The sequence below is a fragment of the Arthrobacter sp. P1_D4 genome (assembly GCF_056406115.1).
This window is the reverse complement of sequence record NZ_JBFUAU010000004.1, coordinates 1-114,011: the sequence shown is the minus strand read 5'-3', so window position 1 is coordinate 114,011 and position 114,011 is coordinate 1. Positions and strand designations below refer to the sequence as shown.

Sequence of the window (114,011 nt, the reverse complement as noted above, 5' to 3'; positions counted from 1 at the left end):
TGGCTGACGACACCGGCTCCGCCGTCCCCACCCCGATCGTCAGCAGGGAGGCGTCGGGCGCGCTGGTCAGGCTGAACACGCGCCGGATTCCCTTCCCGTCACCCTTGCCGGCCGACTTCCCGTCACGTTTGCCGGGGGCCTTGCCGTCACCCTTCCCATCGCCCCTGCCGTCATCCTTCCCGCCGGTCGTGTCCGGGGGCAGGTGCAGCTCCAGGGCCTGTCCGGGAGCGAAGCGCACCGGACGTTCCGGGCGGAAGCTGAATTCCGTCGTCGTCGGCGTCAGCGGACGGCTCGCGACGAACGCCAGCCGGACCCCGCCCCGCTGTCCGACGGCGAAGGCAAGCGCGTTGCCCGCGAGCAGCGCCAGCTCGGGGGAGTTGGCCACAAACCCCAGGTTGTAGGGGACGGCAAACAGGGCCCCGACGACGGCGGCCAGCGCCAGTTGCTGCCAGCGCCGCGGGGGCAGGGTGAGCGGCTCGGTGAGCATGAACCCGACGAAGAACAGCACCGGCCGCTGCGCGAGCGTCTGCCACAGGGCCTCGGGGAGATCCATCCCGGCCTGGAGCAGATCCGCGGCCACGATGGACACGGCAACCACGGTGAAGACGGCGGCCATGGCGGACTTCCGGGTCCGGTAGAGCACCAGCAGCACCCCTGGCATCACCAGCCAGAGCATGGCCGGCGTCGCGGCCCACCAGGTGGCAATGTTGAGCCCGGTCAGCCCGGCCAGGAACGCGCCGGCCGCGGCCGGATTGAAGATGTGCCGGCCGCGCCAGGCCAGCGCATACTTCGAGGCCGAGGCCAGGACGCAGGCCAGGGCGACGCCGGCGATCTCTGCCAGCTGGAGGCCCTGGGTCGGCTGGCTGGGCCAGAAAAGCTCGCTGGGCCAGAAAAGGAAGTACAGCAGCAGGCCGGTGATGAGGGAGGATTCCGTGTGCGGCCGCACACGGAACAGGGCGGCCAGCCCCTGGCTGGAGGCGTACGTCAGGCCAAGGCACAGGGCAAGGTGGGCCAGCATTTCCGGCAGCCCGAACGTCAACCAGCCCAGCACATTGAGCAGCAGGCTGTAGCCGGCCAGGACGGCCAGGACCCACAGCACCAGCCGGTACATCGTGAGCCGGCCCAAGGCGGTGTCCAGCCTCGAGCCAAGGGCGGTGGTGGTGATGGCAGTCATGAGAACAGGGCCCCTTCGAAGTCGGCTGAATATTCCGCGTGCCCGTCCGCATACACCGTGAGCCAGGCGCAATCGAACTCCTGCTCCAGCCGCGGACCGTCGACAAAGAACAACGCAGTGGCCAGCGCATCGGCCACCATCGCGGTCCCGGCCATGGCCCAGCAGGCGACAACGGTACGCACCGGAGCTCCCGTGGTGCCGTCCAGGACATGATGGAACCCGTCGCCCCAGGCGCGCCGGTTGGCGGCGGAAGCGCACAGGGCGCCGGCCCCCAGCTGGACGGTGCCGATTGCCCGGGTGGGATCGTAGGGGTGCTCGAGGGCAACCACCACCGGATCCGGCCCCGGATTCAGCAGGTCCCCGCTGGCATCGATGAAATGCCCGGCGCAGCCGCCGTCCCGGAGCCGGGCGGAGAGCAGATCCGCCAGCTGGCCCTTTCCGGCCGCGCCGACGTCGATCACCGCCGGAACCGTGGTGGTCAGCGCGGTGCCCTGCCAGTCCAGCGCATCCTCCCACCGGGGCGCGGGAAGTGGCGCGCCGCCCGGGCGCAGGGTGTAGGTGGCGTCGTAGCCCAGTCGCTCCAGGCTCCCGCCGATGAGCGGGGTCATCGCACCCTCGGTGAGCCGGTACAGGGTGCCGTACAGCGCGCCCAGGGCGGCCCCTTCGGCGGGCAGCTCAATGCGGCCAGGCGTCCGGGCTGCGTCGGCAATGAGCGAATCGGGGCGGAACCGGGACCACGCGGCGTCGTACTCCTCCACCGTGGCGAGCAGGCCACGGCGGAGCTCGCCGGAGAGCCGGGACGGGGTGGAAATCTCCCAGCGGGTCCCGATCCCGTCAAAGCTGAAGTGCGTCCAGCCCGGATGCGCCACGATTACTCTGTCCCTCGCTGCGCTATTGGGCCTGTGACTTGATCTTCGCCACGGCCTGGTTGAAGCCGCCGCTGGTCAGCGAGGATCCGGCCACTTTGGAAACCTTGATCTCGTCAAGCTTCTTGCCAACAACCTGGGACTGGATGCCGCCGGCGAACTCGCCCTGGAACTTTCGGGTGTTCGGATTCGAGGGGTGCTGCGTGATCTTCACGTCGGACACGGCACCGCCGGCCAGCGTCAGTTCCACGCCCACGGTCTCAGTGCCGTTGGGGGAGGTGTAGTTCCCGTCGGCGCTGTACGTGCCGTCCTTGTAAGAACCGGTACCTGCAGCGGACTCGGATGCCGGGGGCGCGCCCTGTGCGGCCGGGGCCTGGGCCGACGGGGCGCAGCCAGCCGCTGTTCCGGCCACGGAGAGGCCAGCAATGCCGACGAGGACGCTTTTGCGGAAGGCGGTATTCATGCGGGACTCGATTCTTTGCGGGGATCGGACAGCGAACAATGTGGAGGCATGACAGGGTTGCAGACGTTGAATTCAGGGTAACGGTTCACCCTGGGCGCGAGGCCTTGATGACCTCGGGCCTTCCCGTAACCGGCCCCGACGTCATGCCGGGACGGCAGATTCCGCCGCACTCCGGGCCCACCGGTAGGCTAGAAGTGTGACCCCAGAAGAACTCTCCCTCGCCATATCCGCCTGCCTGAAGGACGCCGTCGCCGCCGGTGACATAGCCCTCTCCGCGGCCGACATCCCGGATGAGGTGCGCGTGGAGCGCCCCAAGAACAGGGACCACGGGGACTGGGCCACCAACGTCGCCCTCCAGCTGGCCAAAACGGCGGGCACCAACCCGCGGGAGTTCGCGTCCGTCCTGAGCGCCCGGCTCAAGACGATCGACGGCGTGTCCGCGGTGGACATCGCCGGCCCCGGCTTCCTGAACATCACCGTGGACGCCGCTGCCGCCGGTGCCCTCGCCAAGGCGATCGTCGAGGCCGGTGCGGCCTACGGCACCAACACCGCGCTCGCCGGGCACACGGTCAACATGGAATTCGTCTCGGCCAACCCCACCGGCCCGCTGCACATCGGCCACACCCGCTGGGCCGCCCTCGGCGACGCGATCGCCCGCGTCCTCCGGGCCTCCGGTGCCGACGTCACTGCCGAGTACTACATCAACGACGCCGGTTCCCAGATGAACGTGTTCGCGAACTCCGTGTTCGCCAGGCTGCACGGCCGGGACGTGCCCCAGGGCGGCTACCCGGGCCAGTACATCGCGGACCTCGGCCACGAGGTGCTCACCGAACACCCGGACATCCGCGAACTCACCGAAGTGGCGGCCCTGCCGGTGATCCGGGGCGCCGCCTACAAGGCGCAGATGCATGACATCAAGCAGACGCTGGCCGAGTTTGGCGTCGACTTCGATGTCTACTTCTCCGAGCAGGAGCTCCACGACGCCGGCGCGATCGAGGACGCCGTCGCCCGCCTGCGCGAACAGGGCCACGTGTTCGACGACGGCGGCGCGGTCTGGCTGCGCACCACCGACTTCGGCGATGACAAGGACCGCGTGATGGTCCGCGCAAACGGTGAGCCCACGTACTTCGCCGCCGACGCCGCCTACTACCTGTCCAAGAAGGACCGCGGCTACACCGAGAAGATCTACCTCCTCGGCGCCGACCACCACGGCTACATCAACCGGCTCAAGGCCATCGCGGCAGCCGCCGGGGACGACCCCGAGGTCAACATCGAGGTCCTGATCGGCCAGCTGGTCTCCGTCAACGGCGCCAAACTGTCCAAGCGAGCCGGCAACATCATCGAGCTCAAGGACCTCATCTCCTGGCTCGGCAAGGATGCCGTCCGGTACTCGCTGGCCCGGTTCCCCGCCGATTCGCCGCTGACGCTGGACCCGGAGCTGCTGAAGAAACACAGCAACGAAAACCCGGTGTTCTATGTCCAGTACGCCCACGCCCGCTCCCGCGGCGCCGCCCGCAATGCCGTGGCCGCCGGCGTGGAGCGCCGTGTGGACGGCATAGACAGCTTCAACGCTGCCCTGCTGGAGCACCCCACCGAAAACGAGCTGCTCTCGCACCTGGGCAGCTATCCCTCGATCGTGGCCAAGGCCGCCGAGCTGCGCGAGCCGCACCGCGTGGCCCGCCACCTCGAAGTGATCGCCGGCGCCTACCACCGCTGGTATGACGCCTGCCGCGTGGCGCCGCAGGGCGAGGAACCCATCACCGACACCAACCGCACCAGGCTGTGGCTCAATGACGCCACCAGCCAGGTGCTGGCCAACGGACTGGAACTGCTGGGCGTCTCGGCGCCGGAACGGATGTAACCGCCATGACCGCGAATTCAGGACAGTCCCCGCTCGCCCCGGACTGGCTCGAGGTCCCCGCCGACCTCAATGCCCTCCACGAACCGCTGTGGGCGGGCGGTGTTGCGCGCAACGACGACGGCGAGCTCACCATCGAGGGGCTGACGGTCAGTGAGCTGCAGCGCCAGTACGGCACGCCGCTGTTCGTGCTGAGCGAGACAGACTTCCGGGCCCGGGCCCGGGCGTTCAGCGACGCCTTCAACGACGCCTTCGCCGATATTTGCGGGGGAGTGGACGTCTACTACGCCGGCAAGTCCTTCCTGTGCACCTCCGTGGTCCGCTGGGTCGAGGAAGAGGGGCTGCGCCTGGACACGGCGTCCGGCGGCGAACTCGCCGTGGCCTTCCGCGCCGGCATCCCCGGCGCCGACGTCGCCCTGCATGGGAACAACAAGTCCGACGGCGAAATCCACCGGGCGCTGGACATGCAGCTGGGACGGATCGTGGTGGACAGCCTCGACGAGCTCGAACGCGTCGCGGCGATCGCCGCCAACCGGGGCGACACCGCCAGGGTGATGCTGCGGCTGACCCCCGGAGTGCACGCCCACACCCACGAATTCATCGCCACGGCCCACGAGGACCAGAAATTCGGCCTGTCCATGGCCGGGGACTCCACGGATCAGGCCGGACTGTCCGCCGCAGAGGAAGCCGTGGCCGCGGCCACCGGGCACGCCAGCATCGAACTGCTGGGCCTGCACTGCCACATCGGCTCGCAGATCTTCGAACCGGACGGCTTCGCCCTCGCCGCCGAGAGGCTGCTCGACTTCCTGGCAGCGATGCAGTCGAAGTACTCCATCGTGTTGCCCGAGCTTGACCTCGGCGGCGGCTACGGCATCGCCTACACCCCCGTGGACACCCCGCGCCCGGCCGCCGAAATCGCGCAGGCGATGGCCGCCGTCGTCCGTTCCAAATGCGCTGCCCTCGGCATAACCGCCCCCCGGATTTCGATCGAACCGGGCCGCGCGATCGTCGGAAGCACCACCTTTACGCTGTATGAGGTCGGCACGCTCAAGACCGTCCGGGTGGATTCCCCGGCCTCTGCTGGTGCCGCGGCCGGCCGCGACGGAGCCGGGGACGTTACGCACCCCCGCCGCTATGTGTCGGTGGACGGCGGGATGAGCGACAACCCCCGGCCGGTGCTGTACGACGCGGATTATTCGGCGATTCTCGCCTCGCGGAGCTCCGACGCGGCGCCGCAGCTGTCCCGAGTGGTGGGCAAACATTGCGAGAGCGGCGACATAGTTGTTAGAGATGTATATCTGCCCGAGGACGTGGCAGCCGGTGATCTGCTTGCTGTACCGGGGACCGGCGCCTACTGCTGGGCCCTGTCAAGCAACTACAACTATCTGGCCCGGCCGGGCGTTATCGCTGTCAGCGACGGATCTGCCCGGCTCATTGTCCGCGGGGAAACCGAAGAAGATTTGCTCAACCGCGACATGGGAGTCTGAATGTCTGAATTGCGAACCCTGAAAGTGGCCCTGCTGGGCTGTGGCAACGTTGGGGCCCAGGTTGCGCGGATTCTCATTGACGACGCCGACGCCCTGGCCGCGCGCACCGGCGCCCGGCTGGAACTGCAGGGCATCGCGGTGCGCAACCTCGATGCCAAGCGCGACGTCGAGCTGCCGCGGGAGCTGTTCACCACTGACGCCGAAGTCCTCGTCAAGGACGCCGACGTCGTCATTGAACTCATGGGCGGCATTGAGCCGGCCCGGACCCTGATCCTTACCGCCATGCGGCACGGTGCCTGTGTTGTCAGCGGCAACAAGGCGCTCCTGGCCCAGGACGGCCCCACACTGTACGAGGAAGCGGACAAGGCCGGGGTGCAGCTGTCCTACGAGGCCGCCGTGGCCGGCGCCATCCCCATCCTGCGGCCCATCCGTGACAGCCTGTCCGGCGACCGGATCACCCGGGTGCTCGGGATTGTCAACGGCACCACCAACTTCATCCTCGACCAGATGGACTCGACCGGCGCGCAGTTCGCCGACGCGCTGGCCGAGGCCCAGCGCCTGGGCTACGCGGAAGCCGACCCCACGGCCGACATCGAAGGCTACGACGCCGCCGCCAAGGCCGCAATCCTCGCTTCGCTGTCCTTCCACACGCGGTTTGCCCTGGAAGATGTCTCCTGCGAGGGCATCACGTCGGTCACCGCGGCGGACATCGCCGCCGCCAAGGAAGCCGGCTTTGTCATCAAGCTGCTGGCCATTGCCGAGAAACTGGTTGACGAGGACGGCAAAACCGGCGTCTCGGTCCGTGTCCACCCCACGCTCCTGCCCCGCGAGCACCCCCTCGCTGCTGTCCGCGGTGCATTCAACGCCGTCTTCATCGAAGCCGAGAACGCCGGCGAGCTCATGTTCTACGGCCAGGGTGCCGGCGGCACCCCGACGGCGTCCGCCGTGCTGGGCGACCTCGTCTCCGCGGCCCGCCGCATTGTCCTGGGCGGCCCCGGCCGCACCGAAACCACCACGGGGCACGTGCCATCGCTGCCCATCGACGCGGCCGTCACCAGCTACTACATCGGACTCGACGTCGCGGACCAGCCCGGCGTCCTGGCCAGGATCGCGCAGCTCTTCGCCGAGCACGGCGTGTCCATCGAAATCATGCGGCAGACCATTCACCGCGACGCCGACTCCAACGTGGAATCGGCCGAGCTGCGGATCGTGACACACCGTGCACGCGAAGCCGCACTTGCAGCAACCGTCGAGGCCGTCAGGCGCCTGGACGTCATCAATTCCGTCACATCCGTACTCCGGGTAGAAGGAGTCTAAGTGGCTCACCAATGGCGCGGTGTCATCCGCGAATACGCCGACCGTCTTCCTGTCACGGAAGCGACCAAGGTCATCAGCCTGGGCGAGGGCGGCACCCCGCTCGTGCATGCCCGCCACCTCTCCGAGCTGACCGGCAGCACCGTCTACCTCAAGGTCGAAGGCATGAACCCGACCGGTTCTTTCAAGGACCGCGGCATGACCATGGCCATGACGGCAGCGGTGGCCGCTGGCGCCAAGGCCGTGGTCTGCGCCTCCACCGGCAACACCTCCGCCTCCGCCGCGGCCTATGCGACGGCTGCCGGGCTGCAGTGCGCGGTGCTGGTCCCGGAGGGCAAGATCTCCATGGGCAAGCTCAGCCAGGCAGTCGCGCACGGAGCCACGCTGCTGCAGGTGGACGGCAACTTCGACGACTGCCTTGACATCGCCCGCAAGCTCGGCGAGTCCTACCCGGTGTTCCTGGTCAACTCCGTCAACCCGGCCCGGATCGAAGGCCAGAAGACCGGTGCCTTCGAAGTGGTGGATTCGCTCGGCGACGCCCCCGACTTCCATGTGCTCCCGGTGGGCAACGCCGGCAACATCAGCGCGTACTGGAAGGGCTACAAGGAATACGCTGCGGCGTTTGAGTCGCCCACCGCCGGGTCGCTGCCCGCCGTGTCCACCAGGACACCCGTCATGTGGGGCTTCCAGGCCGCAGGGGCGGCACCCTTCGTGGCCGGCCACCCCATCACCGAGCCCGACACCATTGCCACCGCCATCCGGATCGGCAACCCGGCCTCCTGGGACACCGCCGTGGCGGCCCGGGATGAATCCGGCGGCGTGATCGAGGCCGTCACGGACGAGGAAATCCTGTCCGCGCACCGGTGGCTCTCCGCCCGGGAAGGCGTTTTCGTGGAGCCCGGCTCCGCTGCCGGCGTCGCCGGGCTGATCAAGAAGCACGCGGCCGGGGAAGTGCCGGCAGGCAAGACGATCGTGATCACGGTGACCGGTCACGGCCTCAAGGACCCGCAGTGGGCCCTGCGCACCGAGGACGGCAGCGACGTGCAGCCGGTCAAGGTCTCCAACGACGTCGTCACCGTCGCCGCAGCATTGGGACTGGAAGAAAAATAACGTTGGAAACAACCCTCACCGTCCCGGCCGAATCAGCTGCCGGCTCCCCGGCCGTTCCGGCGGGCCAGCTGGTCACCGTGCGTGTCCCGGCCACGAGCGCCAACCTGGGCCCCGGGTACGACAGCCTCGGCCTGGCCCTCTCGCTGCATGACACGCTGACCGTGGAAACCCTGGCCAGCGGTGAACTCGAATTCGAGCTCAGCGGCGAGGGTGCCGAGTCCCTGCCCCGCGATGCGACGCACCTCGTGGTCAAGGCCTTGACCGAGGCCCTGCACCGCCTGGGGTTCCGGCACGAAGGCCTGCGGATCACGGCGGACAACGTCAACCCGCACGGACGGGGCCTGGGCTCCTCGGCCTCGGCCGTGGTGGCGGCCGTCAGCGCCGCCAATGCCCTGGTTCCGGAGGCCTCCCGGCGTGGCAGCGACTGGATCCTGCAGCTCACCAGCGAAATGGAAGGCCACCCGGACAACGTTGCACCCGCCATTTTCGGCGGACTGGCGCTGTCATGGCAGGACAGTGACCAGTACAGCAGCACGTGCGCGTCCGTGGCCGCCTCGGTGATCCCTGTGGTCGCCGTGCCCGACTACGAGCTCTCCACTGAGGCCGCCCGGGCCCTTTTGCCCGCTTCGGTGGGCCACCATGCCGCGGCCATGAACTCCGGCCGCGCCGCCCTGCTGATCCATGCCCTGACCACGAACCCGGAATTCCTGCTGCCCGGCACCGAGGACTACCTGCACCAGAGCTACCGAGCCGAGGCCATGCGGCCCAGCGCGGAACTGATCGGCGCGCTGCGCCGGGCAGGGCACGCCGCCGTCGTATCCGGCGCCGGACCCACCGTGCTGGTCCTGGCCAACGGCGAAGCGGAAGCCCGTGAGGTTGTGGACTTCATCGGCGCCCACACCGCGGGCAACACGCCGGAAGTGGGCTGGCGCGTGATGAAGCTGGCCGTGGACGTTGAAGGTGCTAAAGTGGAAGTGCACCGGCGGTAAATACGCAGGCGGTAAATTTGTAACCGTTGTAAGACCGCGATGTTGGCCACGTAGCCTCTCTCATCTTTCACTGCGCAATATTTTCCGGTGCCACCTGCTTTCGGTCTGACGCAGGAATCAGCAGAATTGATCTGCCCCCTGAAACTCAGCCCGCCGTTCCTCATTTCTCGGATCGTGCATGGTGAAGCAATATCCGGCCCTGCTGGCCGATATCCATCCGGCAAGGCCGAAATCCCGGCTGCAGATCTGAACTGCAGCCCAGATCAAATCACCGCGTCCAGCTCTTAGCCTGGACGCCGTCGAGGGGGAAGGATCCTTCGTGACCGAAACCACTGAGCTGTCTCCGGCTGTGGATACATCTTCTGCTGCCGAATCAACGGCAGCACCCGCCAAGAGCAGCGGCCTTGCAGGCCTTAAGCTCGCCCAGCTCCAGGCCCTCGCCAGCCAGCTGGGCATTTCCGGCGGTTCCCGCATGCGCAAGGGTGATCTGGTCACGGCCATTTCCGCCCACCGCGCAGGCACTCCGGTAAGCAAGGCTCCGGCCCGCGCTGCCGAAAAGGCGAGCGACAACGGCACTGTGTCCCACGCAGCGGCCCCGGCAGCTGCGCCCGCAACGGTGCCCGCCGCCGAGGACGAGTCCCTGGCAAGGGAAAACACCGCCCAGGAAAGCCCCCGCGCCCGCCGTGGCCGCAGCCGCCGTGCAGGCAGCGACGGAGTCGTCACGGCTCCCGCCGTTGAGGCACCCGCCGCCGCCCCGGCTGAAGCCCCCGCGGGTTCCACCGAGTCCGGCGCCCGGGAATCCGCCACTGCAGAATCCGCCGCCGCCGTTTCCGGAACGGAATCCGGCGACCGCGCGAGGCAGCCGCGCACCCGCAACCGCCGCCGCGGCGAAGCCGCAGCCCAGGCCACGGATGCCGGCCAGAACGCCGTCGAGGCCCCGGCCGAGCAGCCCGTCGCTGAACAGCGCACCGAGCAGCGCGATCAGCGCACCGAACAGCGTGAACAGCGCACCGAACAGCGTGAACAGCGCACCGAACAGCGCGAGCCCGGCAGCGAAGACGGCCAGCGCCGTGACACCCGCACCCGTGGCGGCCGCGACGACTCGGCCGGCCCCCGCGAGAACACCCGCGACAGCGATGATTCTGACGGCGGAAGCCGCCGGAACCGCCGCAACCGTCGTGACCGCAACGACCGCGGTGACCGCCAGGGCCAGCAGGACAGCCGCGACAACTCCTCGCGCAACGATCGCTTCCGCGACCGCAACGACCGCCGCCGCGGACGTCAGCAGGGACCCGACGTCGACGACGTCGAGGTCACCGAGGACGATGTCCTGCTGCCGGTCGCCGGTATCCTCGACGTGCTCGAGAACTATGCGTTCATCCGCACGTCCGGTTACCTGCCGGGCCCGAACGACGTCTACGTCTCGCTCGCCCAGGTCAAGAAGTACAACCTGCGCAAGGGCGACGCCGTCGTCGGCGCCATCCGTGCACCGCGCGAAGGCGAAGCCCAGCAGGGGAGCCAGCAGCAGTCCGCCCGCCAGAAGTTCAACGCCCTGGTCCGCGTCACCTCGGTGAACGGCAAGACGCCGGAAGAGCTCAAGGACCGCGTCGAATTCGCGAAGCTCGTCCCGCTGTACCCCTCCGAGCGCCTGCGCCTCGAGACGGACCCGAAGAAGATCGGCCCGCGCGTCATCGACCTCGTGGCCCCGATCGGCAAGGGCCAGCGCGGTCTGATCGTTTCGCCGCCGAAGGCCGGCAAGACGCTCATCCTGCAGTCCATCGCCAACGCCATCACCACCAACAATCCTGAGGTCCACCTCATGATGGTGCTCGTTGACGAACGTCCCGAAGAAGTCACGGACATGCAGCGCACCGTCAAGGGTGAGGTCATTGCCTCCACCTTCGACCGTCCCGCCGACGACCACACCACCGTGGCCGAGCTTTCCATCGAGCGTGCCAAGCGCCTCGTGGAAATGGGCATGGACGTTGTGGTGCTCCTGGACTCCATGACCCGCCTGGGCCGCGCCTACAACCTGGCAGCACCGGCCTCCGGCCGCATCCTGTCCGGTGGTGTGGACTCCGCAGCGCTGTACCCGCCGAAGCGCTTCTTCGGTGCAGCCCGCAACATCGAAAACGGCGGCTCGCTGACCATCCTGGCCACCGCGCTCGTCGAGACCGGCTCCAAGATGGACGAGGTCATCTTCGAAGAGTTCAAGGGCACCGGCAACATGGAACTGCGCCTGTCCCGCCAGCTCGCGGACAAGCGCATCTTCCCGGCCGTGGACGTCAACGCGTCCGGTACCCGCCGCGAGGAAAACCTGCTTTCCCCCGAGGAAGTCAAGATCATGTGGAAGCTGCGCCGCGTCCTGTCCGGACTCGAAACGCAGCAGAGCCTTGAGCTGCTGACCAACAAGATCCGGGAGACCCAGAGCAACGTCGAGTTCCTCATGCAGGTGCAGAAGACGACGCTTGGTGCGAAGTCCGATAACGACAAATAGCTGCTCCAACCGCTAGATTCTGGCGGTCCCGCGCGCTAACGCCGCACGGATTTTCCGCCCCCGCCCCTCCGCCGGGTGGCTTACGATCTACGATCGCAAGCCACCCGGCGTCGGCAGGCCCGAAGCCACTCCCGGGGCGGAAAAATCCGTGCGGCTTCGTCGTTAAGTCGCCAGCCGCGGTCCAGTTTTTGTTGTCGTAACTAGACTTGGTTTCAAGTCGAAAGAGGTTTGAAAATGTTTGAGTCCGTACAGGGCCTGTTGGATGAGCATGACTCTATCCAGGCTCAGCTGGGGGATCCTGCTGTCTACGCTGACCAGCGCCTGGCCCGGAAGCTGGGGCGGCGTTCTGCCCAGTTGAACGGCATTGTGGAGGCCTACCACCGCTGGGAAGGCATCCGCGATGACCTGGCCGCTGCCAAGGAAATGGCGGACGAGGACCCCGAGTTTGCGGCCGAGGTGCCCGAGCTGGAGGCCGCGCTGGAGCTGGCGGCGGCCAAGCTGCGCCGGCTGCTGATCCCGCGCGACCCGGACGACTCCCGCAACGTGATCCTCGAGGTCAAGGGCGGCGAAGGCGGCGACGAGGCAGCCCTGTTCGCCGCGGACCTGCTGCGGATGTACAGCCGTTACGCGGAATCCCGCGGCTGGAAGACCGAGATCATCTCTGCCACCGAATCGGACCTCGGCGGGTACAAGGACGTCCAGATGGCCGTCAAGGGCAGCTCGAACGATCCGGCCGAAGGCGTGTACGCCCGGCTCAAGTTCGAAGGCGGCGTGCACCGGGTCCAGCGTGTCCCCGTCACCGAATCGCAGGGCCGCATCCACACCTCGGCCGCCGGCGTGCTGGTGCTGCCCGAAGTGGACGAGCCCGAGGAGCTCGAGATCAACCAGAACGATCTCAAGATCGACGTCTACCGCTCCTCCGGTCCCGGCGGGCAGTCGGTCAACACCACCGACTCCGCGGTGCGCATCACGCACCTTCCCACCGGAATCGTCGTCGCCATGCAGAACGAGAAGTCGCAGCTGCAGAACCGTGAGGCCGGCATGCGCGTGCTGCGTGCCCGCATCCTGGCGCACCAGCAGGAGCTGATCGACGCCGAAAACTCGGCGCAGCGCAAGTCGCAGATCCGCACCATGGACCGCTCCGAGCGCATCCGTACCTATAACTACCCGGAAAACCGGATTGCGGACCACCGCACCGGTTACAAGGCCTACAACCTGGACCAGGTCATGAACGGCGACCTGGAACCGGTGATCCAGTCGGCCATTGAATTGGACGAGCAGTCCCGGCTCGACGCCATCGGCGAATAGGCGCGGGTCACTGGTGATGACTGCAGGTGATGGTCCGAGCCTCGCGGAGGCCGTCAGCGAGGCGACGGCGGTCCTCGCGGAGGCCGGCGTGCCCAGCCCGCGCGTGGACGCCGAGCTCCTGGCCGAGCACCTGCTCGGCGTCGGACTGGGCCGGCTGCGCGCGCTGATGCTCGGGGACTCGCCGGCGCCGGAAGGCTACGCTGACCTCGTCGCCGAACGGGCGCAGCGGATCCCGCTGCAGCACATAACGGGCGTGGCGCACTTCCGCTACCTCGAACTCGCCGTCGGTCCCGGTGTGTTCATCCCGCGGCCGGAGACCGAATCCGTGGTGCAGCTGGTCCTGGACTGGCTTAGCGACAGGAAACGGCTGCACGGCCTGGCACACCCCAAGGTCGTGGACCTGGGCACCGGGTCCGGTGCCATTGCAGGCTCGATCGCCCATGAGGTTCCCGGCGCGGAAGTCCACGCGGTCGAGTTCAGCGAATTCGCGCACGCGTGGGCGGCGAAAAACTTGGCTCCCCTGGGCGTCCACCTCATCCGTGGCGACCTGCGCGATGCGCTGGCCGAACACAACGGCACGTTCGACGTCGTCGTCTCCAACCCGCCCTACATCCCCGCCGAAGCGATCCCGAACGAACCCGAAGTGGCGCTGCACGACCCGCCTGAGGCGCTCTACGGCGGGGGAGCGGACGGGATGGAACTTCCGACGGCGGCGGCCGCCTCGGCCGCCCGCCTGCTGGTCCCCGGCGGCTACTTCGTGATGGAGCACGCCGAGGTCCAGTCGGAATGGATCGCCGCGATGCTCAACCGCACCGGCGTGTTCGCCGAGGTGACAACGCACCGTGACCTCAACGGCAAGGACCGCGCCACCAGCGCCGTCCTGGCACCGTCAGGGCCGACGCCTGCGAATAATCGTGTGACAAGTGATGAAAGAATAGGCCAGTGACGACTAGCTACGATTGCACGGCGGCCGAGCAGCGCGCTGCTGGACTTGAGCACGCCCAGCGGGCCATCCGGGAGAACAAGTGCGTGGTCTTTCCCACGGACACGGTCTACGGGATTGCCGCCGACGCCTTTTCACCCCTTGCCGTGACCCTGCTGCTCGCCTCCAAGGGCCGGAGCCGGAAGATGCCGCCGCCCGTGCTGATCCCGAGGCTGAACGCCCTCGATGGCCTGGCCACGGACGTTCCGGCCGAGGCGCGGCGGCTGGCCGAGGCGTTCTGGCCCGGCGGCCTGACCCTGATCCTGCATGCCCAGCCGTCGTTGGACTGGGATCTCGGCGAGACCAAAGGCACGGTCGCCCTGCGGATCCCGGCCGACGAGATCGCCCAGGACCTGCTGACGCTTACCGGACCCCTCGCGGTGTCCTCCGCGAACCGCACCGGGCAGGCCGCAGCGCAGACCGCCGCGGACGCCGAAGCCCAGCTGGCGGAATCCGTGGAGGTCTACCTGGAGGGCGGACCCCGGCCCGCGGACGGCGCCGACGCCCTCGCCTCGACCATCGTCGACGCGACGGCGCTGCCCTTGCGCGTCGTCCGGCAGGGAGCCATCAGCCTCGACCGCCTGCGCGGCGTGGTGCCCGGCGTCCTGGACATCGACGGCAACGCCGCCGATGCTCCGGATGCTCCGGAGCCCGCTGCGGAGCCCGCTGCGGAGTCCGCCGCTGCGCCGGAGCCCGGTTCCGCATGACGCTGGAGCGTCAGCGCGTCCCTTTCCTCGACGTCGAAGCGACCCCCGTGACGGTGTCCGAGCTGACCGCGGTCCTCAGCACCTTCATGGCCGAGGGCGTGACCAGGATCGTGGTGGGGCACAACCTGCACAGCGTGACGCTGCTGCACTCCGATCCTGCCTTCCGTTCGTTCTACGAGCGCAGCGACGTGGTCCTGATCGACGGCGCACCGGTGCTCTGGCTCTGGGCGAAGACCGGCGAAGAAGACGACGGCAGGGAACCGGTGATGGACTACCGGCTGGGGTCGACCGACTGGATTCCCGCGCTCGGCAATGTCGCGGGACTGGAGCGCATTGCGGTCATCGGTGCAGGTGCCGTGGCCAACGCCGGCGCCGTGGCCAAGCTGCGGGAGATCGTCCCCGGGGGGCGGGTCGACGGCATGCCTGGCGAAGGCTGGAACAAGGAAGTTGAGGAAGCCGCCGTCGAATGGCTGAACCGGCTGCGCCCCCAACTTGTGCTGCTGGGCCTCGGGATGCCGCTGCAGGAGCAGGTCATGGCCCGACGGCTTGCCGCGCTTCCGCCTGCGGTCTACTGCACCGTCGGCGGCGCCATCGAACAGATTGCCGGTGTGCAGAAACTGGCGCCGCGCTGGATCGGCCGGCTCGGACTCGAATGGGCCTGGCGGCTCATGCTCCACCCGCAGCGGGTGGCCTACCGGGTGTTCGGCGAACCCTGGGTGCTGCTGGGCCTGCTGCTCCGACGGCGCCTGCGCCGGCAGCCCTAGGCTGCCGGCGGGGCTGCCAGCGGGGGAGCACGTCAGAACTTCTGGTCCTCCAGCGGGCCGAAGCCCTTGCCGCGGAGCCCGGCGGAAAAGGCGCGGAACCAGTCAGCGAGCCCGCGGAAATCGCCGCTGCGCAGGAAGTAGCCGAGGTAGCCGCCCACATCCGCGATGAAGGACTTGACCCGGAAGTGGCGGCGGATCATGTACCCGCGGTTCCGGTAGTAGAAGTAGCGCTTGAAGGCGGAATCCGGAACGATCACGTGCCACCGCGCACCGAAGACGTGCTTGGTTTCAGCGAAGGCGTGCGGGTGCGTGATGGCGGCGGTGGTCACCGTGCCGAAGCGGATCCCGGCCTTCCTGAGCCTGAGCGTGAAGTCCACCTCGTCGCCACGGATGAAAAGGCGCATGTCCGGCAGGCCGACTTTGAAGAAGACATCGGAACGGATCAGGGCGCCGTTGAAGAAGTGCCCGTCGTCGGGCAGGAATCCGACCTTTTCCACCTCCGCGCGCTCATGCGTGACCTTGCCGCCCAGCCGGAAGAAAAAGGACAGCTGGTCCGGGTGGCCGGGGGCCACCACGAGGGGCACGACGGCGTCCAGATCACGTTCCTGGGCCTCACGGAGCAACGTGGCAAGGCAGTCGGGATCTGCCGGTTCGGCGTCGTCGTCCATCATCCAGATCCAGTCAGCCCCGCTGGCCACGGCCTTGAGGATGGCCAACGAGAATCCGCCGGCGCCGCCAAGGTTTGCCTCGGACCGGACATAGTCCACGTTGGCGTGCTGGCCGGCAACGTCCGTCGACGGCACGGTGCCACTGTCGACGAGGCAAATGGACTGCACTGGAGCGGTCTGGTTGTTGATGGCGTCCATCAGGACCGCCAGCTCCCTGGGACGGTCAAACGTCACGGCAGCGACTGCAACCGAGGGGGTCATCGCGGGGTCCTTTCAGCACGACCGTCAGTGGTTTTCCCGCCGGCAGAGGGCCGTGTGACGCGAAGACAGGTGGCCGTTGGCATTAGTATCTTGACTAGAGTCCACTGTAATACAGCCCTGTCAGGCACTACGCACTGCCTGCCCTGCGCACGGCGACGGAGAAGTTTCATTTTTCGAAAGACAGTTCCACCGCAATCGAATCCACCCCATTTCCGCAGCTCACCGGCGCGTCCGGTGCTGCCGGACGTGCCGGCGTGCGGTGCCTGTGCTGACGGTACGGACGGCGTTTGGCTGGTGGTCGTCCCGTGATCATGTACCTGCTCATGATGCTGACGGCAGCGATTGTGACCTACGCGGCGACATGGGGTGCCCGGCTCGCGGGCAACAAGCTGGAGCTGTATTCCCCGATCCGCAGCCGCGACATGCATTCCACCCCGATCTCCCGGCTCGGCGGCCTCGGCATCTTCGCGGGCGTGCTGGTTGCCCTGGTCACGGCGAGCAATTCGTTTTTCGTCAAGGACATCTTCCGGAACAACACGGCGCCATGGGGAATCCTGGCCGGGGCCGCCGTGATCGTCGTTGTCGGCGTGGCGGACGACCTGCTGGATCTGCGGTGGTGGGTCAAGCTGATCGGCCAAAGCGCCGCGGCACTGGTCGTGGCCACCTGGGGGGTCCGGATGACGATCATCCCGTTCATTCCCGAGCCGATCGTGATCCAGAACGAGGCCGTGAGCATTGTGCTGACGGCCGGGCTGATCGTCACCACCATGAATGCGTTCAATTTCATCGACGGACTGGACGGGCTCGCCGCGGGCGTGGCGATCATCGGCGGGGCGGCGTTCTTCCTCACGGCCTACTGGGTCCACCGCACGGCCGTCCTGCTGGACCGTTCGGACCTCGCCACCCTGCTGACCGCCGTCGTGGTCGGCAGTTGCGTCGGCTTTCTGCCGCATAACTGGTTCCCCTCCAAAATCTTTATGGGCGATTCCGGGGCCATGCTGATTGGCCTGCTGATGGCCTCGGCCGGCGTCGTCTCGACCGGCCAGATCAGCTCGGGCCTCTACGACCGGGCCAACGGCATCCCCACGATCATCCCGATCCTGTTGCCGTTCGCGGTGCTGTTCCTGCCGCTGCTGGACCTGTGCCTGGCCGTGGTGCGGCGGACAGCGCTGGGCCGGTCGCCGTGGTCGGCGGACCGCGGACACCTGCACCACAAACTCCTGGACATCGGATACTCGCACCGCGGCGCCGTCGTGCTGATGTACTTGTGGACCTGCATCCTTGCCTTCGGCGGCCTCGCTTTCGCGATCTTCCCCTGGCACATAGTCCTCGCCATCGATCTGGCCGCCGCGGCAATCATGGCCGTGGCGACTGCCTGGCCGTACCTGCGCCAGCGCGGGCCGCGGCAGATGGCCCGCACTCCCGAATAGCCTGACCGGCATGCCCGGGAACCGGCTCCGACGCGCTTTTCCGAATAATTTCTATCTAATGTAGAATTCAGGGGCGGTACTTCGCCGCCTGCCTTGACCAGCAATACGCCAGCGACGATTGGGATCTGATGACCTCCAACGCCGAACCGGAACCCGCTTCCGGCAACGGACCCGTTGGCGTCTCCGGCCCCACAAAATCCCTGTGGCTCAGGCTGCTGGCAATCAGTTCCGCGGCCTCCGCCGCAGCACTGGTGTTGACCGGCACAGCCGCCTACATCTTTAACGGCGCCGTGGGGTTCTGGTCCGCACTGTTCGGGGGCGCGCTGGTGATGGCCTTCTTTGCCATCAGCCTCGCGGTGGGCCACTTCGTCGGCCGCAACAACCCCTCCGGAGCGATCGGAGTGTTCGTCGCGACGTACTTCGTCAAGGTTGTCGGCTTCGCCGTGGTCCTCTTCGTCATCGGCGCCCCGGCCTGGCTGCACGACCGCTGGTTCCTGATCGGCGCCGTCGTCACCGTCGTGTTGTGGCAGGCAGCCGAAATTTACGGTTTCAGCAAGGCCAGGCTTCAGATTTACAACGATCCCGAAACGCGAAAAGGCGGCACCGATGTTTAGCCGCAAATCCGGCCGCAGGCCAGTTGGCGGACCACGTACCGGACCAGAAAACCAGCCAGCCAAATCACCCAAAACTACGCCCGGTGCCCCCGGTGTATCGACCGACGGAAGCGACGGCGGATACAACGCCGGAATCGCCGTCTTCAGCTACATTGTTGGCGGAATCATCGTCTGGAGTTTGATAGGGTGGGGACTGGATAATCTGTGGGGAACCCGCTGGATTGTGCTCGCAGGCGCTCTGCTTGGAGCTGCGGGAGGGTTCTATCTTTCTCATATGCACGGCCTCACCAGTAACAGAATTTCTGCTGGTGACGGCAATGCTGCACGTGGCCCGTCCCAGGACGAGGAACAGTAATGCCAAATAATTTTACAGGGGGAGAGGCGGGCACCAATGTCGCCGGTCCCCGCCCAACGCCCAATGATGGACACTGCAGAGAGGAAACGCGTTGATCGCGCTTGCGCTCCCGGCCCAAGATTCAGGAACCTTCACGCCTCCTGGAATTGAAGAACTTCACCTGCCGGCTATCATCCCCTGGGGTGCGGCCGAAGGATTTTCCAAGCAGATGCTGCTGGTAATCCTGTCGGTTGTCATTATCGCTACATTTTTTGTGATCGCTGCGCGGAAGCAGCAGCTGGTTCCCGGCAAGCTGCAGTTCGCAGGCGAGGCTGCCTACAGCTTCGTCCGCAACGGCATCGCCAAGGACATTATCGGCGGCCGGGACTTCATGAAGTATGTCCCGCTGCTGTTCAGCCTGTTCTTCTTCATCCTCGTGAACAACATCTACGGTGCAATCCCGCTGATCCAGCTTCCGACCTTCTCCCATGTCGGCGGAGCCTACGTGATGGCGGCGATCGTGTATGTCACCTGGATCGCCATCGGCATCAAGAGGAACGGCCTGAAGTACTTCAAGCTGGCAACAGTTCCTTCCGGTGTGCCGTTCTACATTCTCCCGATCGTCGTCCCGATCGAGATCATCTCCAACTTCCTGGTCCGCCCGGTCACGCACAGCCTCCGTCTGTTCGCCACCATGCTGGCCGGCCACTTGATCGTGATGATCTCCGGTGCGGGCATCGAATTCCTCGTGATGCAGGAAAACGTCCTCCTCAAGGGCGCGTCCGTACTCGTCCTTGGCGGTGCGATCGCCATGTACATGCTCGAAGCGCTGATCATGGTGCTGCAGGCCTACGTTTTCACGCTGCTGACCGCGATCTACATCGAAGGCGCGCTCCACGCCGACAGCCACTAGGCCCAGCGCCAGACGGCAGAAGGCCAGACGGCACAACATAGTCTTCCCCTCTAGGGGATGAAGCAAACCAAACAACCTGCCACATGGGTGGCATCTTGAAAGGAACAAAAAAATGGAAGGCTCCATCAACGGCTCCCTCAACCTCGTCGGCTACGGCCTCTCCGCCATCGGCGGTGGTATCGGTGTGGGTCTCGTGTTCGCTGCCTACATCAACGGCGTGGCACGTCAGCCGGAAGCCCAGCGCGTCCTGCAGCCGATCGCATTCCTCGGCCTCGCGCTGACTGAAGCCCTCGCCATCCTCGGCCTGGTCTTCGCGTTCGTTCTCAAGTAAACAGAACAACCGAACATCCAGAACCGAGTAGATAAGGACGGGTGAAATATGAATCAAGCGATCATCTCAGCCGCCACCGAAGGCGGTACTAACCCCCTCGTTCCCAATCCTTGGGAAATGCTTGTCGTCTTCGCCGGCTTTGCGCTCCTCATGTTCATCGTGGTCAAGTACGTTGTCCCGATGTTCGAGAAGACCTTCGCAGAGCGGGCCGAAGCCATCGAGGGTGGCATCGCCAAGGCCGAAAAGGCCCAGGCCGAGGCCTCCGCAGCACTCGAAGAGTACAAGCAGCAGCTCACGGAAGCCCGCACCGAAGCCAACCGCATCCGCGAGGAAGCACGCGCCGAAGGTGCCCAGATCCTTGCAGAGCTGAAGGAGAAGGCGGCTGCCGAGTCTGCCCGCATCACCGCGCAGGCCCACACGCAGATCGAATCCGAGCGCCAGGCGGCCGTTGTGTCGCTCCGCGCGGAGGTCGGCACGCTGGCCACGACTCTGGCGAGCCGCATCGTCGGCGAGGCACTGAGCGACGATGCACGGTCGGCCCGAGTGGTGGACCGCTTCCTGGCAGATCTGGAGAACCAGAACGCGGGTGTAGCTAAGTAATGGCAGGTGTATCGAGCGAATCGCTGGCCGCTGCGCTGGCGGCACTGGAGGCCAAGCTTCCCACTGCGTCGCTGCAGTTGGCAAAGGAACTCTTCGGAATCCTGGGAACCGTGGACAGCTCAGCCGGCTTGCGCCGTGCTTTGACTGACCCGTCCCGCAGCGGTGACGAAAAGTCGGCGCTGGTCAAGCAGCTCTTCGGCGGGAAAGTATCCGCTGACGCTGTTGAAATCGCAGCCGGACTGGCCAGCTCCCGCTGGGCATCGGCACGGGATATCGGCGATGCACTCGAGACTCTTGCCGCTTCGGTGGTCATCGCTGTTGCCGAGAACAAGTCGGCCGTCTCTGCCTCCGGGCTCAGCGGACTGGAATCGCTGGAGAACGATCTGTTCTCCTTCAACCAGGCCGTCGAGTCCAGCCACGAGGTCCAGCGTGCTCTGTCCGAGCCGCAGGCCAGCCCGGCCGCCAAGGTGTCCCTCGCCGACAAGCTCGTACCCGGTGCGAGCGAGGAAGCGAAAGTCCTGATCGGGCAGGCCGTCACGGCTCCGCGCGGGCTTAAGGTCACCAGGCTGGTCCGCCGTTTCGCCGAGCTTGCCGCCAAGCGCCAGCAGCGCTGGATTGCAACGGTCGACGTCACCCGTCCGCTGACGGAAACGCAGATCAGCCGCCTGCAGGCGGGGCTGAACGCCCTTTACGGGCGCGAGCTCAAGATCAACATGAACGTTGACCCGGCACTGATCGGTGGCATCCGGATCCAGGTAGGTGACGAAGTGGTTGACGCTTCGGTCGCCGGCCGCCTGGGCCAGCTCCAGCGTCAGCTTGCCGGCTAGCCGGACAAGCACAACCTAACGACAAGAAACCCCGGTCATCGTGAGCAACGATGATCACGAAAACAGGAGAGCAGGGACTGCAGATGGCCGAATTGACCATCAACGCCGACGACGTCCGTAATGCGTTGAACGAGTTCGCGGCGTCCTACGAACCCGGAAACGCAGAGCGCGTAGAGGTCGGCCGTGTAACAACCGCAGGTGACGGCATCGCCCGTGTTGAGGGCCTTCCCTCGGTCATGGCGAACGAGCTGCTTCGCTTCGAAGACGGCACGCTGGGCCTGGCCCAGAACCTCGACGTCCGCGAGATCGGCGTCATCATCCTCGGTGACTTCACCGGAATCGAAGAAGGCCAGGAAGTCCACCGCACCGGGCAGGTTCTGTCCGTGCCGGTTGGCGACGCCTTCCTCGGCCGCGTGGTTGACCCGCTGGGCCAGCCCATCGATGACCTCGGCGAGATCAAGGCCGAGACCACCCGTGCTCTGGAACTCCAGGCACCCGGCGTGACCCAGCGTAAGTCGGTCCACGAGCCGATGCAGACCGGACTCAAGGCTATCGACGCCATGATCCCGATCGGCCGCGGCCAGCGCCAGCTGATCATCGGTGACCGCCAGACCGGCAAGTCCGCCATTGCCATCGACACGATCATCAACCAGAAGGCCAACTGGGCTTCCGGCGACGTGACGAAGCAGGTGCGCTGCATCTACGTGGCGATCGGCCAGAAGGCATCCACGATCGCAGCCGTCCGCCAGACCCTCGAGGACAACGGCGCCCTGGAATACACCACGATCGTGGCTTCCCCGGCGTCCGACCCCGCAGGCTTCAAGTACCTGGCACCGTACGCCGGCTCGGCCATCGGCCAGCACTGGATGTACGGCGGCAAGCACGTCCTCATCGTGTTCGATGACCTGTCCAAGCAGGCCGAGGCCTACCGTGCAGTGTCGCTGCTGCTCCGCCGCCCGCCGGGACGCGAAGCCTACCCGGGCGACGTCTTCTACTTGCACTCCCGTCTGCTGGAGCGTTGTGCCAAGCTCTCCGACGAGCTCGGTGCAGGCTCGATGACCGGTCTGCCGCTGATCGAGACCAAGGCGAACGACGTTTCCGCCTACATCCCGACCAACGTGATCTCCATCACCGATGGCCAGATCTTCCTGCAGTCGGACCTCTTCAACGCCAACCAGCGCCCCGCTGTCGACGTCGGTGTGTCCGTCTCCCGTGTTGGTGGCGCCGCCCAGGTCAAGTCCATGAAGAAGGTCTCCGGTACCTTGAAGCTGGAACTGGCCCAGTACCGCGACATGCAGGCCTTCGCCATGTTTGCCTCGGACCTGGACGCCGCATCGCGCCAGCAGCTGACCCGCGGTGCACGCCTGATGGAACTGCTCAAGCAGGGCCAGTACTCGCCGTTCCCGGTCGAGAACCAGGTCGTCTCCATCTGGGCCGGCACCAACGGCCACCTGGACGAGGTTCCGGTTGAAGACATCAACCGCTTCGAGACCGAGTTCCTGGAGCACCTCAAGCACAAGTCCTCCATCCTGACGACGCTGGCCCAGACCAACGTCATGGACGATGACACCGCTGAAGCACTGAAGACCGCAATCGTGGACTTCAAGAAGGGCTTCTTCGGCGAGGGAGACAACCTCCTGGTCGGTGCGGGGCACGAGGAGCACGCCCCCATCGGCGAGGATCAGGTCGACCAGGAAAAAATCGTCAAGCAGAAGCGCTAGTTTCGCTGGCAGGGACTGCCGGGACCCGCACGGGTTCCGGCAGTCCCGGCCATCGGGATCTTAGGAAAGGATAAGTATGGGAGCCCAGATCCGGGTCTACCGCCAGAAGATCAGCTCGACGACGTCGATGCGCAAGATCTTCAAGGCGATGGAACTGATCGCTACCTCGCGCATCGGCAAGGCCCGCGCACGCGTAGCAGCTTCACTGCCTTACGCGAACGCGATCACGCGTGCCGTTTCTGCTGTCGCAAGCCAGAGCGAAATCGACCACCCGCTGGTCACCGAGCCGGCGCAAATCCGCCGGGCCGCCGTCCTGGTCATCACCTCGGACCGTGGCCTCGCGGGATCTTACTCGGCGAGTGTCCTCAAGCAGGCCGAAGGCCTCAACGAGCTGCTCCACGGGGAAGGCAAGGAAGTCAAGACGTTCCTGGTCGGCCGCAAGGCGCAGGCGTACTTCGACTTCCGGAACCGTGAATACGCTCGCGTATGGACCGGCAACACGGATGCACCGGAGTTTGCGACCGCGCGCGAAGTCAGTGAAGCACTGCTGGCCGAATTCGCTAACGCCTACGAAGAGGGCGGCGTCGACGAAATCCACGTCGTCTACACCCGCTTCAAGTCGATGGTGACCCAGGAGCCGACGGTCGTCCGTCTGCTGCCGCTCGAGGTTGTCGAAGAGAAAGCCGCGTCCGAATCGGACCTGCTGCCCCTCTACGAATTCGAGCCGGAAACGGAGCAGGTTCTCGATGCCCTGCTGCCGCGCTACATCGAATCACGTATCTTCGCCGCCATGTTGCAGGCAGCAGCTTCCGAGCTCGCAGCCCGCCAGCGTGCGATGAAGTCCGCCGGCGACAACGCGACGGATCTCATCAAGAAGTACACGCGTCTGCGCAACACTGCCCGTCAGGCTGAAATTACGCAGGAGCTTTCCGAAATCGTTGCCGGTGCCGACGCGTTGTCCGCGTCCTAGCCAGTACGAGCCCGGATCCAGCTGTACCTGCACCAAAAGATAAACTTAACCCCACGCCATCTACTGAGTGAAGTGAGAGAGATGACTGCCACTGCTACCGATCACGTAGCCGCAACGTCCGGTGCTACCGGTCGTATTGCACGTGTTATTGGCCCGGTTGTCGACGTCGAATTCCCGGCTGACGCAATCCCCTCGATTTACAACGCACTCACCACCGAGATCACTCTCAACGGTGAGACCCGAACCATCACGTTCGAGGTTGCCCTGCACCTGGGTGACAACCTGATCCGTGCCATCTCCCTCCAGGCCACCGACGGACTTGTCCGCGGTACCAACGTGGTGGACACCGGTGCCCCGATCTCCGTGCCCGTGGGCGACGGCGTCAAGGGCCACATCTTCAACGTGCTGGGCCAGCCCCTCGACGTTGCCGAGTCCGAACTCCAGATCAGCGAACGCTGGCCTATCCACCGCAAGGCTCCGGCCTTCGCGACCCTGGAAGGCTCCACCGAGATGCTGGAAACCGGCATCAAGGTGATCGACCTCCTCACCCCGTACATCAAGGGTGGCAAGATCGGCCTGTTCGGTGGTGCCGGCGTCGGCAAGACCGTGCTGATCCAGGAAATGATCACCCGTGTTGCCCGCAACTTCGGCGGCACCTCGGTGTTCGCCGGTGTCGGCGAGCGTACCCGTGAAGGTAACGACCTCTGGGTCGAAATGGAAGAGGCCGGCGTCCTCAAGGACACCGCCCTTGTGTTCGGCCAGATGGACGAGCCGCCGGGAACGCGTCTGCGCGTTGCACTGTCCGCCCTGACCATGGCGGAGTACTTCCGCGATGTGCAGAACCAGGACGTGCTGCTCTTCATCGACAACATCTTCCGCTTCACCCAGGCAGGCTCCGAGGTTTCCACCCTCCTCGGCCGCATGCCGTCGGCCGTGGGCTACCAGCCCAACCTGGCTGACGAGATGGGCCTCCTCCAGGAGCGCATCACGTCCACCAAGGGCCACTCCATCACCTCGATGCAGGCCATCTACGTTCCCGCAGATGACTACACCGACCCGGCTCCGGCCACGACCTTCGCACACCTCGACGCGACCACGGAACTTTCCCGTGAAATCGCTTCCCGTGGTCTGTACCCGGCCGTTGACCCGCTGACGTCGACCTCCCGCATCCTGGATCCGCAGTACATCGGCCACGACCACTACAACACGGCCGTCCGCGTCAAGCAGATCCTGCAGAAGAACAAGGAACTTCAGGACATCATCGCCATCCTCGGCGTTGACGAACTCTCTGAAGAAGACAAGATCGTCGTGTCGCGTGCACGGCGCATCCAGCAGTTCCTCTCGCAGAACACCTACACCGCCAAGCAGTTCACCGGCGTCGAGGGCTCCACCGTGTCCATCAAGGACACTGTTGAAGGCTTCACCGCTATCTGCGACGGCGACCTTGACCACGTTGCAGAGCAGGCGTTCTTCAACGTCGGCGGCCTGGACGACGTCGAGCGCCAGTGGGCCAAGATCCAGGAACAGACCAAGTAATATGGCTGAGCTTGAGGTTGAGATTGTCGCAGCGGACCACTTTGTGTGGTCCGGAGCGGCCAAGATGGTCAAGGCCCGCACCAGCGATGGTGAAATCGGAATCCTGCCCGGCCACTCGCCCCTGCTGGCGATTCTGGCCGAAGGTGAGCTGGCAATCGAGCCGGTATCCGGTGACCGCATCGCTGTAGTCGTTGACGGGGGATTCTTCTCTGTCGACAACAACAGGGTGGTCATTGTTGCTGACAACGCCCAAATGGGCGAAGCGGCTACTGCGGGGATCCGCTAGCACGACCTTGATGAACGATATTGGTTTGCCGTTCATCGTCCTGGCAACTGCGTTTGCGTTGCTGGTATTTGCACTGTGCCTTTCGGGGGTGCGCCGCTTCAATCTGCGGCGCGCCCTGGGCACGGTGGACGCCTCCATCTGCACGGCTGGAAACAGCTGGCAGATGGGGGTTTGTCGTTATCAGGACAACGACCTCGAATGGTTCCGCCTGGTCTCACTCAGCGTCCGCCCCAAGCACACCTTCCGGCGTAGCTCACTGGAGCTGCTTGGCCGGCGGAAGCCGACCGAATCCGAGCTCCTCAAGGTCCAGCCCGACGCCGTTATCGTGGAGCTCCGCTACGAGGGCCAGCAGGTCCTGCTGGCCATGCGATTTGATGCCTACACAGGGTTGTCATCCTGGCTTGAGGCCGGACCCGTCATCGGCGTCGGCACCTGGCGCTAGCCCCGGTGGACTACCTCGATGGCCTGAGCCTGGTCGACGGGCCGGTGGCGTGGCTCGTGTGGGCCGCCGCCGCGGCGGGCCTGGCCTACCTCCTGACCCACGTTGCCCTCCGGCACACGGGTTTTGCGCGCACGGGTTTTGGGCGCACCGGCCGCCGCGAGCCCGGCGCGGCCGTGGCCGTCGCGGCTGCCATGACCCTGCTCGCCGCGGCGCTCGTCGCTGCCGTGCACTGGTTCCTGCTCTACGCCGTCAATGTCTTCCCTGCCGAACTGCCGGGGGAAACCCTCGCCTGGTCCGTTGCCGGCGTCCTCGCCCTGCTGCTGTGGTTCATGCGTCTGCTTGGGCTCTGGGGCCGCGGACGGCCCGGCACTAATCCGACCGGCTCTAATCCGAGCCGTAGCCGTCGCTGGCGTTCAAGCGCAGCAGCCACGGCGGCTTTCCTGGCCGTCGTCGCTCTGTCCGCCGTCCAGATCAACATTTACTTCGGCCTGAACCACACTGTCGGCGACCTCACCGGAGCGGCCGCAGCCCGGATCCAGCCGCTCGAGGCCGGCCTGACGCGCGCCGCCGGCGCCCCTGCCGCCACCGGGCTCGCCCACTGGCAGGCGCCCGCCCACCTTCCCGACGGCGTCATCCGCAAGGCGGTCATCCCGGGCACCGTCTCCGGCTTCCAGAGCAGGGACGCCTACGTCTATCTCCCTCCGGCCTACCTGGGTTCCCCCCGGCCCGCGCTGCCGGTGCTGGTCCTCTTTTCCGGCCAGCCGGGAGGTCCTGCCGACTGGCTGACCGGCGGCGCACTCCGGAGCCGGCTCGACCGGTTCGCCGCGGAGCACGCCGGGGTGGCGCCGGTAACGGTGGTGGTCGATCCCAACGGCTCGGCCGCGGGAAACACGCTGTGCATGGACAGCCGGATTGCCCAGGCGGACACCTTCCTGGCGCGGGACGTGCCGGACTGGATCAAGCGCACGCTCGACGTCGACCCGGATCCCCGCCAGTGGGCCGCGGGCGGCTTCTCCTTTGGCGGCACGTGCGCCATGCAGATGGTCACGAGGCATCCGGACGTCTACAGCGCCGCGCTGGCCTTCTCCAGCGAGGAGGAGCCTGCCCTCGCGAAGGTGCGGGCCGAGACCATTGAGGCCTCCTTCGGCGCCGACGCCGCGGCCTTCGACCAGCTGACCCCGCTGCGCGTCATGGCGGAACACCGCTTCGACGGCCACGGCGTGTATTTCGCCGCCGGAGACCGCGACCCGCAGTTCACCGGCCACATGGACGCGCTCTCCGAGGCGGCACGCCGGGCGGGGTTCAGCGTCGAAACACACCGGATCGCCAACGCGGGGCACTCCTGGGACGTGGCATCCGGCGGCCTTCCCGGCGGCCTGGACTTCCTGGCCCGACGCTGGGGGATCGAGCCATGAGCCAGGCCAAGACCGGCAGTAACCGGACCGCGGCGGGCCCGGGCCCGGAGATCCCGCCGCTGCAGGGTGTCTGGCGCCAGGGCCTGCGCCGGACGCTGGCGCACTTCCGTGCCGTACCCTTCACGCTGGCGGTCCTCGCGGCCTTCCTCGGTGTCGGGGCCGTCACGGGCAGCTTCCTGTCTGGCCCGCCCGGCGCCCTCTTGCCCGTAGCGTCCGTCAACGCTTCGGGGCTGAAGGCGGGGCACTGGTGGTCCTTGTTCACCTCGCTGTTCTTCGCCACCAACCTGCTGGCCTACCTGACCGCATCACTGATGATCCTCCTGCTGCTGGGACTCGCTGAACGGCATCTGGGGACCCTGCGGACGGCCGTATTCTTCTTTGTAGGCCAGTTCGCTGCGGTGACGGTGTTCCTGCTGGTCACCCAGCTGGCCCGGTACATTGGCGACGGCTGGCTGGGGCTCATGGTCAACGCCCGGCTGATCGGCCCCTACGCCGCCGTCCTGGCCGTGGCCCTGGCCGCCAGCGGCCTGCTACCCACGCTGTGGCAACGCAGGCTGCGGACCGCCGGCCTGTCCGCGTCCCTGCTGCTGGTGCTCTACGTCGGGCATCCGGAGACAGTGGTTGGGCTCGCCGGTGCCCTTGCCGGCCTAGCCGCGGGCTGGTGGATCCAGGGCGACCGGGGGACCCTGCACCGGCACCGTTCAACCGGACGCGAGACACGCAACCTGCTGGCGCTCACGGTCGCGATCTTCGCGGTGGGGCCGATCCTCACGGCCGCCGTCAGCAGCCCCACCGGGCCCCTGGCCCTGTTGCGCGACGTCGTGCTGAACCCGCTGCCCACACTGGGCCAGCTGGAGGAAAACTGCGGCGGCACGGTGGACGTCAGCTGCCTGGAGGCCGGCCGCGCCGGACTCGCCGGTCCGCTGGGCCTCGCGCTGGCGGTTGTCCCGGTGATCCTGCTGCTGATCTGTGCGGACGGCATGCGGCAGGGCCGCCGCCTGGCCCTGCGGATCGCGATCATCGTCCAGCTCGGCGTGACAGCCCTGGCCGCCGTGTACCTGGCCCTGTTCGCCCGGATTCCGCACTACGCCAGCCAGCCGCACACGGCCGTGATGGGCTCAGGCTTCGTCCGCGTCCTGCCGCTCGTCGCCGTTCCGTTGCTGCTCGTTGTGCTGCTGTGGCTTAACCGCCGGCAGTTCAGGGTGGAGACTGCTCCGCGGGCCAGGCGGACCCTGGGCATCGTGGTCGGGGGCACGTGGCTGGTGCTCGCCGGGGCGTATTCGGTGGCCTGGCTCGCCGCCGGCGGGATGGACCGCGACGGGGGAGTGCTGGGCCTCGCGGCGGAACTCGCCCGGCAGTACCTGCCGCTGCCCATTCCGGGCGCCTACAGCCGGTTGTTCCAGAACCGCAACGCCGTCGAGTCATTTCTGTTCGCCTATGCCGGCATCATCTTCTGGGGGGTGGCCCTGGCGGCGGTCTGGCTGGTGCTGCGGCGGCGGCTGCACGGTACCGGACACAGCACCGACGTCGGCTCCGGGGACCGGGACACGGCGCGTGACCTGATCCGCCAAGGCGGGGACTCACTGTCCTGGATGGCGCTCTGGGAACCGAACAAATACTGGTTTACGCCGGACCGGCGCGGCGGCGTGGCCTATCAGCAGCACGGCAACGTGGCCCTGACGCTGGCGGGCCCGTTCGGATCCGCTGCCCTCCGCGAGGAGACCGCAGCGGGTTTCATGCGCTACTGCGCCGAACACGCCCTGATCCCGTGTTTCTACTCCTGCACCGCCGAACTCTGGCCGATGCTCCGGGCCCGCGGATTCCGCCGCGTGGCCGTGGCCCAGGAAACCAGGCTCGCCGTGCGCGAACTCGAGTTCAAGGGCAAGGAATGGCAAAACGTCCGCACCGCCCTGAACCGTGCCGCGAAGACCGGTGTCCAGGCCGTATGGGGGCGCTACAGCGAATTCCCGGCCCCGCTGCGGACCCAGCTCAGCGAGGTCTCCGAAGAATGGGCGGCGCAAAAGCACGTGCCGGAGATGGGCTTCACGCTCGGCAGCATCGACGAGCTCGACGACGACGAGGTGCTGTGCTGCCTGGCGGCGGACGCCTCCGGACGCGTGCAGGGCGTTACGAGCTGGCTGCCGGTGTACGAGCACGGACAGCTCGTGAGCTGGACCCTGGACTTCATGCGCCGGCGCGGCGACGCGTTCCCTGGTGTCATGGAGTTCCTCATTGCTTCCGCCGTGCTGGAACTCAAGCGCACGGTTGAGGTGATCTCCTTGTCCGGATCGCCGCTGGCGAAGGACCGTGACGGAGACATTGCCGGCGCCAGCGACTCGGGCAGCGACTCCGGCAGCGATTCCGGCGGCAGCGACGCCGGGCCGGAGGGGCTGGCCGGGATCCTGGACGTGGTGGGCAGGGCCCTGGAACCCGTCTACGGCTTCCGCTCGCTGGCGACCTTCAAGTCGCGTTTCAAACCGGACTACCGCACGCTGTACCTCTACTACCAGGATCCGTTGCAATTGCCGGCGATGGGCCGGGCCCTGAGCCGCGCGTACCTTCCCGGGTTGTCCGTCCGGCAAAGTGCCCGGCTGCTGCGCACTTTGGTGCGTTAGGCAGGGCCCTGCGGGTTAGTGCCCGGGGTTAGTGCGGAATTCGGCCGAAGAATGCACCGGGCCAATGCGGACGACCTGAAACACCGCGCCGAAGAATGCACAAAAAAATGATCCCCGGCACTAATGCCGGGGATCATTCCTGGTGCCGGAAATGCCCTAAAGCACTTCCCGGCGGCAGACTAGACCAGCGTTACGCCGGTGGCCTGGGGGCCCTTGGCGCCCTGGCCGATCTCGAACTGAACACGCTGGTTCTCGTCGAGGGTCTTGAAGCCACCGGTCTGGATCTCGGAGTAGTGAACGAAGACATCGCCATCGGAGTCATCCGGGGTGATGAAGCCGAAGCCCTTTTCTGCGTTGAACCACTTGACGGTTCCCTGAGCCATTTGTTTCTCCTCATTGTGGATCTTGAATAAATCCGGCGCACTTCGCACCGGACTTGGTCACTCTGCGAGAAGAACCTTTGGCAACGGAACCGGATTCACGGACCGTGGCGGCAGGAGCTTCACGCTCGCAACATGTCTTGCGAGCATGAAAAACACCTACACAAAGACTCGTATAAGAATTTCATGACACTTGCGTCAGGTCAACGGGCGAACGGAAGAATTGCATAAAAATTGTGCAAAGAACGTCTTAACGCGAATCGCCGCCACGGAAAGCCTGCCGCAGGGTGCTTAAAAGAGCCGGGATTCGCTGTCGTCAACGCCGCGCATGGCGTCGTAGTCCAGGGTCACGCAGTCGATTCCGCGGTCCTTGGCGAGGACCTTGGCCTGCGGCTTGATCTGCTGGGCTGCGAAGATTCCCCGGACAGGGGCCAGCAGCGGGTCCCGGTTCAGCAGTTCCAGGTACCGGGTGAGCTGCTCGACGCCGTCGATGTCCCCCCGGCGCTTGAGCTCAATGGCCACGGTGGCGCCATCCGCGTCCCGGGCAAGGATGTCCACGGGGCCGATCGCGGTGAAGTACTCGCGGCGGATCAGCGAGAACCCGGTGCCCAGCAGTTCGATCTGGGCGGCCAGGAGCCGCTGGAGGTCCGCTTCGACGCCGTCCTTGATCAGGCCGGGGTCCTGGCCCAGTTCGTGGGAGGTATCGTGCAGCTGCTCGTGGATGTTGATGATGAGCCGGTCATCGGTCTTGGCCGACTGGACCGTCCACTGTTCGACGACGCCGACCTCGACGTCGACCTCATCGGGTGTGGAGACCCGCAGGGACGCAGGAGGGCTCATCCAGTTCAGCGGCTTGTAGGACCCGCCGTCGGAATGGACCAGGACCGAACCGTCGGCCTTGACCAGCAGCAGCCTGGTGGCCAGCGGCAGGTGGGCTTTGAGGCGGCCGACGTAATCAACGGAGCAGCGGGCTATGACTAAACGCACCCGGTCAACTCTACCGCCTGCGCGGGCGGCGGCTTGGCGGCCCGGCAACGGGCGGCAGCCGGACTGGGGCAGAATGGAGGCATGCCCCGTTCCAACCGACCCCGCCGCGCCGGTTCTGCGAAGACAGGCTCCGGCAAGGGCACAGCGCCCGGAAAGAGCAAAGCCGCCGGAGCCAAGCACGGACCGGCACCGGAACTTGACCTGGAGCGCGCCCGCTCGGGTTTCGCCCGCCGGGAGAGCGCACCGGACGGCGAATGGATGGTCCGCCCCATCACCGCGGGCCGCGCCGAGAAGACCTACATCTGCCCGGGCTGCTCCACCGCCGTGCTGCCGGGAATCGCCCACCTGGTGGTCTGGTCCGAGGACCATCTCTTTGGCGCCGCCGCGGGTCTCGCCGAGCGGCGCCACTGGCACAGCAACTGCTGGACTTCGCGGAGCTACCGGTATCGCTAAGCTGGTCAGCATGAGCTTTGATCCCGCGTCCTACGTCTTCACCCAGCCCTCTGCTCCCACTGCCATCCGCGCCTCCACGGTCCTGCCGGCCCGCCGCGAGAACGTCGAACTCCGCACGTCGGACGGGCACCGGCTGGTGGGCGAGCTCGCCGTCCCGGAAACCGGCGGAATCAAGGCAACACTCATCACGCTGCACCCGCTGCCGACGCACGGCGGCTTCATGGATTCGCACGTCTACCGCAAGGCCTCCTACCGGCTGCCAGCCCTCGCGGGAATCGCCGTCCTGCGCTTTAACACACGCGGCACCTCATCGCCGCGGGGAACCAGCGGGGGAGCCTTCGAGGAAGGCGTCGGCGAGCGTCTCGACGTCGAGGCCGCGGTGCAGTTCGCCGTGGACCGCGGCCTGCCAAACCGGTGGCTGGTCGGCTGGTCCTTCGGCACCGAGCTGGCCCTGATGTACGGCGCTACCGAGCCCGTCGCCTCGGAAATCGAGGGGGCTGTGCTGCTCTCGCCCCCGCTGCACCGGGCCACGGACGTGCACCTGAAGGAATGGGCCGAGGCCGGCAAGCCGTTGAAGGTCCTGGTCCCCGAGCACGACGACTACCTGCAGCCGGCGGCTGCGGCCGCGAGATTCGCGCTGGTGCCGCAGGCGCAGGTGCTGGGGGTCGACGGCGCCAAGCACCTGTGGGTGGGGGAGAAGTACGCCGGGCGGGTTCTCAACGAAATCGTGGAGGAGGTCATCCCCGGCAGTGCCGGATCTGGCAGCGCCGGAACTGTGCTTCCGCAGGAATGGGACGGGCCGGTCGCCACGGCACACGCCTGAGCCGCCAACGGCGCAAAGGAAAAAAACCGCACCGAAACAGGACAGCCGCACCGTGGACCACGGTGCGGCCGTCCTGTTTCAGTGCGAAAATCCGCCAGGCGGAACTGTCAGCGGCTGTCCTGGCGCGCGATGAGGATTTCTTTGACCAGCAGCATGATGGCCGCCGCGGTGGGAATGGCGATCAGGGCTCCGAGGACGCCCAGCAGGCTGCCGCCGGCGATGACCGAGATGACGGCGACGGCGCCCGGCACCGCCACGGCTTTCTGCATGATGCGCGGTGAGATGAAGTAAGCCTCGAACTGGAGGTAGGCGAAATAGCAGATGGCGAAGACGAGCGCGGTCTGCCAGCCGGCGGTCAGTGCCACGATTGTCACCAGGAACCCGGCAATCATGCCGCCCACCAGCGGGATGAACGCCAGCAGGGCCACCACGAACGCCAGCAGCGTGGCGAACGGTACGCCGATGATCGACATCACAATGAACGCGAACGTGGCGTTCAGCACTGCGACGGCGGCCTGGCCGATCACGTAGTTGCCCACCGAACCGGTGATTTCCTCGGACAGGGCTTCAACCCGGGCCCGGCGCGAGCGCGGCGCGAGCCGGTAGCCCCACTTCTTCATGGCGGGCAGGGCACCGAGGAAGTACAGGCTCAGGACCAGCACGATCAGTGCGCCGAACAGTCCGTTTGCCACGGTGGAGCCGAAGCCCACAACACCGCCGAAGATGCCGCCCATGGCGTCCGGGTTGTTCACGAACTTCTCCAGCTCCTGGCTGATCCGGTCCCGGATGCCGAACTGGCTGTCGACGCTCCGGAAGAATTCCGAGTCAATAAACTCCTGGACCCACTTGGGCGCCTGCTGCACGATTTGCGTCACCTGCTGCACGATCGTGGGGATCAGGGCGGCAAAAAATGCGGCGACTCCGAGTGCCAGGGTCGATACGGACAGGAGGATGCCGGCGGCCCGGGGGACATTCCGGCGTTCGAGCCAGCGAACCACCGGGTCCAGGCCGAGGGTGATGAAGAGCGCCGTGATGATCCACAAGAGCAGCTGCGTCGTATTTGACCCGATCCAGTAGACCAGGAGGGCGAAGCCGACGCCGACCGTGCCCATGAAGCCCATATACAGGGGGTGCTGGGCCGACATGCGCGGACCGGGACTGCCGAAGCGGGCATCGGCCGCGGACGTCTCCTCGTCCCCGGCCTCATGCTCCGGGGGCATCTCGAAGCGGATTCTCGGCTGGGCTCCGGGCAGGGGCTGGCGCAGGCGCCGGGCCGCGGACAGCAGGACATTTGCCGCGGCAATCCGGGGGCGGGAGGTTGTGGGCCGGGGACTGGAAACGGGTTGTTCGGGGCCGGGTTCCTGGCCGTCGGACTCCTGCGCTTCTTCTGGTCCGGCGGAGGACGAATCCGTATGTTCAGTCACTGCGTTAAATGCCCTTAATTCCTTGCTGCGCCACACTCGCGGCACTGGTGTGATGATCACCGCAAACACTATCAGCAGGCTTGTCACCAGAGGGGAAAAATGCCCCCGCGGCCACAGCCGCTGGGGGCCGTCCGGGTCCCCGATCTGACTCGCGGGTAACAAAATGGTTACTATTGAAGCTAACTGTCCGCTGATGATAGGTAGTATTTTGCGTTTCAAGACTGCAGTCGCCCTGGTGCTGCTTGGCCTCCTGACACTCCTGGCCGGGATTGGCCAGAAGACGTTCTGGGCTCCCCCGGAGACGATTACGGCCACCGCTCCGACCGGCACCGCCGCGCCGCTGACCGTCTTCGACGAGAAGCTGAAGACTCTGCACCCCGGGACCGTGAAGATTACGGTCAAGGGTGAAGGGGCCTTCCTGCTGGCCGCGGGCCGGCCGGACGACGTCGACGCCTGGGTGGGCAAGACGGCCCACAACACCGTCGCCGGCGTCTCCGAGGACGGCAAGGCGCTGCAGCTGACGCATACCGACGGCGAAGCTACCGCGCCGTCGCCCGCCGGATCGGATCTTTGGGTCACTACCGAGAACGCCACCGGCGAAATGGACTACTCGTGGAACGCGCCGGCCGACGGCGACTGGTCGCTGCTCCTCGCCGCGGACGGCACCAAGCCCGCCCCGGGCTCCATCACGATGACTTTCCCGAACGACACCTCCACGCCGTGGGCCATTCCGTTCATGGTGCTCGGCGGCCTGCTGATCATCGCCGGCGGGGCGCTGCTGGTCCTCAAGCCGAAGTCAGGCAACCGCGACGGCGGCGGCACCGGCGGCGGCACGTTCGCCCGCCGCGCGCAGGCCAAGGCCGCGGCACGCCGCGGGGACAACGGCTCGACGGCAAGCACCCAGGATCCTGCCGCACCCGGCACCCCCGCACCCGAGACTGCGCCGCAGCCGGCCACGCCGGAGAAAACAGGCCCGGAGAAAGCAGCGGCCGGCCAGAAGAAGGGCTCCGGCACGGTGCGCCGTTCCGGCATCGTGGTGGCGGTGCTGACCGCCGCTGCCGTCGCCGGAACGTCAGTGGCCGCCCAGGCCAGCCAGACGCCCGCGCCGTCGCCCAGTGCCCCGGCCTCCAGTGCTCCCGCCTCCGGTGCCCCGGCCTCCGACGCCGCGACCCCGGGCAGCGAGGGCCAGACCGGCGATGCGCCGGTGCTGCTGGACGCGCAGTTCCGCCGCGTCCTGGAACAGGTTGCCGGTGCCGTCGATGCAGGAGACGCTGCCAAGGACGCCGCCAAGCTGGCGCCGCGGGTGGCCAAGTCCGAACTCCAGGTGCGCACACAGAACTACAAGATCCGCTCGCAGGTCGGTTCCTACGAGGCCCGCATGCCTGTCCGCTCCACCAAGCTGCTGACCACGGTGGTCACCAACAAGCGCAGCTGGCCGCGCTCGGTCATGGCCGTGACGCAGGGTGAGGGCAACGTTGTCCCGCAGCTGCTGACCCTGACCCAGGAGTCCCCGCGGGATAACTACAAGCTGGTCAGCAGCACCCCGCTGCAGCCGGGTGCCACATTCCCGGGAATCGGCCGGGCCGGTACGGAGACGCTGGCGCCCGCGGACAAGACCGGGCTCTCGTACAGCGGCGACGAAGCCCTCGCCGGGCTCGGTGACCGCCTGACCAAGGCCGACTCCACCTTCAAGGACAAGCTCGTCGAAGGCCAGTCCTCCCCTTACATCGCGGACACCCTCGCCTACCAGGCCGACGTCGTCAAATCAGGCGTCAACGGCACCTTCGCCTTCACGCACAAGGCGGCCGCGGACAACACTGTCGTGTTCCGAACCGCTGACGGCGGGGCCTTGGTCCTGGGACGGCTGAACTTCTCGTTCGACGGCACTCCGAAGGCCGACGGGGACAAGCTCACCATCGGCGACGACGCGGCCGCCCTGGCCGGCGGCAAGGAGACCAGCACCGGCATGGTGCTGGACTTCGCAGAGTCCGTGGCTGTCTATGTTCCGCCGGCCGGTTCCAAGGATCCGATGAAGCTCGTGGCCGCCACCCGCGGCCTGGTCGGGGCGTCCTTCAAGTAGCCTTCGCCGGCGGGCATGGTGGCGCCGGGCGGGACTTCAATGGCTAGAGTGGAGCTATGACTACGCCAGCTTCCCGCCCGGTCCCGCCAGTTGCCGCCAGCCCGCTGAACCTGCGCGGCGCCGTCGATCTCTCCGCCCTAAAACAGCGGCCGGCGCCGAGTTCTCCGGAACCTGCCCGTCCCGGCGCCGCAGCCCCCGGCCCGGCGGCCTCCGCCGGTTCTGCCGGTGCCCCGGTGGCCCCGGCATCCGGCCCGGCCGACCACGCAGGCCGGCCGTTGCGCGTGGATGTGACCGAGGGCAACTTCCAGGAGCTCGTGGACCTCTCGGCCCAGGTGCCGGTGGTGATCGCGCTCTGGGCCTCGTATTCGCCAGGCTCCGGCCAGCTGGTGGACGTCCTTGAAGGCATCGTCGAGAGCTACGACGGCCGGCTGGTCCTCGGGGCCGCGGACATCGACGTGTTCCCGGAACTTGCCCAGGCGTTCCAGGTGCAGGCCGTGCCGACCGCCGTCGCGGTGGTCAAGGGCCAGCCCGTGCCGCTCTTCCAGGGCGGCGCGGACGAACAGCAGGTACGCAGCCTGTTCGATGAACTTCTCAAGGTCGCGGCCGCCAACGGCGTGACCGGGCGGATCGGCGCCGGCGGCCCGGGTGGCGCGGAACCGGAGGCGCCGCCACTGCCGCCGCTGCACCAGGCGGCGTTCGATGCGATCGAGGCCGGCGACTACGCGGCCGCGGCCGCCGCCTACCGGCAGGCCCTGAACGAGATGCCCGCCGACGCGGAGGCCAAGGCCGGCCTGGCACAGGTGGAACTGATGGATCGCCTGCAGGCCCTCTCCGGGCCCGAGGCAGATGCCCTGCGCCGGCKCGCGGCCGACGAGCCGGACAACCTCGAGGCCCAGCTCGGGGTTGCGGACCTGGATATCGCCGGCGGCCACATCGAGGACGGCCTTGGCCGGATCGTGACGTTCATTGGCCGCAACTTCGGCCCGGAACGGGAGACCGCCCGGGTGAGGCTGCTTGAACTCTTCGACGTCGTCGGCACCGGCGACGACCGCGTCGCCAAGGCCCGCCAGGGGCTGGCCCGGGTGCTGTTCTAGTGGGATCGGCACTTTTCGCGCCGCTGGATCTGAGGTCCCTGCGGCTGCAGCACCGTGGCTGGGTGTCCCCGATGTGCCAGTACAGCTGCGACCCGGAAACGGGGGAGGGCGTGCCCACAGACTGGCACCTGATGCATCTGGGCTCCTTTGCCACCGGGGGAGCGGCCCTGGTCCTCACCGAGGCCAACGCCGTGAACGCCGCGGGCAGGATCAGCCCCCGCGACGCCGGCCTCTACAACGACGACCAGGCCGCAGCCTGGGAACGCATCACCGCCTTCGTGCACCGCCACGGCACCGCGGAGACCAAGATCGGCACCCAGCTGGCGCACGCAGGCCGAAAAGCGTCCTCCTACTGGCCGTTCTCGGGCAAGTTGGGCAGCGTGCCGGCGTCCGAGGGCGGCTGGGACACCGTGGGTCCTGGCACCGGCGCATTCGACGGCTACGCGCCGCCGTCGGCCATGACGGAAGCGCAGATCGACGGCGTGATCGCCGATTTCGCCGCGTCCGCCGTGCGGGCCGTCGACGCAGGGTTCGACACGATCGAAATCCATGGCGCGCACGGCTACCTGCTGCACCAGTTCCAGAGCCCGCTGGTCAACGACCGCACGGACCGCTGGGGCGGGGACGAGGCGGGCCGGAACCGATTGACGCTTGCCGTGGTGGACGCGGTCCGCGCGGTCATCCCGGACTCCATGCCCCTGCTGCTGCGGATCTCGGCCTCGGACTGGGCGCCGGGCGGGATCGAGGCCGACGCCTCGGTCCGGATGGCCGCTGCCGCCGCCGAGCGCGGGGTGGACCTGGTGGACGTTTCCAGCGGCGGGGCCGTGGCGCACCAGCAGATTCCCGTGGGCCCCGGCTACCAGACCGGGTTCTCCGCCCGGATCCGGCGCGAAACCGGGGTCAGGACCGGCACGGTGGGACTCCTGACGTCCGCCGGGCAGGCCGAGCACGCGGTGGCCACCGGCCAGGCGGACGGCGTGTTCATCGCCCGTGCCGCCCTGCGGGATCCGCACTGGTGGCTGCGGGCCGCGTTTGAGCTCGGCCATGACCTCGCGTGGCCGCCGCAGTACGAGCGCGCCCTGCCCCGGCATTCGTTCTAGAACCGGCATCCATTCCAGAACCGCATTCATTCCAGAAACAGCTGTGCCGGTTCCCGCGAGTGAAAACGTACGCCTTGCGGACTATCCTTTTCGCGCCGTCCGGCGGTTAGTCTGGCGTCATGACATTCCAACCCCCTGGCCAGCAGGGACAGCCAGCCCCGGCCGGTCCGTCGTCGCCGCCGGTTCCTGCCCTGTCCCTGCTTGGCCTCGCCAAGCGCTTCGGCGACAAAATCGCCGTCGATGGCATCAGCCTGGACGTTCCGGCCGGCTCCTTCTACGGAGTGGTCGGGCCCAACGGCGCCGGCAAGACCACCACCTTGTCCATGGCGACCGGCCTGCTGCGCCCGGACTTCGGCACCGCGCTGGTCCACGGCGTCGACGTCTGGCAGCATCCGCTGGAGGCCAAGAAGCTGATGGGGATCCTGCCCGACGGCGTCCGGCTGTTCGACCGCCTCAGCGGCGAGCAGCTGGTCACCTATGCCGGCCTGCTGCGCGGGATGGACCGGGAAATGGTGGCGTTGCGGGTGGCGGAACTGCTCGCTGCCCTGGACCTGGCCAATGACGCCGGCACGCTGGTGGTGGACTATTCCGCCGGCATGACCAAGAAGATCGCGCTGGCCTCGGCGCTGATCCACGCCCCGCGGCTGCTGGTCCTCGACGAGCCGTTCGAATCGGTGGACCCGATCTCCGCGGCGAACATCCGCGACATCCTGGACCGCTACGTTTTCTCGGGCGGAACGGTCATCGTCTCCAGCCACGTCATGGACCTGGTCCAGCGCATGTGCGACCACGTCGCAGTCGTCGCGGGCGGCCGGGTCCTCGCCGCCGGGACTGTGGAGGAAGTCCGCGCCGGCGCCACCCTTGAGGACCGCTTCGTGCAGCTCGTGGGCGGCCGGAACCACACGGAAGGGCTGGAATGGTTGCGCACCTTCTGAGGCTCAAGCTGACCCTGCTGCGCAACAGCGTCCGGCGCAGCCCGTGGCAGCTGGTGGGCCTCGGGATCGGCGCCCTGTATGCCCTGGGAATCGTGGCTGTTTGCGTGGCCGGGCTGTTCGTCCTGCGCGGGGTGGAGATTGAACTCGCCCAGACCGTGGTGGTCCTGGGCGGCGCCACGGCGCTGCTGGGCTGGGCCGTCATTCCCGTCGCTGTCTCCGCCGCGGACATGACGCTGGACCCTGCCCGGTTCACCACCTTTGCCGTGCCCATGCCGCAGCTGCTGGCCGGGCTGGCGCTCGGCGGCCTGATCGGCATACCAGGTCTCGCCACCTCACTCGTTGCGCTCGCCACGGTGGGCACCTGGTCCCGCAGCCTGCCGGCCGCAGCCGGCGCCCTCCTCGGTGCCGTGCTGGGCGTGCTGAGCTGCATTGTTCTCTCCAAGGTCGTGACCACGGCCACGGCCGGACTGGCAAGCTCCCGGCGCTTCAAGGACATCAGCTCAGTCGCCTTCCTCATCCCGCTCGTGCTCACGGGGCCCATCGTGGCGGGCATCGCGAGGGGAATCGCCGGTTCCGGCGATTTCCTGACCGGCCTGGCCAGGGCCCTGTCCTGGACGCCGGCCGGGGCGGCGTTCTCGCTCGGCGGCGAGCTGGCTGCCGGCAGCTACGCGGCCGCGACCGTGAAATTCCTCATCGCCGCGGCCACCCTGGCGGGGCTGGCCCTGGCGTGGAAGGTCCTGCTGCAGCGCGCCCTGGTGACCCCGCCCTACGCCGGGACATCCAAGCGGCGGACTGGCGGCACGGGCCTGTTCGGGTTGCTCCCGGCGACACCGGCCGCCGCCGTCGCCGCGAGGTCCCTGTACTACTGGCTGCGCGATCCCCGCTACGCCGGCGCGCTCGTGGTCGTTCCGCTCCTGCCGGTGCTGTTCCTCTTCCAGGGCAGCCAGAGCGGGTTCTACGGCCCGTTCCAGTTCGTCGGGCCGCTGACGGCCTTCCTCCTGGCGTGGTCGATCTCCACGGACGTCTCCTATGACAGCACCGCCTTCGCCCTGCACGTGGCAACGGGGGTGCGCGGCGCCGACGACAGGCTCGGCCGTGCGCTGGCATGCCTGAGCTTTGCGCTGCCGGTGGCGGTCCTGTTCAGCGTCGGGCCGTTCTTCTTCACCGGCGACTGGGACAAGCTGCCCGCGGTCCTGGGCCTCTGCCTCGGCGTCCTCTTCACCGGCCTGGGCCTGGCCTCGGTGATCTCGGCGCGCTACACCGTGAGCGTCCCGCTTCCGGGGGACAGCCCGTTCAAGAAGCCGCCGGGCAACGTGGCCCAGACCCTCGCCGTGCAGTTCGGCGGCATGGCCGTGCTTCTGGTCCTCGTGGCTCCCGAGGCGGCGCTCGTGGCCGCGCAGTTCATCACTGGGAGCTCCGTGCCGGGCTGGATCGCGCTGGCCCTCGGACCCGTGCTTGGTCTCACACTCTTCGCCGTCGGTGTCCGGACCGGCGGAGCGTGGCTGGACCGGCGGGCGCCGGAGCTGCTGGCACAACTGGCTGTCAACCGCTGACGGGTGCATGCTGGGAGTGCGCAGACTCGGAAACCAGGTAGGCCAGTAAGGCAGGATCATGGAAGTTGTCATCCTTCCCGGCAGCAAACAGATCGCGTCGCTTGCCGCGGATGCGGTGGAGGCCCTTCTCCGCCGCAAGCCCGACGCCGTCCTGGGCCTGGCGACCGGTTCCACGCCCCTGCCGGTGTATGTCGAACTGGCGGCGCGGCACGAGCGCGCCGGCCTGGATTTCAGCCGGGTCCGCGCCTTCGCCCTGGACGAGTACGTGGGGCTGCCGGCCGGCCACCCGGAGTCCTACCGCGAGGTGATCGCCCGCGAATTCACCGCACGGGTGAACATCAGTCCGGCCAACGTCCACGTGCCCGACGGCGCGGCGGCGGACATCCCCGCAGCCTGCCGGGCCTACGAAGATGCCATCCGCGATGCCGGGGGCGTGGACCTTCAGCTCCTCGGCGTCGGAACGGACGGCCACATCGGGTTCAACGAACCGGGATCGTCGCTGGCGTCCCGGACGCGGATCAAGACCCTGATCGAGCAGACACGCCGGGACAACGCACGGTTTTTCGGCAGCCTGGCCGACGTGCCGCACCACGTCCTGACCCAAGGCCTGGGCACCATCCTGGATGCCCGCCACGTGATCCTGATCGCCACCGGTGCGCAAAAAGCCCAGGCCGTCCGGGACCTCGCGGAGGGCCCCGTCGCCGCCATCTGTGCGGCCTCCGTCCTGCAGTTGCACCCGCACGCCACCATCCTCCTGGACGAGGCGGCGGCGTCGTCGCTGCGGCTGGCGGATTACTACCGCCACAGCTACGACCACAAACCCGCCTGGCAGGGCCTCTAGGCCCCGCCGCCGGCACCCCGCAGGTCCGGCAGCGCCCTTCCAACGGCTAAGATGGGTGTCATGACTAGCATGACCGATCCTCTCGAAAACGATCCGATGCGCGAGCTCTCCGGAGCCGGGACGTCAACGGCCACGATCGAGCGCGAGGAACTGCGCCAGGAAGTTGAGCCCGGTGACCGGGAGCGCTTCTCGCACTACGTGCGCAAGGAAAAGATCATGGAATCCGCGCTGACCGGTGAACCGGTGATCGCGCTCTGCGGCAAGGTCTGGACTCCGGGCCGGGATCCGCAGAAGTTCCCCGTCTGCCCCGAATGCAAGGAAGTCTACGAGGGCCTGCGCCCCGGAAACGACGGCGGCAAGGGCTCCGGCGACAAGTAAGGGCAATCAACGGAACCAACAGGTTCCGTTAGCCGTCGTCTGACGGCGCTTCCCTATGGCGGCGCGCCGTCGCGCCCCTGATTTTCTGCTTTCCTGATTGCCGGTCCATGCTGTCCGGGTACTGCCTTACGGTCCATCCAAAAAGATTGGTGTTTTTGTGCTTAATTGGGTTTCTCCGTCGGCTGCAGCCATGCGCGGATGGAGGGCGCCTTAATGACGGAGACACTTTTCGGCGGACCCACGCTTCCCCCCGCCTATCCCGAGCGGGCCGCCTGGGGCACCGCCCCCAAGCTGCGCGCCTGGCAGCAGGAGGCGCTGGACAGCTACTTCAGCACCCATCCCAAGGATTTCCTTGCGGTCGCAACCCCCGGCGCGGGTAAGACCACCTTCGCCCTGCGCGTGGCGTCCATGCTCATCGATTCCGGAGTGGTCAACCGCGTGACCATCGTGGCACCCACCGACCACCTCAAGCGCCAGTGGGCCGACGCCGCGGCCCGGGTGGGCATCGCGATCGACCCGAACTTCAAGAATGCCGACGGCCAGCACGGCCGCGGATTCATCGGCGTCGCCGTGACCTACGCCCAGGTGGCCAGCAAGCCCATGCTGCACCGGGCCAAGACCGAAGCCGCCCGCACGCTGGTGATCCTGGACGAAATCCACCACGGCGGCGAGGCCCTGTCCTGGGGTGACGGCCTCCGTGAGGCGTTCGACCCGGCGGCCCGGCGGCTCTCCCTGACGGGCACCCCGTTCCGCTCGGACACCTCGCCCATCCCGTTCGTGGAGTACGCCGAGGACCGGGACGGGATCCGGCGGTCCAAGGCCGACTACACCTACGGCTACGGCAAGGCCCTGCGCGACCACGTGGTCCGCCCGGTGATGTTCATGGCCTACTCCGGCCAAATGCGCTGGCGCACCAGCGCGGGGGACGAGATGGCCGCCTCGCTCGGGGAGTCGGCCGTCACGAAGGACATCACATCCCAGGCCTGGCGCACCGCGCTGAACCCGGCCGGCGAATGGATCCCCGCCGTCCTGGCCGGCGCGGACAAGCGTCTCAGCGAGGTCCGGCGCAGCGTCCCGGATGCCGGCGGCCTGGTCATTGCCACGGACCACGAGGACGCCCGCGCGTATGCCGGCCAGCTGAAGAAGATCACCGGCGAATCGCCCACCGTCATCCTCTCCGACGACGCGAAGGCCTCCAGCAAGATCGAGGAATTCACCGCCAGCGAGAAGCGCTGGATGGTGGCCGTCCGGATGGTCTCCGAAGGCGTCGACGTTCCGCGGCTGTCCGTCGGCGTCTACGCCACCTCGACCTCCACCCCGCTGTTCTTCGCCCAGGCCGTGGGGCGCTTCGTGCGTGCCCGCAAGCGCGGCGAGACGGCGTCGGTCTTCCTGCCCTCCGTGCCGCAGCTGATGGCCCTGGCCAACTCGATGGAGGCCGAGCGCGACCACGCCCTGGACCGCCCGGAGAAGGAAGACAGCGACGGCCTCTTCAATCCCGAGGATTCGCTCATGGACGAGGCGAACCGCGAGGAGAAGGCCTCCGATTCCCTGATGAAGGGCAAGTTCGAGGCCCTCGACTCCCAGGCGTCCTTTGACCGGGTGCTCTTCGACGGCGGCGAATTCGGCACCGGCGGCGAGGTGGGCTCGGAGGACGAGCTCGACTTCCTCGGGATCCCGGGACTGCTGGACGCTGAACAGGTCGGCACGCTGTTGCGCCAGCGCCAGCACGAGCAGCTGAACCGGAAGAACAGGCGCTCCCCGCAGACTGAGGCAGCCGCGGCTGCGGCCCCGGCCGTGCCGGACCACCGGATGCTTATGGACCTGCGCACCGAGCTGGCCAAAAACGTCGCGGCCTGGTCTGCCCGCACCGGGACCCCGCACGGCGTCATCCATACCAAGCTCCGGACCGTCTGCGGCGGCCCGGCCGTCGCCCAGGCCAACGAGGAACAGCTGCAGACCCGCCTGCGCAAGCTCCAGGACTGGTTCATCGGCCGGAAGTAGCCCCGCGCAGGCGGTTATGGCACGGGGTTAAGGGCACAGGGTTATGGGCTCAGGCCAATAGGCGCCGGGCAACAGCAGAGGGACCAGTTCACTGTGAACTGGTCCCTCTGCTGTTTACTCTGCTTTGAACTTTGCTTCGGCTACTGGCCGGCGCCGCAGACCTGGCCGTAGGTCTGGCCTGCCGCGGTGTAGTCGGCCTTCATGTCCTCGAGCTTGGCGGTGTCCGGGGAGGGCTTGGCTGACTCGTCGAAGTATTCGATGATGGTCTGCAGCGGGGCCCGCAGGTCCTCGGATGCCGCCGCCTTGATGGGCCGCAGCTGGTTGGCGACCCGGGTCATGCCGGTCTTGTCTGATGTGGCCGACTGGGCGGAGACCACGGTCTTGACCCGGGCGCAGGTTTCCTCGTTGGTCAGCTGCGGCGTGGCAGAGCAGCCGGCCGCGCCGAGCAGCGCTCCGGCGGCAATCAGGACGGTCAGGGTCTTCTTCATGGTGTACTCCGGGGTTCTACGGGTCTGTCGATATGGCAAGACTGGCGATGGGGGCAAGGATTTCGAGTCTACTGGCTCAGAGGACATCGACGCCGCCGAGCTCCATCTCGGCCACGGCATCGTCCAGGTCTTCGGCAATGCCGACCGTCAGGCCGCGCAGCACCGTGACGGAGTAGCCGGCCTGGACGGCATCCAGGGCGGTCGCTTTGACGCAGTAGTCCGTGGCGATGCCCACCACCACGATGTCCTCGACGTCGTGGCTCTGCAGCCAGTCGTCCAGCCCGATCGCGTCCTCGCCAGCGGCGAAATCACTGCCCGCGAAGGGACTCACTGTGTTGTCGGAGTCGTCGGAGTCTCCGGGGCCTCCGGGGCCTCCGGGGCCTCCGGCGCCGGTAACGGGCATGGCGCCGGGCTGGCGGTCACCGGTGGGGACGTCGTCCTCGGGGGCCAGCAGCCCTTCGAAGCCGGAGTACGCCGCGGCGAACTGGCCCTTGCGGAAGTACGCCTGGATGTGTTCGGGATCAAGATCGGGATGCAGTTCGGCCCCGCGGGTGCCCGCCACGCAGTGCCGCGGCCAGCTGTCCACGAGATCGGGTTTCTCCGAGAAGTGCTCACCCGGATCGATGTGCCAGTCCTGGGTGGCCACGACGTGGTCGAACTGGCCGTGGTGGGCATCAACGTACTCGCTGATTTCCCCGGCCAGGCTTGCCCCGCCTGGGACAGCCAGGGCACCTCCCTCACAGAAATCGTTTTGGACGTCAACGATGATCAAGGCGCGGGACATTCAGTCCTCCTCGTAGATGGTGGGGATGGCCGCCTCGCCGCGCTGGAGCCGGTTGACCACCGCGGGAAGCTCCCGCATGGTTTCCGCGTGGCGCCGGCGCGCGCGCTGGACCCCCTCCGGGCCCGTCCACCCGGGGAGGAGCTCGCCGTTCTTGACGAACTGCTGCAGCAGCGGACGGTCGTTGCCGTCGTCCTCCGGGTGATGGCCGACGCCGACGATTTCGGCCGTGGCGGTCCCGCGCTCATTGAGCTTGCGCAGCGCGTACTTCCGGCCGCCCTTGCTGGCCTTGTTCTTGGCGGCCTTGGCGACGGAGATGAAATCGCCGGCGTCGTCGGTACGGCTGACGAGCTTGTAGACCATGCTCGCCGTCGGGGCCCCGGACCCGGTCACGAGCGAGGTGCCCACGCCGTAGGAGTCCACCGGCGCGGACGCCAGCGCCGCGATGGCGAATTCGTCGAGGTCTGAGGTCACCACGATCTTGGTGTGGTCGTTGCCGAGCTCGTCGAGCAGCCGGCGCACCCACTGGGCCTGGGCCACGAGGTCGCCCGAGTCCAGCCGGACAGCGCCCAGCTTGTCCCCGGCGAGATCGACGGCGGTGCGGACGGCCGTTTCGACGTCGTACGTATCCACCAGCAGGGAGGTGTCCGGCCCAAAGGCGGCAATCTGGGCCTCGAAGGCCTCCCGCTCGGTGTCATGGAGGAGCGTGAAGGAATGGGCGGCCGTGCCCACCGTCTTCAGCCCGTAGCGCAATCCGGCCTCCAGGTTCGAGGTGCTGTCGAACCCGGCAATGACCGCGGCCCGGGCAGCGGCGGCCGCAGATTCCTCGTGCGTCCGGCGCGATCCCATTTCGATGCACGGGCGGGTCCCGGCCGCGGAGATCATCCGGGAGGCGGCGGAGGCAATGGCGCAGTCGTGGTTGAGCACGGAGAGCAGGTAGGTCTCCAGGATGCAGGCCTCGGCGAACGTGGACTCAACGATCAGCACGGGGGAGTTCGGGAAGTAAGCCTCACCCTCCGGATAGCCCCAGATGTCGCCGGAAAAGCTATAGCCGGCCAGGTACTCCAGTGTCTGGTCGTTGACCACCTTGGTCCGGCGCAGGTAGTCCAGTTCCGGCTCGCCGAAGCGGAAGTTCGCGATCCCTTCCAGGAGGCGGCCGGTGCCTGCCACGATGCCGTAGCGGCGCCCGTCCGGGAGCCGCCGGGCGAAGGCCTCGAAGACCGATTTGCGGTGCGCCGCGCCGGACTGCAGGGCACCCTGCAGCATGGTCAGCTCGTAGTGGTCTGTGTACAGGGACGTGCGGGGACGGTCCCAGCCAGCGGAGGTACTCACAAATTCACTCTAGTGTGCATCCCCATAGAATGGACAGATGACCCTCAGCGTTGCGCTCGGCCCCGACACACGGGAGAGTACCCAGACCGGAACAGTGACGTCCGGCGACGTCCTGACCGCCCCGGACGTCCCCTGGAACCTCGTGATCTGGAACGATCCCGTGAACCTGATGAGCTATGTGAGCTATGTGTTCCGCAGCTATTTCGGCTACTCGGAGGCGAAAGCGAACAAGCTGATGATGGAGGTCCACAAGAAGGGCCGCTCGATCGTGGCGCACGGCAGCAAGGAACAGGTGGAGCAGCACGCCGTCGCGATGCATGGCTACGGCCTCTGGGCGACGGTGGAAAAGGCCACCGGCGGCACCGCGGGCGGTTCCGGCAAAGGCAAGGGAAAACGTGGCTAAGGCATTCAAGTACGGGCTCAAGGGCATCAAGGGCCATCTGGAGCCGGCCGAGCGGGAGCTGCTGCGCAGCCTTTTCGATGACGTCATCTCCATGCTGGAGCCGGAGCAGCGCGCCAACGAGGACCCGCTGGCGGCCCTGGTGGGCCTTGACACCGAAGCCCGCGAACCCTCTGACCGCGCCATGCGGCGGCTGTTGCCGAACGTGATGAAGAACGACGACGCCGCCTCCCTGGAGTTCCGCCGTTACACCGAGCGGTCGCTGCGCGAAAGCAAGATCGGCGCGCTGAAGGCGGCCGCACTGAGCCTGGACCGGGACAACCTCGTCCTGACCCCGGACGACGCCCGGCACTGGGCCACCGCGCTCAACGATGTCCGGCTGGTGCTGGCCGAACGCCTCGACATCCGTGACGACGCCGACGCCGACAACATCCACCTCATGCAGGACTGGGCCCAGGCCGAGGACGTCGAAAGCTACCTGGCCCTGGTGTACAACTTCACCACCTGGCTGCAGGAGTCGCTGGTCCAGGCCATGGCGCACTCGCTCGATAGGTAGGGCCGCTAAGCGACAGCGGTGGCGTCAGAAACAGGCACGGACTGTATCTGAGGAAGCTCCTCGAAGGCCGGCTTTGCGAACCAATATCCCTGAAACAAGCGGATGCCGGCCTCCTTCAGAATCCGGAACTCCGCCTCCGTCTCGGTGCCCTCTGCGAGCACCGTGATGTCGAGCTCCTTGGCGATGCAGACGATGCCAGCAACGACAGCCTGGAAGGCCGGGCTGGTGTCGATTCCCCGGATGAGCTTCATGTCGATCTTGACCAGGTCCGGCTGGAAATCGGCCAGCAGCCCCAGCCCTGCATGACCGGCACCAAAGTCGTCGATGGCGGTGGTGAAACCATGCTTGCGGTATTCGGTGATGATGTTCGTGAGGTGGGCGGTGTCGGAAACCTCCTCATTCTCCGTGAACTCGAACATGATCGACGACGTCGGAAAGCTGCAACGCCTGGCTGCAAGCAGCGTCGCACGAAGGCACGCGGCCGGTTCGTACACCGCGTTCGACATGAAGTTGATGGAGAGAATCAAGTCCTCACCGGCAGGAAACAGCCGCGATGCCAGCTCGATTGCCTTGACGCGGCAGTCCTGGTCGAAACGGTACTTTTGCTCAGGTGCGACTCTGGACAGGACGTGAAAAGCCCCCTCTCCCGTCAAGCCTCTGACCAGTGCCTCGGAGCCCCATACGCGACCAGCAACGGCGTCATAGATCGGTTGGAAGGCAGGGTCTTCCGCGCCTTGCCCATCCGCCGGAAACCTGTGTGACCCATCAGACACGAGTTGCAGGACACAATGTGATGGCCGTGCCTGTAGTGAAGCCCTATCCTCGAATAATCATGACTTCAGCATCAAATACGGATCCGGCAGCGCCAGCTGCGGCGGAGACCGCAGCGGGCAGCGCCGGAAATGCCGGGCTGGCGTCGCGCCCCATCGGCGTCTTCGACTCCGGAGTCGGCGGCCTCACGGTGGCCCGCTCGATCATTGACCAGCTGCCCAACGAATCCATCCTGTATGTCGGCGACACTGCGCACGGCCCCTACGGCCCCCTTCCCATCGCCGAAGTCCGGGCCAACGCCCTCGGCGTCATGGACGAGCTCGTGGATTCCGGCGTGAAGCTGCTGACCATCGCCTGCAACTCCGCGTCCGCCGCCGTGCTGCGTGACGCCCGCGAACGGTACACGGCCCGGTACGGGATCCCCGTGATCGAAGTGATCCAGCCGGCCGTGCGGCGCGCCGTCGCGGCGACCCGGACGGGCCGGGTGGGTGTGATCGGGACCTCGGCCACGGTGGGCTCACGCGCCTACGAGGACACCTTCGCCGCGGCCCCGGACCTGGAGATCACGTCCGTGGCCTGCCCGGCGTTCGTGCCGTACGTGGAGGCCGGGATTACCACCGGACCGGAACTGCTCGCCGTCGCCCGCGACTACCTGGCACCGCTCATTGCCGCCGGGGTGGACACGGTGGTGCTCGGCTGCACCCACTACCCGCTGCTCACCGGCGTGATCTCCTTCGTTATGGGTGAGGACGTCACGCTGGTTTCCAGCGCTGAGGAAACCGCCAAGGACGTCTACCGGGCTTTGGCCTCCCGGGGCCTGGAGCGCACGGACGCCGCGGCGCCGGAGCACAATTTCATCGCCACCGGCGACGCCGCCCAGTTTGAGCACCTCGCCCGGCGCTTCCTGGGCCCCGAGGTCCTCAGTGTCCGCCACGTGGACCACGTCGCGGCGCAGTACCCCACCGGCAGCCTCGCCCGGATCACCCCGGAGATGATCGCCGCCGCCCGGGCCGGCGCGGGCCGGCCGCGGATCTCCAACTTCGTGGGCGGATCCGCGGGCGGGGGACCACTGCTGTGAAGCTGACCATCGTGGGCTGTACCGGCTCCTTCCCGGGGCCGGGCTCGCCGGCGTCGTGCTATTTGCTGACCGCCAACGACGGCGAGCGGAACTGGAAGATCGTCCTCGACCTCGGCAGCGGGGCGCTCGGCGCCATCCAGCGCTACACGGACCTGGAGGACATTGACGCGATCTTCCTCACCCACCTGCACCCGGACCATTGCATGGACCTGTGCGGGCTCCATGTTGCCGTGCGCTGGAAGCCGGGCGGCTGGGGACGGGGCAGGATTCCGGTGTGGGGGCCTGCCGCGACGGCCGACCGGATGGCCACGGCCTACGGGCTGGACCTGGATCCGGGCATGCACGAGGAATTCGATTTCAGCAACTGGTCCGAGCGCAAGCCGGTCAGCGTCGGCCCGTTCACGGTGACGCCCTTTGCGGTGAACCATCCGGTCGAGGAGGCCTACGCCCTCCGCGTGGAGGTCACCGAGCCCGCCAAGGACGGCACGCCCGTGACCCGCGTCCTGAGCTACTCCGGGGACACGGACTCCTGCGCGGGCCTGGAGGACGCCGCGCGCGACGCCGACCTTTTCCTGTGCGAGGCGGCGTTCGAGGAAGGCCGCGACGACGGGATCAAGGACGTGCACCTGACGGGCAAGCGGGCGGGGGAGGCCGCCGTCGCCGCCGGCGCGCGACGGCTGCTGCTGACGCACATTCCCGTCTGGACGTCGCCGACCACCGTCATGGCCGAGGCCAAGGAGATCTTCGGCAAGGACGTGGCGGTCGCCGTCGCGGGCGTGCACTACACCGTCTAGCGCGCGCAGGCGGCCCGCGCGGTCGGGACCGGGTGAGTCGATAAGCTAAAGGCATGACTTCCCAAGCTCCCAGTGTCCCCGTCATCCGCGCCGACGGCCGTACCCCCGACCAGCTTCGCCCCATCAGCATCACGCGCGGCTGGTCCAAGCAGGCCGAGGGTTCGGCCCTGATCGAGTTCGGCAACACCCGGGTCCTGTGCACGGCTTCCCTGACCGAGGGCGTGCCTCGCTGGCTCAAGGGCGAGGGCCGCGGCTGGGTCACGGCCGAGTACGCCATGCTGCCCAGGGCCACGAACACCCGGTCCGACCGCGAGTCGGTCAAGGGCAAAATCGGCGGCCGCACCCATGAGATCTCCCGGCTGATCGGCCGCTCGCTGCGCTCCATCATCGACACCAAGGCCCTCGGCGAGATCACAATCGTGCTGGACTGCGATGTCCTGCAGGCCGACGGCGGCACGCGCACCGCGGCGATCACCGGCGCCTACGTGGCACTGGCCGACGCCATCCGGTTCGCCCGCGAGAAGAAGATGATCGCCCGCAACGCCCAGCCCCTGATCGACACGATCGCCGCGGTGTCCGTGGGCATCATCGACGGCGTCCCGATGCTCGACCTGCCCTACGTCGAAGACGTGCGCGCCGAGACCGACATGAACGTCGTGGTGACAGGCTCCGGTAAGTTCGTCGAAGTCCAGGGCACCGCCGAGGGCGCACCGTTCGACCGTGACGAACTGAACAAGCTGCTGGACCTCGCGCTGCTGGGCACGGAGCAGCTCGCCGCGATCCAGCGCGACACCCTGGCGGAGGCCCCGTGACGGAGACGCCCCTCGCGGACCGGCCGGAAGCCGACGGCCCGGGCCCGCGGCTTGTCCTGGCCACCCACAACAAAGGCAAGCTCCGGGAACTCCGTGAGCTGCTCCGCGGCCAGGTTCCCGGGCTCGACGTCGACACGCAGGTGGTGGACGCCGGCGCCGTCGGTGCCCCCGACGTCGCCGAGACCGGCGTAACCTTCGCCGAAAACTCGCTGCTCAAGGCCCGGGCGGTGGCCGAGGCCACGGGGCTCGTGGCGATCGCCGACGACTCCGGACTGGCCGTGGACGTCCTCGGCGGCGCGCCCGGGATATTCTCGGCGCGCTGGTCCGGCCGGCACGGCGACGACGCCGCGAACCTGCAGCTGCTGCTCGCCCAGCTGGCCGACGTGCCGGACGGGTACCGCGGGGCCGCGTTCGTCTGCGCGGCAGCGCTGGCGGTGCCCGGGTCCTCGCCCGACGGCAGCCGGGAAGTCGTGGAATACGGGCAGCTGGAAGGGACACTCCTGCGGGAGCCGCGCGGGGAGGGCGGCTTCGGCTATGACCCCGTCCTGCAGCCGAACGGGCTGGAACGCAGCTGCGCCGAGCTCAGTTCCGAGGAGAAGAACGCCATCAGCCACCGGGGCCATGCGTTCCGGGCGCTCCTGCCGGCCATCGTCGAGGCCCTGGCCGGGAAGTAGCCTGCCCGGCCAGGCTCAGGACGAAGGAAGGCGCCCCACACGGKGGGGCGCCTTCCTTGTTATCTGCTGCGTTTACTGCGGCAGTGCGCTACGGGGTCCGGCGCTCTTCTTCGGGCTCATGCTCTTCGATGAATTCGTCCACGGCGTCCGTGCCGTACTTCTCGGCCTGGCGCCTGGCGATGGCGCCCCGTATGACCTCGATGGCGATCGGGATCACGGAGACCAGCACGATGGCGATGAAGATGATGTCCAGGTTGTCCTTGACCCACGGCACTTTGTCCCCGAGCAGGTAACCCAGGAGCGTGACGCCGCCGCCCCACAGCACCGCGCCGATCACGTTGTAGGTGAAGAATTTGCGTTTGCTCATCTGCGCAACGCCCACGATCACCGGGACGAAGGTGCGGATGATCGGAACGAACCGGGCCAGGATCAGGGCCTTGCCGCCGTGCTTTTCGAAGAACGCATGCGCACTATCCACGTTTTCACGCTTGAACAGCTTGGAGTTGGGCCTGTTGAACAGGGCAGGTCCCGCCTTGGACCCAATCAGGTAGCCCACCTGGTTGCCGATGATCGCGGCGACGATGATGAGCGCGGTCAGGACCCAGATGTTGACCTGGATGGTGCCGGTGGCCACGAGCAGCCCGGCAGTGAACAGCATGGAGTCCCCAGGCAGGAAGAATCCGATCAGCAGCCCGGTCTCGGCAAAGATGATGCCGCAGACCAGCAGGACCACCCACGGCGCAAAGGCCGGATTCGCCAGGAAAACCTGGGGGTTGAGCCAGTCCGGCAGGAAGGAGGCCAGGTGCGGCTGGACGGGGCCGGCGCCGCCAAGGGCGGACACGGCGAGGTCGCTCATTGCTAGTACGTTCACCTGTTAAGGGTACTTGACGGCAGGCTGCAGGCCCGGGGGCCCAGCCCCGGGGACCGTTCCCGGTGCGGGAGGATCCGTCCGCGGGCGGTAAAGTTGGGCCGTGACTTTGGACTTTACGGCGATCGACTTTGAGACCGCGAACGGCTTCCGCGGTTCACCGTGCGCTGTTGGCCTGAGTAAGGTCCGCGGCGGCGTCGTCGTTGAGGAAGCCTCCTGGCTCATGCGGCCACCGGAAAACCATGACACCTTCGACCACCACAACGTCCGGATCCACGGCATCCGGCCGGACCAGGTGGCGGGACTGCCGCGGTTCGGGGAGCTGTTCCCGGAGATCGGCGCGTTCATCGGCGGCGATGTGCTGGCGGCCCACAATGCAGGGTTCGATCTCGGTGTGATCCGCTCCGGCCTGGAGGTCTCCGGGATGGCCGGACCCGCGTACGACTACGTCTGCACAGTGATACTGTCCCGGCGCTGCTACTCCCTGGTGTCCAATTCGCTGCCGTACGCCGCCGAAGAGGCCGGGGTCCCGCTGATCAACCACCACGATGCCGCCGAGGACGCCCGGGCCTGTGCCGGCATCCTGATCGACATCGCCGCCCGCAACGGGGCAGCAAGCATCGCGGAACTCTACCTGTCCCTCGGCCTGACGGTGTCCCACCAGCCGGCGTTCGACCCCCGGCGCGACCCGCTGTCCAAGGCCACCCTGGCCGCAATGGAGGCGCTCGCCGGGGGAACAAACGGCGCGGCCCCGGGCCGGCGCTTCGTGGCCGGGTGGCCGGAGGAAGGCCCCAACCCGACACCCAACGCCGCCGCCAGCCCCGACCACCCACTGTTCGGCCAGACCGTGGTGTTCACCGGCGAACTGGCAATTCCCCGCCCCGAAGCAAAGGTCCGTTCCGCAGAGCTCGGCGCCAGGCCTGAAAGCCGGGTGACAGCCCGTACTACCGTTCTGGTGGTGGGCGACGGCTTTGTGGCCGCGGACCTGCGCTCCGGCCGGTTGACAGGCAAGGCGCGCCGCGTCCTGGAACTGCACGAACGCGGGCAACGCATCGAGGTCCTGTCCGAGGGCGAATTCCTCCAGATGGTCGGCGGACATCTGGCTGCCGCACCTGCCTGACCCGGCCCCGCCTGTCGGGGTCCTGCCTGTCCGGGTTCTGCCTGACCCGGCGGTCACACGGCGCAACAATCATTCCTCCCACGGCGCGCCCGCTCGTAGCCTTGGCGGATGAGCAAACCCACGGATGCACAGGTGCCCACAGCGCCGGCCAAGTCAGCGCCGTCGGCGTCAATGCCAGCGCACTCGGCGTCGTCGGCGCCCGCGAAGTCAGCACCGGCGACGCGCGGAATTGACTGGCATCGGGTGTTCGCGTTTCCGAACCCGGTGAATGAGTACGCCGCCCGCATCACCGCGGCCCTGGTGGTGGCGCTGTCCGCCGTGACCCTGCTGACCGGTTTCGGGTGGGGGCTCGCCGTCATCGCGGCCGGTTTCTGGCTGCGCGTGCTGTTCGGTCCCCGGATCTCGCCCCTGGCCCAGCTCTCGGTCAAGGTCCTGACGCCCTGGCTCGGGGGGACCCGTTTTGTCCCCGGTCCGCCCAAGCGGTTCGCCCAGGGCATCGGCGCTGCCGTGTCGACGGCGTCGGCGGTGCTGCTGGCCGCCGGCCTCGCGCCGGCGGCGTGGGTGCTGCTCGCCGTGCTGATCGCCGCCGCGTCCCTTGAGGCGTTCGCCGGGTTCTGCCTCGGCTGCACCATTTTCGGCTTCCTGCAGCGCCGCGGGCTCATCCCCGAGGACGTCTGCGAAGCCTGCAACAACATCTCGCTCCGCGGCGCCTAGGATCCGGGACGCTTAGGTCCGCGGCGCCTGGGTTCCGCCGAAGCGGCCGCCAGGGACGGACATGTCCCTGGGTGCGCTGCCGCCAGGGGACATGTCCTCCGGAGGCTCTGACGGGTGGACATGGTGGCAATATGTCCAGTCCCCGCCGCCGGAAATGGGCATGTCCTGAGGATACCGCGGCCTGGGGATGGACATGTCCTTCGAGCCATGGGGCGACCGGACATGTCCCTGGGTGCGCTGCCGTCAGGGGCGGAAATGTCCTCCGGAGGTTCTGACGGGTGACATGGTGGCAATATGTCCAGTCCCCGCCGCCGGAAATGGGCATGTCCTGAGGATGCCGCGGCCAGGGCGGGGCATGTCCTCTGGAGGCTCTGACGGGTGGACATAGTGGCAATATGTCCAGTCCCCGCCGCCGGAAATGGGCATGTCCTGAGGATGCCGCGGCCAGGGATGGGCATGTCCTTCGCGGCGGGGCGGTACGGGGCATGTCCTTCGCGGCGGGGCGGTACGGGGCATGTCCCGCGGAAAAGCCGGGCCGCGGCTTCCGGACGCAGCTGGCTGCGTTGCGCAAATGCCGGAGACTCGACACCTGGCGTGCACTGGCCCGGCCGAGTGTTGGCCGCCGAAGCTATGAGCCAGTGACGGCGGCCAGCTTCGAGGCCATGCCCCGGATGACCTCCGGCGCCTGCAGCGCCGCCAGCCAGTCTGCCGGCAGGCACCGCTCGCCGTAGAACGCGCCCAGGATGTTCCCGGCGATCGACGCCGTCGAATCGCTGTCCCCGCTGTGGTTCACCGCCACCGCGATCGCGGCACGGAAATGCGTCTGGGCGGGGTCGGCCCCGGCGGCGTCCGCAGTCCCGGTGTCCGCCGTCCCTGTTCCTGTCCCTGTTCCCGGGGCTGTGGCCAGCACGGCGTACAGCGCGACGGCGAGGGCTTCCTCGGCCACCCACCCTTCGCCGAGTTCGCCAACCAGGTCCTCGGGGCTGAGCACGTCTCCGCCGCCGGGCAGGTTTCCGGCCAACCGCAGGGCCGCCTGCAGCCGCGCCACCACCTCCGGATCCGGATTTTCGCCCTTGCGCAGGATGCCGCCGAGCAACTGCCCGAGGGCCGATTCCGCCGCTTCGCGTAGCCCGTGGCCGGAGGACAGGGCATGGATGAGAAGGCTGAAAACTCCGGCGCTCTGCCGTGCCGCGGGGTGGCCGTGCGTCAGGGACGCGGCATCGGCACTGAGCTTATAGACCGTTTCCGCTTCGAGGTGGGGGATCAGGCCGAAGGGCGCCGACCGCATCACGGTGCCGCAGCCCTTCGAATCCGGATTGACCGGCCGCTTCACGGTACCCATCTCGCCCGTGGCCAGTCCGGTCAGGCACGCGTTGCCGGGCGAACGCCGGCTCTTCAGGACATCCTGGGCATCGATCCAGCGCGGCGGCTGGAACGGGGCCGACGCCGGCACGGCGACGCCCTGGGTGCCCAGCCAGCGCAGGTACGCGAGCCACAGGCACGCGTTGATGTCCGCCGCCACGCCGTCGTTGGCCCATTCCAGCGCCTCGAGGAGGCCGTCGGCGGTGTACAGCGTCATTTGCGTGTCGTCCGAAAACGGGCTGCCGGCGTCGAGCGCGGAAAAATCCTGCAGGCCCGCGGGGCCGAACCGGGCGCGGATGGCGGAAATGCTGTCGAACTCGACGGCGTAGCCCAGCGAATCTCCGAGCGCGCCGCCCAGCAGGCAGCCGTGGATGCGCGAGCCGTGGGCAGGGGAGTGTGGCTGGCCGGGTGTTGGGGCGGGTGCGGGGCTGGTCCCGGGCTCGGTGCTCATGCCCTCAAATTTACCCGGCGCTGCACCGCACCCCGCAATGCCGGCGCCCGCCGGGGAGTTAGCGCCGCCGCCTGGGTGCCGGGCGGCGGCGGATGCGGAAGGCCGGTAGGGTGCTGGTAGGACCCGTCCAGCGGTCAGACGAGGCAACCGCCGGCGCCGTACCGCCGGGCAGCGGAGGAAACGAATGCGCGAACCAGCGTGGCGGAAGACCGGGACCACCCCCGACTACAGGTTCTCCCTGGCCAACGAGCGGACGTTCCTGGCCTGGATCCGCACGTCCCTGGCCCTGATTGCCGGAGCCCTGGCGATCGACCAGCTGGCCCCGGAGATCGCCCCCGGCCCCGTGCGGATCGTGTTGTGCGTCATCCTCGCGTTCCTGGGCGCGGGCCTGGCCGCCCTGTCCTATCACCGGTGGGGGCTCATGGAGGCTGCCATGCGGAACAACAGGGAGTTGCCGTTCTCCGCCGTGATGCTGGTGATGACCATCGGCGTCGCGGCTGCGGCCCTGGTGTTCGCGGTCCTGATCCTGGTGGCGAGGTGAAACCGGCTGCGGCCAGGGACCCCGGGCTGCAGCCCGAGCGGACCTCCCTGGCCTGGCGCCGGACGTTGCTGGCCCTCATCGTGGCGGACCTGCTGGTCTGGCGCAGCTGGGCGCTCGCAGGGTCCCGGGGCGGCGCTGCGGGTCCTGTTGATTTCCTTGGTCTCTGCGCGCTGGCCGCCATGGCCGCTACGCTGGTCCTGGGTGTGTGCGTGCTGGTCCGCGGGCGCGAGCTCCGACGGTCCAACGCTGCGCCGGCGGCGCCGCTGCTGCGCTGGGCCGCCGCCGCCGTCGTGGTCCTGGCCGCCAGCGCCGTGGCCGCGGTCGCCCTGGGGCACTGAGCGGCGGGCCGGAACGGCCACCCAGCCGGAATCCAGCCAACATCCAGATTGCGCTGGCAGACTGCTGGCGGACCCATTCTCCAGGCGGCCGAGGCCGCCCCGGACCACGAACCCGGCGGCGGTCCAGCGACGCCGCAACTGCAGCCTGGGCGCGCCGCCAGCAAAGGAATCCTGACCATGACCCTGCTTGTGCCAGCCCCCGACTCCGTCGACGTCCAGCCACCGGCCGCCAGCGACGTCCCGCCCCGGCCCCGGCCCGGGCTCGTCGCCCGGCTGTCCGCCGAGGCCCTGGGGACCCTGATCGTCGTGGTTGCTGGCCTGGGCGTGCCGCTCTTCACCATTCCGCAGTCGAGCCCGCTGCCCGCCGCCCTGGCCGCCGGCCTGGCCCTGACGGCGGCGATGCTCGCCGTCGGCTACGTCTCCGGCGGCCACTTTAACCCCGCCGTCACCGTAGGCAGCGCCATCGCCGGCCGGATCCGGTTGGCCGACGCCGCCGCCTACATCGGCTCGCAGCTGGTGGGCGCCATGCTCGGGGCCGTCGCCCTGTACGGCGTGCTGCGCACCGTGCCGACCATCAACGACTCCCAGGGCGCATTCGCCACCGTGGCTGCCGGATTCGGCGAGCACTCGATCATCCAGGTGCCCATGGCAGGCGTCCTGCTCGTGGAGGTCCTCGGCACGGCACTGCTCGTGGCCATCTTCCTTGCCACGACCGCCCGCCGGAATCCGTCCAGGGCGGCTGCGCCCTTCGCGGTCGGCCTGACGACGGCGATGCTCCTGCAGTTGGGCCAGGCCCTCGGCAATGTGCCGTTCAACCCGGCCCGGGCAACGGCGTCGGCCATCTTCAGCGGCCCGGACGCGCTCGGGCAGCTGTGGCTGTTCTGGGTGGCACCGGTGGTCGGTGCGGCCATCGCCGGGCTGGTATGCCGCGGCTTCGTCCAGTCGGCCCGGACCAGTGACCCGGCCACTGCCGCGGTCACCGCCCAGTCCGCCGACCAGTCCGACGGAAGGCCCGCCGCCCAGTCCGACGGAGAGCTCACGGAAGCCGATGCGGATGGCGCCGATTTCGATGACGCCGGGCTGGCCGACGTCACCGCCACCACGGCTTCTGCTTCGGCCGCCCCCGCCGGCAACGACGAGGCCCGCAGCTTCTTCGACCGCAAGGGCGGGAAGTAGCCACTGCTGACCACTTTTAACCTCCGTCACACCTCCGGGGTGGTGGCGCAAGAGTGTCGGTGGCAGCCGATACCGTAGGAATATGCGGTTATTGCACACCTCCGACTGGCACTTGGGCCGGTCCTTCCACGGCATCGGCATGCTGGATGCCCAGCGCGCCTTCATCGACCAGCTCGTGGCCTTTGTCCGGGATGAGAGCGTCGACGTCGTCCTCATCGCCGGGGACGTCTATGACCGCGCACTGCCTGGCGTCGACGTCGTCGGCCTGCTGGATGACGCCCTGGTGCGCCTCACCGGGGCCGGCGCCGAAGTTGTGTTGACCAGCGGCAACCACGACTCCGCCATCAGGCTGGGGTTCGCGTCGCGGCTGCTCGAGCGCGGGGGAGTGCATTTGCGCACACGGCTGAATGAACTGGACGTTCCAGTGCTCTTTCCGCTCGGGGACGATGCCGGGAATGAGGCAGCGCCGGTGCTCGCCATCTACGGGATCCCCTGGCTGGAGCCCCGGCTGGTCGCCGAGCAGCTGGGCGTCGAGACCGCGAGCCACTTCGAGGTCACCCGCGCCGCCACCAAACGGATCCGTGCCGACGTGCGGCAGCGGAGTCAGACCCGGACCGTCCATTCGGTGGTGCTGGCGCACACCTTCGCCAGCGGCGGCATCAGCTCCGACAGCGAACGGGATCTGAGCATCGGCGGCGTCGGCGCGGTCCCGCTGGATCTCTTCGACGGCTTTGGCTACACCGCACTGGGCCACCTGCACGGCAGGCAGGAGCTCTCGCCGGCAGTGCGCTACTCCGGCTCGCCGCTCGCGTATTCGTTCTCGGAGGCGAAGCACAGGAAGGGCAGCTGGCTCGTGGAGGTCGACGCCGCGGGGATCGGCGGCGTGCGCGAGGTGCTGTGGGACGCGCCCCGGACCCTCGCCGTGCTCCGCGGGAAGCTGGATGAGCTCCTGGAGTCGGAGGACTTCGCGTGGGCCGAGACTGCGTATTGCCAGATCACGCTGACTGACGAGGTCCGCCCGGCCCAGGCGATGGACCGCCTGCGGGCACGGTTCCCCGACACCCTGGTGCTCGGCTTCGATCCCGATGGTCCCGGCGCGGCGCCCAAAGCCAGCTACAGCAGCCGGCTGGCCGAAGCCGAGGACGACCTCTCCGTCTGCTGCGGATTCCTCGAGCACGTCCGGGGCAGGCCGGCTTCCGACGCCGAAGCCGCAGTCCTCGCCGAGGCGCTCGACGCCGTGCGCCTGGAAGGAGTGTCCCTGTGAGGATCCACCGCCTGGAGATTTCCGCGTTCGGCCCGTTTGCGGGCACGGAGCGGATCGACTTCGACCGCCTGAGCTCACACGGGCTCTTCCTGCTGAACGGCGCCACCGGCGCGGGCAAGACCAGCGTCCTGGACGCCATCTGCTTCGCCCTCTACGGATCGGTTCCCGGGGCCCGCCAGGACGGAAAGCGGCTGCGCAGCGACCACTCGGAGGCCGCCGCCGAGCCGCGTGTCACCTGCGAATTCTCGGCCAAGGGCCGGCACTTCGAAGTCTCCCGCTCGCCCGCGTGGGACAAGCCGAGCGCCCGGGGCCGGAACGGCTTCACGGTCCAGCAGGCCAACACGCTGCTGCGCGAACGCATCGACGGCGCGTGGGTGGAGAAATCGGGCAGGAATGATGAGGCCGGCGCCGAGATCACCGACGTCCTGGGCATGAACCGGGACCAGTTCACGCGCGTGGTCATGTTGCCGCAGGGGGACTTCGCCGCGTTCCTGCGCTCCAAGGCGTCCGACCGTCTGGAGCTGCTGCAGAGCCTGTTCGGTACGCAGCGCTTTGAAGCCCTGGAACAGGAACTGTCCCGGCAGGCGCAGACCGCCAAGGCCGAGGTCGCCAACCTCAACGCGAAGCTGGACCTGCTGCTGGCACAGGCGGAGTCCGAAACAGCGGCGCTCGAACTCGACCCCGACGGCGCCCCCGGCCGGGATGAGCCCGATGCCCTGTTGGCCTGGCTCGACGCCGCCGCGGCAGCCGCCGTGGAGGGCCGGCGCAGCGCTGCCGGGGGAGCCGAGAAGCAGGCCGCCGACCAGGCGTCCCTGTTGGAGGCGGCGAACGCGCGGGCCAACCGCCACGCCAAACTCGCCGCCGCGGAACAGCGGCGGATCGACGCCGACGCCGCAGCCCCCGTCCTGGCGGGCAAGGCCGTCACACTGGGCCTGCACCGCCAGGCCGAAATGCTCGGCGGCCAGTTGCAGGCGGTCGAAAGCGCCGCGGCAGCCGAGGACCGGGCAGGAACGGCCCTGCTGGATGCGGCGCGGCAGCTGCGGTCCGCGGCCGCCACAGACCCGGAGCTCGCCGGGCAGGACGTCCTCGACGTCGGCGTCCCCACCGCCGACGACGATGCCGACCCTGTCCGGGCGGGTAAATCCGTCATGTTGGACAGCGCGGCCGTCCGCGGAACCCTCGCCCGGCTGCGGTCCCTGCACGCCGTGCTCACCGAACGCCTGCCCGACGAAGCCCGGCTCCTCGGGCTCACCCAGCGCGGCAGCCGGCTGCGCCTGCAACTGCAGGAGCTGGAAAAAGGACGGCTGGCCGGTGCCGCCGCAGTGGACACCCTGCGCACTGAGTCGGCGGCCCTGTCCGCCGGCATCCGCCCCCTCGAGGATCTGGCCGCGGAAGTCCAGTTGCGCACCAAGGAAGCCACGGCAGCGGACGAACTCGTGACCATCGTTGGCCGCTTCCTCGCCGCCGAGGCGGAGTGCGCGGCAACCGCCGGACAGCACGCCGCTGCCCTCAGCACGCACCAGGACCGGAGGCAGCACTGGCTGGACCTCCGTGAGCAACGGCTCACCAACGCCGCCGCCGAGCTCGCCACCCAGCTCCTGGCCGGGGTCCCATGTCCTGTCTGCGGCAGCCCTGAACACCCGGCACCTGCCCCCGCGGCAGCCTCCGCCCTGGCCGTCGCCGAGGCCGAGAAAGCCGCGCAACTGGCCAGCGACACGGCAGAAGAAACCGTCGCCGCCCTGGGTCGTGAGCTCGCCGAGGCCCAACAGAACGTCGCCGTCCTGGCCGCCCAGGGCGGCAACACACCTGCCGGGGAAGCCCGTGAGGAGGCAGCCTTGGCCCGGGAACGGGCTGATGACGCGGTCCGCGCTGCCACGGACCTTGCTGCCAGCCGGGCCCGGATGGCAGAACTCGAAGCGGAGATCGCCGACGCAGAGCGGGCGCAGGCCGACGCCGTCTCCGGCATCGCGCAGACGCAATCGACGATCGCCGAAATCGACGAACAGGCACAGGCCCTCGAAGCCACCCTGGACAAGCTGCGTGCCGGCCACGCGACCCTCGAACAGCGGATCGCCGCCCTGACGGCAACCACGGCGGTCCTGGAGCACGCCGACGCCGCACACTCGGCCCACGAACAGGCCGCCGCCCGCACCGCGGAGGCACGCCGGAACCTTGAAGAGGCCCTTCCCGGAGCCGGTTTCAGCACCGAAGCCGCGGCGCGGGAAGCGCTGTTGCCAGCGCCGGTGGCGACAAGCCTCGAAACGGCCATCCGGGCCGGACAGGACGAGGCCGCCAGGATCCAGGAACTGTTCGCCGGAGAGGACCTGGCCCTGGCGGCAGCCGAGCGGGCCGCCGGGGACATCGTCAGCGACGCCGCCCTCGAGGAGCTCAGGACGGAATCGGCGGCGGCTGAACGCAAAGCCCGGGAAGCCATGCTTGCTGCCGGGCTGGCGGAAAACTCGCTCCGGATACTCGGGCGCATCGCCGGCGACTACGCGGACCTCGCCGCCGCCGGCAGGGAACCGCGGGACCGGGCCGCGATGCTCACCGCGGTCGCGGACGCGGCCAAGGGCGGCGGAGACAACACCTACCGCATGAGCCTGAACAGCTACGTCCTCGCGGCCCGGCTCGAGCAGGTGGCCGTCGCTGCCTCCGAACGCCTGATCGGTATGAGCGATGGCCGCTACACGCTGCAGCACACCGACGCCAAGGCAGCACGCGGCGCGAAGTCCGGCCTTGGCCTGGAGGTCGTGGACGAGTGGACCGGCCAGCGCCGGGACACCGCCACCCTCTCCGGCGGCGAGTCCTTCATGGCCTCACTGGCGCTGGCCCTTGGGCTGGCGGACGTCGTGCAGCATGAGTCCGGCGGCGTGGACATCGAGACCCTTTTCGTGGACGAGGGCTTCGGCAGCCTCGACGAACAGGCGCTGGAACAGGTCATGGACGCCCTCGAAAGCCTCCGCGACGGCGGCCGGGTGGTGGGGCTCGTGAGCCACGTCGCCGAAATGAAGCAGCGCATCGGCACCCAGCTCCAGGTGGTCAAGGGCCGCAGCGGCTCCACCCTGCACATCAGCGACGACACCCGGGCCTGAGCCGGTCCCCGGGCCGGCGCCCCGGGATCGGGTATCATTGCTCTGTTACCGGGTCGCGCGCATCGGGAGGAGGGACGATGCGCAGTATTTAGCGAACCCGGAAACCATGAACCCTTCACCGACGTCTTTGGTGTCTACTCTTGACGCCCCACTGCCGCCGACCTACGCGCAGCAGGCCCCCGCAATTTCGACCGACGCTCTGCCTGCCCCGGCGCCCGCAAAGGGCGGCCGCTACGCGCAGCTGCCGTTGCTCGCCGGCCGCAGCTTCATCCCCCTCGGGCTCTTCGCCCGCCTGCCGCTTGCCATGCTGACAGTCGGCGCCCTGACACTCGTCACCGCCGTCACAGGCTCGTACGCCGTGGGCGGCGCCGCGGCCGGCGCCGTCGGCATCGGTTCCGCACTCGGTGCCCCCGTCCTCGGCGTCCTCGCTGACCGGCTCGGCCAGCGCGGCGTCCTGCTCGTATCCGCCATCGCCAACACCGTGGCCATCGTTGCCCTGATCCTCACGGCCTACCTCATCCCCGGGGTCCACGACCTTGCCGCCGCGGTGCCCGTGCTGGCCGCGGCCTTCGTGGCCGGGGTGAGCTGCCCGCAGGTCGGTCCGCTGGCCCGCGTCCGCTGGATGGCGCTGACGTCCCGGACGTCCGGCTCCGGAACCCGTGCGGCCGGAGACCCCGCGGACCTGGACACCGCCCTTTCCTATGAGAGCACCGCGGACGAGCTCACCTTCGTGCTCGGCCCCGCACTCGTCGGAATCCTCGCCAGCCTGCTCGCGCCGTGGCTGCCGCTGGCCCTCGCCGCGGCACTGACAGTGGTCCTCGTACCCGCCTTCGCCGTCCACCCCACGCACCTTGCGGTGGTCCGCACAACGAAGCGCCGGCCCGCCGGTCCGGCCGCAGGACACGCGGCCGGCCCGGCGGCCACTACGGCTGGGGACAACCACAGGGAAACCCGCACGGCAGCCCAGCGCGTCAAAACCTTCGCCGCCGTCGCCCTCCCCGTGCTGGCGATGGTGTGCATGGGCACGTTCTTCGGCTCCACCCAGACAGCACTGAGCTCTTTCTCCGCCAGCTTCGCCACCTCCGAACTCGCGGGCCTGCTCTACGCCGTCATGGGACTGAGCTCCGCCGCGGCAGCCCTCTCGGTCGCGTACTGGCCCCGGCGCTTCACGGTGAACGCCCGCTGGATTGCCTGCGCGGCCCTCATGGCCGGCTTCGCATCACTGTTGTTGCTGCCCTCGACGGCGCTGCCCATGGTCCTTGTGCTGCTGGTCCTGGGCCTGCCCGTTGGTCCGCTCATGGTCACTGTCTTCGCGATCGGCGGCCTCGTGGCCCCGGCCGGAAAGCTCGGCACGGTCATGACGGCCCTGGCCAGCGGCATTGTGGCCGGCACCGCGCTCGGATCCTCCATCGCCGGACAGCTGGCGCAGAACTTGGGGTATTCGACGGCCTTCCTGGTTCCGGTATGCGCCGCCACGGCGCTGTTCCTGCTCGGAACGGCAGCCGCCGTCGTACTGCGGCAGCGCGGGAAGAAGACGGCCGCGGCCGCATAAACCCCGACGGGACAGCGCCCTGCGGGACGGGGCGCGGGCTCAGCCCAGCTGCGCCTCGATGCGACGCGCCGCCTCGGTCAGGGCCGCGGCGACCTCGTCCGGATCCTGCGCGGCGCGGATATAGACGACGGCGAGGGCGGCCGGACGCCCGCCCGGAACACGCAGCGGCACCGCAATCGAGGACACACCGGGGATCACTTCATCATGGCTGGCGGCATAGCCGCGGTGCCGGGCCTCGGCCGCCTCGGACCGGTACGGGATGCCCGGGACCAGGGCCCGCCACTCCTGCTCCGGGAAGGCTGACTGGATCGCAATGCCCGGCGCTCCTGCGCTGATGGGGTGCCGCGACCCCGGGTGCTGCACCACCGCGGCGCCGCTGTGCCGCGGATCCACGGTCACCAGCGTCACGCACTCCTCCCGGTCCCAGACCGCCACGAAGGCGCTCATGGTCAGGGTGTTGGCCAGCAGGGTCAGTTCCGGCAGCGCCGCCGTCTGCAGGTTCCGGGAGACCCCGCGGGCCAGGACCGCGAGGCCCGGGCCGGGCTGGACACGGCCGCCGTCGTCACGCACCAGCAGCGAGTGGTCCTCGAGCGTGCGCAGGATCCGGTAGGCCACGGAGCGGTGGACGCCCATGGCGTCGGCGAGTTCGGCAATGGTCAGCGGCTGCTGGGCCTCGGCGAGGATCTCCAGCGCCCTGATACCGCGGGACAGCGTCTGGGACGGGGAAGCCTGGGCGGTGCCGGCATTCGGGGTCATGGGGTCCATCCTAGGTGCGGGGTTACTGGACGCCGGGCTACCCTTGTGTTCCGGCTCATGGTCAGCTAGCGTTCTATATGGGAACTGTTTGTTCGATTATAGAACACAATTGCAGAATCCGACTAGAGAACACGGCTGATCCAAAGCACACCCACACCACGGTCGGGAAACGCAACGAACGCAAGGGATCTATGATGATTGCCACGCCGCGCGGCCACGCCGGGGGCGCCCAGGGCCCCCTGTCGGCACCGCGGGCCAACCACTTCCGGGGCAGCCTCGGCAGGTTTGCCACCGGCGTCGCGATCGTGACCTTCGACGGGGCCACGAAACGCCACGGCATCACCGTGAACTCCTTCACCTCGGTCTCGATGGACCCTCCGCTGGTGCTGGTGAGCATCGCCCGCACGGCCAGGGCCCACGACGAGCTCGCCGGCCGGCCCTTCACCGTGAATATCCTTGGCGCCGAGCAGCGGTACCTGGCCATGCACTTCGCCGGCAGGCCCGGCCCCGAGCCGCTGTGGGTGGAGGGGAAGACCGCGCCGCGGCTGTCCAATGTCCTCGCCTATTTCGAATGCAAGCCCTGGGCGGCGTACGACGGCGGCGACCACACCCTGTACATCGGCGAGGTAGTGGACTTCAACTACCGCAACGGCGATGCGCTGGCGTTCGCCAACGGCACCTTCACCACCATTCCGGAAAGCCTGCTGGGCATGGAGGACCTGCTCTAGCGCTAGCGCCACATTCCTTCCCGGCAATATAGCTCAACGACGACTGGAGGACGACCAATGGGTATCCGCACCGGACGGCAGTACCTGGACAAGCTCAATGCCATGACGCCGCATGTGGTGATCGACGGCGAGGTGGTCAGCGAGAAGATCGCCGAGCACCCGGCCTTCCGCAATGTGGCCCGCTCCTACGCCAGGCTCTTCGACATGCAGCATGATCCGCTGTACCAGGAGGCGCTCACTTACGCCTCACCCAGCACCGGGGACCTGGTCAGTGCCTCCTTCCTGGTGCCAAAGACCATCGAGGACCTCCAGCGGCGACGCCGTGCCATCTCCACCTGGGCCGAGTCCTCCAACGGCTTCCTTGGCCGCTCCGGGGACTATATGAACTCCGCGCTGACCGCGCTGGGCACGGCGGGGAAGTGGTTCGCGCAGGCGGATCCGAAGTTCGGCGAGAACATCCGCAACTACTACGAGTGGGCCCGGGAAAACGACGTGCTCGCCACCCACACCCTCATCCCGCCGCAGGTCAACCGGTCCGTTTCCGGTTCGGAACAGCTCGGCGGCCAGCTCTCGGCCCGGATCGTGGAGGAGCGCGGGGACGGGATCGTCATCCAGGGCGCGCGCATGCTCGCCACCATCGCCCCGATCGCCGACGAACTGCTCGTGTTTCCGTCCACGGTCCTGCGGGGCACCCCGGAGGACGCCCCCTACTCGTACGCGTTCGCCATCCCCAACGACGCCCCTGGCCTGCGCTACCTCTGCCGCACCTCGCTGTACAACGGCGGCAGCACCCACGACGAGCCGCTGGCCTCGCGCTATGAGGAAATGGACGCCGTCGCGGTTTTTGACCACGTCTTCGTGCCCAACGAGCGCATCTTCATGCTGGGCCACCCGCAGCTGTGCAACAGTTTCTACACCGAGACCGGGGCCGGCGCGCTCATGACCCACCAGGTGGTCACCCGCACGATCGCCAAGAGCGAGTTCTACCTGGGCCTGGCCTCGGAACTGGCCGAATCGATCGGCATCGACGGATTCCAGCACATCCAGGAGGACATCGCAGAGCTGATTATCGACGTCGAAATCGGCAAGGCTCTGGTCCGCGCGTCCGAGGCCGACGCCGGACTCAACGACGCCGGCGTCATGCTGCCGAAGTGGTCCACCCTGAACGCCGCCCGCAACTGGTACCCGAAGATCGCCCAGCGCTTCCCGCAGATCATCCGGAAGTTCTCGGCGTCGGGCCTCATGGCCCTGCCGGGGGAGGCGGACGTCAACAGCGAGGCCCGGGAGGACATCGAACTGTACCTGCAGGGCAAGACCCTGACCGGCCCCGAGCGGGTCCGGCTGTTCAAACTGGCCTTCGATGCCTCGATCTCCGGGTTCTCCGGGCGCCAGTCGCTCTACGAGTACTTCTTCTTCGGAGACCCCGTCCGCATGGCCGGCGCCCTGGTCAACACCTACGACCGCGGGCCGGTCCGGGCCAGGGTCCGCGAGCTGCTCAACCGCACCGACTGACCCGCGGAAGACACTTTCCGGGAATATGTGTGCCTTATCACATCTTTCATAGTAGTATTCAGGATACTAACTGACCGTTCGATCAGTAATTCACTAGGCATCAGTTATCCACTTCGCACCCACCCCGGGCAGTACCTCTGCCCCCAGCAACGGAGTTCCAATGACCGTAACTTCATCCGTAGATTCTGAGGCGGGTCCCAGCAGCAAACACGAGGAACGCAAGGTCCTCGCCGGGACCCTGGTCGGCACCACCATCGAGTGGTACGACTTCTTCATTTTTGCCCAGCTGACAGCAACGCTGCTCTCGCCGTTGTTCCTGGCCCCGCTGAACGACTCCAACCCGGGCCTGGCGCAGATCCTGTCCTTCGCCCTGATCGGCATCAGCTTCCTCTTCCGCCCGCTCGGCGCGATCGTCGCCGGCCACCTCGGCGACCGCCTCGGCCGCAAGGCCATGCTGGTCTTCACCCTGATCATGATGGGCGCTGCCACGGCCCTGATCGGCATGCTGCCCACCTACGCGCAGATCGGCGTCTGGGCCCCGATCCTCCTGATCCTGCTCCGCGTCATCCAGGGCTTCTCCGCCGGTGGCGAATGGGGCGGCGCTGCCCTGATGGCCGTGGAGCACGCTCCGAAGAGCAAGCGCGGCCTGTTCGGCGCCTACCCGCAGATCGGCGTTCCGGTCGGCATGATCCTCGCCACCGGCCTGCTGTACTTCCTCAACACCTCCATGTCCAAGGAAGACTTCGCGTCCTGGGGCTGGCGTGTGCCGTTCCTGCTCTCCATCGTGCTGATCATCGTCGGCTACCTGATCCGCCGGGCGGTCGCCGAGAGCCCCGTCTTCAAGGAGATGCAGGACCGCAAGGAAGAAAGCAAGGCGCCCCTGGGCGAGCTGCTCCGCAAGCACAAGAAGGCCGTCCTCTACTCGACGATGATCTTCATCGGCAACAACGCCGCAGGCTACCTGCTGATTGCCTTCTTCATCTCCTACGCCACCAAGACGCTGAAGATGCCCACCCCGCAGATCCTGCTCGCCACGACGCTGGCCTCCTTCGGCTGGCTGATCTTCACCCTGGTCGGCGGCTGGCTCTCGGACAAGATCGGCCGCGTCAAGACCTTCCTGATCGGCTACGGCATTGTCTTTGCCTGGATGATCCCGATGTTCGCCCTGATCGACACCAAGAACATCCTGCTCTACGGCGTCGCGCTGTTCGTCCTCACGGTCGGCCTGGGCCTGTCCTACGGCCCCATGTCCGCCATGTACGCCGAGATGTTCCCGCCGGAGGTGCGCTACTCGGGCATCTCGATCGGCTACGCCTTCGGTGCGATCCTCGGCGGCGCGTTCGCGGCCACCATCGCGGAAGTCCTCCTGCAGGGCACCCACTGGACCGGCTCCATCGGCATCTACATCATGATCCTCTGCGTCATCTCCGCCGTCGGCGTCCTGCTGACCGGTGAAACGAAGGGCCGCCCGCTCGGCGTCGCGCACCACGCGCCGGCCGAAGCCGCAAAGCACTAGCAACCAGGCAAGCACGAGGGGCGCGGACCGCAAGGTCCGTGCCCCTCTAGGTTAAAGAGCAACGCGGGTTCACTGCGCGCCCATCCAGATCATTCGGATGGGCCGTAAGTGACCCCGCGTTGCTTTTTGTACGGTGGGTTTAGACGCCCAGGAAGCTGATGGCGCCCTGCTTGAAGGCGCGGCTGGTGATGGCATTGGTGTGGTTGCGGCCCGGCAGCACGAGCTGTTCGACCAGGCCGCCGGCCTTGGCGCCCAGGGCGGCGAGCTCCGGCATGGTGGCGGCCCGGTCGTCGTTTTCCCCCGCCACGAGGAGCATCGGCATGTGGGGGACCGCTTCGGCGGGGTCGTACGGCTCGGTCTTGATTGCCTCGACCAGGGACAGCAGCGCGAAGATGTTGTTGCTGGGCAGCAGCATGGCCATCTTCAGCAGCCCGGCGGTCGACTCGTCCGCGATCGGCGTGCCGTCGGCCAGGTACCGCTGCGCGGCGATCAGGTCGAAGTCCGCCAGGGGGTCGGCGACGTTCGGGCCGCCCAGGACCAGCCGGTGCACCAGCTCGTGCTGTGTGGCCCCGAACTCCCAGGCGAGGCGGGACCCCAGCGAATAGCCGATCACGTCGAGCCCGCTGGACGGGTCCCCGTCGCGCAGCGGCCGCGCGCCGGCGTCGAACACTATCTGCAGCAGGTCCGCGCGGATCCGGCTGGGGGAGTAGGAGTCCATGTCCTCCGGGGCGCCGCTGCGGCCGTGGCCGGGCAGGTCCACGGTGATGACGCGCCGGCCGGCTTCCAGGAGCGCAGTGAGCCAGCCGCTGTCTTCCCAGTTGAGCTTGGAGGAGGAGGAGAAGCCGTGCAGCAGCAGGACGGGACGGAGCCCGGCGTCGTTCTGGGGCTCATGCACCTGCACGTACAGCTGGGGGTCGGTGCCCTCAACGGTGTGCGAATGCTGCTCGCCGGTGTGTCTGCCGCTCATGCTCTCAGTCCTCATCAAGTACGGCGCTCAGGCGGACCCGGCGCTTCGGTGCCTCTTCCTTCGGGACCGTGCCCACGATGCCGGCGGTGTTGTCCGGCACCTCAAACACAATCAGGGGCTCGCCGACATTGATCTTGTCGCCGGGCCCGCCGTAGATACGCACTACCTTACCTGCCTGCGGGCTGGGCAATTCAACGGCCGACTTGGTGGTTTCGACCTCCACGAGCGGCTGGTTGCGTTCCACCTGCTCGCCCGGGGAAACCAGCCATTCCAGCACGGTGGCCTCGATCAGGCCCTCGCCGAGATCCGGGAGCGGGAAGGAAATTTCAGCCACGTTTGTACTCCAATACTCGCTGGATGCCGAAGAGGATCCGGTCAATGTTCGGGATGTATTCATCTTCCAGGTCGCCCGAGGGGTACGGGACGTCGAAGCCGGTAATGCGCTCCACCGGCGCCCTGAGGGTGTCGAAGCAGCTTTGCGTGATCAGCTGCGCCACTTCGGCGCCGAGGCCGGAGGTCAGCGGCGCCTCGTGGACGACGACGGCGCGGCGCGTCTTGCGCACGGAGGCGGCGAGGGCCTCGGCGTCGATCGGCTTGAGCCAGCGCAGGTCCAGGACCTCGATGTCGATCCCGTCCTCGGCCGCGAGCTCCGCCACCTGCAGGCAACGGGCCACCATGGCGCCCCAGGCGACCAGGGTGAGGTGGCGGCCTTCGCGCATCACCTTGGCGCCGGTGGGGGAGCCGCCATCTGCGTCGTGCCTGGCGGTGTCCACCTCACCCTTCTGCCAGTACCGCGACTTCGGCTCCATGAAGATCACCGGGTCCGGCCGCGTGGCGGCGTACTTGAGCAGGTGGTAGGCCTCATGCGGGTTCGACGGCGAGACCACCTTCAGGCCCGGTACGTGGGCGAAGAGCGCCTCCAGGCTTTCGCCGTGGTGTTCGGGGGCGCGGATGCCGCCGAAGCTGGGCACCCGCAGGGTGATGGGCATCGGCATGGTGCCCCGGCTGCGGTAGTTCATCCGGGCGATCTGGCAGACGATCTGGTTGATGGCCGGGTAGGCGAAGCCGTCGAACTGGACCTCGGGAATGGGGTGGAACCCGGCCATCGCCAGGCCCACGGACATGCCCAGGATGCCGGATTCCGCCAGCGGGGTGTCAAAGACGCGCTGCGCACCGTGCCTGGCCTGCAGCCCGTCGGTGATGCGGAAGACGCCGCCGAGCCGGCCGCAGTCCTCGCCGAAGATGACGGCTTTGGGGTTCTCCGCGAGGACCTCGTCGAGGGCGCGGTTGAGTGCTTGCTGCATCGACATCACCGTGGTGGCGGGCTCGCTTCCGGCCGGGTTGGTGATCGTGTCGCCGGCAGTGTTGTCGGCAGTGTTGTCGGCAGTGTTGTCGGCAGTGTTGTTGCCGCTGGCACTTTCGCTTTCGAGAATCGAGTTAGACATGTTCGGACTCCTCGCGCCAGTTGGCGGCCTGGGCCTGCAGGGCAGGGGTGGTTTCCTGGAAGACCAGGTCAAACATTTCGGTCCCGGGCCGGGAGCCCAGGGCCTGGATGCCGGTACGGATCTGCTCCTCTTCGACCTTGGCCGCGGCCAGCGCCTCGGCGAAGAACGCCTCGTCGGCAATTCCATCGGCCAGCAGCCGCTGCCGGAGCCGCTCGAGTGGGTCGCTGCCTGCGCCGTCGCGTTCCTCGTCGAGGGAGCGGTAGCGGCCCGGATCATCGGACGTGGAGTGCGGGCCGCGGCGGTAGGTCATGGCCTCGATGAGCACCGGGCCGTTGCCGGAACGGGCATGCGCAAAGGCGCGGCGGGTCGCTTCGAGGACCGCGACGACGTCATCGCCGTCGATCTTCAGCGCCGGCATGCCGTAACCCGCGGCGCGGGCCGCGACGGAGCCGCCGGCCACCTGCCGTTCGGTGGGGACCGAGATGGCCCAGCCGTTGTTCTGGACGAAGAACACCACGGGCGCCTTCATCACGGCGGCGAAGTTCATCGCCTCGTGCACGTCGCCCTGCGAGGAGGCGCCGTCGCCGAAGTAGGTCAGGGCGACGCCGTCCTTTTTGTCCAGCGTCTGGCCGTGGGCCCAGCCGACGGCGTGCAGGACGGAGCCGGCGACGACCGCCTGGATCGGGGCCAGCCGGGATTCCATCGGGTTGTAGAGGCCGCCGTGCCACGTGGCCTTGTGGGTGGACATGTAGGCCACCATGTCCACGCCCATGGTCCGGGCAACGCCCATTTCGCGGTAGGTGGGGAAGGCGAAGTCCCGGGTGGTGTCCACGGCGTAGCCGCTGCCCACCTGGGCAGCTTCCTGGCCGAGTTCGGGGGCGTAGCCGGGGATGATGCCCTGCCGCTGCCAGGCGATGGCCGAGGTGTCGAGGTGCCGGACGGCCACCATGAGCGAATAGAGCTCGCGGAGTTCATCGGCTGTGAGCGGCCCGGCMGCGCKGCCGGAAGCCACGGGGAGAAGTGTGTCCATGCCTGTGACCCTAGTCACCGGCGGCGGGGTGGGCAATCAGCCTAGGCTGGGGTGCCCAGACTGCACACTTATGCCGCCCCGAGCGCCGGTGAGCTTGGCAATTTGTCTAGCGGCTGGGCTGTTCCGCCTGGTCGGCTTTCGCGCCGGCGGCGGCGTTGCGGTTCCGGGTGATCCGGGCGCCGGTCCAGCACGCCACCGCGATGCCGGCCACCAGTACCAGGGTGCTGACCAGCTGCTTGCTGCCCTCCGGGCTGCTGAAGCCGACGGCGAAGATCAGAGCCAGGAGCACGAGCCCGAAGATCGTCAGCCCCGGGAAGCCCTTCATCCGCAGCGGCAGCGCAGTGCCGTCGCGGTCAGCCCGGCGGCGCAGGATCAGCTGGGACACCAGGGCCGAGCCCCACACCACGAGGCAGGTGGAACCGACCAGCTGGAACAGCGCCGGCAGGATCTGGTCCGGGAAGAGCAGTTCCAGGACGGCGGCCAGGAAGCCGAAGGCCACGGAGACGCTCACCGCCACGACCGGGACCCGGGCCGTGTTGAGCTTGGAGAGGAACTTGGGGGCTTCGCCGCGCTCAGAGAGCGAGTACACCATGCGGGACGCGCCGTAGAGGTTGGCGTTCAGGGCGGAGAGCAGCGCGATGACGGCGACCAGGGTGATCGCGGCGCCGGCGCCGGGGATCCGGGCGACGTCGAGGACGCCGGCGAAGGGGGACTTCAGGGCCGCGGAGGTCGAGGGAAGGACGGCCGCGATGACGAATACCGAGCCGATGTAGAACACGAGGATCCGCCAGACGACGGTGCGGATCGCCTGGGCGACGCTGCGCTCCGGGTTTTCCGTCTCGGCCGCGGCCACGCTGACAATCTCGGTGCCGCCGAAGGCGAAGATGACGACGAAGAGTGCGGTTGCGATGCCGCCCAGGCCGGCCGGGGCGAAGCCGGACGTGAAGTTGCTGAGGCCAGGGGACGGGACGTCCGGCAGCAAGCCCAGCAGCAGGGCCCCGCCGATGGCCAGGAATATCACGATGGCAGCCACCTTGAGGATGGCGAACCAGAATTCGAACTCGCCGAAATTCTTCACGCCCGCCAGGTTGATGGCGGTGAACAGGGCCATGAAGATCAGGGACAGTGCCCAGACGGGGATCACCGGCCACACCGTGAACAGGAGCCCGGCCGCACCGAGGGCCTCGGCCGCGATGACCACCACGAGCTGCAGCCACCAGAGCCAGCCGACGGTGGCGCCCGCGGTCTTGCCCATGGCCTTTTGCGTGTACACGGAGAAGGCGCCGCTGTTGGGATTGGCCGCGGCCATCTCCCCGAGCGCCCACATCACCAGGATGATCAGGGTTCCGGCGACGAGGTAGGAGATCAGCACGGCCGGTCCCGCCGCCTGGATTCCGGCTCCCGAGCCGAGGAACAGGCCGGCGCCGATCGCGCTGCCCAGTCCCATCATTGTCAGCTGGCGTGGTTTCATGCTGTGCCCCAGGCTCGGGGCGGGAACCGCGGTGGGTAGCGTCGCGGTGGACTTCATCGTCATGGCGAACCTTCGTGTGGTTTGGATCTTTTCGTCCTTATGGGACCTATTGAATTTACCGGATTTGGGGCCGGCCCCCGGCCGCCGGGGCGCCTCCGCCGTGAGAGCATGGTGGCAGTTTGCTAACTGAATCGGGGCATCGGTGGCTGTTTGTCCGGCCCGGTCCCGCTTGGGAAGGAAGAATCAGTGGACGTTGATCCGCTTGATGCAAAGATTGTCCGATTTTTCACGGATTCCCCCCGGGCCTCGGTCCTTGAGGCCTCCCGGGTACTGAAGGTTGCCCGCGCCACGGTGCAGTCGCGCCTGGACCGGATGCAGGACGCCGGCGTGATTGGCTCATGGGTGCCCCAGCCCGATCCGGCGCATTTCGGCTACCCCGTCGTGGCTTTCTGCTCCCTCACGATCAACCAGGACCTCGGGCACGACGCCGTCGTGGAGGCCCTGGCGCGGATTCCCGAGCTGATCGAGATCCATACCGTCTCCGGGAGCTCGGACCTCATGGCCCGGATAGCCGCCCGCTCCAATTCGGACCTCCAGCGCGTCCTCGATGCCATGATCGCCACCCGATCGGTCCTGCGCTCGTCGTCCGTGATCGTGCTCAATACGCACTTCCAGGGCCGCACCCTGCCGCTGCTGGAAACCGCGGCCGCCGGCACGGGCTAGAGGACACTCAGGTTTTCGGGCAGGCCGGTCCGGCCGGTGAGCAAGAGCAGTAAATCACCGGCGGACGGCAGTCGGGAGCCGATGGCTCCGGCGAGCTCCAGGGAGGCCGCGACCGCCGGGGCCAAGGTGGCGGGCGGCGGCAGGCCCAGGGCGCGCGCCAGATCCAGGGTGTGCACGGCCAGCTCGAAGGTCCGGGTCGGCAGGTAGTCGATGAGCGTCATTGCTCCGGCAGGGGTGGCCACCAGGGCATCGTCCTGCGTGTTCCTGACGAGGGCCGTGACGCGTTGGACAAGCTCCCGCACGGCAGCGGCAGGGTCCTCGCCCAGCGCCTCCCCGGTTTCCCTGCCCCGCTGCGCAATCGCGGCGGGCGAGGTGGCGCCCCGGACGGCCAGGAAGTATTCCACTGGACCCGGCACCCGTGCCCCGGCGGCCGGGGTGGCGAGGTAGGTTTCCACGGTTGTCAGGGCACGGCTCGTGTGGCCGGTCAGCGACAGGACATCCCATTCGCCCAGTGCCGGCCGCGACCACGCCTGGTGCGGTACCTGCCCGGCGAGCTCCATGAATGCCTGGGCCGCCCCCGCGTATCGGGCCCTGACGGCCTCTGCGTCCGTACCCTCCGGGTCCATAACTTCTGAGTCCATAGCCTCGATTAATACCGGTGCCGGCGCCCGCGGACAAGCCCCGTCCGTGCGCCGGCGACAACCCGGTCCGGCCCGTGTGACCTGAAACATTTTGCGCCCGGGCGGCGCGGCCGTATCATTAGTTCTAGTCAATGTGACTATAACTAATCCGGCGGTCGTGCCGGATCCAGCCGGGCAGTCCATCGCGGACCCGCCCGGAACCTCAGAGGGCGGGTAGATCACCGTTTACACCACAGCAGCCAACGTCTCGGAGCGCCAGACCGCGCCGCCGTCGCTGGCCATCTCCACGGTGATCTTTGCGCTGCGTCCCAGCGAGCGGTCCGGCCGGCCCACGCTGTGGATTCCGCTGGTGCGCCGGATCCGCGAACCGTTCAAGGGCCTCTGGGCGCTGCCGGGCGGCCCGCTCACGCACTCCGAGTCACTCCAGGACGCCGCCTCGCGGAACCTGCGCGAGACCACCGGGCTGGCCCCGAACTACCTCGAACAGCTCTACGCCTTTGGCGGGCTGCACCGCTCGCCCACCCAGCGCGTCGTCTCGATCGTGTACTGGGCACTCGTCCAGCCCACGGAGGCCGCGCTGGCCGACGAATCGGAGAACGTGCGCTGGTTCCGCGCCGACAGGCTGGACGAGCTGGCCTTCGACCACAACTCGATCGTCGACTACGCGCTGTGGCGGCTGCGCAACAAGATGGCCTACGGATCCATCGCCTACCACCTGCTGGGCGAGTACTTCACCCTCGCCCAGGTCCGGGAGGTCTACGAGGCCGTCCTGGACCGCGAACTCGATCCCGCCAACTTCCGCCGGCAGGTCAAGGCCACACCGGAAATCGAAGAAACCGACCATTATCTGCAGGGCGGCAAGCACCGCCCGCCCCGCCTCTACCGCTTCACCGGCCGCCCAGGCCTCGACCCAGACAACAGGAGCACACCATGAGCAGCGTCAACACGGCAATCCAGCTGATCACGCGCGAGCAGGCCACCACCATGGCACAGGGCGCGGCCGCCTCCACCTGCAGCCCCGCGCTGGCCCGCGGGCCCTGGGACTACGACCTCGCCGAGGCCCTCGCCGGCGTGCCCGCCTACGGGCCGGGTGCCTCCTCCACCGACGTCGCACCGGCCTCCACTCCCCGGCAGGGCCAGCTCCCGGAAGAATACAAGCTCGCTTCCGACGCCGAACTCGACGCCCGGATCCGCGCCGCCAAAGCGGCGCTGGGGGACCGCGCCGTCGTGCTGGGGCACTTCTACCAGCGCGACGAAGTGATCGAATACGCCGACTTCGTGGGCGACTCGTTCCAGCTCGCCAACGCCGCCCTGACCCGGCCCGACGCGGAGGCCATCGTCTTCTGCGGCGTGCACTTCATGGCCGAGACGGCGGACATCCTGTCCCGCCCCGACCAGGCCGTGATCCTGCCCAACCTGGCCGCAGGCTGCTCGATGGCCGACATGGCGGACATCGACTCGGTCACCGAGTGCTGGGAACAGCTTGAGGAGGTCTTCGGCACCGAGCCCGACGCCGAGGGCCGGGTCCCGGTCATCCCGGTCACCTACATGAACTCCTCCGCGGCCCTCAAGGGCTTCTGCGGCGAGCGCGGCGGGATCGTCTGCACCTCCTCGAACGCCGCGGCGGTGCTGGAATGGGCCTTCGAACGCGGCCAGCGCGTGCTGTTCTTCCCCGACCAGCACCTGGGCCGCAACACCGCCAAGGCCATGGGGGTGCCGCTGGAGCAGATGCCGATGTGGAACCCGCGCAAGGACCTCGGCGGCAACGACGAACAGGCCCTGCTCGATTCCCGGGTAATCCTCTGGCACGGCTTCTGCTCGGTCCACAAACGCTTCAACGTGGGCCAGATCGAAAAGGCCCGCGCCGAGTTCCCCGGCGTGCAGGTGATCGTGCACCCGGAATGCCCCATGGAGGTGGTGGATGCCGCCGATTCCGCCGGGTCCACCGACTTCATCAAGAAGGCCATCGCCGCGGCCACGGAACCCACCACGTTCGCGATCGGCACCGAAATCAACATGGTGAACCGGCTCGCCGCGGAATACCCGCAGCACACCATCTTCTGCCTGGACCCGGTGATCTGCCCCTGCTCCACGATGTACCGCATCCACCCCGGCTACCTCGCCTGGGTCCTGGAAGCGCTCGTCCGCGGCGAGGTGCTGAACCGCATCACCGTGGACGAGGACGTGGCCGCCCCGGCCAAGGTGGCCCTGGAGCGCATGCTGGCGGCGCGGCCGTGACCAGGCGGCTCGTGATCGTCGGCAGCGGGATTGCGGGGCTCTACGCCGCGCTGCTCGCCACCGACGACGCCGCCACCGGCGGCCGTGACATCGAGGTGGTCCTCCTGAGCAAGGGGACGCTGGAGCAAAGCAACACGTTCTACGCCCAGGGCGGCATCTCGGCCGTGCTGGCCCCGGAGGATGCCGCCCCCGGTGACTCCGTGGCAGCGCACATCGCGGACACGCTCGCCGCCGGGGCCGGGCTCAACGACCCCGAGGCAGTCCGGGTCCTGTGTACAGAGGCCGTCCGGGACATCGCCGGACTGGGCCGCTACGGCGTGCATTTCGACACAGCTCCCGACGGCGGACCGGCCCTGGGCCTTGAAGCGGCACACTCGGCGCCCCGCATCCTGCACGCCGGCGGGGACGCGACGGGCGCCTGCATCGCCCGCGGGCTCGTCGCCGCCGTCCTCGAACGCGCCGTCCTGGACCGCGCCGGCCACGGCCGGCTCCGGGTGGAGACCAGCGCGTTCGTCACCGGACTCCTGACCGGACCGGACGACCTGGCCGAAGCGCTGCCGGACGAACTGTCACAGCGCGGCAGCATGCCCCCGACGCCGGCCCGGGTCACCGGAGTGGCCTACCTGGCCGGCGGACGGCCCCAGGAACTGGCGGCCGACGCCGTCCTGCTCACTACCGGCGGGGCGGGCCGGCTCTTTGCCCGCACCAGCAACCCCGGCGTCGCCACCGCCGACGGCCTGGCCCTGGCCTGGCGTGCCGGCGCCTCGGTGCGGGACCTCGAGTTCTTCCAGTTCCACCCCACCACCCTTGCCGCCGAGGAGATTCCAGGCGGGCCGCCGGCCCTGCTCATCTCCGAAGCGGTCCGCGGCGAGGGCGCGGTGCTGCTGGACTCCGCGGGATACCGCTTCATGCCCGACTACCACCCCGACGCCGAACTGGCCCCCCGCGACGTCGTCTCCCGCAGCATCGCCCTGCACCTGGCCGCCACCGGGGCCGCGCCGGACAGCCCGGTCTACCTGGACGCCCGCGGCATCGAGGCAGCGCGGGGCGCGGGCTTCCTGGCCCGGCGGTTCCCGACCATCACGGCGGCCACCCTCGCCGCCGGCTACGACTGGACCACAGAAACGGTCCCCGTCTCCCCGGCCGCGCACTACTGGATGGGCGGCGTGTGCACCGACCTGCGGGGCCGCACGTCCGTTCCCGGCCTGTACGCCGCCGGCGAGGTCGCCCGCACCGGGGCGCAGGGGGCCAACCGGCTGGCGAGCAACTCGCTGCTGGAGGGCCTGGTGTTCGGCCGCCGCGCCGTCGAGGACTTCCTGCGCGCCGACCCGTCGCACGACACCACTGCTCCGCGTGCTCCCCACGATCCCCCTAGCCTCGCAAGCTCGGCCAGGGAACCCGGATCGTGTGGGCCCAGGGCCGCGGGCGGCCTCCCCTTGACGCACGCTTCCGCAGCGCCGTCGCACGACTTCACGTCAGGGGAGGACACTTTAGCGAGCGTGTCCGAAGATTTTGTGAAGTCGGTATCCGCGTACGGGGTTTTCTCGCGCGACGCTCTTCGGCGGTTGATGACGGCGGACGCCGGGGTAATGCGCAGCGGGGAGCAACTGCGGGAGGCGGAGACCGTGCTTGCGGCCTGGGACGACGTTGTCCATTCTGAGACCGCTCCCGATGCCGGCCACAGTGACTGGCTCTGCCAGGATGCCCATGAGGACCGGAACCTGCTCCTCGCGGCCCGCCTCCTTGTGGCGGCTGCCCTGAACCGCACGCAGTCCGTCGGAGCCCACTACCGGGCGGACACGGACGACGCCTCAGCCCTCACCCATTCCATGCAAAGGATTTCCTCGTGACCACCACTGCCCACGCCACCGCTGCCCCGGAAACCCTGCCCTCCCGCGCCGCGGCCCTCGCCGGGAGCCTGCCCGAGGCCGCCGTCCTCGCCGTCCTCCGCACGGCGCTGCAGGAGGACGCCCCGTCCGGGGACATCACCTCGCAGGTGCTCATCCCCGCGCAGGCGCGGGCGACGGCGGTTCTCAACGCCCGGGTTCCCGGCGTGCTGAGCGGCGGGGAGGTCTTCGCCGCGGCGATGCGGCTGACCGACCCGGGCGCCGTCGTCGAACTGCTGGTCAACGACGGCGAGGCCTTCGCTGCCGGAACCGCCCTGGCCCGCGTGACCGGGAACGCCCGCGCCGTGCTGCTGGCCGAACGCGTCGCACTGAACCTGGTCCAGCGGATGAGCGCCATCGCCACCAAAACGGCCGAGTTCGTGGCGCTCGTGGCCGGCACCCGGGCCCGGATCACCGATACCCGCAAGACGACGCCGGGGCTGCGGGTGCTCGAACGCTACGCCGTCCGCTGCGGCGGCGGCGCCAACCACCGCTTCAGCCTCTCCGACGCCGTCTTGGCCAAGGACAACCACCTGGCCGTCCTCACCGGCGGCGACCCGGCGAAGCTGACCGCAGTGCTCCTTGGCGCCAAGGCGCAGCTCGGCCACACAACACACTTCGAAGTGGAGGTGGACACCATGGAGCAGATCAAGCCCGTCCTTGCCGCCGGGGTGGACACCATCATGCTGGACAACTTCTCCCTGGCCGAGCTCGCGGCCGGCGTCGGACTGGTGGGCGGCCGGGCCCGCGTCGAGGCCAGCGGCAACGTCAACCTCTCCACCGTGGCGGACATCGCGGCCACCGGGGTTGACGTCATCTCGATCGGCGCCCTGACGCACAGTGTCACGGCCCTGGACCTCGGCCTGGACATTGAGCTTGACGTCGAGCCGGCCGTCGACTCCGGCGCCGGTCCGGCGGCCGGCTGAGGCGCACCATGATCTTCCTCGACGCCGCGGCCACCACCCCGGTCCGCCGCGAGGTGCTGGAGGCCATGTGGCCCTACCTCACGGGCGAATTTGGCAACCCGGCAAGCCATCACTCCCTGGGAGAGGCGGCTGCCGCGGCGCTCGCGGGGGCCCGCGCCGCAACCGCCAAGGCCCTCGGCTGCCGCCCCGGGGAAGTCGTCTTCACCTCCGGCGGCACGGAAGCGGACAACCTCGCCGTCAAGGGCATCGCCCTGGCCCGGCGCGCCGCCGATCCGCGCCTGGACCGGGTGGCAATCAGCGCCGTCGAGCATCCCGCGGTGGAAGAATCCGCCCGGTACCTCGAACGGGTCCACGGCTTCGCCGTCGACGTGATCCCCGTGGACCGCTTCGGGCAGGTAAGCGAAGAGGCCCTCGCCGCCGTGCTGCAGCCCGGCACGGCCCTGGTCAGCATCATGTACGCCAACAACGAGGTCGGTACGGTCCAGCCCATCGCCCGGCTCGCGGCGCTGGCCCGTGCCCACGGAGTCCCGTTCCACACCGACGCCGTCCAGGCCGCCGGCTGGCTGCCGCTGGACACCGGCGCACTGGGCGTGGACGCGCTGAGCATTTCCGGCCACAAGCTGGGCGCGCCCAAAGGCAGCGGCGCGCTGTTTGTGCGCGGCCGGGTCCGGCTTGAACCGCTGGTCCACGGTGGCGGGCAGGAGCGCGGCCGCCGGTCGGGCACGGAAAACGTCGCCGGCGCCGTGGCGCTGGCGACGGCCCTGGCGCTGCCGCGGGAACCGGCCGGGCACGTCGCTGCCCTCCGCGACGGGTTCTTTGACGCCGTGCTGGCCGGTGTTCCCGGCGCACTGCTCACCGGCCACCCCACCGAGCGGCTGCCCTCGGTGGCATCCTTCTGCTTCCCGGGCACCAGCGGCGAGTCCGTGCTGCTGGAGCTCGAACGCCAGGGCATCATCTGCTCCAGCGGTTCCGCGTGTGCCGCCGGCTCGGATGCGCCCTCACCCGTGCTGCTGGCCCTGGGCATCGAGCCCGAGATCGCCCAGACGGCGGTGCGGTTCAGCTTCGACTCGACCGTGACGGCAGCGCAGTTGCAGGAGGCGGCGGCCGCGGTCCGCACCGCCGTCGCCGGCGTCCGCTCCCTCGGCACCCCCTCCACCGGTTGAGCCGTCACTACATGTCCCTATCGGGCCGCCTCCATAGCGGCTTGAACTGCTAGCTCAACCCGGGGTGGGGGCCGTGGGCGACGTCAGCGGTGGCGGGCGCGGCGGAAGATCCAGTGCCGCAGCATCGTGAACCGCACGGCGGTGGCGGCGAAACCGGAGAGGGTGGTGGTCCACAGCTCCTCCGCCACGGTGGCGTCCGGGTTGACCCAGTGCAGGACGGCGAGGCTGCCGCCGGTGATCAGCAGCGCGACGAGGATTACGATCAGGCCGTTGAGGTGGTCGCGCTTCATCCGGCGGCTTTCGGTGATCTTGAACGTCAGGCGCCGGTTGAGGGCGGTATTCATGAACGACGTCAGGATCAGGGCCGCCGCGTTGGCCGGCTGTGCCCCAAGCCAGGGCCGGGAGAGGGCGTACAGGGCCAGGGAGGTCAGGGTGCAGACAATGCCGACGCCGGTGAACCGGATGAGCTGCCGGACCACGGGGTAACGCAGGACTCCACGGTACCGGCGGGTCTTCGGCCCGAGGACGACGGCGGGGGCAGGGTCAAGCTGTTCGAGCTGGGACTCCATCCGCTCAGTACAGCTCGCCCACGGGGATGTCCACGGCCAGCCGGTTTGCCGGGCCGGCCAGCGGACATGCCCAGGCCTCGTTGTAGGCGCACGAGGGGTTGTAGGCGAAATTGAAGTCCAGGATGAATTCGGCCTGGGGCCCGGAGCCCCGCACGCCGTGGAAAGCTCCCTTAATGGTGTCCAGGAGGTAGCGTCCGGCGCCGTAGCTGCCGCCGGGCTGGCCGGCGGTGGCGTCACGGAACGGCACGAAGATACCGCCGCCGTAACCCCTGAGCTTCCAGACCGCGAGCTGTCCCATCTCGGGCAGGTCGAAGGTGCCCAGCCGCACAAACCGGACCAGGCCGTCGGTCCCGGTCTCTACGTTCATCTCCCGCCCGGCGCCCTCGGGGGTCAGCGGGACGTGGAAACGGTAGATCGGATCGTAGTCCGCCGTCTTCAGGCCGCCGAAGGTGGCCTTGGCCTCGGCCGTCAGCGCGGACGCCGGGTGGGTGCCGAACATGCGGTCCCGCTCCTGGCGCCAGTAGGAATGCGCCTCGGCCGGGCTGTCCGCGGCAATCTTCCGCGTGGTGGCGTAGAGGGCAAAGGTCCGCAGCCGCCAGTCCGCGATATCGAGGGCCGACATGCCTGCCACGTCGCCCAGATCCCCAAAGTGCGTTCCGTCAATGCTCTGTTCGGCCATGCCCCCAGCGTATCCGCTTTCCCGAGGCCGAAATTTGTGCGCCGAATTGTGCCCGGGATTCCGGGGCCGGACCCGCGCGCGGAATAGCCCGTTCCGGCGGACCCTCCGGCCGTAGACTTTCGCGCATGCGCAACCCCCTGCAGAACGCGGCCGCCGGCAATACCCTCAAGAGCCCCGGCGGAACACCGGGCGGCCCCGGGCACCCGCCGGGCGCCGGGCGCGCGGCGGCGTCGCTGGCGGAGCTCGTGACGTACCGGACCGTGTCCAGCCGGGCCGAGGGGTCCTCCGCGGCCGGGGCCGGGGTGGAAACAGCCGAGTTCGAGGCCTTCATCGCGGCGCTGCCCCGGTTGTATCCGGCGGTCCATGCTGCCCTGGAACTGGAGCGGGTCAACGGCCACGCCCTCCTGTACCGCTGGCCCGGCGCCGCACCAGCGGAGGACCCGGCGGCCGCGCACCGGGCATCGGTGCTGATGGCGCACTACGACGTCGTCCCGGCAGACGACCCTGGGGAGTGGACACACCCGCCGTTCTCCGGCCACAACGACGGCACGTTCCTCTGGGGCCGCGGGACGCTCGATGACAAAGGCCAGCTCGTGGCCATCCTGGAAGCGGCCGAGAGCCTGCTGCTGGCGGGGTATTCGCCCGCGCACGACCTCTACTTCTCGTTCGGCAACAACGAGGAGACAGCCGGCAACAGCGCGGCGGCCGCCGCCGACCTGCTGGCCGGCCGCGGCGTGGTGCCCTGGCTCGTCCTGGACGAGGGCGGTGCCGTCGCGGGCGGCGCCTTCCCGGGGGTGAGCCGGCCGGCCGCCGTCGTCGGCGTGGCCGAAAAGGGAATCCTGGACGTGGAGCTGCTGACCCGGGACCCGGGCGGACACGCCTCCACGCCGCCGCGGATGGGGGCGACAGCGCGGCTGGCCCGCGCCATCACCCGGATCGAGCGCAGCCCGTTCCCGCAGTCGCTGCCGGAGGTGACCGCCGAGATGCTGCGCCGCTTCGGCCCGCACACCCCGCCACCGCTGCGGGCCGTGTTCGCGAACGTGGCACTGCTCCGGGCGCCCATCACCTGGCTCTTCGGCCGGCTCGGCAGCGAGACCAACGCCATGACCCGGACCACCGTCGCCATCACCACGCTCGAAGGCAGCTCCGGGGCCAACGTCCTCGCCGCCACGGCGAAGGCCAACGCCAACATCAGGGTGGCGGTGGGGGAGACGGTCGAGGGCACCATGGCACTGCTGCGGAAAATCATCCGCGACCCGAAAGTCGGACTGCGCGTCGTGGAGGGCAACGACCCGTCTCCGGTGTCGCGGTCCTCGGGGGCCCAGTGGGACCTGCTGGCGGACTGCATCGGGCAGGTCTTCCCCGAGGCGATCATCACCCCCTACATCATGATGGGCGGCACCGACTCGCGCCGTTTCACCGGGATCTGCGGTGCCGTGTACCGCTTCGCGCCCTTCTTCATGGACGTCCGGGCCCGCGGCTCGATCCACACCGTTGACGAAAAGATCGGGCTGGAGACGCTGGAGCAGGGGGTCCGGTTCTACGAAACACTGATGCGGGAGCTCTGAGTCATGCGGCGCCCCGGCTACGCTGGCACCATGACTGGGACGGCCCCTTCTTCAACAGGCACCGCAGGAATCCGGGGCGCTGTGCTGCGCACCGGCGCGGCGCTCGCAGTCGCGGTGGCAGCCCTTTCGGGCTGCAGCAGCGACGGCAAGGGGACGCCGGTCTGGACCGCGGGCAGCAGCCCGGCCGACAGTGCGGGTCCCGGTGCGAGTGAGAGTGCGACGCCGTCTGCCACCAATGACGCCGCCGCCTCGGCCAGCGCTTCCCCCACCCCGGGCTCGAGCGCAGCGGCTTGGAAGGTCTTTACCGACCCGGCAAAGTCCGTCAGTTTTGAGGTGCCGCAGGACTGGATTGTCCAGTCCGTAGCTCCCGACGCCGGTGCTCTGCCCGGGGCGCTGAAGATCACCGTCAAGGACGCCGGCGGCGCCTACCTGGCCACCTTGCAGACCGGCCTGCCCCCGCAGCCTGCCGCGGCCTGCCCGGACGACGCCGCCCGCAACTACGTCGTGGTCAGCAGCGTGCCGGTTGACCTGCCGCACGCCGGCGGCGGGGGCACCATTGACCCGCACGTGGTGTTCCGGGTGGTCCAGGGCTACAAGTACTTCGGCTCCTACGGCATCACCAACGTGGTGGGCGGCGCGGGCGGCAAGAGCTGCGCGTTGCAGAACGTGGTCCGTGGCCCGGCCGGCAAGGGGGACTATTCGTTCGGGGACCTGACAGTGCTCAAGGCGTTGGCGCCGGACCAGAAGGTTGCCCCCGCCAAGGCGTTCGACACTCTCGACCAGGCGGCCAAGTACGTCAACGAGGGGTCCGAATTCGCGAACGTCCAGCGGATGCTAATGTCTCTGAAGATCAAAAACTAGTCCCGCCCGCCCCGCACATCCCCGGGCCGTTGACGGCGGCTTCCCCTGCACCCACCTCAATCCCACATCCCGGAGACAGAGATACATGGAACGCGCCGTAGCCGCCCGCCTGGCCTTCAAGACCGTTGCCGAAACCAAGGTGGCTCTCGCCGTGGCCGTGGCCCGGAACGCCGGCTACGACTCGATTGACGAATCGCTCAGGGTGACCGCGGGAGGCGGGGACGTGCCGCTGACCGAGCTCTCGGACCATCACGGCGGCCGCTTCCACTACATGGAATTCGCCGAACCCACCGACGTCCTGGTTGAGTATTCGGCCACCGTCACCGGCTTCGCGCTACCCGAGGAACCCGGGCTCATGGAACTGATCCGCTATGTCCGGCCCAGCCGCTACGCGGAATCGGACCGGCTGTTGCCCACCGCCTACGCCGAATTCGGCGGGCTCCAGGGCGAGGAGCTGCTCCACGCGGTCCGGGACTGGGTTTTCAACGAGCTGCGCTACGTCAGCGGATCCTCGCGGGGGACCGACGGCGCGGTCGAAACACTGCTGCACCGCCGCGGCGTCTGCCGGGACTTTGCCCACCTCGCCATTGCCCTGCTGCGTTCCAAGAACGTCCCGGCCCGGCTGGCCGCCGTCTACGCCCCGGGACTGACCCCGATGGACTTCCACGCCGTGGCCGAGGCGCACATCAACGGCACCTGGCACGTCATCGACCCCACGGGGCTGGCGCCACGGGAGAGCATGCTGCGGATCACGGCAGGACGCGATTCCTCGGACACCGCCTTCCTGTCCACCGTGGGCGGCAGCCTGTCCCTGAAGGAACTCAGCGTCACCGCCGTCGTCGATAACCTGCCACAGGAAGACCCGGCGCAGCTCGTCGCGATCCACTAGGCAGCGCACGGCCGGGCTGTCAAGGGCACGGCCTTAGCGCACGGAGACCGCGGCGCGGAGCTTCTCGGTCAGCCGCAGCAGCTCCTGCTGTTCGGCGGCGGAGAGGGCCGGGCCCACGAGCGCGGCGATGTCGCGCACGTGTTCCCGGCCGATCTGCTTCTGCAGGTCCCGTCCGGCATCGGTGAGCCGGATGAGGATCCCGCGGCCGTCCTCCGGGGCTGGAGTCCGTTCAACGAGCCCACGCTTTTCGAGCCGCTCCACCAGCCGGCTCAGGCTGGACTGGCTCAGCAGCACGTTGTCGTTGAGCTCGTTCAGGCGCAGCCACCCGGAGGGGCAGCGGGAGAGCGTAAACAGGACGTCGTACTCATTGAGCGCCAGGGCTTTGAATGCCGGCGCCGCCTGCAGCTTGCGCATCACCGCCACCTGGGCCCGGAACAGGGATTCCCAGGTTTCCGCGGCCAGGCGTACCGGCGATTCGGTAGTCTTGGCGGGCATCATGAGCCCTGAATGGTGGTCTCCGCGGCGGCGTCGACGGTGCCCGCTGCCAGCGCGGCGGCAACACGGCCGGCGTGCGTCGGCGGTTCGGGAACGTGCGCCGGCTTGAGCGCGGCATATTCCTTGCGCAGCACCGGCAGCACTTCCTCCCCGAACAGGTCCAGCTGTTCCAGGACGGTCTTCAGCGGCAGGCCGGCGTGGTCGATCAGGAAGAGCTGGCGCTGGTAGTCGCCGAAGTACTCCCTGAACGACAGGGTCTTTTCGATCACTTCCTGCGGGCTGCCGACGGTCAACGGGGTCTGGGACGTGAAGTCCTCCAGCGAGGGGCCGTGGCCGTAGACCGGGGCGTTGTCGAAGTAGGGACGGAACTCCTTGACGGCGTCCTGGGAGTTCTTCCGCATGAAGAACTGGCCGCCGAGGCCCACAATCGCCTGGTCCGCCTTGCCGTGGCCGTAGTGCTCATAGCGTTCGCGGTAGAGGCCGATCAGCTGCTGGTAGTGCTCCTTGGGCCAGAAGATGTTGTTGGCGAAGAAACCGTCACCGTAGTACGCCGCCACTTCGGCGATCTGCGGCGTGCGGATCGAGCCGTGCCACACGAAGGGGGCGACGCCGTCGAGCGGGCGGGGGGTGGAGGTGAAGTTCTGCAACGGGGTGCGGTGCTTGCCGGACCAGTTGACGGTGTCCTCGTCCCAGAGGCGGCGCAGCAGGGAGTAGTTCTCGATCGCGAGTTCGATCCCGTCCTGGATGTTCTTGCCGAACCAGGGGTAGACGGGGGCGGTGTTGCCGCGGCCCAGGACCAGGTCCACGCGTCCGTCCGCGAGGTGCTGGAGCATCGCGAAGTCCTCTGCGATCTTCACGGGGTCGTTCGTGGTGATCAGGGTCGTGGCCGTGGACAGGATGATGCGCTCGGTCTGGGCCGCGATGTACGCCAGCGTGGTGGTGGGGGAGGACGAGAAGAACGGCCGGTTATGGTGCTCGCCGAGGGCGTAGACATCCATGCCGATCTCTTCGACCTTCTTGGCGATCGCCACGGACGCCTTGATGCGCTCGTGCTCAGTCGGGGTGCGGCCCGTGGTGGGGTCGGTAGTGATGTCGCTGACGCTGAATACGCCGATCTGCATGGTGTGCCTTTCCGTGGCCGGGGTGGATCCGGGATCTGGTTCTACTATAGTCGATTTAGATGCATTTGCATCTATCGACCGGTATAACGCCCGTCGCGGACGAATATTCCCGCGCCGTTCCGCCGGGGTTTCCCGCCCCGTCTTCCCGGCCGCGTTGCCGGCCGCGTTCCCGCCTTCGGCGACGGCGCGGGCCTAGGATGCAATCAGTCGGCTGGCCGCGAGGTGCCCGCCCTCCCGGAAGGCCGCCATGCGCCGTGTTGTAGCTTTTCTGTGTCTGGTGGAGCTCACCAGTGGAATCCTGCAGGGCTATTACACGCCCATCCTCACCGATATCGCCCGGCAGCTGGGAATCCACGACGCCGACGTCAACTGGTTCGAGGCCGCGCAGCTCATGGTCAGCGCCCTCGCCGTGCCGGTGCTGGCCAAGCTGGGGGACATGTACGGGCACAAGAGGATCCTGCTGGTTTCCACGCTGGTCACCGCCATGGCCTCCTGGGTCGTCGCGCTCGCCCCGGACTTCTGGACCTTCCTGGCCGCGTGGTCGTTCCAGGGTTTCTACGTGGTCTGGCTGCCCCTGGAAATTGCCCTGATCTTCAGCCGCGTCCATCAGCTGCCCGACGGCGCCGCCCGCACGCGGCGCGCGGCCGGCGTCCTCGTCGGGGCGCTGGAAGCCGGTGTCATCGCCGGGGCGCTCGCCGCCGGTGCGCTCGTGGAAGTGTTCGCGGGCCAGCTGCAGCTGGTGCTCCTGGTCCCCGCGGTGGCCGTCTCCGCATGCTGGTTCGCCGTCAGGTTTGGCGTGCCGGAGTCGCGGGAGCGCAGCGGCGGACGCGTGGACACCCGTGGCTTCACGCTCCTCGCCCTCGGGCTGCTGCTCATCACGTCCGGGCTGACCTTCATGCGCCTCAACGGGGCCGGCGCGTGGTGGCCGTGGGCGCTGGTGGGAGCCGGAATTCTGGTGTTCGTTCCGTTCGCGCGGTTCGAGCTGCGCGCGGCCGATCCGCTCGTCGACATCCGAATGCTGCGGGGTAAGTCCATGTGGCCCGTCCAGCTGACCGCCGGGCTCTTTGGTGTCTCGGTGCTCGGCGCGCAGGCCCCGCTGTCCACCTTCGCCCGGACAGATCCCGCGCTGCACGGCTACGGCCTCGGGCTGCGCGCCGGGCACGTCTCCATCATCATCGGCGTCTATGTGCTGGCGCTGCTGGTGGGCGCGCTGCTGTACCCGGTGGTGACCCGCCGGCTCACTCCGCGCTGGACCCTCGTGGGCGCCGCCACGCTCGTGGGCCTGGGCTACCTGCTGTTCCTGCCGTTCCACGGCAGTCTGATCCAGGCGCTGGCCAACATGGCGATCGCCGGTGTCGGCTCCGGGGCCCTCGTGGCGGCGCTGCCTTCGGCGGCCGCCGCGGCCGCCCCCCTCAACCGGACCGCGATGGCCACGGGTTTGACCAACACCACCAAGACCATCGGCGGAGCCTTCGCGTCCGCGGTGTTCGGCATCGCCCTGGTCAGCCACGTCCTGGCCGAGGCCGGGGCCGGCGCGGGGGACGCCGGTCAGACCGCGGCGCCGCTCGCCGGCTACCTCACGGTATGGACCATCTGCGGGGTCACCGGGCTTGCTGCGGCTGCCGCGCTGGTGATGGTGCCCCGTCTGGCCTTCTCCGATCCGGCGGCCGTGGCCGCCGCACCGCTTAGGGCCGGCTCGCACTAGGGGTGGCCTTCCTCCCCGGCGACTGAGGAAGTATGTTCTTAGCGTGACGGGTAGGCGGAGGTACCAGCGGGGGCGGACGGCGGCCGCGGCTGTCCTGGTGGCAATCGGCTTTTTGGTTTCGGGATGTTCGGCACCTACCGTACTGGCCCCGGCGAGTCCGGTGGATGCGCGTGCCGTGCTGGAGGATTTCAAGTCCCGGGACATGGTGGGGCATTTGCAGGCGCTGCAGCGGGTGGCCGACGCCAACGGCGGGAACCGGGCCGCGGGGACCTCGGGGTATGAGGAGTCGGCCCGCTACGTCGAGGAACAGCTGCGGGCGGCCGGATACTCACCGGTGCGGCAGAGCTTCTCTTTTCGGCGTGATGGCCGGGGCAAGGCGCGGGTAGAGTCCTTCAACATCCTCGCCGACACGGTTGGCGATGCCGGGCACACCGTGGTGGTGGGCGCGCACCTGGATTCCGTGCAGGAGGGCCCGGGCATCAACGACAACGGCAGCGGGGTTGCGGCGGTCCTGGAGACCGCGCGGTGGATGAAGGAGGCCGGGATCACCCCGGCCAACCGGGTCCGGTTCGCGTTCTGGGGCGGCGAGGAGGACGGCCTGTACGGGTCCCAGCACTACGTCGATGAACTCAGTGCGGCCGAGATCGGCCAGACCGCGGCGAACCTGAACGTGGACATGGCGGCCTCGCCGAACGGTGTGCGGTCCGTTCATGACGGGGACGGATCGGATTTCGGCGACGCCGGCCCGGCCGGGTCCAAGGCGATCGAGGACGTCTTCTTCCGCTACTTCCAGGAGAACGCGCTGCCGGCCGAGACCACGCCCTTTGACGGCGGCTCGGACTACGACGCCTTCCTCTCGGCCGGCATTCCCGGCGGCGGGCTGTTCACCGGCGATGTCGAGAAGAAGACCCAGGCCCAGGCACAGTCCTTTGGCGGGGCGGCCGGCAAGGACCTCGATCCCTGCTACCACGAGGCCTGTGACACGATCGCCAACACCAACCCGGAACTGCTCACCGAAATGTCCGGCGCCCTGGCCTACGGCACCGTGGCCTACGCGATGGCCAAGACCGGCTAAACACCAGCTTCGCCTTTCAAACGACTATCAAATCAAACGACTCTCAAAACGGTGTCCCGTCCCTCGCCGCGTTCGCCGTCCCCGTTGGCCGAGGAAGTCGGATGTCCATGGCGCCGGCGCCCATGTCCGCCGGATGCCCGGCGGCCCGCATTTTTCCGAGTAGCCCGGGGTTGCCGAAGGTGAGAAACGCTGCCGAATCGGGTAGTTAATCAGCCGTTTGAGGGGAAAAGACAGGTACCCGCTACTCAGGTGCTGTGAGTTTCCTGAGTTTACGATAAGAAACGGAAAAGCATTTGGGCAGGCGTCTAGGATCTGCCCAGTTCCCGCCTAGAGCACCTCTATACGGGAGTACATACGGGCCCCGTGAAAGCAACGGTCAGTGCGCCGCAGGCGCTGCACTGTCCCCTTCCCGCGCCCGTCATCCGGAAAACCCGGGTTGTGTTTGCGCTCGGGCATCTTCGCCAGTCGGAAGTACGGGGGACATCGACAGATGGATATCTTCGAAAGCTTGGAGTCCGAGGTCCGCAGCTACTGCCGCAGCTGGGACACCGTGTTTGAACGTGCCTCCGGCAGCAGCCTCTACAGTGAAGACGGCAGAGAATATTTGGACTTCTTTTCCGGCGCCGGAGCACTGAACTACGGGCACAACAACCCGGTGCTGCTGCAGCCGCTGGTGGACTATCTTCTCTCCGGCGCAATCGTTCATTCACTCGACATGAAAACACCGGCCAAGCGGCAATTCCTGGAAACCTTCCGGGAGTTGATCCTCGAGCCCAGGAATTTGGACTACAAAGTCATGTTCCCCGGACCGACGGGAACAAACTCGGTGGAGGCAGCCCTGAAGCTTGCCCGGAAGGTTACCGGCAGGCAGCATGTCCTGAGCTTCACCAACGCGTTTCACGGGATGACCCTGGGATCGTTGTCGGTCACGGGCAATTCAATGAAACGGCAGGGAGCCGGCGTCCCGCTGACGAACACATCGAGCATGCCCTATGACGGGTTCTTCAATGGTCAGATGCCGGACTTTCTGTGGCTCCGGCAAGCCCTGGAGGACAGGGGATCGGGCATCGATAAGCCCGCAGCGGTGATCGTGGAAACCGTCCAGGGCGAGGGTGGGCTCAGGGCTGCCCGGGCGTCCTGGCTGCGAGGCCTTGCCGAGCTGTGCCGGGAACACGACATCCTGCTCATCGTGGATGATGTGCAGGCCGGCTGCGGACGGACCGGGAACTTCTTCAGCTTCGAGGAAGCGGGGATCACTCCGGATATCGTCTGCCTGTCGAAATCCATCTCGGGCTTTGGACTGCCTTTGGCACTGACACTGTTCAAACCCGGACTGGATATTTGGAAGCCTGGCGAGCACAACGGAACTTTCCGGGGGCACAACCCGGCTTTCGTCACCGGCGCCGCTGCCCTGGAGCACTACTGGCGGGACGGCAGCTTCCAGTCAAGCGTCGCGGGGCTCAGTTCCCAGCTCCACGAGGGGCTTACCCAGATCGCAGCGGGCGTCGAAGGCGCCACGGTCCGTGGCCGGGGACTGCTCGCGGGTGTTTACTACCCCAACCCCGAAACTGCGGAGAAGATTGCGGCCGAATCCTTCGCCCGTGGTCTGCTCGTGGAAACGTCCGGACCCGAAGGTGAAGTGGTCAAGACGATGCCCGCGCTGACTATCAGCCCCGAGGATCTTCAGAAGGGACTCGATATTCTCGCTGCAGCCGCGGTGACTGTGACCGGGGAGCCGGTGGCCTTGGGATCAACCATTTGAGCATCCGAACAGGGCAAAACGGCTCAAAGGGGCCAGTGCCCCTTGCAAGAATCGAAGTAGATTTCGGGGAGCAAAATGGGTACCCGCAAGGCAACAGCTTTCAACGACAGTGATCTAGCGGAGACCGACCGGGCGATTCCCCCGGGTAGTGTCATTGTTCAAAAGTTTGGCGGTTCGTCTCTGGCGGATGCCGCGGGTATCCTCCGGGCAGCCGAGCGGATCGCCAAAACACGGACCAACGGCTATCGGGTCGTGGCGGTGGTGTCCGCCATGGGGGACACCACCGATGAACTCTGCGATCTTGCCGCGGAAGTTTCCGCCCGGCCGCTGCCTGTGGACCTTGACGCCCTGCTGAGCATCGGCGAGCTTGTGTCCTCGGCCCTTTTGGCGATTGCCCTGGCGGACCTCGGCCAGCTGCCCCGCACATTTACCGGCAGTGCGGCCGGCCTCATCACCGACAACATCCACGGCAAGGCACACATCACTGATGTCAGGCCGGACCGCGTCCGCAGCAGTCTGGCCCGTGGCGAGGTCCCCATCGTCGCAGGATTCCAGGGCAGGACGCAGAAACGGAACAGGGTGACCACGCTCGGCCGTGGCGGCTCGGATCTCACCGCGGTCGCCCTGGCCGCTGCGCTCGAAGCCGATATTTGCGAGATATACACGGACGTCGACGGCGTCTACACCGCGGATCCCCGGGTTGTCCCGACGGCGCGGAAGATCGAGATCCTCTCTAGCGAGGAAATGCTTGAGTTCGCCGCCTCCGGCTGCAAGGTACTGCACCTGCGGTGTGTTGAATACGCCCGCCGGTTCGGTATTCCGATCCATGTGAGGTCCTCCTTCGTGCCGGAGCCCGGGACGTTGATCCTGCCCGGCCTTGACCGTCATCCACTGCTCCAGCCCGCCAGGGAACAACCCGAGGTGACCGCAGTAGCCGGGGTCAACTCGGCGTCGAAAATCACTGTGGTGGGAATTCCGGACCAGCCGGACAGCATGGCGCGCATCTTGCATGTCCTCTCTCGTTCCGGGGCGCATGTCCAGGCAATTGTCCAAAATACGGCCGGCCCCGGCCCGAGGCGTTCCGACGTTGCCCTGATCGTGCCTGCTGCCCATGCGGGCAACGCCCTTGCCGTGCTGGATGCCGAAAAGGGAAGCATTGGATTTGAAGGTTTGCAGCACGAGGACCGGGTAGGCCGGGTGTCCATTACTGGACTGGGCATGCGGTCGTCCCCGGAAATCTTCTGCACCTTCCTCAAGGCCCTGTCCGACGCCGACGTGGAGCTCGATCTCGTCGACATCTCCGAGACGTCCGTGGGGGCTGTCACGCACGCCGACCGGCTCGCGGATGCCGAGCGCGCTGTCCGGCGGGCCTTCGGCATGACCCCGGCGGACGAGGCAACGGCGGCCGGTCATGAAGGCCATCTCACACCCGCTGTTGGCCCCCCGCTCCAGACGTGGGTCCCGATTTCCGGCCAGGATATGACCCCTGTTCCGGCGGGCGACAGAACTGTGGCACGTCACTTCTAGCGAAGGAGCTAAAGGATGGGCAAGACCGCGAGGACCGGCAACGGCCTCACCAGACCTCCCGAGTTGCGGGGAATCATGTCGATGATCGGCGGCTCGGAAGGCGGAACTGTCCTCACGTCGGCTGCGCCCGATCAGGCCGCTCGCTGGCAGCGGGGCGAGCGGTTGGACCGGCTGTTTGAGGATAGTTGCGACCGCTTGCGGGAACAGGGGCGCGGCGACCAGGTTGCAGTCGATGCGGGGGACGTTGGCCTGACGTACACGGAGCTGGATGAACGGGCGAACCAGCTGGCGCGGCATCTCCTGGTGTGCGGTGCCCGGCCGGGTGACCGCATCGCCCTGCTGTTTGACCAGCCATGGCGGGCCTACGTGGCAATGCTGGCCGTTCTGAAGATCCACGCGGCCTATGTTCCCCTGGACCCTGGGTTTCCCCCTGACCGTCTTCAGTACATTGTCGAGGACGCCAACGTGGCCATGGTCCTGTCTCTGTCCCATCTGAGGGATCTGCTGCCTGAGGTAGCCGCCGTCACGGTGTGCGTCGATGATGTGCAGGCCCAGATCGACGCCGAGGAATCCTCCCGTTTGGGAACCGCGGACCATGGCGGAACCAAGGATGAGCTGGCATACATTATCTACACCTCCGGCTCGACCGGCCGGCCCAAGGGCGTGGCAGTGGAGCAGGCCAGCATCTGCAATTTTGTCCGGGTGGCCTCTGACATCTACGGGATTGAGTCCACTGACCGCGTGTACCAAGGCATGACGATCGCCTTCGATTTCTCGGTGGAGGAAATCTGGGTTGCCTGGATGGTCGGAGCCACGCTGGTGCCCAAACCGGGCCGGTCCAGCATGCTGGGTGCCGAACTCGCTGAGTACCTGCAGGAAAAACGGATCACCGCCCTTTGCTGCGTTCCAACGCTGCTGGCCACGCTTGACGAGGACCTGCCCGATTTGCGGTTCCTGCTGGTCTCAGGAGAGGCGTGCCCGAAGGATCTCGTGATGCGCTGGCACCGCCCCGGCCGGCGCTTCCTGAACGTCTACGGCCCCACCGAAGCGACCGTGACTGCCACCTGGTCGGTCCTGGACCCGGACCTGCCCGTGTCCCTCGGAGTGCCCTTGCCCACCTACACCGCGGTCATTGTGGATCCCGCCGAGCTTCGGGCCCTGCCGCGCGGTGAAATGGGAGAAATCGGCCTCGCAGGGGTGGGGCTGGCGCGCGGGTACGTGAACCGTCAGGACCTGACAGAGCGGGCCTTTGTCCCGGATTTCCTCGGAATTGAGAACAATCCCTCCGGCCGGATTTATCGCACCGGGGACCTCGGACGGGTGAACGACGACGGGCAGCTCGAATATTTCGGCCGGATCGATACCCAAGTCAAAATACGTGGCTACCGCATCGAACTGAGCGAAATAGAATCCGTCCTCCTGCAGCTCCCCGGCATTGCACAGGCAGTCGTACAGACGTATGAGCCGGAACAAGGAACCGTGGAGCTGGCCGCCTACTACACCCTGCGCCAGGACGTGGAGGGCGTGGATGCTCATGACCTCCACCGGATGCTGCGCACCAGGCTCCCCGGATACATGGTTCCTGCCTATTTTGAACAGCTGGACTCCATTCCCATGATGGCCAGTGACAAAGTGGACAGGAAACGGCTACCCCGTCCCGAGCACAGGATCAGCCGGGCGGCTGCGGGGTCCTTCACTGCCCCCACAACCGCCGCCGAAGAGGCCCTGGCCGCGCAGCTTGGCACCGTCCTGAGCCTTGAGAAGGTTTCCACCGATGCCCACTTCTTCAACGACCTTGGCGCCGACTCGCTGTTGATGGCCCGCTATTGCGCCCGCATCAGGAAAGAAACCGCCCTGCCCGCAGCCGCGATGCAGGATATCTATGAGAACCCGACGGTCCGGCAGCTCGCCGCCTGCCTCGAAGCCCGGCACAGTGAATCCGTCCTCGTTGCGGCCGTAGCAGAGACCGACGCTGTACCCCCGGTTCCGATGCCACCACCCAGCACCTTCCAGTTCGTCATGTGCGGGGCAATTCAGTTGCTGATTTTCCTGGCTTACACTTCGTACGCTGCTTCCCTGCTGATTATCGGCTTCCAGTGGACATCCGGGGGCAGCAATCCATTTGACATGTGGCTGCGGTCCATTGGTTTCGGCGCCGCCATGTTCCTGATCCTTTCCGTGACCCCGATCCTCGCCAAGTGGATTCTGGTTGGGCGGTGGAAGCCGGGCAACATCCGAATATGGAGTCTGGCTTATCTCCGTTTTTGGGCAGTCAAGACACTTACCAGGGCAAATCCACTGGTCTTGTTCGCCGGCTCTCCGCTGTATGTGGTGTACCTGCGGCTCCTGGGTGCAAAGATCGGCAAGGGGGTGGTGATCTTCTCCCGGAAGGTGCCCGCGTGCCCGGACCTGCTCAGCGTCGGTGACAACACAGTCATCCACAAGAACTCCTCGTTCCAATGCTATCGGGCACGCTCGGGCATGATTGAAACCGGTCCCGTGATGCTGGGCAGAAATGTCCTTGTGTCGGAGAAAACCACGTTGGACATCGCTACGTCGATGGGAGACGACACTCAGCTGGGACATGCTTCATCGTTGCAGACCGGGCAGGTTGTACCTGGTGGACAAATCTGGCACGGTTCGCCTGCTGCGCGCACCAACACCAATTACCTGCGTGTCCCGCCCACTAATTGCGGCACGCGACGCAGGGTCATTTTCAGCCTTCTCCAGTTGTTCAACCGTTTGGTCCTGGTGGTTCCGGCGGGCCTTCTCGGGCTGGCCGTGCTCCTGCCCCCCTACCTGAGCACGGGACACCTGCAGCCGGGCTCCCCAAACTTTTTCATAGACGTACTCGCCGTAACAGTGGTTCTGTTCGTTGTCGGGCTGATCACCGGCCTGATCATCATCTTCAGCATCCCGCGTTTGCTCAACCGCTTCATCAAGCCGGAAAAGGTCTATCCGCTGTACGGCGTGCACTTCACCATCCAGCGCATGATCGCCCGCGTGTCCAACGTCAAACTGTACAAAGATGTCTTCGGCGATAGTTCGTACATAGTGCACTATCTGAAGGCCTTGGGTTATAACCTCGGCAGGGTGGAGCAAACCGGGTCAAACTTCGGCCCCACACTGGCCCACGAGTCGCCGTTCCTGAGCTCAGTGGGAACAGGAACTATGGTCGCGGACGGCCTCAACATGATGAACGCCGACTTCTCAAGCACGTCGTTCCGTCTCTCGCGGGTCCACCTGGCTGGCCACAACTTTCTCGGTAATGCCATCAGTGTTCCGATCGGATCCAGGGTCGGGGAGAACTGTCTCTTGGCCACGAAGGTGATGATTCCGATCGACGGTCCGATCCGTGCGGATGTGGGCCTGCTGGGGTCACCGCCGTTCGAGATTCCCCGGTCTGTTCAGCGTGACGCCCAATTTGATGAACAGACGATTGCAGAGGCGCGGAACAGCGCTCTCCCGGCAAAGAACCGGCACAACATCCTGAGCATGGTGCTGTTCCTGGCCGTGCGCTGGTTCCTGTTGTTTGTTGCCACGTTTAGCGCCGCCGTTGCCGTGTCGGCATTCAGCTTCCTCGGTGTGCTGGCGATCGCAGCCATGATGCTCACCTTGCTGCTGTTCCGCGTACTGATTGCCGTGCTTGTTGAGCGCTCGGTCATGGGCTTCCGCCACCTGAAGCCGCAATACTGCTCCATTTACGACCCCTACTTCTGGCGGCACGAACGTCTATGGAAGCTGCTGGCCATGCCGGGCTTCAACGGAACCCCGTTCAAGCCCGTGATCTGGCGAATGCTGGGCGTCAAGGTCGGCAAGCGGCTCTACGATGCCGGCGCCAACATACCGGAGAAAACTCTTGTGGCTATCGGTGATGATTGTGCGTTCAATGAAGGAGCCACCATTCAGGGCCACTCCATGGAAGACGGGGCCTTCAAGTCCGACTACATCGTTCTCGGCAACCGCTGCTCCCTTGGCGTGGATTCGTGGGTCAACTACGGGGTGACGATGCAGGATGGTTCGTCACTCGGTGCCGACGCCCTCTTGATGAAGGGCGAAGACGTCCCGGAAGATGCAACCTATACCGGCAACCCGGCGCGCGAGGTGACGGTCCCCGCAGCACCGTCAACCCTCGCGGCCTTGGTGTCCAGCGGGCCCCGTCACAGGGACGGCGTCGCGGCGGCTGGTGGCCGCCCGAAGCCCTCTAGGGGATCCCACGGAACCCATGCAGCACATGGCGCCCGTGGCACCCACGGGACGCTCCCGGCATCGCGGGACAAGGCAGGGACGCCGGGTTCTGGTGCCTAGTGCGAACTGGTTGGCAGGGGAGCGTCTTCGGGGAAGTCGTCGGGGAAGTCCTCGGTCACGGCCGGCCCGGAATGGCGTCCACGGCGCAGCGACTTCTGCAGTGCCCTGCGCTCGCGCCGGCCTTCCACGAGCCGGTACAGCACCGGGACCAGGATGAGTGTGAGGGCGGTGGAGGAGATCAGGCCGCCGATCACCACGATCGCCAGGGGCTGGGAGATGAATCCGCCGCCGCCAGTCAGTCCCAGCGCCATCGGTGTCAGGGCGCATACCGTGGCGAGCGCCGTCATGAGGATGGGGCGGAGGCGCTGGCGGGCGCCGTGCGTGATCGCGTCCGCCACGTTCATCCCGGGTTCGCCGTTGCGCGGCTGGCGGTACTGGTTGATGAGGTCGATCAGCACAATCGCATTGGTCACCACGATGCCCACGAGCATCAACATGCCGATCAGCGACGGCAGGCCCAACGGCACGCCGGTCACCACGAGCAGGGCGATTGCGCCTGTCGCGGCGAACGGGACGGAGACCAGCAGGATCAGCGGCTGCACGAGCGACTTGAACGCAGCCACCATGATCACGTAGACGATCGCGATGGCGGCCAGCAGCGCGAGCCCGAGCTGGCGGAACGAATCGGCCTGCTGCGTCGTGGCACCGCCGATCGTGGCGGTCACCCCGGGCGGCAGCTGGACTGACTTGAGCCGGTTCTGCACCTCGGTGCTGACCGCGCCGAGGTTGGAGCCCGACGGCGTCACCGAGACCCGCGCGGTGCGCTGGCCGTTGCTGGCGGTGATGGAGACGGGGACGTCCACCTGCTCTACCGAGGCGATGCTGCCCAGCGCAACGGCGCCGGCCGCCGTCGGGAGCGGCATGTCCCGGACGGCCTCGATGCTCGTGAAGCGGGTGCCCTCGCCAATCCGGACCGGGAAGTCGTTGGTGTCGATGCGGATCGTTCCGGCCGGAATCGGGCTGATCGTGGCGGCCAGGACCCCGGCCACGCGCTCCTCGTTCAGGCCGGCCGCGACGGCCTTGGCGCGGTCCACCTTGACCTGGACCACCGGCTGGCTGGCGGCCAGGTTGGTGGCCACTTCGCTGCTGCCCGGGACACCGTCCATGGCCTTGACCATCGCGTCACTGGTCGTCTGGAGGTCGGCGGTGGTGGCGGCCTTGAGGGTGATGTCCACGGTTGACGAAGTGCCGAAGCCGCCCTGCTGGGAACCGACCGTGATCTTTCCGGCGTCGCCGAGCTTGGAGAGTTCGCTGCGGACGGTCTCCTGGAGCTTGCCCTGGTTGGCTTTCTCGTCCGTCACCACGGTGAACGTCGAATTGGACGCGCCGGAGGAGAGCAGGGCCGAGAAGCCGGTTTGGGCGTTGCCGGTGGTGGCCTGGACGTCCTTGATTCCGTCGATGCCCCGCAGGGTGTCCTCGACGCGGATCGCCGAAGCGCTGGCCTCGTCAAGGCTGGTCCCTGCCGGCAAGGCCTGCTTGACGGTCATGCTGTTCTCGCCGGAGCGCCCCAGGAGGTCGGTGGCGAGCAGCGGGGACATCGCCACGGTGCCGGCAAGCACCAGGGCCGCGGCGACCAGGGTGAGGACCGGGTGCCGCTGCGTACCGGACAGGACAGGCAGGTAGCCGCGCTGCAGGAGCGTGCTCTGCTCGGCCTCGTGCGCCTTGGTGGCAATGCCAGCGGCAGACGCCGGAGAGCCGGTGACGGCGGGCGCGCGCAGGAACCAGTAGGCCAGCACCGGCACGATGGTCAGCGAGACCAGCAGCGAGGAGAGCAGGGCGATGGTCACTGTCAGGGCGAACGGCCGGAACAGCGCACCGGCCAGGTCGCCGACGAAGGCGATGGGCAGGAAGACGGCCACGGTGGTCAGGGTGGACGCCGTGATGGCGCCGGCAACTTCGCGGATGGCCGTCCCGATCGCGGTGATCTTGTCCTCGCCGTAGCTCAGGTGCCGTTTAATGTTTTCGATGACCACGATCGAGTCGTCCACGACGCGGCCGATCGCGATGGTGAGCGCGCCAAGGGTGAGGATGTTGAGCGAGTAGCCGGTGCCCGAGAGGCCGATGAACGTGATCAGCAGGGACAGCGGGATGGACACTGCCGTCACCAGGGTGGCGCGTACGGACATCAGGAACACCAGGATCACCAGGACGGCGAAGCCCAGACCCAGCAGGCCCTCGGTGGTGAGGTCCTTGATGGACTTCTCGATGAACGGCGCCTGGTCGAAGACCGGGGTGAATTTGGCGTTGGAGCCAAGCTCGGCCTCAAGCTGCGGGATGGCGTCCTTGACCGCGTGGGAGATCGCGACGGTGTCGCCCTCGGGCTTCTTGGTCACGGACAGGGCGAGGGTTTCCTTGCCGTTGGTCCGCGTGATTGACGTGCGCGCGTCCTCGACCAGGCTGACGTCCGCCACGCTGCCGATCGTCGCCGCATCGCGGGCCGCGCCCAGGGGGAGGGCCTTGATGGCGTCGAGGGAGTCCACCGGGCTGCCGATCTGCAGCGAGAGGGTCTTGCCCTGTTCCTCGATGGTGCCCGCCGGGACCAATGCACCGTTGTTCTTCAGCGCGTCGCTGATGGCCTGGAGGCTCGCGCCCGATGCCGCCAGATCCCGGGGCCGCGGCAGGATCTGGATGTGCTGCGTGGCGCCGCCGGTCACGTCGGCGCCGCGCACGCCGTCGAGCTTCTGCAGCCTGGGGACGCTGAGCCGGGCGAGATCGGCGTTGAGTTCACTGAGCGGTTTGTCCGAGGACACGGCCAGGAAGACGATCGGGAAGTCGCTGATGCTCCCGGCGATCGCCTGCGGCTGCACGTCCTTCGGCAGGGCCTGCTTGGCGTTGGAGATGGCGCGGTCGATCTGGTTCCGGGCACGGTCCAGGTTGGAGCCGTAGGTGAACGCCAGGGAAATCTGCGAGACGCCGTTCCGGGACGTTGATGACGTCGATTCCAGCCCCTCGACGCTGTTCAGCGCCTTTTCCAACGGGGCACTGATCTGCTTGTCCACGACTTCCGGCGACGCACCGGGCATCGAGGAGATCACGGTGATCTGCGGGAACTCGATGGAGGGGATGAGCTCCTGCTTCAGCGAGGACATCGTGATCACGCCGAAAACGCAAGCGAACACCGTGATCAGCGCGATCAGGGCCCGGTTGGCGAGAGACAGCTTTGCGAGCCGGAACATCTCATGGTCTCCTGGTGGGTCGGGGGCGTCCTGCACAACGGGACATCAAAAAACGGGGACGTCACGGGTTGCAGCGGTCCCAAACCAGCAGTGTAAACCAGCCGCGGCCGGGCGCCGGTTTAGTTGCTGGCGGTGACCTGTTCGAGTTGCAGCGTCTTGGCCGTCTCGGCCTCCAGCTTGGCGGCGAGCTCAGGGTTGTCGTTGAGCTTGACGCCGTAGCCGGGCATCATGTCCTTGAGCTTGGACTGCCAGCCCTTGAAGTTCTTCGGGAAGGACTTCTGGAGCAGCTCGATCATGATCGGCACGGCGGTGGACGCGCCCGGGGATGCGCCAAGCAGGGCGCCGATGGTGCCGTCGCGTCCGGCGATGACCTCGGTGCCGAACTGCAGCACGCCGCCCTTCTTCGGGTCCTTCTTGATGATCTGGACCCGCTGGCCGGCGGTGATGAGCTCCCAGTCGCCGTCCTTGGCCTCGGGGTAGTACTCCCGCAGGGCCTCGACCTTGTCGCCGTGACGCTTGGCGACTTCCTTGATCAGGTAGGCGGTGAGGTCCATGTTGTCCTTGGCCACGGCCAGCATCGGGATGATGTTGGAGGGGCGGATGGACAGCGGCAGGTCCAGGTAGGAGCCGCTCTTGAGGAAGTTCGTGGAGAAGCCGGCGTACGGACCGAACAGCAGGGAGCGCTTGCCGTTGACGTAGCGGGTGTCCAGGTGCGGCACGGACATGGGCGGAGCGCCGACAGACGCCTGGCCGTAGACCTTCGCGCTGTGCCGGGCAGCGATGCTCTCGTCGGTGCAGCGGAAGAACTGGCCGGAGACCGGGAAACCGCCAAACCCCTTGCCTTCCGGGATGCCGGAGGCCTGCAGCAGGTGCAGGGCCCCGCCGCCGGCGCCGACAAACACGAACTTCGCGTGGATGGAGCCGTGCTCGCCGCTCCTGGCGTGCTTCAGCGACAGGTCCCAGCCGCCCCCGGACGCGCGCTTGATGTCGCTGACGTTGTGGCCGTAGTTGATCTCCACGCCGTTGTTGCCCAGGTAGGTGGTCAGCTCGCGGGTCAGGGCGCCGAAGTCGACGTCGGTGCCCTCGGCGGCGCGGGTTGCCGCGACGCGCTGCTTGGGGTCGCGGCCCTTGACGATCAGCGGGGCCCACTTGGCGATCTGCGCGTGGTCCTCGGAATACTCCATCGAACGGAACAGCGGGTTCGGCTTGAGTGCCTCGTAGCGGGTGCGGAGGAACTTGGTGTGGTCCTCGCCGATCACGAAGCTCATGTGCGGAACGGTGTTGATGAACCCCTTGGGGGAGCCGATCAGCGAGTTCGAGACGAGGTGGGACCAGAACTGGCGGGACAGCTGGAACTGCTCGTTGATGTTCAGGGCCTTGCCGGGGTCCACCGAGCCGTCTTTGGCTGCGGGGGAGTAATTAAGCTCACACAGGGCAGCGTGTCCGGTGCCGGCGTTGTTCCACGGGTCGGAGCTTTCCAGTCCGGGCTCGTCCAGACGCTCAAAGAGCGAGATGGTCCAGTTCGGCTCAAGCTGCTTGATGAAGGCGCCGAGCGTGGCGCTCATGATGCCGCCGCCAATCAGGACGACGTCGGCGTGTTGGGTCTTGGAAATGAAAGTCACAATCAGTCTCCGATAGCAGCGGCTCTGGCTGTCACAGAATATCCCGCACCGCCCACTAACTGAAATTGGCCCCGGGCGTCAAGGCCTTAGCTCGACCTTTGTGAAAACTTCATTCAGTACCGGCGACGCCGGGTACTTCAGCACCCGGTCCGAGAGCGCCAGGGCCGAGATCGGGAAGGCAATGGGAACCGCGGGCACCGTGGCCGCGATCTGCCCGTTGATGGTCTGGTACTCCTCGGTGCGGTCCTTGCCGTCCGGCAGGCCGCGGGCCCGGGCGATCTTGGAGAAGACCTGGGGATCCTGGTAACCGAATTCGCCGGTGTTCTCGCCGAAGAGCGGGCCCACGAAATTGTCGGGGTCCGAATACGATCCGTTCCAGCCGAGCAGGTGCAGGGCGTGGTCGCCCGGGGACGTGACCTTCTGCAGGTAGCCGTCAGCCCAGTCCACCGGTACGGGCTTGACGTTGAGCCCGACGGCGGTCAGTTGACGGCTGATTTCGGCGTACACCTTTTCCGGCGTCGGCAGGTAGGGCCGGGTGACGTTGAGCGGATAGTAGAACTTCAGCTCCTCGCCCTTGTAGCCGGCCTCGGCCAGGAGTTCCTTGGCCTTGCCCGGGTTGTAGCCGAGCGCCGCGGCGTTGTTGTTGAAGCCGCTGAGCTTGGGTGGAACGAACTGGGATGCCTGGGCCGTGTTGTCGATGAAGAACCGGCGGATCAGCGTGTCCTTGTCCAGCGCCATTTCGATCGCCTGGCGGACCTTGAGGTTCTGCAGGATGGGGACTTGCTGGTTCATGCCCAGGTACATCACGGAGAACGGGTCCCGCTGGATGATCTGCTTTCCGCTCTTGACCAGTTGGTCAAAGTTTCCCACGGTGACGGCGTCGTAGGCGTCGATCTTGCCGTCCAGGAGCGCCTGCATCCGGGTCTGCGGGTGATCGTAGGTCACGAACTTGATGGTGCCGATCTGCCCCTTGTCCCCCCAGTAGTCCTTGTTGCTGGCCAGGGTGACGCTGCCCGAATCCCAGGAGCCGAAAACGTACGGTCCTGTGCCTACCGGGTGGAGGCCGTAAGCGGATACCGGCTGCCCGCCCCGGCTCTGGTTCAGGACGTCAGCGTTCTCCGCGGCGAGGGCCTTGGGCGAAGAGATCGCGAAGGCCGGCAGGGTGAGGGCCTGGAGAAAACCCGTGAAGGGCTGGGTGAGGCCGATCCGCACACTGTCCGGCGCGACGGCGGTGCAGTTCTTGTATATGGACAGCGGCGCCTGGTCCGCATGGGCCTTGAAGACGCCCTTGAAGGTGGTACCGGTGGCCTGTTCGCGGAGGGCCGGTGAGAAGTTGAACCAGCGGTTGAAGTTGGTGCAGACCGCGGCGGCATCGAACGGTGTCCCGTCCTGGAATTTGACGTTCCCGCGCAGCTTGAACTCGTAGGTCCGGCCTTCATCGCTCTGGGACCATTCGGTGGCCAGCAGCGGCGTGGGCTGGCCGGTGGTCTGGTCTACGCCCACGAGGCCCTCCAGTACCTGCCGGGTGACGCGGTAGGACTCGACGTCGGAGACCAGGGCAGGATCGAGCCCGAGCGGCTCCGAGCCAGTGCCGAAGGTGAAAAGCGCGGTAGGTGCCGCGCTGGCGGTGGCAGAGGCGGTGGTGGAGCTGGGTGCCGGGCCGAGGCTGCCCGTGCAGGACGCGAGCGGCAGGACAAGGAGGGCGGCCCCAATGCTGGCGGCAATCCGCCGCACTGTCCTGCTGGGCACTGTACTGCTGGGCACTCGAGAATCACCTCTGGGAACTGGATGGCCCGCCGGCTGCGGACCAGCCCCAGTCTAGTTGACGGCCGGGTCCGCCAGCTCTTGTGGCACACCGCCGCAAGGCGCACGGCAGCGCAAAAAGCGGAGGCCCGCACCTGGTGGTGCGGGCCTCCCCTTCTCCTAGTGGTCCAGGGAGTCAGGCTGGAGCCGGGCAGGAGTGCAAAAGGGCTGACTACTTGGGCATCAGGACTGAGTCGACCATGTAGACAGTGGCGTTGGCGGTCTGGACGCCGCCGCAGACAACGTTGGCGCCGTCAACCTTGAGGGCATCCTTGGTGCCGGTGACCGTCACCGAACCGCCTTCAACCGTCTTGTGGGTGCCGACGATCTGGTCCGGGGTGATCTTGCCGGGGACAACGTGGTAGGTCAGGATCTTGCTCAGCGTGGCGTCGTCCGTCTTCAGGGCCTCGATCGTGGCCGGATCGATCTTCTTGAAGGCGTCATCCGTCGGGGCGAAGACGGTGAATTCGCTGCCGTTGAGCGTATCCACCAGGTTGACCTTGGGGTTGAGCTTGCCGGACACGGCGGCGGTCAGGGTGGTGAGGACCGGGTTGTTGGACGCCGCGGTGGCTACCGGGTCAAGCGCCATGCCGGAGACGGAGCCGGCACCGCTGGGAACCTGGGCGGCGTAGGCGGCGCAGCCGGAGCCGACGAGGTTGGCGGCCGGATCCATGGCCGCAGCGGAGGCGCTCGTGGAGGGGGAGGCCATGCTGGATTCCGCCGGTGCGGAGGACGGGGCCGAGGAGGCGGGGGCCGACGAGGCGCTGGATCCGCCACAGGCAGTGAGGCTGAGCATGGCGGCAGCTGCGATACCTGCAACGGCGAACGTGGTGCGCTTGATGTTCTGCATTTCGGTTTCTCCTTTGTTGTGCCGATGTTTGCCGGCGGCGAATTTTTGCCGCTGCGGCCCTTTCCCGACTGTTGGGCACCGACCCTTGGTTGGTGTCTCAATGGGTATTCGGCCGCTCGGAGGAAACGGATGGGTGCGGATGTGAAATTCTTTTTGGCGGCGTCAAAACTCCTGAAAAATCCCGGAACAGCGCCGGAAACCACAAGAACCCCGGTCCGAAGACCGGGGTTCTCTCTGTGCGCAAGGGGGGACTTGAACCCCCACGCCCGAAGGCACAGGAACCTAAATCCTGCGTGTCTGCCAATTTCACCACTCGCGCGCGGCGCCGTCGTCGTCGTCCCGGGAAAGAACCCCGGAGGCGGGCGCCAGGCTCTATTGTACCTATTGCCGGTTTGCTGGTTGCAACGGCTGCCCGCGGGCGGACGGACCGGAGACCGGGGACTTAGGCGTCGAGTTTCAGGTCCCGGCGAAGTTTGGCGACATGCCCGGTGGCCCGGACGTTGTACTGTGCGACGGCAACCCGGCCGTCGGCGTCGACGACGATGGTCGAGCGGATCAGGCCCTGGTAGGTCTTGCCGTAGTTTTTCTTTTCGCCCCAGGCCGCGTAGGCCTCGGCGACGGAGTGGTCTTCGTCAGAGAGCAGCGGGAAGTTCAGCCCTTCGGCGGCCGCGAACGCGGCAAGCTTCCCGACGGGGTCGGGGGAGATGCCCACGACGTCATAACCGGCGGCCTGAAGCGCGCCGAGGGAATCCCGGAAATCGCAGGCCTCCTTGGTGCATCCCGGCGTGGCGGCTGCCGGGTAGAAGTAGAGCACGGTCTTCCGGCCCCGGAAATCACGCAGGCTGACGTCCTGTCCTTCGGCGTTCTTGAGGGTGAAATCCGGTGCTGTGGCACCGGCGGTGAGTCGCTCGGACACGGGTGTCTCCTTGGTGAGGTTGGTCATGAAGCGGGGTGATAATCCAGCGTAGTGACGCGATCGGCGCCGGACGAATCCGCTGCTGGCTATACTCTTGGGTATGCCTGATATGGATCGCTGGCCCACGGGCCGCCTATTGTCCACGGCAGCACGTCTTGTAGAACACTCCTGGAACGAAAAATTGGGGGCCATTGGCCTGACCCATGCCGGGGTGATCGCCATGGAGGTGCTCTCGGCGAATGGGCCGATGACGCAAGCCCAATTGGCCCAGCTCGTCCGGGTCCAGGCCCAGACAATGGGCAAGACACTGAGCCGGCTGGAAGCGCACGGCCACATTTCGCGGCACCGCAGCACCTCCGACCGGCGCAGCCATGTGGTGTCGCTGACTGACCAGGGGCGCGAGGCGGTTGCCGCGGCCGCCGACATGGAACGCTCCGTGCTCGCCGCCACGCCCATTGACCCCGACGTGCTGCGGCAGGAGCTCCAGGCCGTGGTCAGGGTGCTGGCAACCAAGTCTTCCTCGCCGGAGGCCAACGCCATCGTCACGGCTGCCGAGCCGGGCGCCATTGCCGGGGCCACCCCGCTGAATTAGCCACACTGCTGTGGGGGAACGGGAACGGGACGGCAGGGTTTCCCGCCGTCCCAATCAGTTCCGTTCTCGAGGCCTTCAGTGGTGAGAGGTCACCAGGTGTTCCTGTGGTGGTTGTGGTGCCTATTGTCGTGCCGGTTTCCGTGATGGTCCCAGAACCCGTCCTTGTCATGCCGGCAGCCGTCCCGGCCCGTCCACGAGCCGCGGTGGTCGTTGTCGTCCCGCCAATTGCCATGATCGTCGCGCCACCCCCATCCGTCGGCGTTGTCATGCCACCGGTTCTCCCCGTCCCACCAGCCATTGCGCGTGTCGTGCCGGTTGTTGTCCCGCATGTGGTGCCGGTTCACAAATGAGGACTGACTCCAGGAGCTGGCGGAGGCGGTCGAAGTGGTAGCGGCGGCGCTGGCAGGCAGGGCGCTGGCGCCCAGGCCCAGTGCGGCGGTCACCGCGGTTGTTCCAATGATGCGAATAGCCTTGTTCATGAAACTTGGTCCTAACGGAGATCGATTTCCCTGGCCCCGGGGGAAGGCCGGACAGGCATGCTGCCGGGGGCCCATGATTTGCGTGTCTGCTGACGCGATCCTCAGTGAGGGCACCGGGAGATCTGAATATCATCTTTGGTGCGTCGGGCTCTCTGGCCGGCGTTGTTGTCGGTCCGGGTCTGCAGGACCGGTCGCTCCAGAACTGTTGCCCGGAGCACCTTTCCAGTCAACGCCCCTGCATTGACTCTCAAAAGGGACTAAAGACCCTGTTTCTGCAGCAATCGGACGTATCGCTTCAGGAGCCGGGATGCTGGCGGTCGGAGCAGCCCCGGCACGTTGGCCACTGCCTGGATTGACGCTGCCTACACCGTTACGGCCTGGTTCGCCAGGGTGGCGACGATGGCTGACATTTTGAGGCCGGTGAGCACCGCCGTGAGCAAGACGACGCTGATCGTGACCCACACCGGGGCGAGCCCCCGCCGCGGTGCTACCTCGTGGACGATCACGGAGCGGCCAATCACGTAGACCTCCCTGCTGAGGAACACCCACGCCCAGTGGAAGGGCCGGACAACGCCGTCCTTGCGCAGCCGGTCCCAGTCCAGGTACGCCAGGAGGGCGGACACGCCGTAGGCCACGAAACTGATTGCTATGAAGAGGAAGTAAGGCGCCGTGAAAATCGACGCCGGATCAATTGTCTGGATCTGCCGCGGGCCCACGGTGCGCAGCCGGAGCACAGGGTTCCAGAACATCAGCAGGATGAGCGGTACGAGCGGCAGGGCCACAATTGTCCAGATGTACGCGTTGTAGACCGGTGTTCGGTCGCTGATGCGCCTGCGCGGCGCCACCGGCTGGCGGGGCGCTGTCGCCTGGAACTGCGGTGCGTTGAACTGGCCGGTCCAGGCCGAACCGTTCCACCACTGAAGCCGGCCCGAGCCTGCCGGGTCCGGATACCAGCCAGGGCCAGGGGCGGAGGCGTTGGGCGGGACGGTCATGGCTGTTCATCCTTTGCGTGGCGTGGCGCGCGTTGGCTTCTTCTGTTTCCGTGAGAGAGCGTACAGGGGGATGGGCAACTCCATGATTCCCCCATTGGCCGCAGTGGTGCATTGGATGGAGTCTAACCGCGGCCCGTGCCGGCGGGAAGGCCGGCCGACGGCGCAGACCCGTCCGCTGGAACCCTTGGGCCAGCCTGCCGCCCAGGCGCAAAAGGGCAGTCCGGAAGTCTCGACGCGCCAGCCGATCGGGAGGACGATTAATAGGCAATCACCACGAAGGAGGTCAGTGATGTGCTATTCGTACAACAGGGATTCCTGGCGGGATACCAGGAAGGATGCCGCAAAGGATTCTGAGGATCGCCCGGAGACCCGGGCGGAGGCGCCGGAATTCAGGTTCTGGGCCTTCCCCCGCCGCAGCAAGGAGTTCACGGTCGAAGAGCCGGAGAAGGTGCGCGACCGGTCCCGCGAGAAAGTCTGATAAATCGATGTGCATGAGGCGGCCGCTGAGCCACACAGTTCACTGTGACGGTTCGGCGGCCGTTTCATGGCCCGGCGGGCCGGCGGAGGCCAATGGCCGCGGAGAGGCCTATAAGCAGACCGCTGAGCGCCAGCAGGAATCCGCCGGCAAGACTGCCTTGCCCGTCCGGTCCGGGACCAACCCTGCCGGCCGCCGCTGCGGAAGGAATCGCCGTTGCGGACTCTGGGCCCTGGCCAGCGTCTGGCGACTGAGGGGCGGACGTTCCCGCCGTGGCTGGGACCGGAACAGCACCCGTGGCCGGTGGGGTGGGGGCTCCTTGGCTGACGGAGGGGGCGGGGCCCGGCGTCGGCGGAGCCGCGTCCTGTCCGGGGACCTGGCTTTGAGACGGCGACTGAGACGGTGGTTGGGGCGGCGCGGGGTCCGACGGCGGCGCTGTGCTGCCCGGGGGAGTCACACTGGGCGCCGGGGAAGCGGACGGTGGGACCGGCGTCGGTGAGGCGGGGCAGATCTTCACGGGAAGAAGGCCGGCAGACTTGCAGGGCGCAGCCGCCGCGGGCAGCGCAACGACCAACGGCGAGACCGCGAGCAGCAGGGCCACAGCGGATGCGTACGAGGCCTTCCGGGTGGAGTTCATCCCTACCATCGTAGGGTTCCACCGCCGGCAGCCGGGGAATCCTGGCCTTTGCGTGTCTCCTTAGCCCGGGCAAGGTCTGCGCTCAGCAAACCATCGCCACTGTGGACCAAGAATGGGTAGGGTTAGCCATGAGCCATGAGCCGTGAGCCGTGAGCCGTGAGCCGTGAGCCGTGAGCCGTGAGCCGTGAGCCGTGAGCCGTGAGCACCGGGCAGCGACAGCGAACCCCGCTCCCCGCCAAAGACCCCAAGCATCCGGAGATCTGACTCATGCCGACCACTGAGGGCCGCAAGCGAATGGAACCGCGGATGACTCGCAGCTCCTGGAAGTTCAGCGCCTGGTCCGCTGCCGGCCGCACAGCTGACCTGGCATTCACCGCGGCAAGGATCTCCAGCGGCGGCCCTGGAGGGCAAGCACAATTGTCCAGGCGATCGGAACCAACGGGGAGGCGGACTCACCCAGGAATGCGAGGACCGCAAAGACGATCCAGAGCCCACCGGCGATGACGGAGAGGACGACAAGCGCCTTGCGGGTCATCACGAAGGCGGGCATGTCGACACCTTCGGATCGCAGGGCACGGGTTTCAGCGGCTGCTCCCCGGAGCAGGGGGACGAAGCTCGCATGGGCCAGCGGCCGGTCGCAGGCCCTTCCACTCCGGGCGCTCAGGTCGAGGTCAGGAGCTCTCCCAGTATTTATCGCCCACAGCTTCGAGATACAGGGTCAGGAACTCGGACAGCGTCGACGCCGCCAGTGGCCAGTCACTGCGCGGGTCCAGGGGCTGTGCGACCAAGACGCCGCCGTTGGCTTCCAGTACCAAGAGGTCCGTGTCGCCAAGGAACTCGCCGATGACTGCGTCGCTCGGCACAAAGTCTTTCGGTCGGCTCGCTCGCTCGGCGTCGGTGCGCGCTGCCGCCGTCGCGGGTTCCAGAATGTGGAGGCCCCATTGGCCGTAGTCGATGTCTTGGAACAGCCACGCCTCGCGACTTGATAGCCAGAGTGCCTCCAGCCCGGGCAAAAGTGCGTGGGCGGCCCAAGCCCCTGAGACTTCGTCGAGGGAGGCTCCTGACTTCACCTTGCTGGCGAGCCGGAATGGGTTCGACCCGACTCCGACTCCGTCGCGAGGCTCGGTCCAGTTACGATACGGATCGAGGGCAGCATCTACGGTTGGCATCAGTAGTCCCTCCACCACACGTTGGGCTGGTCCAATGCACGTCCAGCGGAGTCCGCACCAGGCTCGTCAGCCTCACTGGGCCGTGACTTTGATTCCGGCGACCGCCCCGGTCCAGGCGCCGGTCGGGTCCGGGCGGGTCAACTGGGCGCTGACGTAGCCCTTCTGCAGTTGTACGACCTGCGATTGGGTTCGCGAGCAATCGACCTCGAACACCGTGTGCTCTGTTCCGCCCAGCGAGTTCTGGGAGAGGAAGATCTGGGCATGGGGGATGCCCACGCAGGCCGCGGTGACTGTGTGCGGACCGGCGACCGTCACCATTGCGGCTTTGGTGAAGCCAACCCCTGGCCCGTCCGCCGGACCGGCGTCGGAGAGGAGCGCGGCCCCTGGCGCCTCGGCCAGACGCTTGTGCAGCTCGGCGTAGTTGCTCGCTTCCACCCCCAGCACCCCCGGATCTCTGGTCGGGGCGGCGGGTGCCGGGCGGTGGCTTTGCCCGGCCGCCGTCGGCCGCGGATCGCCCTCGTCCTCGTAGGCGCAGGAGGCCAAACTACCGGCGAGCAGCAGGCCAACAACGGATGCCGCAGCGCAGCGGACTGTTTTCGTTCCCCCAGGACCAAACATGGGCCGAGTCTACGGTCAGTGCCCTAAAAGGCAAGTCATTCCCGCCCGGCCGGTCGGGGAGGCCTTCGCCAACCTGATTGCGAGTCTGGTCTGCGCACCAGCCCGGATCCGGCCCGCCACGGCGTCGTCGCCGGCTCCTTTTCGCCAACAAAAAAGAAACCCCGTCCCGCAGGCCGCTAAGCCTGCGTGACGGGGTTTCTCGCTGGTGCACCCCCCGGGACTCGAACCCGGAACCCATTGATTAAGAGTCAATTGCTCTGCCAGTTGAGCTAGAGGTGCATCTGTTGTTTTCGTTCCTCGGGGCTTTTTATTTCCCGCGTTGTTCTCCGCAACGACATGAAACTCTACACGAGATTGGCTGTCGTGTGAAATCGAGGGGCGCGGGATGGGCCAGGTTAGCCGGGGAGGTTCAAAATCAGCGCGAAATCAGGGTTTTGCCCGTTGCTGAGGAGCCACAGGCGCCCGTCAGGAGCGAGTGAAACGTTGCGCACCCGGCCATACTTTCCTGTGAAATAGCTCACAGGATCTCCGGCGAATTCGCCGTTGAGGGGAACGACCCAGAGCCTTTGGCCGCGCAGGGCGCCCAGGTAGGCGGTGCTGCCGGCAATTTCGAGTCCGCTGGGGGAAGACTCCGCCGTCGACGGCCACACCACCTTGGCGTCCAGGAAGCCGGGGCGATGCGGGGCGCCCGTCACCTCGGGCCAGCCGTAGTTGCCGCCCGGCACGATCAGGTTGAGCTCGTCGTTGACGTCCGGGCCGAATTCGCTGGCCCACAGCCGGCCCGCGCTGTCCCAGGCCAGTCCCTGGACGTTCCTGTGGCCGAAGCTGTAGACGGGGTTATCGCCGAACGGGTTTCCCGGTGCCGGCCTGCCATCCGGAGTGAGTCGGAGGATCTTTCCGCCGAGCGCCGCGCGGTCCTGCGGCTGCTCCCGGCGCTGCGAATCGCCCGTCCCCACATACAGGAAACCATCGGGCCCAAAGCGGATCCGGCCGCCGTTGTGCGTGCCGGCCTTGGAAATGCCGGTGAAAACCGGTTCCAAGGCACCGAGCTCCAGCCGGCCGCCACGTTCCTCCAGCCGTATGCGGGCGATTCTGTTGTCCGCCGCCGCGGTGAAGTAGGCGTAGAGGTAACGGTCCGACGCGAAGTGGGGCGAAAGGGCAAGGCCCAGGAGGCCGCCTTCGCCGCCGGGCACGACGCCGGGCACCTTGCCGACCGTACCGAGCTGTCCGTCTTTGATGGTCCTGAGCAGTGCTGTGTCGCGCTCGGAGATGACCGCGGTGCCGTCGGGTAGATGGACCGTGGACCACGGCAGTTGCAGCCCATTAACCCGGCTTGCAACCGTGGGCTCACCCGCTGCCCCGGCCGTACCCGCTGCGCCGGTGGCAGTGCGGTCTCCCGGCTGAACCACGGGCGAGGTTGAGCCGCCGGTACAGGCGCTCAGGAAAAACAGGACAACGGCAAGCGCCACGGCCCGGGCCACCGCACTGAAGAAGAAGCGCCTGCCACCGAAGCGCCTGCGGGTGAAACGGACGAGCATCAACGGACGCGATGAGAACGGATGGATCGGCCGACCGGACCGCCGGCTACTGCCGTGTCCGGCGCGGCGGCCGAAACCCGGCTGCTTCGGCGTGGGCCGGGGAGGCAAACCACACCTCAGCCCGGGTTTCTTCATACGCCGGGCTGGTCTCGTCGTGGTAGATCATCGACGAGGCATTGCCCTTGACTGTGAAACCCACAGGGCCGCTCCCGTCGGCGGCCGGAGCCGCTGACCCCTCGCCGTAGGGCTGCTCAGTGGCCAAATGGCCGGTGGGCTCGGCCGTTTGGCTGGCGGAGGCCCCGGCCCCTGCCGGCGGGGCTGCCATCTGCGTCGTTTCCGTGTCGCCGGGACCCGTGGGCTGTGTCCCGGCGTCGGGTAGTCCGGGCATCGCCGTGCCGGTGCCGGTATCAACGCCAGTGCTGGTTGAAGTGGCCGTGCCGGTACCGGTGTTCTCGTCGTCGACTGGTTCCGCGGCTGCCGATTCCGCCCCGGGCAGAGTCGGAGCGTGGGGCTCAGTGTATTCCGGGTGGTGGACGGGCAGGCCCGCCGCGCCAGTCTCCGCAGCACCGCCAAGCTCGGCGGCCGTCACAGCGTGCGCACCGCGGGCCGGCTCAGCGTGGGCCGCGGCGGTGTGTGTCTCCGCCGGCGGGGCGGTCTCGGACCACTGGGTCTCCCACTCGGCATTGCCCGGGGCGCCTGTTGCTTCCGGGGCGGCCTCGGCGCCCGGCTTGATGGTCGGGGCGGCGGTGGCCGCTGCGGGCCCGGTCGCCTCGGGGGCAGCCGTGGCCTCCCGGGCCGGTGCGTCTGGCTCAGGCGCAGGCGCTGCACCGGGCGCGGCCATCGCGGCCCCGGCGGCCGCCGTCGGACCGGCGGCACCCGCGGCCCCTG

Annotated in this window: 103 protein-coding genes and 2 tRNA genes (1 of these 105 running past the window's edge); 67 read left to right on the top strand and 38 right to left on the bottom strand. The window is 67.6% G+C overall.

Annotated elements, in window-relative coordinates:
* The 3 genes in view from AC1D0A_RS05870 to AC1D0A_RS05860 are tightly spaced (at most 22 nt apart) and all read right to left on the bottom strand, a layout consistent with a single transcriptional unit that may run on beyond the window.
* On the bottom strand, positions 1-1,174 hold the 5' portion of the coding sequence (locus AC1D0A_RS05870; protein WP_476945366.1) for an FAD-dependent oxidoreductase. Its footprint begins 476 nt before the window's first position; 1,174 of the gene's 1,650 nt are visible here — the first part of the coding sequence; it begins with the start codon at positions 1,172-1,174; its stop codon lies off the left edge, out of view.
* Positions 1,171-2,043 carry an FAD:protein FMN transferase gene (locus tag AC1D0A_RS05865; protein WP_476945365.1) on the bottom strand — a complete coding sequence of 291 codons (873 nt, stop codon included), beginning with the start codon at positions 2,041-2,043 and terminating at the stop codon, positions 1,171-1,173. The genes AC1D0A_RS05870 and AC1D0A_RS05865 overlap by 4 nt, the downstream gene beginning before the upstream one ends.
* 22 nt (positions 2,044-2,065) lie before the next feature.
* On the bottom strand, positions 2,066-2,503 hold the full coding sequence (locus AC1D0A_RS05860; protein ID WP_018775690.1) for an FMN-binding protein: 438 nt from the start codon (positions 2,501-2,503) through the stop codon (positions 2,066-2,068).
* Between the two features lie 196 nt (positions 2,504-2,699).
* On the opposite strand from AC1D0A_RS05860, the gene argS reads away from it, so the two are divergent.
* The 10 genes from argS to AC1D0A_RS05810 all read left to right on the top strand — a co-directional run bounded on the left by argS (position 2,700) and on the right by AC1D0A_RS05810 (position 15,519).
* Positions 2,700-4,364: an arginine--tRNA ligase gene (argS, locus tag AC1D0A_RS05855; RefSeq protein WP_476945364.1), complete on the top strand. Its 1,665-nt coding sequence runs from the start codon at positions 2,700-2,702 to the stop codon at positions 4,362-4,364.
* A gap of 5 nt (positions 4,365-4,369) precedes the next feature.
* The gene (gene lysA / locus AC1D0A_RS05850; protein ID WP_476945363.1) at positions 4,370-5,848 is read left to right on the top strand and encodes a diaminopimelate decarboxylase; all 1,479 of its coding nucleotides are present in this window, start codon (positions 4,370-4,372) and stop codon (positions 5,846-5,848) included.
* Complete coding sequence (locus AC1D0A_RS05845) at positions 5,849-7,165, top strand: homoserine dehydrogenase (RefSeq protein ID WP_459385204.1); 1,317 nt, start codon at positions 5,849-5,851, stop codon at positions 7,163-7,165.
* Positions 7,166-8,272: a threonine synthase gene (thrC, locus tag AC1D0A_RS05840; protein WP_243181250.1), complete on the top strand. Its 1,107-nt coding sequence runs from the start codon at positions 7,166-7,168 to the stop codon at positions 8,270-8,272.
* Positions 8,273-8,274: 2 nt separating this feature from the next.
* Entirely contained in the window at positions 8,275-9,261 is a 987-nt protein-coding gene (gene thrB / locus AC1D0A_RS05835; protein WP_243181251.1) for a homoserine kinase, read from the top strand.
* 319 nt (positions 9,262-9,580) lie between these two features.
* Positions 9,581-11,758: a transcription termination factor Rho gene (gene rho / locus AC1D0A_RS05830; protein ID WP_243181252.1), complete on the top strand. Its 2,178-nt coding sequence runs from the start codon at positions 9,581-9,583 to the stop codon at positions 11,756-11,758.
* 234 nt (positions 11,759-11,992) lie between these two features.
* Positions 11,993-13,066: a peptide chain release factor 1 gene (gene prfA, locus AC1D0A_RS05825; protein ID WP_079554478.1), complete on the top strand. Its 1,074-nt coding sequence runs from the start codon at positions 11,993-11,995 to the stop codon at positions 13,064-13,066.
* 16 nt (positions 13,067-13,082) lie between these two features.
* Positions 13,083-14,012 carry a peptide chain release factor N(5)-glutamine methyltransferase gene (gene prmC / locus AC1D0A_RS05820; protein WP_476945362.1) on the top strand — a complete coding sequence of 310 codons (930 nt, stop codon included), beginning with the start codon at positions 13,083-13,085 and terminating at the stop codon, positions 14,010-14,012.
* On the top strand, positions 14,009-14,755 hold the full coding sequence (locus AC1D0A_RS05815; protein WP_476943317.1) for an L-threonylcarbamoyladenylate synthase: 747 nt from the start codon (positions 14,009-14,011) through the stop codon (positions 14,753-14,755). Before prmC ends, AC1D0A_RS05815 begins: the two co-directional genes overlap by 4 nt.
* Complete coding sequence (locus tag AC1D0A_RS05810; protein WP_243181255.1) at positions 14,752-15,519, top strand: WecB/TagA/CpsF family glycosyltransferase; 768 nt, start codon at positions 14,752-14,754, stop codon at positions 15,517-15,519. Before AC1D0A_RS05815 ends, AC1D0A_RS05810 begins: the two co-directional genes overlap by 4 nt.
* 32 nt (positions 15,520-15,551) lie before the next feature.
* Here the strand turns inward: AC1D0A_RS05810 and AC1D0A_RS05805 are convergent, their stop codons facing one another.
* Positions 15,552-16,448: a glycosyltransferase gene (locus tag AC1D0A_RS05805; RefSeq protein ID WP_243181256.1), complete on the bottom strand. Its 897-nt coding sequence runs from the start codon at positions 16,446-16,448 to the stop codon at positions 15,552-15,554.
* Between the two features lie 305 nt (positions 16,449-16,753).
* On the opposite strand from AC1D0A_RS05805, the gene AC1D0A_RS05800 reads away from it, so the two are divergent.
* The 14 genes from AC1D0A_RS05800 (at position 16,754) to AC1D0A_RS05735 (ending at position 30,482) form a co-directional block, all read left to right on the top strand.
* Positions 16,754-17,878: an MraY family glycosyltransferase gene (locus tag AC1D0A_RS05800; protein ID WP_243181323.1), complete on the top strand. Its 1,125-nt coding sequence runs from the start codon at positions 16,754-16,756 to the stop codon at positions 17,876-17,878.
* Positions 17,879-18,006: 128 nt separating this feature from the next.
* Positions 18,007-18,492: a Cg1360 family ATP-synthase-associated protein gene (locus AC1D0A_RS05795; protein WP_243181257.1), complete on the top strand. Its 486-nt coding sequence runs from the start codon at positions 18,007-18,009 to the stop codon at positions 18,490-18,492.
* A complete protein-coding gene (locus AC1D0A_RS05790; protein WP_243181258.1) occupies positions 18,485-18,847 on the top strand; it encodes a hypothetical protein in 363 nt (120 codons plus the stop codon). The genes AC1D0A_RS05795 and AC1D0A_RS05790 overlap by 8 nt, the downstream gene beginning before the upstream one ends.
* Positions 18,848-18,938: 91 nt before the next feature.
* Complete coding sequence (atpB, locus tag AC1D0A_RS05785) at positions 18,939-19,739, top strand: F0F1 ATP synthase subunit A (protein ID WP_028276068.1); 801 nt, start codon at positions 18,939-18,941, stop codon at positions 19,737-19,739.
* Positions 19,740-19,851: 112 nt separating this feature from the next.
* Positions 19,852-20,070 (top strand): ATP synthase F0 subunit C, encoded by a 219-nt coding sequence (gene atpE / locus AC1D0A_RS05780; protein ID WP_028276067.1) that lies wholly within the window; start codon positions 19,852-19,854, stop codon positions 20,068-20,070.
* Positions 20,071-20,118: 48 nt separating this feature from the next.
* Entirely contained in the window at positions 20,119-20,670 is a 552-nt protein-coding gene (locus tag AC1D0A_RS05775) for a F0F1 ATP synthase subunit B (protein WP_028276066.1), read from the top strand.
* Positions 20,670-21,497, top strand: a complete 828-nt coding sequence (locus AC1D0A_RS05770) for a F0F1 ATP synthase subunit delta (RefSeq protein WP_223916019.1) — start codon at positions 20,670-20,672, stop codon at positions 21,495-21,497. The genes AC1D0A_RS05775 and AC1D0A_RS05770 overlap by 1 nt, the downstream gene beginning before the upstream one ends.
* An 83-nt stretch (positions 21,498-21,580) precedes the next feature.
* The gene (gene atpA / locus AC1D0A_RS05765; RefSeq protein WP_028276064.1) at positions 21,581-23,218 is read left to right on the top strand and encodes a F0F1 ATP synthase subunit alpha; all 1,638 of its coding nucleotides are present in this window, start codon (positions 21,581-21,583) and stop codon (positions 23,216-23,218) included.
* 76 nt (positions 23,219-23,294) lie between these two features.
* Positions 23,295-24,188, top strand: coding sequence for a F0F1 ATP synthase subunit gamma (locus AC1D0A_RS05760; RefSeq protein WP_028276063.1), 894 nt, complete (start codon positions 23,295-23,297; stop codon positions 24,186-24,188).
* Positions 24,189-24,269: 81 nt separating this feature from the next.
* The gene (atpD, locus tag AC1D0A_RS05755) at positions 24,270-25,724 is read left to right on the top strand and encodes a F0F1 ATP synthase subunit beta (RefSeq protein WP_018775710.1); all 1,455 of its coding nucleotides are present in this window, start codon (positions 24,270-24,272) and stop codon (positions 25,722-25,724) included.
* A 1-nt stretch (position 25,725) separates the two neighbouring features.
* Positions 25,726-26,010: a F0F1 ATP synthase subunit epsilon gene (locus AC1D0A_RS05750; RefSeq protein WP_018775711.1), complete on the top strand. Its 285-nt coding sequence runs from the start codon at positions 25,726-25,728 to the stop codon at positions 26,008-26,010.
* A gap of 10 nt (positions 26,011-26,020) precedes the next feature.
* The gene (locus AC1D0A_RS05745; protein WP_028276062.1) at positions 26,021-26,452 is read left to right on the top strand and encodes a DUF2550 domain-containing protein; all 432 of its coding nucleotides are present in this window, start codon (positions 26,021-26,023) and stop codon (positions 26,450-26,452) included.
* A gap of 5 nt (positions 26,453-26,457) precedes the next feature.
* Positions 26,458-27,867: an alpha/beta hydrolase gene (locus AC1D0A_RS05740; protein WP_476945361.1), complete on the top strand. Its 1,410-nt coding sequence runs from the start codon at positions 26,458-26,460 to the stop codon at positions 27,865-27,867.
* Positions 27,864-30,482: a bifunctional lysylphosphatidylglycerol flippase/synthetase MprF gene (locus AC1D0A_RS05735; RefSeq protein WP_476945360.1), complete on the top strand. Its 2,619-nt coding sequence runs from the start codon at positions 27,864-27,866 to the stop codon at positions 30,480-30,482. Before AC1D0A_RS05740 ends, AC1D0A_RS05735 begins: the two co-directional genes overlap by 4 nt.
* 179 nt (positions 30,483-30,661) lie before the next feature.
* On the opposite strand, the gene AC1D0A_RS05730 is transcribed toward AC1D0A_RS05735, so the two are convergent.
* Together AC1D0A_RS05730 and nucS are read right to left on the bottom strand one after the other, a co-directional pair.
* Positions 30,662-30,865, bottom strand: coding sequence for a cold-shock protein (locus tag AC1D0A_RS05730; protein WP_011692441.1), 204 nt, complete (start codon positions 30,863-30,865; stop codon positions 30,662-30,664).
* A 288-nt stretch (positions 30,866-31,153) separates the two neighbouring features.
* Entirely contained in the window at positions 31,154-31,849 is a 696-nt protein-coding gene (gene nucS, locus AC1D0A_RS05725) for an endonuclease NucS (protein ID WP_026266819.1), read from the bottom strand.
* Positions 31,850-31,930: 81 nt separating this feature from the next.
* Between nucS and AC1D0A_RS05720 the strand changes: the two genes are divergently transcribed.
* Positions 31,931-32,302 carry a hypothetical protein gene (locus AC1D0A_RS05720; RefSeq protein ID WP_028276058.1) on the top strand — a complete coding sequence of 124 codons (372 nt, stop codon included), beginning with the start codon at positions 31,931-31,933 and terminating at the stop codon, positions 32,300-32,302.
* Between the two features lie 10 nt (positions 32,303-32,312).
* Positions 32,313-33,125 carry an alpha/beta hydrolase gene (locus AC1D0A_RS05715; protein WP_476945359.1) on the top strand — a complete coding sequence of 271 codons (813 nt, stop codon included), beginning with the start codon at positions 32,313-32,315 and terminating at the stop codon, positions 33,123-33,125.
* Between the two features lie 107 nt (positions 33,126-33,232).
* Here the strand turns inward: AC1D0A_RS05715 and AC1D0A_RS05710 are convergent, their stop codons facing one another.
* Complete coding sequence (locus AC1D0A_RS05710) at positions 33,233-34,549, bottom strand: AI-2E family transporter (protein WP_476945358.1); 1,317 nt, start codon at positions 34,547-34,549, stop codon at positions 33,233-33,235.
* 193 nt (positions 34,550-34,742) lie between these two features.
* Between AC1D0A_RS05710 and AC1D0A_RS05705 the strand changes: the two genes are divergently transcribed.
* From AC1D0A_RS05705 to AC1D0A_RS05670, 8 genes are all read left to right on the top strand, one after another.
* The gene (locus tag AC1D0A_RS05705) at positions 34,743-36,629 is read left to right on the top strand and encodes a hypothetical protein (protein ID WP_476945357.1); all 1,887 of its coding nucleotides are present in this window, start codon (positions 34,743-34,745) and stop codon (positions 36,627-36,629) included.
* Positions 36,630-36,685: 56 nt separating this feature from the next.
* On the top strand, positions 36,686-37,723 hold the full coding sequence (locus AC1D0A_RS05700) for a co-chaperone YbbN (protein ID WP_476945356.1): 1,038 nt from the start codon (positions 36,686-36,688) through the stop codon (positions 37,721-37,723).
* Entirely contained in the window at positions 37,723-38,823 is a 1,101-nt protein-coding gene (locus AC1D0A_RS05695; RefSeq protein ID WP_243181265.1) for an NADH:flavin oxidoreductase/NADH oxidase, read from the top strand. Before AC1D0A_RS05700 ends, AC1D0A_RS05695 begins: the two co-directional genes overlap by 1 nt.
* 119 nt (positions 38,824-38,942) lie before the next feature.
* Entirely contained in the window at positions 38,943-39,758 is an 816-nt protein-coding gene (locus AC1D0A_RS05690; protein ID WP_476945355.1) for an ABC transporter ATP-binding protein, read from the top strand.
* Positions 39,740-41,311 carry a transporter gene (locus AC1D0A_RS05685; RefSeq protein ID WP_243181267.1) on the top strand — a complete coding sequence of 524 codons (1,572 nt, stop codon included), beginning with the start codon at positions 39,740-39,742 and terminating at the stop codon, positions 41,309-41,311. The genes AC1D0A_RS05690 and AC1D0A_RS05685 overlap by 19 nt, the downstream gene beginning before the upstream one ends.
* A gap of 58 nt (positions 41,312-41,369) precedes the next feature.
* The gene (gene nagB, locus AC1D0A_RS05680; RefSeq protein WP_028276050.1) at positions 41,370-42,152 is read left to right on the top strand and encodes a glucosamine-6-phosphate deaminase; all 783 of its coding nucleotides are present in this window, start codon (positions 41,370-41,372) and stop codon (positions 42,150-42,152) included.
* A 60-nt stretch (positions 42,153-42,212) separates the two neighbouring features.
* Positions 42,213-42,530, top strand: a complete 318-nt coding sequence (locus AC1D0A_RS05675) for a DUF3039 domain-containing protein (protein WP_370122952.1) — start codon at positions 42,213-42,215, stop codon at positions 42,528-42,530.
* A 213-nt stretch (positions 42,531-42,743) separates the two neighbouring features.
* On the top strand, positions 42,744-44,531 hold the full coding sequence (locus tag AC1D0A_RS05670) for a DEAD/DEAH box helicase (RefSeq protein ID WP_079554437.1): 1,788 nt from the start codon (positions 42,744-42,746) through the stop codon (positions 44,529-44,531).
* Positions 44,532-44,671: 140 nt separating this feature from the next.
* On the opposite strand, the gene AC1D0A_RS05665 is transcribed toward AC1D0A_RS05670, so the two are convergent.
* The 3 genes from AC1D0A_RS05665 to AC1D0A_RS05655 all read right to left on the bottom strand — a co-directional run bounded on the left by AC1D0A_RS05665 (position 44,672) and on the right by AC1D0A_RS05655 (position 47,132).
* Complete coding sequence (locus tag AC1D0A_RS05665; protein ID WP_223915998.1) at positions 44,672-45,019, bottom strand: hypothetical protein; 348 nt, start codon at positions 45,017-45,019, stop codon at positions 44,672-44,674.
* A gap of 76 nt (positions 45,020-45,095) precedes the next feature.
* A complete protein-coding gene (locus AC1D0A_RS05660; RefSeq protein WP_476945354.1) occupies positions 45,096-45,803 on the bottom strand; it encodes an isochorismatase family protein in 708 nt (235 codons plus the stop codon).
* Positions 45,804-47,132: a nicotinate phosphoribosyltransferase gene (locus AC1D0A_RS05655; RefSeq protein WP_459385190.1), complete on the bottom strand. Its 1,329-nt coding sequence runs from the start codon at positions 47,130-47,132 to the stop codon at positions 45,804-45,806.
* A 37-nt stretch (positions 47,133-47,169) separates the two neighbouring features.
* On the opposite strand from AC1D0A_RS05655, the gene clpS reads away from it, so the two are divergent.
* Positions 47,170-47,535: an ATP-dependent Clp protease adapter ClpS gene (gene clpS / locus AC1D0A_RS05650; protein WP_243181271.1), complete on the top strand. Its 366-nt coding sequence runs from the start codon at positions 47,170-47,172 to the stop codon at positions 47,533-47,535.
* The gene (locus AC1D0A_RS05645) at positions 47,528-48,088 is read left to right on the top strand and encodes a DUF2017 domain-containing protein (RefSeq protein WP_243181272.1); all 561 of its coding nucleotides are present in this window, start codon (positions 47,528-47,530) and stop codon (positions 48,086-48,088) included. Before clpS ends, AC1D0A_RS05645 begins: the two co-directional genes overlap by 8 nt.
* A 5-nt stretch (positions 48,089-48,093) precedes the next feature.
* Here AC1D0A_RS05645 and AC1D0A_RS05640 read toward each other — a convergent pair whose 3' ends face one another.
* Positions 48,094-48,861 (bottom strand): EAL domain-containing protein, encoded by a 768-nt coding sequence (locus AC1D0A_RS05640; protein ID WP_476945353.1) that lies wholly within the window; start codon positions 48,859-48,861, stop codon positions 48,094-48,096.
* Positions 48,862-48,920: 59 nt separating this feature from the next.
* Between AC1D0A_RS05640 and murI the strand changes: the two genes are divergently transcribed.
* The 4 genes from murI to rdgB are packed head-to-tail and all read left to right on the top strand — an operon-like array spanning position 48,921 to position 52,217.
* Positions 48,921-49,937, top strand: coding sequence for a glutamate racemase (murI, locus tag AC1D0A_RS05635; protein ID WP_028276045.1), 1,017 nt, complete (start codon positions 48,921-48,923; stop codon positions 49,935-49,937).
* On the top strand, positions 49,934-50,731 hold the full coding sequence (locus tag AC1D0A_RS05630) for an MBL fold metallo-hydrolase (RefSeq protein WP_243181274.1): 798 nt from the start codon (positions 49,934-49,936) through the stop codon (positions 50,729-50,731). Before murI ends, AC1D0A_RS05630 begins: the two co-directional genes overlap by 4 nt.
* A 53-nt stretch (positions 50,732-50,784) precedes the next feature.
* The gene (gene rph, locus AC1D0A_RS05625; protein ID WP_028276043.1) at positions 50,785-51,543 is read left to right on the top strand and encodes a ribonuclease PH; all 759 of its coding nucleotides are present in this window, start codon (positions 50,785-50,787) and stop codon (positions 51,541-51,543) included.
* Complete coding sequence (rdgB, locus tag AC1D0A_RS05620; protein WP_243181275.1) at positions 51,540-52,217, top strand: RdgB/HAM1 family non-canonical purine NTP pyrophosphatase; 678 nt, start codon at positions 51,540-51,542, stop codon at positions 52,215-52,217. Before rph ends, rdgB begins: the two co-directional genes overlap by 4 nt.
* An 88-nt stretch (positions 52,218-52,305) precedes the next feature.
* Here the strand turns inward: rdgB and AC1D0A_RS05615 are convergent, their stop codons facing one another.
* Positions 52,306-53,073 (bottom strand): VTT domain-containing protein, encoded by a 768-nt coding sequence (locus AC1D0A_RS05615; RefSeq protein WP_243181326.1) that lies wholly within the window; start codon positions 53,071-53,073, stop codon positions 52,306-52,308.
* A 115-nt stretch (positions 53,074-53,188) separates the two neighbouring features.
* Here AC1D0A_RS05615 and AC1D0A_RS05610 point away from each other — a divergent pair, with 115 nt between their 5' ends.
* Together AC1D0A_RS05610 and AC1D0A_RS05605 are read left to right on the top strand one after the other, a co-directional pair.
* A complete protein-coding gene (locus tag AC1D0A_RS05610; protein ID WP_476943389.1) occupies positions 53,189-54,205 on the top strand; it encodes a 3'-5' exonuclease in 1,017 nt (338 codons plus the stop codon).
* Positions 54,206-54,448: 243 nt separating this feature from the next.
* Positions 54,449-54,919, top strand: a complete 471-nt coding sequence (locus AC1D0A_RS05605; RefSeq protein ID WP_476945376.1) for a DUF4395 domain-containing protein — start codon at positions 54,449-54,451, stop codon at positions 54,917-54,919.
* A 628-nt stretch (positions 54,920-55,547) separates the two neighbouring features.
* Here the strand turns inward: AC1D0A_RS05605 and AC1D0A_RS05600 are convergent.
* A complete protein-coding gene (locus AC1D0A_RS05600; protein ID WP_476945352.1) occupies positions 55,548-56,732 on the bottom strand; it encodes an ADP-ribosylglycohydrolase family protein in 1,185 nt (394 codons plus the stop codon).
* Between the two features lie 184 nt (positions 56,733-56,916).
* Between AC1D0A_RS05600 and AC1D0A_RS05595 the strand changes: the two genes are divergently transcribed.
* The 6 genes from AC1D0A_RS05595 (at position 56,917) to AC1D0A_RS05570 (ending at position 64,695) form a co-directional block, all read left to right on the top strand.
* On the top strand, positions 56,917-57,273 hold the full coding sequence (locus tag AC1D0A_RS05595; RefSeq protein ID WP_028277508.1) for a YidH family protein: 357 nt from the start codon (positions 56,917-56,919) through the stop codon (positions 57,271-57,273).
* Positions 57,270-57,611, top strand: a complete 342-nt coding sequence (locus AC1D0A_RS05590) for a DUF202 domain-containing protein (protein WP_476943385.1) — start codon at positions 57,270-57,272, stop codon at positions 57,609-57,611. The genes AC1D0A_RS05595 and AC1D0A_RS05590 overlap by 4 nt, the downstream gene beginning before the upstream one ends.
* Before the next feature lie 177 nt (positions 57,612-57,788).
* On the top strand, positions 57,789-58,787 hold the full coding sequence (locus AC1D0A_RS05585; protein WP_476945351.1) for an MIP/aquaporin family protein: 999 nt from the start codon (positions 57,789-57,791) through the stop codon (positions 58,785-58,787).
* 82 nt (positions 58,788-58,869) lie between these two features.
* Positions 58,870-60,051 (top strand): exonuclease SbcCD subunit D, encoded by a 1,182-nt coding sequence (locus AC1D0A_RS05580; protein ID WP_476945350.1) that lies wholly within the window; start codon positions 58,870-58,872, stop codon positions 60,049-60,051.
* A complete protein-coding gene (locus AC1D0A_RS05575; RefSeq protein ID WP_476945349.1) occupies positions 60,048-63,143 on the top strand; it encodes an AAA family ATPase in 3,096 nt (1,031 codons plus the stop codon). The genes AC1D0A_RS05580 and AC1D0A_RS05575 overlap by 4 nt, the downstream gene beginning before the upstream one ends.
* 127 nt (positions 63,144-63,270) lie before the next feature.
* On the top strand, positions 63,271-64,695 hold the full coding sequence (locus AC1D0A_RS05570) for an MFS transporter (protein WP_476943399.1): 1,425 nt from the start codon (positions 63,271-63,273) through the stop codon (positions 64,693-64,695).
* 39 nt (positions 64,696-64,734) lie between these two features.
* Here AC1D0A_RS05570 and AC1D0A_RS05565 read toward each other — a convergent pair whose 3' ends face one another.
* Entirely contained in the window at positions 64,735-65,451 is a 717-nt protein-coding gene (locus AC1D0A_RS05565) for an IclR family transcriptional regulator (RefSeq protein ID WP_243181283.1), read from the bottom strand.
* 191 nt (positions 65,452-65,642) lie between these two features.
* Here AC1D0A_RS05565 and AC1D0A_RS05560 point away from each other — a divergent pair, with 191 nt between their 5' ends.
* The 3 genes from AC1D0A_RS05560 to AC1D0A_RS05550 all read left to right on the top strand — a co-directional run bounded on the left by AC1D0A_RS05560 (position 65,643) and on the right by AC1D0A_RS05550 (position 69,207).
* Complete coding sequence (locus tag AC1D0A_RS05560; RefSeq protein ID WP_476943382.1) at positions 65,643-66,179, top strand: flavin reductase family protein; 537 nt, start codon at positions 65,643-65,645, stop codon at positions 66,177-66,179.
* Positions 66,180-66,236: 57 nt separating this feature from the next.
* Complete coding sequence (gene hpaB, locus AC1D0A_RS05555; protein ID WP_476945348.1) at positions 66,237-67,691, top strand: 4-hydroxyphenylacetate 3-monooxygenase, oxygenase component; 1,455 nt, start codon at positions 66,237-66,239, stop codon at positions 67,689-67,691.
* A 160-nt stretch (positions 67,692-67,851) separates the two neighbouring features.
* Positions 67,852-69,207, top strand: a complete 1,356-nt coding sequence (locus AC1D0A_RS05550; RefSeq protein WP_476945347.1) for an MFS transporter — start codon at positions 67,852-67,854, stop codon at positions 69,205-69,207.
* A gap of 139 nt (positions 69,208-69,346) precedes the next feature.
* Here AC1D0A_RS05550 and AC1D0A_RS05545 read toward each other — a convergent pair whose 3' ends face one another.
* From AC1D0A_RS05545 to AC1D0A_RS05525, 5 genes are all read right to left on the bottom strand, one after another.
* Positions 69,347-70,174, bottom strand: a complete 828-nt coding sequence (locus AC1D0A_RS05545; RefSeq protein ID WP_243181287.1) for an alpha/beta fold hydrolase — start codon at positions 70,172-70,174, stop codon at positions 69,347-69,349.
* 4 nt (positions 70,175-70,178) lie between these two features.
* Positions 70,179-70,508, bottom strand: a complete 330-nt coding sequence (locus AC1D0A_RS05540; RefSeq protein ID WP_018775751.1) for a biotin/lipoyl-containing protein — start codon at positions 70,506-70,508, stop codon at positions 70,179-70,181.
* Positions 70,501-71,484, bottom strand: a complete 984-nt coding sequence (locus tag AC1D0A_RS05535; protein WP_476945375.1) for an alpha-ketoacid dehydrogenase subunit beta — start codon at positions 71,482-71,484, stop codon at positions 70,501-70,503. Before AC1D0A_RS05535 ends, AC1D0A_RS05540 begins: the two co-directional genes overlap by 8 nt.
* Positions 71,485-71,611: 127 nt before the next feature.
* A complete protein-coding gene (locus AC1D0A_RS05530; RefSeq protein ID WP_476945346.1) occupies positions 71,612-72,649 on the bottom strand; it encodes a thiamine pyrophosphate-dependent enzyme in 1,038 nt (345 codons plus the stop codon).
* Between the two features lie 106 nt (positions 72,650-72,755).
* Positions 72,756-74,183: an amino acid permease gene (locus AC1D0A_RS05525; RefSeq protein ID WP_476945345.1), complete on the bottom strand. Its 1,428-nt coding sequence runs from the start codon at positions 74,181-74,183 to the stop codon at positions 72,756-72,758.
* Between the two features lie 183 nt (positions 74,184-74,366).
* Here AC1D0A_RS05525 and AC1D0A_RS05520 point away from each other — a divergent pair, with 183 nt between their 5' ends.
* Positions 74,367-74,843 carry an Lrp/AsnC family transcriptional regulator gene (locus AC1D0A_RS05520; protein ID WP_243181290.1) on the top strand — a complete coding sequence of 159 codons (477 nt, stop codon included), beginning with the start codon at positions 74,367-74,369 and terminating at the stop codon, positions 74,841-74,843.
* Here the strand turns inward: AC1D0A_RS05520 and AC1D0A_RS05515 are convergent.
* Positions 74,840-75,484, bottom strand: a complete 645-nt coding sequence (locus tag AC1D0A_RS05515; RefSeq protein ID WP_476943379.1) for a maleylpyruvate isomerase N-terminal domain-containing protein — start codon at positions 75,482-75,484, stop codon at positions 74,840-74,842. The genes AC1D0A_RS05520 and AC1D0A_RS05515 overlap by 4 nt on opposite strands.
* A gap of 217 nt (positions 75,485-75,701) precedes the next feature.
* On the opposite strand from AC1D0A_RS05515, the gene AC1D0A_RS05510 reads away from it, so the two are divergent.
* The 5 genes from AC1D0A_RS05510 to AC1D0A_RS05490 are packed head-to-tail and all read left to right on the top strand — an operon-like array spanning position 75,702 to position 81,697.
* A complete protein-coding gene (locus AC1D0A_RS05510; RefSeq protein ID WP_028277523.1) occupies positions 75,702-76,418 on the top strand; it encodes an NUDIX hydrolase in 717 nt (238 codons plus the stop codon).
* Positions 76,415-77,722, top strand: a complete 1,308-nt coding sequence (gene nadA, locus AC1D0A_RS05505; RefSeq protein ID WP_476945344.1) for a quinolinate synthase NadA — start codon at positions 76,415-76,417, stop codon at positions 77,720-77,722. Before AC1D0A_RS05510 ends, nadA begins: the two co-directional genes overlap by 4 nt.
* Positions 77,719-79,572, top strand: a complete 1,854-nt coding sequence (locus AC1D0A_RS05500) for an L-aspartate oxidase (protein WP_476945343.1) — start codon at positions 77,719-77,721, stop codon at positions 79,570-79,572. The genes nadA and AC1D0A_RS05500 overlap by 4 nt, the downstream gene beginning before the upstream one ends.
* Before the next feature lie 35 nt (positions 79,573-79,607).
* Positions 79,608-80,534: a carboxylating nicotinate-nucleotide diphosphorylase gene (gene nadC, locus AC1D0A_RS05495; RefSeq protein ID WP_243181329.1), complete on the top strand. Its 927-nt coding sequence runs from the start codon at positions 79,608-79,610 to the stop codon at positions 80,532-80,534.
* An 8-nt stretch (positions 80,535-80,542) separates the two neighbouring features.
* A complete protein-coding gene (locus AC1D0A_RS05490; protein WP_243181294.1) occupies positions 80,543-81,697 on the top strand; it encodes a cysteine desulfurase family protein in 1,155 nt (384 codons plus the stop codon).
* 83 nt (positions 81,698-81,780) lie between these two features.
* Here the strand turns inward: AC1D0A_RS05490 and AC1D0A_RS05485 are convergent, their stop codons facing one another.
* Positions 81,781-82,266 (bottom strand): GtrA family protein, encoded by a 486-nt coding sequence (locus tag AC1D0A_RS05485; protein WP_243181295.1) that lies wholly within the window; start codon positions 82,264-82,266, stop codon positions 81,781-81,783.
* A gap of 4 nt (positions 82,267-82,270) precedes the next feature.
* A complete protein-coding gene (locus AC1D0A_RS05480; protein ID WP_028277528.1) occupies positions 82,271-82,945 on the bottom strand; it encodes a DUF1684 domain-containing protein in 675 nt (224 codons plus the stop codon).
* A gap of 125 nt (positions 82,946-83,070) precedes the next feature.
* On the opposite strand from AC1D0A_RS05480, the gene AC1D0A_RS05475 reads away from it, so the two are divergent.
* The 3 genes from AC1D0A_RS05475 to AC1D0A_RS05465 all read left to right on the top strand — a co-directional run bounded on the left by AC1D0A_RS05475 (position 83,071) and on the right by AC1D0A_RS05465 (position 86,263).
* Positions 83,071-84,513: a M20/M25/M40 family metallo-hydrolase gene (locus tag AC1D0A_RS05475; protein ID WP_476945342.1), complete on the top strand. Its 1,443-nt coding sequence runs from the start codon at positions 83,071-83,073 to the stop codon at positions 84,511-84,513.
* Positions 84,514-84,543: 30 nt separating this feature from the next.
* A complete protein-coding gene (locus AC1D0A_RS05470; RefSeq protein ID WP_476945341.1) occupies positions 84,544-85,374 on the top strand; it encodes a hypothetical protein in 831 nt (276 codons plus the stop codon).
* An 85-nt stretch (positions 85,375-85,459) separates the two neighbouring features.
* Positions 85,460-86,263, top strand: a complete 804-nt coding sequence (locus AC1D0A_RS05465; RefSeq protein WP_243181298.1) for a transglutaminase-like domain-containing protein — start codon at positions 85,460-85,462, stop codon at positions 86,261-86,263.
* Between the two features lie 33 nt (positions 86,264-86,296).
* Here AC1D0A_RS05465 and AC1D0A_RS05460 read toward each other — a convergent pair whose 3' ends face one another.
* Together AC1D0A_RS05460 and AC1D0A_RS05455 are read right to left on the bottom strand one after the other, a co-directional pair.
* A complete protein-coding gene (locus AC1D0A_RS05460) occupies positions 86,297-86,758 on the bottom strand; it encodes a MarR family winged helix-turn-helix transcriptional regulator (RefSeq protein WP_243181330.1) in 462 nt (153 codons plus the stop codon).
* Positions 86,758-87,879, bottom strand: a complete 1,122-nt coding sequence (locus AC1D0A_RS05455; protein WP_243181299.1) for an LLM class flavin-dependent oxidoreductase — start codon at positions 87,877-87,879, stop codon at positions 86,758-86,760. Before AC1D0A_RS05455 ends, AC1D0A_RS05460 begins: the two co-directional genes overlap by 1 nt.
* A gap of 277 nt (positions 87,880-88,156) precedes the next feature.
* On the opposite strand from AC1D0A_RS05455, the gene AC1D0A_RS05450 reads away from it, so the two are divergent.
* The 5 genes from AC1D0A_RS05450 (at position 88,157) to AC1D0A_RS05430 (ending at position 98,256) form a co-directional block, all read left to right on the top strand.
* Positions 88,157-89,584, top strand: coding sequence for an MFS transporter (locus AC1D0A_RS05450; protein ID WP_476945340.1), 1,428 nt, complete (start codon positions 88,157-88,159; stop codon positions 89,582-89,584).
* 175 nt (positions 89,585-89,759) lie between these two features.
* Complete coding sequence (locus tag AC1D0A_RS05445) at positions 89,760-90,659, top strand: M20/M25/M40 family metallo-hydrolase (RefSeq protein ID WP_476945339.1); 900 nt, start codon at positions 89,760-89,762, stop codon at positions 90,657-90,659.
* A gap of 490 nt (positions 90,660-91,149) precedes the next feature.
* Positions 91,150-92,421, top strand: a complete 1,272-nt coding sequence (gene ectB, locus AC1D0A_RS05440) for a diaminobutyrate--2-oxoglutarate transaminase (protein WP_243181302.1) — start codon at positions 91,150-91,152, stop codon at positions 92,419-92,421.
* Between the two features lie 75 nt (positions 92,422-92,496).
* Entirely contained in the window at positions 92,497-93,948 is a 1,452-nt protein-coding gene (locus AC1D0A_RS05435) for an aspartate kinase (RefSeq protein ID WP_243181303.1), read from the top strand.
* Positions 93,949-93,963: 15 nt separating this feature from the next.
* A complete protein-coding gene (locus AC1D0A_RS05430) occupies positions 93,964-98,256 on the top strand; it encodes a Pls/PosA family non-ribosomal peptide synthetase (RefSeq protein ID WP_476945338.1) in 4,293 nt (1,430 codons plus the stop codon).
* Here AC1D0A_RS05430 and AC1D0A_RS05425 read toward each other — a convergent pair.
* The 6 genes from AC1D0A_RS05425 to bcp all read right to left on the bottom strand — a co-directional run bounded on the left by AC1D0A_RS05425 (position 98,253) and on the right by bcp (position 106,623).
* Entirely contained in the window at positions 98,253-101,432 is a 3,180-nt protein-coding gene (locus tag AC1D0A_RS05425) for an efflux RND transporter permease subunit (protein WP_476945337.1), read from the bottom strand. The two genes, AC1D0A_RS05430 and AC1D0A_RS05425, sit on opposite strands and share 4 nt — an antisense overlap.
* Positions 101,433-101,551: 119 nt before the next feature.
* Positions 101,552-103,054, bottom strand: coding sequence for a malate:quinone oxidoreductase (locus AC1D0A_RS05420; RefSeq protein WP_243181306.1), 1,503 nt, complete (start codon positions 103,052-103,054; stop codon positions 101,552-101,554).
* A 78-nt stretch (positions 103,055-103,132) separates the two neighbouring features.
* Entirely contained in the window at positions 103,133-104,788 is a 1,656-nt protein-coding gene (locus AC1D0A_RS05415; RefSeq protein WP_476945374.1) for an ABC transporter substrate-binding protein, read from the bottom strand.
* 241 nt (positions 104,789-105,029) lie between these two features.
* Positions 105,030-105,707: a fasciclin domain-containing protein gene (locus tag AC1D0A_RS05410; RefSeq protein ID WP_243181307.1), complete on the bottom strand. Its 678-nt coding sequence runs from the start codon at positions 105,705-105,707 to the stop codon at positions 105,030-105,032.
* A 237-nt stretch (positions 105,708-105,944) separates the two neighbouring features.
* Positions 105,945-106,026: transfer RNA gene (locus AC1D0A_RS05405), tRNA-Leu, on the bottom strand.
* A gap of 123 nt (positions 106,027-106,149) precedes the next feature.
* Positions 106,150-106,623, bottom strand: a complete 474-nt coding sequence (gene bcp, locus AC1D0A_RS05400) for a thioredoxin-dependent thiol peroxidase (protein ID WP_476857809.1) — start codon at positions 106,621-106,623, stop codon at positions 106,150-106,152.
* A gap of 109 nt (positions 106,624-106,732) precedes the next feature.
* Here bcp and AC1D0A_RS05395 point away from each other — a divergent pair, with 109 nt between their 5' ends.
* Positions 106,733-107,215 carry a MarR family winged helix-turn-helix transcriptional regulator gene (locus AC1D0A_RS05395; protein WP_043433894.1) on the top strand — a complete coding sequence of 161 codons (483 nt, stop codon included), beginning with the start codon at positions 106,733-106,735 and terminating at the stop codon, positions 107,213-107,215.
* Between the two features lie 89 nt (positions 107,216-107,304).
* On the opposite strand, the gene AC1D0A_RS05390 is transcribed toward AC1D0A_RS05395, so the two are convergent.
* Positions 107,305-107,694, bottom strand: coding sequence for a hypothetical protein (locus AC1D0A_RS05390; protein WP_243181309.1), 390 nt, complete (start codon positions 107,692-107,694; stop codon positions 107,305-107,307).
* Positions 107,695-108,056: 362 nt separating this feature from the next.
* A complete protein-coding gene (locus AC1D0A_RS05385) occupies positions 108,057-108,686 on the bottom strand; it encodes a DUF2510 domain-containing protein (protein ID WP_243181310.1) in 630 nt (209 codons plus the stop codon).
* Positions 108,687-108,975: 289 nt separating this feature from the next.
* Between AC1D0A_RS05385 and AC1D0A_RS05380 the strand changes: the two genes are divergently transcribed.
* Positions 108,976-109,164, top strand: coding sequence for a hypothetical protein (locus AC1D0A_RS05380; RefSeq protein ID WP_028275031.1), 189 nt, complete (start codon positions 108,976-108,978; stop codon positions 109,162-109,164).
* Positions 109,165-110,168: 1,004 nt separating this feature from the next.
* Here AC1D0A_RS05380 and AC1D0A_RS05375 read toward each other — a convergent pair.
* The 6 genes from AC1D0A_RS05375 to AC1D0A_RS05350 form a co-directional block, all read right to left on the bottom strand.
* Positions 110,169-110,348, bottom strand: a complete 180-nt coding sequence (locus AC1D0A_RS05375) for a hypothetical protein (RefSeq protein ID WP_243181311.1) — start codon at positions 110,346-110,348, stop codon at positions 110,169-110,171.
* Between the two features lie 121 nt (positions 110,349-110,469).
* Positions 110,470-110,967, bottom strand: coding sequence for a hypothetical protein (locus AC1D0A_RS05370; RefSeq protein ID WP_476945336.1), 498 nt, complete (start codon positions 110,965-110,967; stop codon positions 110,470-110,472).
* Positions 110,968-111,039: 72 nt separating this feature from the next.
* Complete coding sequence (locus AC1D0A_RS05365) at positions 111,040-111,585, bottom strand: hypothetical protein (protein ID WP_476945335.1); 546 nt, start codon at positions 111,583-111,585, stop codon at positions 111,040-111,042.
* 203 nt (positions 111,586-111,788) lie between these two features.
* Positions 111,789-111,864, bottom strand: a tRNA-Lys gene (locus AC1D0A_RS05360).
* A 116-nt stretch (positions 111,865-111,980) separates the two neighbouring features.
* Complete coding sequence (locus tag AC1D0A_RS05355) at positions 111,981-113,123, bottom strand: PQQ-dependent sugar dehydrogenase (protein WP_476945334.1); 1,143 nt, start codon at positions 113,121-113,123, stop codon at positions 111,981-111,983.
* Between the two features lie 46 nt (positions 113,124-113,169).
* Positions 113,170-114,011, bottom strand: an 842-nt coding sequence (locus AC1D0A_RS05350) for a sunset domain-containing protein (protein ID WP_476945333.1), incomplete at its 5' end; no start/stop codon positions are given.

Excerpts from the sequence above, each read along its gene's own strand:
- AC1D0A_RS05860 (WP_018775690.1), bottom strand. The coding sequence starts at position 2,503 with ATGAATACCGCCTTCCGCAAAAGCGTCCTCGTCGGCATTGCTGGCCTC.
- lysA (WP_476945363.1), top strand. The coding sequence starts at position 4,370 with ATGACCGCGAATTCAGGACAGTCCCCGCTCGCCCCGGACTGGCTCGAG.
- AC1D0A_RS05845 (WP_459385204.1), top strand. The coding sequence starts at position 5,849 with ATGTCTGAATTGCGAACCCTGAAAGTGGCCCTGCTGGGCTGTGGCAAC.
- prfA (WP_079554478.1), top strand. The coding sequence starts at position 11,993 with ATGTTTGAGTCCGTACAGGGCCTGTTGGATGAGCATGACTCTATCCAG.
- prmC (WP_476945362.1), top strand. The coding sequence starts at position 13,083 with ATGACTGCAGGTGATGGTCCGAGCCTCGCGGAGGCCGTCAGCGAGGCG.
- AC1D0A_RS05810 (WP_243181255.1), top strand. The coding sequence starts at position 14,752 with ATGACGCTGGAGCGTCAGCGCGTCCCTTTCCTCGACGTCGAAGCGACC.
- AC1D0A_RS05805 (WP_243181256.1), bottom strand. The coding sequence starts at position 16,448 with ATGACCCCCTCGGTTGCAGTCGCTGCCGTGACGTTTGACCGTCCCAGG.
- AC1D0A_RS05795 (WP_243181257.1), top strand. The coding sequence starts at position 18,007 with ATGACCTCCAACGCCGAACCGGAACCCGCTTCCGGCAACGGACCCGTT.
- AC1D0A_RS05790 (WP_243181258.1), top strand. The coding sequence starts at position 18,485 with ATGTTTAGCCGCAAATCCGGCCGCAGGCCAGTTGGCGGACCACGTACC.
- atpE (WP_028276067.1), top strand. The coding sequence starts at position 19,852 with ATGGAAGGCTCCATCAACGGCTCCCTCAACCTCGTCGGCTACGGCCTC.
- AC1D0A_RS05775 (WP_028276066.1), top strand. The coding sequence starts at position 20,119 with ATGAATCAAGCGATCATCTCAGCCGCCACCGAAGGCGGTACTAACCCC.
- AC1D0A_RS05770 (WP_223916019.1), top strand. The coding sequence starts at position 20,670 with ATGGCAGGTGTATCGAGCGAATCGCTGGCCGCTGCGCTGGCGGCACTG.
- atpA (WP_028276064.1), top strand. The coding sequence starts at position 21,581 with ATGGCCGAATTGACCATCAACGCCGACGACGTCCGTAATGCGTTGAAC.
- AC1D0A_RS05760 (WP_028276063.1), top strand. The coding sequence starts at position 23,295 with ATGGGAGCCCAGATCCGGGTCTACCGCCAGAAGATCAGCTCGACGACG.
- atpD (WP_018775710.1), top strand. The coding sequence starts at position 24,270 with ATGACTGCCACTGCTACCGATCACGTAGCCGCAACGTCCGGTGCTACC.
- AC1D0A_RS05750 (WP_018775711.1), top strand. The coding sequence starts at position 25,726 with ATGGCTGAGCTTGAGGTTGAGATTGTCGCAGCGGACCACTTTGTGTGG.
- AC1D0A_RS05745 (WP_028276062.1), top strand. The coding sequence starts at position 26,021 with ATGAACGATATTGGTTTGCCGTTCATCGTCCTGGCAACTGCGTTTGCG.
- AC1D0A_RS05735 (WP_476945360.1), top strand. The coding sequence starts at position 27,864 with ATGAGCCAGGCCAAGACCGGCAGTAACCGGACCGCGGCGGGCCCGGGC.
- AC1D0A_RS05730 (WP_011692441.1), bottom strand. The coding sequence starts at position 30,865 with ATGGCTCAGGGAACCGTCAAGTGGTTCAACGCAGAAAAGGGCTTCGGC.
- AC1D0A_RS05720 (WP_028276058.1), top strand. The coding sequence starts at position 31,931 with ATGCCCCGTTCCAACCGACCCCGCCGCGCCGGTTCTGCGAAGACAGGC.
- AC1D0A_RS05715 (WP_476945359.1), top strand. The coding sequence starts at position 32,313 with ATGAGCTTTGATCCCGCGTCCTACGTCTTCACCCAGCCCTCTGCTCCC.
- AC1D0A_RS05705 (WP_476945357.1), top strand. The coding sequence starts at position 34,743 with ATGATAGGTAGTATTTTGCGTTTCAAGACTGCAGTCGCCCTGGTGCTG.
- AC1D0A_RS05690 (WP_476945355.1), top strand. The coding sequence starts at position 38,943 with ATGACATTCCAACCCCCTGGCCAGCAGGGACAGCCAGCCCCGGCCGGT.
- AC1D0A_RS05685 (WP_243181267.1), top strand. The coding sequence starts at position 39,740 with ATGGTTGCGCACCTTCTGAGGCTCAAGCTGACCCTGCTGCGCAACAGC.
- nagB (WP_028276050.1), top strand. The coding sequence starts at position 41,370 with ATGGAAGTTGTCATCCTTCCCGGCAGCAAACAGATCGCGTCGCTTGCC.
- AC1D0A_RS05675 (WP_370122952.1), top strand. The coding sequence starts at position 42,213 with ATGACTAGCATGACCGATCCTCTCGAAAACGATCCGATGCGCGAGCTC.
- AC1D0A_RS05670 (WP_079554437.1), top strand. The coding sequence starts at position 42,744 with ATGACGGAGACACTTTTCGGCGGACCCACGCTTCCCCCCGCCTATCCC.
- AC1D0A_RS05665 (WP_223915998.1), bottom strand. The coding sequence starts at position 45,019 with ATGAAGAAGACCCTGACCGTCCTGATTGCCGCCGGAGCGCTGCTCGGC.
- AC1D0A_RS05660 (WP_476945354.1), bottom strand. The coding sequence starts at position 45,803 with ATGTCCCGCGCCTTGATCATCGTTGACGTCCAAAACGATTTCTGTGAG.
- clpS (WP_243181271.1), top strand. The coding sequence starts at position 47,170 with ATGACCCTCAGCGTTGCGCTCGGCCCCGACACACGGGAGAGTACCCAG.
- murI (WP_028276045.1), top strand. The coding sequence starts at position 48,921 with ATGACTTCAGCATCAAATACGGATCCGGCAGCGCCAGCTGCGGCGGAG.
- rph (WP_028276043.1), top strand. The coding sequence starts at position 50,785 with ATGACTTCCCAAGCTCCCAGTGTCCCCGTCATCCGCGCCGACGGCCGT.
- AC1D0A_RS05615 (WP_243181326.1), bottom strand. The coding sequence starts at position 53,073 with ATGAGCGACCTCGCCGTGTCCGCCCTTGGCGGCGCCGGCCCCGTCCAG.
- AC1D0A_RS05600 (WP_476945352.1), bottom strand. The coding sequence starts at position 56,732 with ATGAGCACCGAGCCCGGGACCAGCCCCGCACCCGCCCCAACACCCGGC.
- AC1D0A_RS05595 (WP_028277508.1), top strand. The coding sequence starts at position 56,917 with ATGCGCGAACCAGCGTGGCGGAAGACCGGGACCACCCCCGACTACAGG.
- AC1D0A_RS05585 (WP_476945351.1), top strand. The coding sequence starts at position 57,789 with ATGACCCTGCTTGTGCCAGCCCCCGACTCCGTCGACGTCCAGCCACCG.
- AC1D0A_RS05580 (WP_476945350.1), top strand. The coding sequence starts at position 58,870 with ATGCGGTTATTGCACACCTCCGACTGGCACTTGGGCCGGTCCTTCCAC.
- AC1D0A_RS05565 (WP_243181283.1), bottom strand. The coding sequence starts at position 65,451 with ATGACCCCGAATGCCGGCACCGCCCAGGCTTCCCCGTCCCAGACGCTG.
- AC1D0A_RS05560 (WP_476943382.1), top strand. The coding sequence starts at position 65,643 with ATGATGATTGCCACGCCGCGCGGCCACGCCGGGGGCGCCCAGGGCCCC.
- hpaB (WP_476945348.1), top strand. The coding sequence starts at position 66,237 with ATGGGTATCCGCACCGGACGGCAGTACCTGGACAAGCTCAATGCCATG.
- AC1D0A_RS05550 (WP_476945347.1), top strand. The coding sequence starts at position 67,852 with ATGACCGTAACTTCATCCGTAGATTCTGAGGCGGGTCCCAGCAGCAAA.
- AC1D0A_RS05545 (WP_243181287.1), bottom strand. The coding sequence starts at position 70,174 with ATGAGCGGCAGACACACCGGCGAGCAGCATTCGCACACCGTTGAGGGC.
- AC1D0A_RS05535 (WP_476945375.1), bottom strand. The coding sequence starts at position 71,484 with ATGTCGATGCAGCAAGCACTCAACCGCGCCCTCGACGAGGTCCTCGCG.
- AC1D0A_RS05525 (WP_476945345.1), bottom strand. The coding sequence starts at position 74,183 with ATGACGATGAAGTCCACCGCGACGCTACCCACCGCGGTTCCCGCCCCG.
- AC1D0A_RS05515 (WP_476943379.1), bottom strand. The coding sequence starts at position 75,484 with ATGGACTCAGAAGTTATGGACCCGGAGGGTACGGACGCAGAGGCCGTC.
- nadA (WP_476945344.1), top strand. The coding sequence starts at position 76,415 with ATGAGCAGCGTCAACACGGCAATCCAGCTGATCACGCGCGAGCAGGCC.
- AC1D0A_RS05490 (WP_243181294.1), top strand. The coding sequence starts at position 80,543 with ATGATCTTCCTCGACGCCGCGGCCACCACCCCGGTCCGCCGCGAGGTG.
- AC1D0A_RS05485 (WP_243181295.1), bottom strand. The coding sequence starts at position 82,266 with ATGGAGTCCCAGCTCGAACAGCTTGACCCTGCCCCCGCCGTCGTCCTC.
- AC1D0A_RS05480 (WP_028277528.1), bottom strand. The coding sequence starts at position 82,945 with ATGGCCGAACAGAGCATTGACGGAACGCACTTTGGGGATCTGGGCGAC.
- AC1D0A_RS05475 (WP_476945342.1), top strand. The coding sequence starts at position 83,071 with ATGCGCAACCCCCTGCAGAACGCGGCCGCCGGCAATACCCTCAAGAGC.
- AC1D0A_RS05470 (WP_476945341.1), top strand. The coding sequence starts at position 84,544 with ATGACTGGGACGGCCCCTTCTTCAACAGGCACCGCAGGAATCCGGGGC.
- AC1D0A_RS05465 (WP_243181298.1), top strand. The coding sequence starts at position 85,460 with ATGGAACGCGCCGTAGCCGCCCGCCTGGCCTTCAAGACCGTTGCCGAA.
- AC1D0A_RS05460 (WP_243181330.1), bottom strand. The coding sequence starts at position 86,758 with ATGCCCGCCAAGACTACCGAATCGCCGGTACGCCTGGCCGCGGAAACC.
- AC1D0A_RS05455 (WP_243181299.1), bottom strand. The coding sequence starts at position 87,879 with ATGCAGATCGGCGTATTCAGCGTCAGCGACATCACTACCGACCCCACC.
- ectB (WP_243181302.1), top strand. The coding sequence starts at position 91,150 with ATGGATATCTTCGAAAGCTTGGAGTCCGAGGTCCGCAGCTACTGCCGC.
- AC1D0A_RS05435 (WP_243181303.1), top strand. The coding sequence starts at position 92,497 with ATGGGTACCCGCAAGGCAACAGCTTTCAACGACAGTGATCTAGCGGAG.
- AC1D0A_RS05430 (WP_476945338.1), top strand. The coding sequence starts at position 93,964 with ATGGGCAAGACCGCGAGGACCGGCAACGGCCTCACCAGACCTCCCGAG.
- AC1D0A_RS05425 (WP_476945337.1), bottom strand. The coding sequence starts at position 101,432 with ATGTTCCGGCTCGCAAAGCTGTCTCTCGCCAACCGGGCCCTGATCGCG.
- AC1D0A_RS05410 (WP_243181307.1), bottom strand. The coding sequence starts at position 105,707 with ATGCAGAACATCAAGCGCACCACGTTCGCCGTTGCAGGTATCGCAGCT.
- AC1D0A_RS05395 (WP_043433894.1), top strand. The coding sequence starts at position 106,733 with ATGGATCGCTGGCCCACGGGCCGCCTATTGTCCACGGCAGCACGTCTT.
- AC1D0A_RS05390 (WP_243181309.1), bottom strand. The coding sequence starts at position 107,694 with ATGAACAAGGCTATTCGCATCATTGGAACAACCGCGGTGACCGCCGCA.
- AC1D0A_RS05385 (WP_243181310.1), bottom strand. The coding sequence starts at position 108,686 with ATGACCGTCCCGCCCAACGCCTCCGCCCCTGGCCCTGGCTGGTATCCG.
- AC1D0A_RS05380 (WP_028275031.1), top strand. The coding sequence starts at position 108,976 with ATGTGCTATTCGTACAACAGGGATTCCTGGCGGGATACCAGGAAGGAT.
- AC1D0A_RS05375 (WP_243181311.1), bottom strand. The coding sequence starts at position 110,348 with ATGCCCGCCTTCGTGATGACCCGCAAGGCGCTTGTCGTCCTCTCCGTC.
- AC1D0A_RS05370 (WP_476945336.1), bottom strand. The coding sequence starts at position 110,967 with ATGCCAACCGTAGATGCTGCCCTCGATCCGTATCGTAACTGGACCGAG.
- AC1D0A_RS05365 (WP_476945335.1), bottom strand. The coding sequence starts at position 111,585 with ATGTTTGGTCCTGGGGGAACGAAAACAGTCCGCTGCGCTGCGGCATCC.
- AC1D0A_RS05355 (WP_476945334.1), bottom strand. The coding sequence starts at position 113,123 with ATGCTCGTCCGTTTCACCCGCAGGCGCTTCGGTGGCAGGCGCTTCTTC.